Origin of the sequence: uncultured Jatrophihabitans sp., assembly GCF_964244045.1 — a bacterium.
Lineage (GTDB): Bacteria > Actinomycetota > Actinomycetes > Mycobacteriales > Jatrophihabitantaceae > Jatrophihabitans.
Genome location: NZ_CAXTHK010000016.1, coordinates 1 through 97,188 on the forward strand (window position 1 = coordinate 1; position 97,188 = coordinate 97,188).

The following is a 97,188-nucleotide window of genomic DNA, read 5'->3' on the forward strand; positions in this document are numbered from 1 at the left end:
CAGCAACGCAGAGCTGTACGCGAACGATTTACACCACTCCCCGGGGCACGACCCCTAACGCCTCGCCGACACTGCCGATGGGACGGGCCCGGGAGGACACCCGGGGAACGACTCAGACTCCAGCGCGACCGGCTCACACCCCGACACCGGCTCTTCGGAGAAGTCACTTCCCGGACCCGTCCACACCAACTCTAGAACCCCTCTCGTCGCCGCGTCTTGACACAGAGGGGAGCCATGAGCGGGTTTCCGCAGAGCCCGCTCCGGCCCGGCACGACGTGCCGCCCACCTGTCACCCCTGCTCCGTAAGCGCGGCGGACCAGTTGTCGACCATCCGTGCAGCAGCTCAGTGTTTCCCCCCATCTATTTACAGCGAATGAGACCTGTGCCACAGTAGCCCGACCGAGCGATCGTTCGGTCGGTTCTTATGGAGGCGGACGTGGCGCAGGCAGATGGACCAGAGGCTCGCAGCCTCTTTGCGGAGTGGCTCATCCGGTTTGGGGCGGCGGTAGAGGGCCGGTCCGCGTCGGACGTGCTCACCCTTGTCGCAGGTGACTGCTACTGGCGTGATCTGCTCGCGCTGACCTGGGACCTCGGCACCTACCACGGTGAAGCGGCGATCGAGAAGCTGCTGGTCGGCAGTCTCGACGGCGCCGAAGCACGTTCGTTCGCCCTCGAAGAGACGTTCGGTCCAAGGATCGTGGGCTCTACTGACCCGACCATCGAGGGCTTCTTCACCTTCGAAACAGAGACAGCTTGGTGTCGCGGGGTTGCCAAGCTGGTCAATGTCGACGGTGGCTGGGTGGCCTCGGCGGTCATGACGGGCGTTGAGGACATTAAGGGCCATGAACGTGCGTTGGGCGAGCGCCGCCCGATTGGCCCCCGGCACGTGCCCGGAACGAGCTCACGCTCCAACTGGCAGGATCGCCGCCGCGTCGAAGTTGCATTCACAAATCGCGAACCCGAGGTCGTCATCATCGGCGCGGGCCAGGGGGGTCTAGCGGTCGCTGCGAACCTACGGTTGATGGGCGTCGATGCGCTGATCCTGGAGAAAAGCGATCGGGTTGGCGACGGCTGGCGTCGGAGGTACCACTCGCTGGTGCTGCACGACCCGGTGTGGGCCGACTCGCTGCCTTATCTGCCGTTCCCCGAATCGTGGCCGATTTACAGCGCTAAGGACAAGATCGCGGATTGGTTCGAGTCCTACGCCGCCGCAATGGAGCTCAACGTCTGGACCAACGCGGATCTCTACGAGAGCTCTTACGACGCAGCACAGGGGCGATGGACCTTGCAGGTCCGGACTCCCGAGGGGGAGCGTGTCCTGTGTCCGCGCGACCTGATTCTGGCAACCGGGGCCGCTGCCGAAGTCAATCTTCCCGACTTCCCGGGCCGGGAGCTCTTTGGTGGCACGTCCTACCATTCCAGCCAGCACGTCTCCGGGGCCGATCGGGCCGGCCAGCGCGTCGTTGTGATCGGCGCCTGTAACAGCGCGCACGACATTGCGCAGGACCTCTACGAGTCCGGCGCCGATGTGACGATGGTGCAAAGATCATCCACGCACATCATCAGCCAGGAGAACGGGATCCCGGCGATTTTCGGCGCGAACTTCACCCAAGGTGGGCCGCCCACTGAATACGCGGACCTGCTGGCCAGCGCCACGCCCTGGCCGCAGGTCCTCGAGCTCGCCGTTGAGGGTACAAAGCAGACCGCCGAGAAGGACGCCGACTTGTTGGCCGCGCTGGATGCTGTCGGGTTCAAGCGTAACGACGGGCCTGGTGGTACGGGCCTGATGGGATACGCGTTGGAACGCGGCGGTGGTTACTACATCAACGTCGGCTGCTCAGACCTGATCGCCGAACGCAAGGTGCACCTTGCGCAGGGAGCGGGTTTATCCGCGTTCACTCCCACCGGGGTCCTTTTGGCGGACGGACGAGAGCTGCCGGCAGACCTCGTGGTGCTTGCCACGGGATACAAGAACATGCGCGAAACGGCGCGCCGGATCCTTGGAGACGATATCGCCGACCAATGCTCGACAGTTCTGGGTATCGGCGAGGACGGTGAGATCGGCGGCTTGTACCGCCGCACCGGGGCACCTGGCTTCTGGTTCATGGGTGGGCCATTGGCGTGGGTACGCATTTACGCCAAGCACCTTGCGTTGCAGATCGTGGCGATACAGAAGGGAGTCATTCCCCGGTAAAGCCAGGGCGACGGTGGAACGTCGCGCACTCAATTCAGCTGTGACCAGCCGAGCGCCGATGCTCGGGGACTCGGAAAGGAAAGTCGATGTCACGAAGCACCTCAAGAATAGGCACGGCACTCAAAGGCCTAGCGTTGATCACCAGTCTTGCTGTCGGGCTGACGGCGTGCAGCAGTAGCGGCGGGTCTCCTTCAACCGGGAAGAGCGGCTCCACCTCGTCCGGGGGGAAAAAGACCGTCTACTTTATGGCGCCTAACACCACGCCGACCCGATATCTGCAGCAGGATGGCCCGGACTTCAAGAAGGCAATGGCGACCCTGGATCCGAATGTGACGGTCAAGTTCGACACAGCCGACGGCACCTCGGGGACCCAGTTGTCGCAAGTCAATGCGGCGATATCGGCGGGGGCGAGCGCAATCGTCATGGTGGCGGCAGACCCGAACACCAGCGGCAGCATTCTTCAGGCGGCGCAGGCCGCCAAGGTGCCGGTGATCGGTTATGAGAACACTCCGCTGAATGGGCCGATGTATGCGCAGGTCATGTTCGACCCGAACATGGCTGGCAAGCTGCAGGCGCAGTACTTCGCGTCCCAGGTCCAGAGCGGCGCACTCGGAGCCAAGCCGGTGACCGTTGCTCGGCTCTACGGCAACCAGGGCGATGTCTACACCACCCAGATGCTGCAGGGTCAGAACGGCGTGCTGCAGCCACTCATCAACGACGGCAGTATCAAAGTCGTCTGCTCGAGCTACGTGACCAACTGGGACCCCGCGGTGGCCCAGTCGCAGGCGCAGCAATGCCTGACCAAGACCCAGAACAAGGTGGACGCCTTCCTGGGCTTCTATGACGGGATCGCTGCGGGCATCATCGCCGCGGAGACGTCAGCCAACGTCAAGATCCCGGTCTACGGAGGTCAGAACCCCGAGCTCACCGGTCCGCAGTACATGCTTACCGGGCAGCTGCAAGACAACGTCCTCAAGCCCTTCTCGGACGAGGCGACCGCTGCCGCCAAGCTCGCCATCGCTGCGATAAAGGGCCAGCAGCCAACTGCTCTGGCGACGAAGACGATCGACAACGGTGGCGGCTTCAAGATTCCGACCGCCTACCTGAGCGAGACCTACATCCATCTCACGAAGGGCCAGGATCCCGGCATCGTGGTCCAGAAGATCGTTGACCTGGGCTTCTTCACCTGGGCCGAAATCTGCACCGGCCCGGCGAAAGACACCGCGACCTGCAAGCAGAAGCATTAGTGCACGCTCTCATTCTCACGTAGGTAATCCGGGGTGGCGGCCGTGGTGCCGCCACTCCGGACGGTGAAAGGAAATTGTTGGTGAGAACCTCAGTGCCGCTGCTTCAAATGGCGGGCATTTCACGCTACTTCGGTGGTGTCCGTGCACTTAGCGACGTCGACCTCGACCTGTATTCCGGAGAAGTGGTCGCATTGGTGGGCGACAACGGTGCCGGCAAGTCCACACTCGTGAAGATCATCGCGGGCGTTGAGCGTCACGACTCCGGAACCATCAAGATTTCGGGAGCCGAGGTCCGCCTCGACAACCCTCGAGCCTCTGCGGCCGTGGGTATTCATGCGGTCTACCAAGATCTCTCGCTGTGCGACAACCTCGACGCCGTCCAGAATCTGTTCCTCGGCCAGGAGATCACCGCCCCGTGGTGGCGGGCGCGTCCGTTGCGGCGACGGATGATGGAGCGTCGGGCGCGCGAGGTCTTGGAGGGGATGTCGGTGAAGCTGCGTTCCTTTACGACTCCGGTCGGCGGGCTGTCGGGCGGACAGCGGCAGGGCATCGCCATCTGCCGCGCACTCGTCTCAGACCCTCGCTTGGTCATGCTGGACGAGCCGACGGCAGCATTGGGCATCTCGCAACGCAGTGAAGTACTCGACCTCATCATGAGGCTCAAGGAGCAAAAGCGCGCAGTGCTCGTCATCTCACACGACCTTAGGGACGTTCAGCAGGTCGCAGACCGGATCGTGGTGCTCCGACTCGGAGCGAAGGTCGCCGAGTTCGAGCGCGGGCGTTATTCCTCCTCAGACCTCGTCGCCGCAATTACGGGAGCACACGAGGTGGTGGCATGAGCATCGACAGTCGCACTGCCGCACCAGCGCTCGTCGACAAAGCGGCTCCGCTCGGTTCCCGCGTACTCGGCGCGTTTGAAGGCCGTCTGCGCAGTGTTCCCGTACTGGTCGTACTGGCGGTGATCTGGTTCTTCTTTTACACCCAGAACTCTGCCTATTTGAGTTCGCGCAATATCACCAACCTCGCGCTGCAGATCGTGACCACTGCAATTCTGGCCCTCGGGATCGTCTTCGTGCTGCTCGTGGGAGAGATCGATCTCTCGTCTGCGGCGCTGTCAGGCGTGTCCGCCACGATTGCCGCGAACATGGCGGTCAACCATGGCTGGAACCTGTGGCTCGCTTTACTGCTTGCTCTAGCTGTGGCCTGCGCGGCGATGCTGGTCCAGTCAGCCATCGTGGTCTTCGGGGTGCCCTCTCTCGTGGTCACCTTGGGCGGCATGGTGGTGTTCCAAGGCTTGCTGCTCAAAGTCCTGCCGTCCACATTTACCGTCAACGTAGGTGGAACCACATACGCGAAGATCGCCAGCACTCACATTTCCTCGGTGGCCGCCTTCATCCTCGGCTTCGCGGGCTGGGCCTGGTTCTCCTACGCCACGTGGAACAGTCGGCGGCAGAATGGCGGCACGGGTCTCAACCAGCTGGGCGGCGTAGTGGCTCCGGTCGCAGCCTGCGGCATCGCGACCTTCGGAGTGATCGCAGTGCTTTCGCGCAACGACGGCGGTCTGCCGCTGCCAGTGTTAATCCTCGCGATTCTGCTGGCAGGGGCGTCGTATCTGACCACGCAGACCCGGTACGGCGTGCACCTCTATGCGGTCGGGGGTGATCGGCAGGCGGCCGAGCGGGCCGGGATTCCCGTGTCCCGGATGGTGGTGTATTCATTCCTGGTACTGGGGATCTGCGCGACGATCGCCGGTGTGTGCGACGCGGCCCGTCTGCTCGGCGTCTCCAACTCCTCAGGCGGCGGCCCATTGATGCTGAACGCGATCGCCGCTGCCGTCGTCGGCGGGACCAGTCTATTCGGGGGACGCGGCAGCGTCTGGGCCGCTCTACTGGGCTCGCTGGTGATCGGCTCGATCAACAACGGCGTGCAGTTGCTCGGCTACGCTCCCGCCGTTCAGGACTTCGCGACCGGCGGCGTCCTCGTCATCGCTGTCGCTATTGACGTCGTCATCACACGCGGCTCGCTCCGGCGGAAGCGCCCTTAGGGACAAGCCGGACTTAAAATTCCTGAGTGAGCTGGCGGGGAAGGCAGGGTGGTGATGGCGTGACGAAGACAGAGCCCACATGGGCACCCTCCGAGGAGCAGATGCAGACCTCGCGCATCGTCGAGTTCGCGCGCTGGCTCAACGCGGGCCAGCGGGCATCGATCGCTGACGTAACCGACTTCCACGAGATTCAGGAGTGGGCGTCGGCCAACCCCATCGCCTTCTGGGGTGCGGTGAGCGAGTTCTTCGGCGTCCGCTTCCATGAGCCGGCCACCTCTGTGTGCGATGACCTGACGATGCCCGGCACCAAATGGTTCCCGGGAGCCCGGCTCAACTTCGCCGAGCACATGCTGCGCGTAAACGAGCCGGACCGAGTCGTGATCAGCATGGTGGCTGAAGACGGCGTGACGACGACGATCACGTGGGGCGAACTGCACGACCAGGTGCTTCGCCTGGCCGGGACGCTGCGTGAACTCGGAGTGGACACCGGCGACCGAGTGGTCGCCTACCTGCCGAACTGCATCGAGGGCGTGGTCGCATTTCTTGCGACCGCCTGGATCGGGGCAGTGTGGTCCCAGGCGGGGCTTGATCTCGCTGCGGCATCGGCCGCTGATCGCCTGGCCCAACTTGATCCCACCGTGCTCATCTGCGGCGGCGGTTACCTGTTCAAAGGAGTCGCGCACGACCGGCGCAATGAGGTGCGTGAGCTCCAGGGGTTGCTGCCGACGCTGGCTCACACCGTGGCCGTCTCCACAGCGGGGCTGGCGCTGCACTCAAAGGTCGACGAGGTTCTCGAATGGAGCGAAGCGATCGGCCGGGGACGCCCCATCGACCTGGTGCCCGTTGAGTTCGACCACCCGCTGTGGGTGCTCTTCACCTCGGGCACCACCGGCAAACCCAAAGGAATCGTGCACGGGCACGGCGGCGCGCTCCTTGAGCAGTTCGTGTCCCCGGGGTTCCATCTGAACCTCACCAGCGACGACGTCTTCTTCTGGTACACCACGCCGAACTGGATGATGTGGAACGCGCAGGTGTGCGGACTCCTGCACGGAGCGAGCATCGTCCTCTACGACGGCAGCCCGACCGAGCCTTCAGCAGATCGGCTCTGGCGGTTGGTTGCGGAGCATCGGGTGACTGTCTTTGGCACGAGTCCGGGTTACCTCCAAGCATGCGAGCGCGCTGCCTGTGAGCCGGGAAGCGATCACGATCTTTCGCTGCTGCGCATCGTGGCAGTGACCGGTTCGATCCTTCCGCCCGGGGCCAACGTCTGGGTGCGTGAGCACGTGAGCCCCCGAGTCCAGGTTGGCTCCACCAGCGGTGGGACTGACATCGTGGGCATCTTCGTGTCCAGCAATCCGATTCTCCCCGTCTACGACGGTGAGATCAGTGCGGTCGCGCTCGGGGTCTCGCTCGAGGTATGGGATGAGCAGGGCCGGCCGCTGCCAGCTGGAGTCTCAGGCGAGATGGTGATCACGAAGCCGATGCCGTCGATGCCGGTCGCCTTCTGGGCTGACCCTGATGGCTCGGCCTACCGCTCGACCTACTTCGAGGAGTTCCCGGGTTTCTGGAGGCACGGGGATGCCATCACTCTCACCGAGCGCAGAACAATCATCATCCACGGCCGATCCGACGCCACCCTCAACCGCAACGGCGTGCGGCTGGGAAGTGCGGAGATCTACGACGCGGTCGAGTCACTAGCCGAAGTGGCGGACTCGCTCGTCGTCGGGATCGAGCGGCCCGACGGCGGCTACTGGATGCCACTGTTCGTGGTCGCCGACGACCATGCCCAGGATCACGAGCTGGTGAGCCGGCGCATTCGCGATCGGCTCCGCGAGCGCACGTCACCGCGCCACGTGCCCGACGAGGTGATCTTCGTTCCGGCGTTGCCCCGCACTACGACCGGTAAAAAGCTGGAAGTCCCTGTCAAGCGCCTGCTGGCCGGACAGACGACAGGAGAGGTCGCCAGCCGCAGTGCGGTCGACAATCCGGCAGCACTGCAGTGGTTTGTCGATTTCGCCCTGGAGCGGCAGGCACTTGAGGAACAAATGGTGGTCGCGCCGAGCGACAACTATCAGGACTGGCGGGTCTACTCCGAGCAGCAGATCTCGCGTATCCTCGCCGCCGCATTGGAGACGTTCTCCGCCAAGGGATATCACGGGACGAGCACGCGCCAGCTGGCAGAGAAATCAGGCCTTTCGGTGCCCGGCATCTACCATCACTACCGCTCCAAACAGGACATTCTGTTCGACCTGATGATGGTGGTGATCGACGAGTCGATCGAACGGGCCCGTAATGCGCTGAAAGAAGCGGGACCTAGTCCTGCGGAACAGTTCGACGCGATGGTCGAGTCGTTACTGCGGTTCCACATGCATCGGCAGCGAGGCGCGGTGCTGTCGGCCAACGAGTTGCCGAACCTAGCTCCAGAACAACGTGCGTTCTACATCGCTCGCCGGGACGAACTGCAGCGGATGCTCGACGTCATCGTGGCCGATGGAGTCCAGGCCGGGGACTTCCTTGCCTCCTACCCGGCCGATGCGAGCCGAGCCATCACCTCGCTGTGCCTTGGCGTGGCGGTCTGGTACGTAGCCCAGGGTGAGCTGCCTGAGGACGAATTCCTGGTGAGGTATCAGGACATCGCCCGCTCGATAGTGGTCAAGCGCTAGTCAATGAGCATTGATAGTCGTGAAGGAGAACCTCAATGGGGCGCGTAGCAGGCAAGGTTGCCTTGATCACCGGGGCGGGCCGAGGCCAAGGCCGCAGCCACGCCGTGAGACTGGCCGAGGAGGGAGCAGCGATCATCGCCCTCGATATCTGCGCTCCCGTCGCGTCAGTCTCGTACGACATGGCGTCCCGCGACGATCTGCAGCACACCGCCGAGCTGGTCAAAGACCAGGGCGGAACGATTTACACGGGCATCGCCGACGTTCGTTCTTACGAATCGCTGGAACGAGAGATCGCCGCAGGAGTCGAAGCCTTGGGAGGCCTCGACATCGTCATCTCCAACGCGGGCATCGCCAGCTATGCCGCTGGGCACGAGATCACTGAGTCCGCCTGGCAAGAGATGATCGACATCAACCTGACCGGAACCTGGCACTCGGTCAAGGCTGCCGTCCCGCACCTGAAGCGACGAGGCGGCGGTTCGATCATTTTGATCAGTTCGGCCGCAGGGCTGCAGGGCAACAAGAATCTTGCGCACTACGTGGCGGCCAAGCACGGGGTGGTCGGACTGATGCGCTCCTTTTCGAACGAGCTGGCATCGGATTGGATCCGGGTCAACAGCGTGAACCCCACCCAGGTCGACACTCCGATGATTATGAATGAGGAGATCTTCCGGCTGTTCCGTCCCGACATGGAGGATCCGCAGCGAGAGGACATCGTGGACGTGTCGGTCAGTACTCATGCCCTGCCGCTGCCGTGGGTCGAGCCACGAGACGTGTCGAATGCCGTGCTCTTCCTCGCCTCCGACGAGGCGCGCTACATCACTGGCGTGGCGCTACCCGTCGACGGCGGACTGCTATCGAAAGCCTGAGCACTGGGCACCCCGCCTGAGCCCGACCGGCCGAAGGCGGCCTCAGCTGCGCGGAGACACAGGCTGGCGATACCAGTCGCCTCCTGATTCGCCATTTACTTCAAACGGCACGCATGATTACGATGCCATCCCGTTGACGCGGGCTACTCGTCCAGGACTGCCTCCGTTCCCGCCGCGCATCATGTTGATCCTGGCAGCACGTTTGTGACCATCCTGCGCGCGGTCATCGCAAGCTCCTTCGACGATGCCCCGCATCGGCATTTCGGGTGCGTGGAGGACCATCAGGCGAGCATTTCGTTCATCAACACGCACCGTTGACGCGCGTGCACGAACCCCATAGTCTTGGCGGCAGTGTTCCCGGCCGGGAACTCGGTCGGCCGTAGGGTCAGGTCAGCAAGGGCACGACGACGCGCTGGACCGCGCTGGCCCTGGATCCAGGGGTGCCAATGGACTACATCGAATTTAATCGTCGTTGGTTGAATGCCTGGAGCGAACGAGATATCTCGAGTCTGGTGCACACCTATTACCATCCGAACATCGCATACCGGGATCCACTCGTGCCCGACGGTCTGCACGGATCGGAGGAGCTGGAAAAGCACTTAGTCGCCGTATTTTCTGGTCCGACGACACTGTTCGCGCCTAAAGTCGTGTGGCCCCATGAAAGTGGCTATTTCGGGGTCTGGATCGGAACTCGCGAAGGAGAAGCACCCTTGCGTGGCTTGGATTATTGCGAAATGAAGGATGGGAAGATCATCCACAACGATTTGTACGTCCACCAGCTCAAGGAGCTACCCACCGAAAGTGACTATTAGAATGACGGATGTCGATTACACTGCTGCCTCTTGGCAGCTCACCATGAAGGCCGGCGTGGAGCGGTACCTTCAGGCCTTCAATGACCACGACGCTGCCGCCCTCGACGCCCTTTTCGCCGAGGGTGCGCTCGTCGAGGATCCTTACGGAACGACCGTGTGCGATGGCACCGCAACATCGAAGACGGTTCGCGAGTTCTTCGAAGGCTTGGTTCCTATGATTGCTGCAGTGCAGCTTGATGCACCGATTCGTGGGTCGGACGGCGACGCGGCGGCCTTCTGCTTCGAACTCGAGATAGCCGTGCCCGAAGGTCCGCCCATGGTCGTCCGTGCGATTGACGTCATGAAATTTAATCGGGAGGGCAAGATCTACCACATGCAAGCATTCCATGGATCGCTGGACCGGATGGTCGAATCAGCACGCGTCACATCATCGCCGGGTGCGTAACTCTCTGAGCACGCGGTCGAGCCGAGGCTTGGGTCCGACGTGCTAGTCCGGAGCAGGGCTGTGCCGCGGAGTCCGAACGGATCCGAGAACGCCGTCTGGAGAGATCACATGGGTGCGCGGACCTAACCTCCCCCGACCCATGCCCTATACATCGCGAAGCAGGGCCGCCCGTCCGCGACGGCGGTGCTGCTTCGCGATGGCACTTAGACCCTTACCGAACTGTACCAACATGAAGAGTAATGGAGATCCATCATGCTTCTGTTCGCCAGCCAGCACGAGCCAACGACGGCGTACGACATTTCCAGTAAAGCGTTCTGGTCGAAGACGCCGGGCGAGCGCGATGAAACCTTTCGACGCCTGCGCGCCGAGGCTCCGGTGAGCTGGCACTTGCCGATCGAGGCGAGCCTGCCGCCGGAGGAACACAAGCAGGCCGGCTTTTGGGCTGTCACGAAAGCTGAGGACATCACTTTCGTGAGTAAGCACCATGAGTTGTTCAGTTCCTCGCTCGGGTCCACGGCGCTGCACCCGTACGAGTCCCAAAGCGAACAGCGATCGGTCATCCTCGAGATGGACCCGCCGATCCACACCGCCTACCGGAAGATCATCAGCTCGGCGTTCACCCCGAAAGCGGTCGCGAAGCTGAGTACTCAAATTGAGGTCCGGGCCGAGCAGATCGTCCAGAATGTCGTCGGCGGCGGGAGCATCGACTTCGTCAGCGAGGTTGCGGCCAAGCTGCCGATGATGACCGTGGCCGACCTCATCGGTATTCCTGAGCATCAAGTCGAAGCCTTTGCCGCGGCCGGCGACCGTCTCGTGCTCTTGCACGATCCATTGGCCCTGCCCGAGGGCGTCGACTTGAACGAGCTGCTGGGCGAGGTTTTTGGCACCCTCAGCGAAATCGGTTTCGCCTTAGCCGAAACGCGGCGTAAAGAGCCTAAAGACGACGTCATGTCGGCGATCGTGCACGCTGACGTAGACGGGGTCACCTTTGACGACCGGGCGATCCTCAGCGTCATGATGCTACTGAGCGTCGCCGGCAACGACACCACCAAGCAGACCACGACCCACGCCATGATCGAACTGGCCAAGAACCCTGACCAGAGGGCTTGGCTGCTCGAGGACTTCGATGCTCGGATCAGCGGGGCCATCGAGGAGTTCATCCGGCACGCGTCACCGGTCATTGCCTTCGCCCGCACCGCGACGGAAGACCTCGAGCTCGGCGGTCAGCGCATCTCGGCTGGTGACAAGGTCGGCATGTTCTACGCCTCCGGAAATCGCGACGAGTCCGTCTTCCACGATCCGCAACGATTCGACCTGTCTCGCGCCCGCAGCCCGCACGTCGGCTTCGGGGGAGGCGGCGTGCACTACTGCCTCGGCAACCACGTCGCCAAGGCTCAACTTCGCGCCCTGTTTCAGCAGCTCCTCACTAAGCTTCCCGACATCGAAGTGGGCGAGCCCGTCCAGTTGCTGAGCCACCTCGTCAACGGCTACGAGAGCCTCCCCGTCGTCATCCGATAAGGGGTCGCAACAAGTAAACGCAGACCACTGCACCGGTGTTGGCATCTGCGAGTCGCTCGTTCTGCCACGGGTTCGACGTGAACGAAGACCGCAGCATGGTCGTGCACGAAGAGTTTCTACTGACTCCAGGTGGTTTCTGAGACCGACGAACGGGCCACGCCGGACAACGTTCCTCTGTGCGCGCAGATCACTTCGCGCAAATCCGAACCGGCTCTCGCGAAGGCGACTCGCGTTGGAGCCGAACCAATCGCGTACCTTCAGGCTGTTGCTCGGTAGATCCTCACCTGGTGACGGTCGGGATCTCGGTGGGACGGCACGGGCGGACACATCCGTAGGCAACGTTGTCATACTCTGGACCGTTTGTGCCGCACCGGTTGAACTGCCCCGTGCCCGACACGCTGGCCAATCTCACGATCCGCCACCGTGCTCAGCTCGCCTACGTCGACGGCCAGCTACGCGACGGCACGACAGTTCCCTGCTCCGGTTGCGATACGGCGGATCAGGGGAACACCTGCGGCTTTGGGATCCACCACGCCAGCCGCGACGGCTACGACGACCCGTGCTGCCCACCGGATACCCCAGCGGTACACCCGAACAAGCACTCCATTGCGCCTGCGGCCTTGACCTCTACGACCCCACCGCATGGTCGAACCCCGAGGAACTCATGGGCGTGACCATACCGCCGCGCGCTGATGCTCTTAGCCCTGCTTATTCAGGTCTTCGAAGAAGTTGATCTGTCTCGGGACCTGTTGATCTTGGGTCACCGTTAGTCGTTGACGGGCGTGTTGGTTTGCCGGCCTCGGGTGCCGGGTTGTCCGTGCCGGTCGTCGGGGTGGGGCAGGCGGGTCAGGCCAGCGGGACAGGCAGTGGTTGCAGGCGGTGAAAGGCGAGCGCGAGTGCCGCTGCCCACCGCCAGGTTCGGTCGATCTTGAGTCGTAGTCGTCTGCCGCCGCGCACGAGTCGGGCGGCGACGTGCAGCAGCCGGTAGCGCAGGGTTTTGGGTTCGGCCTTGGCAAGGGCGGGTTGGTCGTGCAGCAGGATCGTCTGAGCCCAGGCGATGAGGTCGATGGCCGTCAGCGCGCAGGCCAGCCAGGCCTGGTTGATCGCGAACATCTTGGACGGGAACCGGCCCAGGCCGGTGTCCTTGCCGGTGCGGATGCGGTCCTCGACGCGGGCGTGGGCGCGGTGACGGGCATCGAGCCAGGCGTGTTGCCCGATAGCGGTGTCGGTGACGAAGCAGGTGTAGCGCCACCCGTCGGCTTCTTCGATCAGGTCCAGCTGTGCGCCGGGGTGGGGTCGTTCGCGGCGGGTGATCACCCGCATCCCGGTCGGGTAGTCAGCCAACGCGCCTGCGGCGAACATGCCGGTCAGCTCCGCGACCGCCGCGCAGTCGGTCGGGTCGCGGGGTTCGCCGGCGCCGTCGATCGCGGCGCTCCACGCTGTCTTGGGCAGCGCGGCGATGGCGGTGTGCTCACGGGCGCCGAGTGCCCAGCCGACCGTGAACTCGGTATCGACTCCCTGGCCGCGCAGCCCGCGTAGGTGCGCCAGCAGCGCTTTCGAGGCGCCGGCGCCATCGAAGCGGAACAGGATCGGGTAGCCATGCCGGAACGCCTCGGGCAGCTGCGCCACGGCCTGCTCCACGACCACGACGTGATCGGCGGCGGTGTTGCTGCCGGCGTTACCCGGGCGCAGCAGCCCGGTCAGCGCCTGGTTGGTGTTGTCGCAGAACGCCAGCACTGGGTGGAACCCCCACGTGTGCTTGAACGTCGCCGCCGCGCGCTGCTTCTCGGAATGGGCGATGGTGATCGTGGCGTCCTCGTCAATCACCAGCACCGGGCGACCGTCTCGGGCCAGCAGCGGCTGCCCGGCGACCAGCGACGCCGGCAACACCGTCCCGGTCGCCTCGCCACGCTGCGCCCACGCCACCTCCCGCGCCGCCGCGCGGGCCTGCCCGATCGCGGCCAGATCCTCGGCGCTCACCGCATCGAGCACCCGGCGACACGTCGAGTCCGACGCCACCGACCCGAACACGCCCGGCTGATCGCCCAGGGCGACGATGTCGCTGATGCACTGGCCGCCGTCGGCGATCATTACCGCCACATCAGTCAGGACCCGGCCCGGATCGTGCGCCGTCTGCGGTGCGACCCGACCCGCGAACACCGCCGACACCTGCGCCGTCAACGTCGTCCGGTCAGCCAGATCCGCGAGCAACCGCGACCCCGCGTGCGACACCACACCGACACCATCAGCGGACACTTCAACCACGGGACGAGTACGGGTAGCGTGCACGCGGAAGGTGCCTTCCAGTTCGGCGAATCTACGGTCTCAGCAACCACAGAATCCCGTACAGGACAGGCACTTTCGCTTTTTTACACGCCAACCACTGAAGCTGATCTTGAACGATCCGGGTTAGTTCGGCACACAGGCTGATGATTGGCGAAATCGCACCCACCCCATAAATGGTCGGCCGAGGCGGAATCGACGCCGAGAACCCGATGGTCGCCAGGGCACGCTCACAACTCTATGGTCATCGGTGAATCCAGGCCTAAGCGACTTTCCAGGTACGTGCGAACTGCCCTTGGTAGTCGAAGGGCGGTATGTAGTACGAAGTTGACTTCAATGACTCCACGTTCGCGCGCGTGATGAGTTGCTCTGGCAAAGGTTCGTTGCCCGTTACCTTCATCCCCTCCACACTGCGCAAGATCGTGTCAACTGCCAGCCAACCGCTGTAGACAGAAGGCTGACCGGTCCAAGCGCTTTCGGTTCCATTCTTGATGTCGGCTATTTGTTCCGTGCCAAATGCGGCACCACCGATTTTGACCCGCGAGCCCATTCCGGCGCCGCTCAGAGCTTGCGGCAGGCCATTGACGAAGACGGAGTCAGAGGACACGAAGTATCCAAGCTTGGGGTCCTTCTGCAAGGCAGACACGATCAGACCGTTCGTCTGATTTCCGTCGATCTGCGGAATCGTGGCGTTCACGACCGAGATCGTGCAGTGTGGACAGCGTGAGTTCACGGTGCTCCTGAAGGCCGACAAGAAGGACGACAGGACGGCATAAGCCGGCACCATCAGCACGAGAACGTGGGCATTGCCATCCGAGTCCGCGATGACCCAGTTCGCGAGGTCATCACCCTGTTGCTCCTGGTAGGCCGTACCGTTCACCTGCGGCAGCACCGTCCGGGTCACCGGCGCCGCGCCGACCGCCAAGGGCAGGATGTCGACTCCTGCCTGCGCATACGCCGGCACCACGGACGACCACAGTGCGTAAGGGACTCCTACGACGATGCTGGCTACAGGATGATATTGCAGCGCGAGCCGCAGGCCGGCGGCGAGCGTAGAGGGATTGGACTCCTGAAAGTCGACGGTCTTCACGTTCCAGCCCACGGTCCCGGCGGCCGCCTTGACTCCCTGCCCGATGAGCGCACACTGCTCGCCATCGGTGCACTGCAAATACACGATCGTCTTCCCCTTGGTGGGGGCGGCATTGAGTGGCGTCCGGATCAGGTTGGCCGTCGGCGGTGCTACGAGTTCGGCAACCGCACGTTTAGCGAGGGCCACGCCATTAGACCCCGGATCGCTGCTTCCGCTACTGGGAGGAGCGCTAGGTACGCCCGACTCCTGAGTCGCGCCGCTGGTTCCCGAACGGGACCCGCCTGAGCTCGAACACGCCGCCACCAGCGTCAGCAGTGACATCGCGATGACCGCCAACGACCTCGCCCTTACCTGCATCCCGCACTCCCTCAAACGACTGACATCCTGTCTATTACTAACTGGTTCGCCAGCCAGATACAAGCATCGGTTTGCCCCGACTTGCTGAAGCCTCCAAGATTTGTTGATTATTTACTGGCCATGTGGTTAACTCCGCGGCCACACGAGGTGCCTTGGCATCGCCGCACGAGTCAAGAAGCTGCCGTAGTCGCACGGCAGTAGGTCCGAAGGACTGTGGAGGACGAGTGAACCTAGATGGATCGCGTATGAGGCTTGGAGCCGTCTTACTGGCCGTCACGTCTGCAGCGCTCACGATGTCCGCGTGTAGCAGCTCTGGTGCATCGAAGGCGGACAATCGTCCGGCAGCGTCTACCGTTCCGACGCCGTCTCAGGCGAGTACCGGGGATGGCGGGATCAGGCTCGCAGAAACGGCTTTGTCGGCGCTGTTGAAGCCTCCGACCGGGGGGACCATCCAGACGCCGCTGAAGGCAACGCCGCCGAAGGACAAGACGATCGTCTACATGGAATGCACAGACGGTCCTTCCTGCTTACAGATCGGTCAGGGTGTGGAAGGGGCCGCGACCGCCCTCGGTTGGACTGTGAAAACACTGACTTTCCAAGAGGCGAACCCGGCGACGCTTGCATCCGGCCTCCGAACTGCGCTGCAATACCATCCGGTCGCAACTGTCTTCGTCGGCACTTCCTACCCAGCATGGTCGTCGGTCGTGCCGGCCTACACCCGGGCGAACGCCGCCTTGGTCCCGATCGGGGTCGGACCAGCGCCGACCTCGAACACCATTCTTCCGCAAGTGTACGGCGGGGCCGCCCGGAAGCAGATCGGTGGCGATCTGGCGAACTGGGCCGTCGCAGCCTCTAAGGGTAAGGCGCACGTGCTGTTCTTGAACGTTCCTGCGTTCGCAGTGCTGTCACCGTTCCTCGACGGCTTCACCTCGACGGTGAGGTCCCGGTGCCGAGCTTGCTCGGTGTCCGTGGTTGACGCGACGATTCCACAGTTCAACGGGAACCAGATCAACAGCTTGATCGTCGCGGCGGTTCAGAAGGACCCCAAGATCAACTACATCATCAGCCCGGATGCATTTATCAACGGTCTGCCGCAAGCACTGAGGGGTGCCGGCATAGATGGACGGGTGAAGATCGGCGGCAACGCCTACGGACCGGAGCAGATCGCCGACATCAAGAACGGAACCGAGACGGCCTGGATCGGTGCCTCGAACAGGTACTACGGCTGGCTGGCGGTTGACGGGGTCCTACGCCACTTGGCGCAGATGACCGTGCAGAGCGACGCCCCCGTGCCCACACAACTAATCACGAAGCAAAACGTCGACTCGATCAAGTCGCAGGAGTACTACGAGCCGCCGTTCGACTATGAGGCGCAGTTCAAGCGGCTGTGGAACGTGTAGTCGTCCGAACGGACCGGTCGCAATCGAAGGTCGCCGGCCAGCCCACCGGGAGGGGCTTGATGCCAGGACAATCCGCGGTCTAGTAGGTGGCCCGAACCACGTCCCCGAGTTTCTGAACACGAAAGCCGTATGGATCAACGCCAGCTGAGTTGCGTGACTGTTCTGCACGGATCGCGCGGGCGACATCCAGTAACAGTCAGGAGTAGCAATATGGGCAAGTTGGACGGTTCGGTCGCGCTCGTCATCGGGTCGGCCAAGGGTCAAGGCCGGTCACACGCGCTGACCCTCGCTCGCGAAGGCGCGGAGATCGTTCTTGTGGACAATTGTGTGGTAGACGTCGAGGGTCAACCGTATCCCGGAGCATCGAAGGAACAGCTTGACGAGACCACGGCGATGGTTCAGGCCTTGGGCAGACGATGCGTCTCGATGGTCGGCGACGTACGGCTCGCAGAAGACATGGAACGCGCGGCGCAATACGCGCTATCGGAGTTTGGCGCGATCGATCACTTGATTTGCAATGCCGGAATACTGCTGAGGTTCGGCAAGGTGCACGAGCTGTCACCCGACCAGTGGCGCACCGTGATCGACACCAATCTGACTGGCGTCTTCATGGCATGCAGGGCAGTGCTTCCCCACATGGTCGCCCGGCGACGAGGGACCATCACGATCACCGCTTCGACTGCCGGTCGAAGCGGTTTCCCCAACCTGGCCGACTACAACGCGTCCAAGTGGGGAGTCATCGGGCTTATGAAGAGTCTGGCCAGTGAGTACGGAAGCTTTGGCATCCGCGTCAACTGCGTCGCCCCGTCCAACGTCAACTCGGGCAAACGGCCGTCGATGACCAACAACGAAGCAATCTTCGGGCTCTTCTGCCCCGACATCGCCGAACCGACTCGGGACCAAGCGGTTGAGCGCATGCGGCTCATGCATCCACTCGGCGTGGAGGGCGTGGACCCCGAAGATGTTTCAAAAGCCATCCTCTACCTGGTCTCCGACGATGCTCGGTACATCTCCGGCGAGGTCCTGCATGTCGCCGCCGGGCTCATGGCCAGCAATTCAGCTTGATGTGACGACGACACCTTTGACGAACGGAGTCGACCCGGCTCACCCGGATCGAGGACACAATCGGCGCCACGTCGAGGACAACGTTGTCGCCTCCGAGTTTCAGCTCACGCATGATGAGACAGTGTTGCTCGACGACCTTGACGTACCAAGTCCGCGGGTCGCGCTACGGACCGGAAGGCACCGCGCAAGCCGCCGTGGTAAGTGCTCTGCGGGAAAGCCTGCCGCTTGGCCCGGCCAGTGACCGGAAGGCGCGGAATACGCGCGATCCACCAACCCCTTGAGGCCGCTGTGCAACCAGTGTTTTTTGCGGTCGAGCCAGGTCGGTGGCCGTGCCCTCAGTTGGTGTCAGATAATCTTATCGCGCCCTCGGGGCAGCTCATGACGGCATCCTCAAGCGCCCCGAAGACGCCAGCTTCTATCTCCGCCGTAGCGACCTTGGCGAACCCGTCTGCGTCAGGCGTGAGAACCTCAGGACAGATGCCGTAGCAGATTCCGTGTCCCTGGCACCCATCCACCAGAACCGTGATCTTCATGCTTTGCCGCCCTTCGTTGTCATATGTGGCCGCGGATCGTTCCGTGATGGGACACGGCGTTTACTCGGCGGTCGTGCGGGCTATAGATGCCGCGACGGCGGAGCCGCATCATCAACTGCCCCGCTGCTGGATCGGCTTCCTGAGTCGAGGTGCGAGTCGGGGAGGTGCTCGGACGGCGCGCCCGCCTCATCGCCGTCGATCGACCTGTCAACCTTGATTGTCACCCGTCCCTGCCGCCATACAGCAAACGCGACGGCTCCGACGAGCGCGACACCATTGAACATGCTGTTGACCCATTGCGCAGACGTCGCGAGTTGCAGTCCACGTACGCCTGTCGCCAGCGCGTAAATCGCCAGCAGAGTTCCGAATACATTCACTCTGCCAGGATGAATCTGCGTGGAGCCGAGAAACACGGCAGCGAATGCGGGTAGCAACAAGCCTGACCCGTAGCTCAGCGATGGACCGTTCTGGGAGCCATACAGTATACCGGCGAGCGCAGCGAGTAGGCCGGACGTGAGCAGGGATACCCAGACATATCGGGACACGCGCACGCCGGACAGACGGGCCGCTTCAGCATTGCCTCCGATGGCGTAGAGATACCGGCCGGCCGGGGTATGACCGACGGCCCACCAGACAATGAATGCGAGGATCACTAGGTACCAGAAGACGATCTGGATGTCTCCGAACTGACGAGTCGCGAGTTCCGTCCACGCTGTCGCCGTCGGTGGGTAGGGCTCCGTCGGCGAGACGATGATTTGGATCGCTGCGATCACCGAGGTGGTGCCGAGTGTCGCGATGAACGAGTTAACACGGAGCTTCACGATGATGAAACCGTTGGCAGCCCCTATCACCAGACCGAGGGCGAGCCCGGCCAAGATGGCGGGGACGATTGCCACCTTGTGCTGAGTCTGTAGCACCACCACGAAAACCGTGGATAGGTTGATAGTGGCGGCGACCGAAAGGTCGAACACGCCGGCCGCCATCGGCACCAGAACCGCCAAGGCGAGTATTCCGACGACCGCTTGTTCCGAGGCGATCGACGTCAAGGTGGTCTTCGTAAGGAACAGTGAGGGAACCCATACGCTGAAGACGATGATGAACAGTGCCCACATATACAGGCCACTGAACCGCTCCAAACCTAGGGTTCGTAGAGAGATCGACTTAGGCATGGACTTGGCTCTCTTTACGGCTGGCGGTCAGGATGGCTCGCGAGAGGAATTTATCGTCGATGATTGGCCCTTGAATTTCATTCACGATTTGCCCGTCACTCATGATGAGCACTCGATCGCAAACACTGGAGAGTTCGTTGACGTCGGTCGACGAGATGACGACGGCCATGCCGCCAGCGGACGCAGCTCGTAGGAGATCGTGAAGGCGTTCGCGCGCTCGGATATCGACTCCTTGCGTCGGCTCATCGAGTAGGAACACGGAGGGTCTGCGCCGCAACCACTTGCCGAACAAGATCTTTTGCTGATTCCCGCCGCTGAAGGCGGACAAGGGCTGCTCGCTGGCGAGCCGCGGGCGTACGTCGAGTCTGGCGAACCATTCGCGTACGTCCGCCTGTTCGCGCCGTCGGGAGATCGCCAGGTGGTTCCAGTGCCGCCGAACATCGGTGAGTACCAGATTCTCGCGTCCGCTGAGTCCCGGTATGCTTCCGTGCGCGGTCCTGTCGACTGGCAGGTAAGCGATCCCAGCCGCGATCGACAGGTCAGGACGATCGGGTCGCAGAGGCTGCCCACCGACGGCCACCCGCCCCCCAGAGCGCGGCCGCGCGCCGAAGATCGTCGACAATAGCGTCTCCCGCCCCGAGCCGGTGATGCCTGCAACGCCTAAGATCTCTGTCGGATAGGCGGCGAAGCTGACGTTGCTCAGCGTTGACGCGGTAAGGCCATCGACGACCATCACGGGTTCGTGCTGGCGCTCGCGGGGGTCTCCGGTCGATTCGAGGACGTCTTGAAGTGGGGCGTGACCGGTCAATGAGGTGACGATGCCGTCTCTGGTGACCTTCCCGACGGGCGCCGTCATGACCAGGCGGCCGTCGCGCAGCACCGAGACCCGGTCGCCGATCGCGAAGATCTCGTCCAGCCGGTGCGTGACGTACAGGACACTCACGCCGGAGTTCGCAATCCGGCGTATTAAATCCAGAAGATTGCTGACGTCGTCGATCGGCAAAGTGGCAGTCGGCTCGTCGAGGACGAGAAGCCGGATAACGCCTGCGTCGTCACGCAACGCGCGGGCGATCGCTACGCCGGTCCGCTCGGCCGCCGAAAGTGTTGCCATCGGGGCGTTTGGATCGACGTTCAGGTTCAAGCGTCGGAGGTCCGCTTTTGCCAATTCGTAGGAAGCCTGACGGCGAATCGTGCCAGCTCGCGTTGGGTAACCAGTGCCCAAGAAAACGTTGTCGAGCACCGACCGTTCGAGGATCAGGCCCAGGTCCTGATGAACGAATCTGCAACCGAGATTGTGCGCAGAGCCTGGCGAGTACTCGAACCGCCGACCACCCACGGTGATCCGACTGCCGGCGTCCGGAGTGTGGTATGCGGATAGTATTTTGATGAGAGTTGACTTGCCAGATCCGTTCTCTCCTACGAGGCAGTGAACTTCACCCGCAGGGATCGTCAGACTGACATCGCGCAGTGCGCGGTTGGCGCCGAAAGTCTTCGACAGACTTCGTACCTCGAGGGCAGGGACTGCCGCGTCGTCAGCCACCGTGCTGCCCTTCCGGTCGGCGCGTCAGGAAGGTAGGGGATTTGCGGCCTGTACATGCGTCCTGAACGTGCTGTTGAGATGTCACTGTGGCCTCCAGCAGCCGTCTCAGCACGCTCGCTTCCCGTCGGGGAGCACGCTAACCGCATAACTGGTAGGTCGGCAAGTTATTTCTAAGCCGGATCTGGTGTCTTATAACTGGACGCAATTCAACTTATGCTCTACGAAGGAGCCTCCGCGCAGATGTCCGATCGCGGCCACCCTTGCTCGTGAGGGATGTCGACGTCGAGGGCGCGCCGGATCGCCGCGCCGCCGTGCGACCTCCGCCCCAGCGGGCGCCTGTTCGTCCGTCGGCACCGTGATCCGCCCGGAGCGGATCGCCGCCCTCAGAAGTGGTAGGAAGGCGTCGACAGGCTCGAGTTCCCGACCTTCGGCTGCCGCTGTTCGACTACCGATCCCGGTCGCGATCAGCTCGCACGCCGACTGGTGCCAACGGACATCGCCTGTTCCAGAGGACGCCCAACGGATGAGAGGACCAGCGGTGCCAAGAGTTCCGCACGATCAACAGCTCGTCGTCGTGTCCGGGGCGTCGACCGGGATCGGTGCAGCGACGGCGCGGACGCTGGCCTCATACGGCTACCACGTCCTGGCCGGTGTCAGGACCGACGCCGAAGCGGGTGCGGCGCGGGGCGCCGGCGTCGAGCCGGTCATGCTCGATGTGACCGACGGTGACCACATCGAGGCTTTGACCGAGCGGATCGCCCGCGATCCGAAGGGGCGAAAGCTGCGGGCGCTCGTCAACAACGCCGGCATCGAGATCAACTCGCCCGTCGAGGTGCAGCCGCTGGCGGTGTGGAGGCAGCACTTCGACGTCAATCTCTTCGGCCACGTCGCCGTCATCAAAGCGTTATTGCCGGCGCTGCGACGAAGCGGCGGCACGATCGTGAACATCACGTCCGTGGGCGGCGAACTTGCCCTCCCGATTTACGGCGCCTACGCAGCTACGAAGTTCGCCCTCGAGGCGGTCAGCGACGCCTTGCGTCGGGAGGTCGGGCCGCTCGGCGTGCGGGTCGTTGTGGTGCAACCGGGCGGGGTGCGGACGGAGATGGCCGAGCACAGCGGCGAGATCTCGCTGGCGCTCGCCGCGAAGATGAGCCCTGAACACAAAGAGATCTACGGCGATCTCATTGCTTCCAGTGTGGCCTCGCAGACTGCATTCCTGCGCAATGCGATGCCGGTAGAGAAGGCGGCGGCCAAGATCGCCAAGGTCGCCACCGCGGCGCGGCCGCGGGCCAGATACACGCTCGGGACCGACGCCGCGACGGTCCTTCCGCTCGCGCGCTTGCTCCCTGCCTACGTCATGGACGGCATCCTCGCCGCTACGCGCAGGATGGCTGATTCCAGCGGGCCGTTGGCCGGATTGCCGAGGCCCAACCGGTCCTCTACTCTTTGACCACTCGGCCAGTTAGTTTGCTCGAGAATCCTGTGCCTGGAGGAGATTCCGTGTCCTTTCGCGTCGTCGGCGGTCTAGTCGCCGAACGAAAGGCATTCGACGCTGCGATGCGCAGTGTGTACGGCGCCGCGTGGTCGCTGCCGTCCGCGGCGGCCGGGTTGACCGTGGCCGAGAAGATTGCTCTTCCGTCGTTCGCCGGCGAGATCGCGGGCGGGCGCCTCGCCGGCGCCGATGTCTGCTGTTCCGCTGGCCTCGGTGCACATTTGCTGTCGGTCCCACTGCTCATCAGCTTGCCGGGTGGCGCCGGGGCGCAGCGATTGTGGGCATCGGGGCTTGCTGCTGGCTCCGTTGCTTCCTCGCGTTCGGTGTCGAACCGAGCGACCCCGAACATCGCTGGTACGACGGCGGCTTCAGTTACCCGGCGATCGGGCACGCCCTGCGTTCGGCGGGTCGACGTATGCCCGCGCCGCTCGACCCGCTCGCCGGCGAGGTCTCGTCCCCGAATGGCGCTTGGTGCCATCCGGCCGATGCGGCACGCCCCTCGATCTCGGGCGGGCGCCGAGGACCGGCCGGGCGACGCGTTCGACTGCCCCGACACATCATCGCCAACCTGCAGAAGCGCGACCTTCGTGACCGTGCCGGTCCGGGCGGCGTATTGCGGCCTGCGCCACTCGAAATTCGCCGCCACAGAGGTGCATCCATGAAGACGCGCGCCGCAATTCTGCGACAAACGCCAGGGCTCTGGGAGATCGAGGAACTCGAACTCGACCCGCCGGGTCCGGGAGAGGTGCTCGTGAAGATGATCGCCACGGGCCTGTGCCACAGTGACGACCATGTGACGCGCGGTGACCTTGCGGCCGCCCGCCTGCCCCTCGTCGGCGGTCACGAGGGCGCGGGGGTTGTGCGCCAGGTCGGGTCGGACGTGCAAGGCCTCGAGGTCGGCGATCACATCGTCACGTCGTTCGTCCCGAGCTGCGGGCGCTGTCGCTGGTGCGCGATGGGGATGCAGAACCTGTGTGACAACGGGGCTTTGATCAGATTCGGCACCCAACTTGACGGTACGTGCCGCCTGCACGATTCGGAGGGCGTCGAGGTATCGACCACCGCGTGCCTCGGGACGTTCTCGGAGTGGCAGGTCTTCGACCAGATGTCGTGCATCAAGGTCGACGTCGACCTGCCGCTCGAGGTGGCGTGCCTGGTCTCGTGCGGCGTCCAGACCGGATACGGCTCGGTCAAGGCCGGAGACGTCCAGCCCGGTGATGTCGTCCTAGTCATCGGCGTCGGCGGCATCGGCATGAACGCGGTGCAGGGTGCTCGCGATGCCGGTGCGGCGCATGTCATCGCCGTCGACCCGGTTGCGGCTAAACGCGGCTGGGCGGCCGACTTCGGCGCGACCGCGGCCTACGAGTCGGTCGCGGCGGCCATGCCCGCTGTAGCGCAGTTGACCAACGGCCAGGGCGCCGACGTCGCGATTCTCTGCGTCGGCGTCGTGCGTAATGATCTCGTCGGGCAGGCTTACCAAGCCGTGCGGAAGGCCGGCACGCTCGTCGTCACAGGCATCGGGCCAGCCACGGACGATTCGGCCATACCCGGCGTGAACGCGGTCAGTCTGGCCATGCAGCAGAAGCGCATCCAGGGCGCGCTGTACGGCATGAAGTCTCCCCGGGAGGCCGTCCCCATGCTGCTGACGATGTACCGCGCAGGCAAGCTGAAGCTGGATGAGCTGATCACGCGGACGTACTCGCTGGATGAGATCAACGAGGGCTACCGCGACCTGCATGAAGGCAAGAACATCCGCGGCGTCATCACGTTCGCGGACTGACCGGCGGGGCGGGACGGCGAGCCGGATGAACCTGAGCCTGTTGAGTGACATGGCCGCGGATGCCTACGGCGGTCGCGCGCTGATGGGCACGCGCGGTGCGTCGTACTCGGCCATCGATATCAAGTTGATGAGTGTCGTCGGCGCCGCGCTGCTGCGCGAGCGCGATGCCTCCGCGCTGATCTATCTCGACGTCAACGGGCCGGCGTTCCCGGTGGCGCTGTTCGCAGCGAGTCGTGCCGGCGTGCCGCTCGTTCCATTGAACTACCGCCTCGATCGCGACCGGTTGGCCGACATGATCGCCAAGCATCCCGGCTCGGTAGCGATCACGAGCGCGGCGTACGCACCGCTGTTCGCCACGGCGGGCGTCCCCGTATTCGGGACGCAGGAATGGCTGGCTGCGACGTCGGTTGGCCAGATCGGAGAAGAGCAGCCGACGGACACCGGCGCGCCGGCGGTGATCATCTACACGAGCGGCACGACGTCGGAACCGAAGGGCGTGCTGCTACGGCACGAGAATCTGGTCAGCTATGTGCTCGGCACGGTCGAATTCGCGGGCGCTGAGCCCGCGGACGCGGCTCTGGTGAGCGTGCCGCCCTACCACGTCGCCGCCGTGGCTAACGCGATCACGAATCTGTACGCAGGCCGCCGGTGCATCGTGCTGGAGAACTTCACGGGGCCGGAATGGCTCGAGCTGGTCCGGGCCGAAGGCGTCACCAATGCCCTCGTCGTGCCGACCATGCTGGCGCGCATCATGGACTCCGGCGAGGATCTATCGGTGCCGTCGTTGCGCACGCTCGCGTACGGCGGGGCGAGCATGCCCCAGCGGGTTATCGAGCGGGCATTGCTCGCGTGGCCGCATGTCGGCTTCGTCAACGCCTACGGATTGACCGAGACCAGTTCGACCATCGCAGTGCTGGGACCTGACGACCATCGCTCGGCCTTTGCGTCGAGTGAGCCGCACGTGCGGGCCCGGTTGGCGTCGGCGGGGCAGGCCGTCCCCACCGTGCAGATGCAGATCAGGGACGAGCAGGGCAACGAACGACCGCCCGGCGAGGTCGGCCGGATCTGGGTGCGCGGCAACCAGGTTTCCGGCGAATACGCCGGTCTAGGGTCGGTGCTCGACGACGAGGGCTGGTTCGACACCCGAGATGAGGGCTACCTCGACGAAGCGGGATATCTGTTTGTCGGTGGGCGCACGGACGACACCATCATTCGCGGCGGCGAGAACGTCGCACCGGCGCAGATCGAGGACGTGCTGCTGGCCCGCGCCGACGTAGGCGACGCGGCGGTCGTCGGCGTGCCGGATGAAGTGTGGGGTCAGCGCATCGAGGCCATCGTGGTCCCGGTCTCGGGGCGGGCGGTAGATCCTGACGAGATCCGGCTGGAACTGCGCCGGTTGCTGCGCAGCTCGCTGACGCCCGATCGCATCCACGTGTGGGACGCGTTGCCGCGGACCGAGACGGGCAAACTCGTCAGGCGCGACGTCGCACAATTGTTGGCCGAGCGCACGCAGCATGCCGGCGCCCACGACTGAAGCGACCTTGCGAAGCGCTTGTCACTTACTGTGGAACCAGTTACATTTTGCGCGCGCTCTGGATGACACCGGACGCGTTGGTGCGACAGGCTCGTCGCAGACCATCATTGACACAGCGTTCGGAGGATTGGCGAATGGGACAGCTCGACTCGCAGACGGCGCACGCGGACTTACGAGGGGTCGATCACAACGCCGCCCCGTTCTGCGCCCCGGACGTCGCCGTTCGCGCAGCCGCGTGGAAGGAGCTCCGCGAACGCTGCCCGGTAGGCCGCAGCGACCAGTACGACGGCTACTGGATCCTGTCCGACCATGCGAGTGTGGCTGAGGCCTGCCGGAACGGAGAGATCTTCTCGAATCGCTACGAACCCGACGCCGACGACGGCATCAACTACATCGGTGAGAACGGGTATCCGCGGATGGACTGGCCCGAACTCGCCATCGGCGAGGCCTACGGCGAGCACCACAGCTACCTGCGACGGGTGTTCAACCCGCTGTTCTCGCCGACGGCGGTGCGTCGCTTCGAGCCGGCGATGCGCCAGGTCGCGTCCTGGGTACTTGATCAACGGGTCGAGGATGGCGCGATGGACCTGATGAACGACTTCGTTACCCCCGTCACGGCCATCTCGACGCTGCTCTTCCTCGGTCTGCCCGCCGACCTTTGGCAGGACACCGCCGACGTCTACCATTCGATCTTCGGGATGGCGCCCGACACCGCGGAGTTCACCCACACGGTCGAGATCACCATGCCTCGGCTGATGGACGCGTTCTTGTCAGCGGCGAAGGCGGCCCGCCACGATCGAGCCGAAGAGCTGCTGGGCGCGATCGCCCGGCTCGAGTACGACGGCGAGTTGATGAACGACGAGCAGCTCACCAAGGTGCTCACCAACATGGTCGGCGCCGGCGTTGACACGACGAACAACACGACGGCGCGTGGCCTGCACCAGCTGGCGGCCGACCCGGCGCTGCGTGCCGCGGTCATGGCCGACCGGAGGCTGATCGACGCGACCTGCGAAGAGACGCTGCGCATGTATCCGTCGGCGCAGGTCATGACTTGCACGATCACCCAGGACGTCGAGTTCGCCGGCCAGCAGTTGCGCCGCGGTGAACCCGCCGTGCTGTCGCTGTCCGGCGCCAATCGTGACCCGAAGGTCTTCGCTGATCCGGACGTGTTCCACGTCGAGCGGACGTCCAACCGGCACCTGGCCTTCGGCCGGGGTGTGCACCGGTGCCTCGGAGCGCACGTCGCTCGGCAGATGTTCCGCGTGATGGTCGCCGAGATCTTGGATCGCGTTCCGGACTACGTCGTCGACGATGCCAAGGTGGTCGAGTACGGCGGCAACCCCTACCTGATGGGCGTGTGGTCGATGCCCGTCACCTTCACTGCGGCCCCGCAACTGGGTGTCAAGCGTCCGTGGTGAAGCCGCGGTACCCGGCCCGGCCGTCCAGTGCGGTCGCGCTTACTGCGCGGACTGCACCCGGCGCCAGTGCGCGTCCAGATCGCCGTAGATCCCGAAGTTCCCCGTCATCCACCGGGATGTGAGCTTGCACCCGACGATGCGCCACCCCTCGGGTGTGCGTTCGAACCGGTTCGTGTAGTGACCGTAGACCGCCTGGTCGCTGTCACCGAACGGGTTTGGCTTGTGGTGGTTTGCCTGCACGTAGGTGACGCAGGTGGCGTGATCGGCGCCGGAGAACTCGATGCGCAGGTTCGTCATGAGGTGGTGGGTCGCCGTCATGCCACCCATGGACGAGGACGCGTTGCGAACCCATTCGTCGGCCGAGACCTGGACGACCGGTGAACCGAACCCCGAGCTGAAGTCGATCTCCACCTGGGCGCCGAAGCAACTGCGCAGCAGTTCGATGTCGTGACTGTCGCTGGCGGTTGCGTAGCGGTACTGCACAGCAGCGATCGCGGCCCGGTCGGACAGTTCCTGGAGACGCGTGGTGTCAATCGTCATGAGCCAATCCTCCGGTCGGGTGTCGAGTTGCCGGACAGCACGATGGTCTTGCTCTCGAGATAGGGGAGGAGCCCCTGGACGCCGCCCTCCCGGCCGACGCCGGACTGCTTGAAACCGCCGAAGCCGATGCTGTAGTCCACGAACGGGCCGTTGTGACCGACCGATCCGGAGCGCAGCGCGCGGGCGACGCCCAGCGCCCGGTCTTCATCGTGAGTGAACACCGCCGCGTTCAGGCCATAGATGCTGTCGTTCGCGATCCGGATGGCGTTCCGCTCGTCGTCACAGTCGATGACCGCGAGGACGGGCCCGAAGATCTCCTCCTGCGCGATCGACGAGTGCGGTTCGACCGCGGCGAAGGTCGTGGGTTCGACGAAGTACCCGCGCGAGAGGTGCCGGGGCCGGCCGCCGCCGGTGACGAGTGTCGCGCCCTGCCGCAGGCCGGTAGCGATGTATCGCTCGACTCGCGCTCGCTGGACGTTGGTCGCCAGCGGCCCCATGGTGCTGGCCGGATCGAACTGGCTGCCGACCCGCACCTCGGCCTGCGCCGAGCGCATTGCCTCCAGAAAATCGTCGCGCCGGTGCCGGGAGATCACCACCCTCGTCAGCGCGGCGCACACCTGTCCACTGATGTAGCACTGCGCACGGGCCAGTGTGGAGGCGGCGCGCTCGAGGTCGTAGTCGTCGAGGATCAGCGCAGCGGATTTCCCGCCGAGTTCGAGGGAGACGCGCGCGATCCGCTCGGCGCACAAGGCTGCGATGCGCCGCCCGGCCGCGGTCGAGCCGGTGAACGAGATCTTGTCCACCCGCGCGTCGCGGACCAGGAGCTCGGAGACGTCCCGGTCGGCGGTGACGACGTTGAGCACGCCCGCCGGAAGTCCGACCTCCTCCGCGACCTCGGCCAGGACTAGGGCCTCGCCGGGTGCCTCAGGTGCGCTCTTGAGGACGACGGTGCACCCCGCGAGAATTGCGGGGGCCACCTTATAGGCAATGGAGATCGACGGGCCGTTCCAGGCAAGGATTGCGCCGACGACGCCGACCGGCTCGTGCGCGAGCACCGCCCGCTTGCCGCGCAGCTTCGTCGCTCGCTCCTCGACGAACCCAAAGGCGGTACTCAACTCGGCGTACTCGTCGAAGACGTCGGCCATGTGTGCAGTCTCGCGCCGGGCCACCGAATGCAGGATACCCACCTCCGCGGCCCAGAGCCAGGCCAGATCCGCACTACGCTCGCGCAGCCCGGCCGCGATCGCACGCAGGTAGTCGGCGCGCTCCGCGACCGAGATCCGCGACCACGGACCGTCATCGAACGCCTCCCGGGCGGCGGCCACGGCCGCCGACATCTCTGCCTTCGTCGCGACCGCGACGGAGTACAGCGGCTCCTCGGTATCCGGCCGGGTCACCTGGGCGGCCAGGCCGTCGCGGGGCGCGACCCACTCGCCGCCGATGAAAAAGCGATCAGGCGTCCGGATCGGGACCGGTTGGTTCGCCGTCGTTTCCCAGTCGATACCGGTCACGAGATACCGCCTGCACAGAGCCGTTCGGCTGGATGCCCCTGTGCGGCGTCGAGGCCCCCGGTCAGCAGTAACAGGGACCGGTAACCGACGAGCGCGACGAGTTCCAGCACCTCGAGGATGTGTTCCTCGGTCGCGCCCAGCCGCAGGGCGTTGCGCATGTGCGCGCGGGCGCCGGGTGGGTACAGATGCGCCGTCGAGACGTCGAGCGCCATGTAGATGAGCTCGCGCAGCCGTGGATCGAGCGGGTCGTTCTCCGTCGCGAGCAGGCGGTGGGTGGCGAGCAGAAAGTGCGGGTCGGTGTGCAGAAGGGGCAACCAGCCCTCGTTCCACCAGCCGCGAAGCTCGATGAGCTGCTGCTTGACGGCTTCCTGCGCCGCCGTGAGCGCGGTGCCAGCAGCAGGCGTGGCGTGACCGGCGGCAGCGAGCTCCTCGAGCAGGATTGGTACCGCGAAGGACATAGTGTGGGTCCCCAGTGTTTCTACCCGCAGGCTGAGGATCTGCGCCGACGTCACGCCGGCCGCGAGCGCCCGCCTCGTGTGCATCTGCACGGCGGCAGCGTCGTGCAGATGTGCCGAGGCGAAGACCGCGATCCACAGCAGTTCGCGCTCGGCCTCGCGCAGGGCCCCCCTCCGGTGCGCCGCTCTCGACAGGGCCGCGTACCGCTCGACGTAGGCGTCGTCGATGCGATGCAGGGACAGATCATCGACGTCGCAGCCCACGTCGTAAGCCAGCACGCGGTGGGCCTCGCTGACAGGTGTCGTGGTCATGCGATCGTGCCCATCGGCGCAGTAGCCCTTCGCGCAGCGGTTCGGACCTTCGCGGGTCGACGCGAGGCTTATCCTGCTAGCCTAAGTGGCTGGCCGTCCAGTTACAAGAGAGCAGCAATGCGCGGTGAGGTCGTCGGATCGGTGCCGACGGCGTGCCGGCAGGACGCTGTCCGGGCTGTTGCCGCAGCGCGGAAGACGACATCGCAGATCAGAAGCGGCATAGTGAACATCAACTCCTCAGCGACCTTCCCGACCGGGCCTGGTCGCGCGGGCGTGGCGCCGATGAGGCCGATGACGGATTGAGCATCGGGCCACCACCCGCGTCGCGAGGGCGTGCTCGTCGAACGGCTCCGGCCCTGCGCTGGTCTCGCCGTGAGTGCGTGATCCGGCGTTCCGGAGCCAGCCAACAACACAACTCAATTAAAATTCGGCTCAATTAAAATTCGGCCCGGTCGTTGCTAACTTACTGGACGCATGGTTAAGTGACCGAAGCCACTCTGGGGCGGGCGGCGTTGCGCGTGCAACGGCCTGCGCCGGGGCATCGGGGCACGAGCTCCGACCGGCCGATGCCTCGGGAATCGACACAGGCAGTGGTCACGGAACAGCTTTCTCCGGACTCCATCGGATACGCGAAGGAAGGCACCCTCGAGTGAATGGCAGACTCAAGATGACGAGGACGATGACCATCATGGCGTGCGCGGCGGCGGGCGTCCTGACGCTCGCCGCGTGCAGCAGCTCCGGCAAGGCGAGTTCGGGCACCGCCTCGGCGCCCGGCAGCGTCACGACCTCGGGTGACGGGACGAGTTCCGGCGCTACCGGATCGCCCATCACGCTCGGCTACATCACCAGCCTGACCGGTCCCGCGGCCTCGTCCTACGGCAAGTCCAGCCTGGCCGGAGCGCAGGCGCGAGTTGATCAGGCCAACGCGGCCGGAGGCATCAACGGTCACATGATCAAGCTGGAGTCGGCGGACGACCAATCGACGCCGACCGGCAACGCCACCGCAGCCCAGTCGTTGATCCAGACCAAAAAGGTCTTCGGAATCGTCAGCGTCGGCGCTTTGGCCTTCGCCGGCGCGCCCTACATCAATAAGATGCGCGTGCCCTACATCGGCGACGGCAATGCGCCGCAATACACGCAGCGCGGCTTCGACAACATGTTCAGCTACCAGCCGCCTGTCCAGGCGTCGGTCTTCAACGGCAAGTCCTACACGTGGACCGATGTCGGCAAGTTCCTCAAGTCCATCGGCGTCACCAAGCTGGCGACCGTGCAGGTGAACCTTCCGTCCACCTTCTCGGACGCGACGCTGGCCTCAGCCGCCTCGGCCGGCGTTACGAAGTGCCTCGAGAACAAGTCGATCCCGCTGGGTGGCGTCGACTTCACGGCCACGTCTCTTGCCATCAAAAACAAGGGCTGCAACGGTGTTTACTCGGTCCTGACGAGCTCGTCGAACGAGGCGCTCGCCGCCTCGGTGAAGAGCAGCGGCAGCAAGGCGAAGCTTCTCATTCTCGGTTCGTACAACCCCGACACAGTCGCCACGTCGCAATCTTCGGCAACGTTCGAGGACACCTGGACGCTGACCCCGGCTGTGTACGACCCGGCGATCAACCCCGCCTCTAAGAACATGATCGACGCGCTCGTCAAGTACGCGTCGCCGTTCAAGGCCGGTGACGTACCCAGTAACGGCGCGAGCGCGTCCTACCTGGCCGTCGACCTCGCGCTGAAGGGCCTGGAGGTCGCCGGCAAGAACCCGACCCGCCAGTCGTTCATCACGAACCTGCAGAAGGTCACGGACTACACGGCAGGCGGCATCCTGCCGAGCCCGACGACGTTCGCACACTTCGGCACGGCGGACGCGATCCCGATGGAGCATTGCGACTTCTTCCTGCAGGTGAAGAACGGGAAGTTCGTCGACGATGCACCCGGTGGCAAGGTCTGCGGCACCAGAATCTCGTACACGCCCTAGGCGGGCGCCCCGTGACCTGCCGGCGGGATTACCGCCGGCAGGTCACGGCTCCATATAGGTGAAGTTGTAGCGGCGACGGGCACCGCGTCTGCTTCCGGCCCGACCCCGACGTCACTGGATTGGGATGCACCGTGCTTCAGTTCATCATCGCAGGGCTCGTGCTGGGCGGAATCTATGCAATTTCGGCGGCCGGCCTCGTAGTCACCTACCGGTCGGCCGGCGTGCTTAACTTCAGCTTCGGTGCCATCGCGTACTTCGTCGCACGGTTGTACTACTACCTTCACGTCCAGCACGGTTGGGGCATCGGCACGGCAGCCGTGGCGTCCCTCGTGCTCGCCGGCCCGGCGCTCGGCCTTGTGCTGTACGCGACGTTGTTCCGCTCCATGCGCACCGCCACCCAACTCGTCAAGATCGTCGTGACGCTCGGCGTCTCGGTCGTGCTCCCGGCGGTCGCCGACCTCCTGTTCGGTATCGAACCGATCCTGCACGCTCCTGGTCTGGCACCCGAACCGGTGCACGTCTACTACGTCGACGGTGTCCCCGTGACGCTGGATCAGATCATCGTGTATTCGACGGTGGTCCTCATCCTGGTGGTCGGCTTCATCATCTTCCGCAGTACCGATATAGGCCTGCGCGTACGCGCGATGGTGGACTCACCGGCAATGACCTCCCTGCAAGGCACGGCGCCAGGGTCGGTGGCGGCCGGCGTCTGGGCGGCGTCGTCGTTCCTGGCCGGTCTCGCCGGAGTGCTGTCGGCCCCGATCATCGGACTGGACATCACGAACTTCACGCTGTTGATGGCCGGGGCGTTCGCGGCCGTGGTTGCAGCCAAGCTCCGGAACCTGCCGGTCGCCGTCGTGGTGGGCCTTGCCATGGGAGTCGCCGGCGCGCTGGCCCAGTACTGGATCCCCCCGGACAGCACCTTCGCGTCGGCCGTCATCCCGAGCATTCCCTTCGCCGTCACCGCGCTCTTCCTCCTCTACAGCGTCGCTCGGTTCGGTCGGGTCAGTGAGGCCCAAGGCGTCGGCGGCTTCCTGGACCGCGCCATCACTCCGCAGGGCAGCCCCGTCCAGTCCCGCAAGGCGAGCCACCCGGAGAGGGGCCGAGGGCCCGCCCGTCGGCTGAACGCAGGGTCAGGTGTCATCTCGGTCGCGGTTGTCGCGCTCCTGCCGTCGCTCCTGTCGGAGTTCTGGGTCGGCCTGCTCGCCCAGGGCGTGGCACTGGCGGTCCTCTACCTTTCCTGGACGCTCGTGATCGGCGAGGGGGGCATGATCTGGCTCTGCCAGGTGACCTTCGGTGGCGTCGGCGGTATGGCTGCGGCGCAGTTCGCAACAGTGCACGGCTGGCCGGTCCTGCTCGCCGTGGTCGCCGGCGGTCTTGTCGCCCTTCCGATGGGCTTGCTGCTGGGCGTGCTGACCATTCGGCTCGGCGAACTCTACGTCGCCCTCGTCACGCTCACCTTCGGCCTGCTGATGGACAACTTGGTGTTCTCCCGTCAAACCTTCTTCCAGAACGGGATCGGCGTGTCGCTGAGCCCGCCGAGGTTCCTGTCCAGCGAGGACGATCTCGTCTACCTCGGACTCGTGGTCTTCGGCCTCGTCGCCCTGTTCATCGTCAACATCCGCCGGTCGACCACCGGCGCGGCGTTAGCGGCGGTCCGCTGCAGCGAACCCGGTGCGCGCACGCTGGGCATCAGCGTGCTGCAGATGAAGGTTGTCATCGCCGGGTTGGCGGCGTTCGTCGCCGGTGTCGGCGGCGCGCTGCTCGCGGTCGCCAACGGTGTGGCGCTGCCGGCAAACTACGCAGCCCTAGGCGGGGTCATCTGGCTCGCGGCGCTGGTGACCATGGGTATCCGGTCCAACGTCGCAGCGCTCGCGGCAGGCATCGCGTACGCCATCCTGCCGGGCGTGAGCTTGCAATACCTGCCCACCTGGTTCAACCAGATCATCCCGATCCTGTTTGGACTCGGAGCGATCGGTCTCACCCGCAGTCCTGACGGTGTCTTGGTGGCGCAGGGCCAAGCGGTGCGCACCGCCGCTGACCGCGTTCGGGCGCGCCTCGGGGTGGGGACGACCCGGGGTCGGCCCCTATCGGCCGAGCCGGTGAACTCCGAGCCGGTGAACTCCGAGCCGGTGAACTCCGAGTCCGCCAGCCGCGACTCGCTCGTTCCGCCGCGCTCGAAGGAGCGTGCGTCGTGAGCCCGTCCGGGGTCGGCGCCCCGACGATCTCGCTCGCGGCGACCGACGTCACCGTGCGCTTCGGCGGCATCGTGGCATTGTCGGACGTGTCCATCGAGGTGGAAGCCGGGGCCATGGTCGGGCTGGTCGGCCCCAACGGCGCCGGGAAGAGCACGCTGTTCGCGGTGCTGTCCGGTCTGCTGCGGCCGAAGGCCGGACGGACGAGCCTGGGCGGCGACGACGTCACACGGCTCAGCGCGCAGCGCCGCGCACAGCGCGGCCTGGCCCGGACGTTCCAGCAACCTGAGCTGTTCTTGGGGCTAACCGTTCGCGAGCATCTTGTGCTGGCCTATCGCTCCCGGCATGCGCGTTCGCGCCTGTGGTCGGACATGTTCACGGTGGGCTCGCTGCGGCGGCCGGACAAGGCAGAGGCCGAGCGCGTCGAGGGCCTGATCGAACTGCTTTCGCTGGGTCCCGTCGCCGACACCGTGGTCGACGTTCTCTCGCTGGGAACGAGCCGGCTGGTCGAGGTCGGCCGTGCGCTGGCGACGTCGCCGTCGGTCATGCTGTTGGACGAGCCGTTGTCGGGCCTCGACGCCCACGAGGCGGCCTCCCTGGCACATGCGCTGCGCCGCACCGTCGAGCAAGAGCACATCTCGGCGCTTCTGGTCGAACACGACGTGCCCACCGTGCTCGAACACTGCAGCAAGGTCTACGTGCTCGACTTCGGACGCATGATCGCGAGTGGCGACCCCGGAAGTATTCGCAGTAATCCCGACGTGCGCGCCGCCTATCTCGGCGATGAGGATGTGGCGATGTGAACAATTCCGATCTTATTGTGAGCAACCTTTCGGTCAATTACGGCGCGCATCAAGCGTTGTTCGACGTGTCGATGACGGTACCAACCGGGCACACTGTCGCGGTTCTGGGCGCCAACGGGGCCGGCAAGAGCACATTGGGCCGGGCGTTGTCCCGGCTTGTCCCGATCAGCTCCGGTCGGGTGACTTTTGGCGAAGTCAAAATCACCGAGATGCCGGCGCACAAGATCAGGCAAACCGGGCTCGCCTACATTCCCGAGGGCCGCGGGATATTTCCGGGCATCTCGGTTCACGACAATGTCAAGATGGCAATTCGTCGGATGCCCCGCGCGGAGCGGGCCGACGCTCTGGAGAACGTGCTCGAGGTATTTCCGGCGCTCAAGCCCCGCCTCGGGCAGCGGGCCGGAAGCATGTCCGGGGGCGAGCAGCAGATGCTCGCAATGGGGATGGCGCTCGCGGCGTCCCCGCGGCTCATCATCGCCGACGAGATGTCGCTGGGCCTTGCACCTCTGATGGTGAACACGATGTTCGCTAGCCTGCAGCGGGCGCGCGAACGAGGCATCTCGATCATCCTCATCGAGCAGTTCATCCACCGTGCGCTGGCCTTCGCCGACGAATGCGTGATCCTTTCGCGCGGATCCGTGAGTTGGGCCGGCCGGACCGCCGACGCGGGGGAGCAGGTGCTCCGGCGCTACCTGGGGAGCGATGAGGTGGCCTGAAGGCAAGGCGCCCGGTCCACCGGCTCCCACCCGGCGGCCAGCTTCGCCCCCGGCGCGGTTCTACTGTGCGGTACCCGCGAAGATGGCGAAGTTGCCGGTCATCCATCGGACGCTCAGCTTTAGCTTCGCGATCCGCCACCCGCCCGCCGTGCGTTCGTACTGGTTTGTGTAATAGCCGTAGACGGTCTGATCACTATCGCCGGTGCTGTTTGGCTTGTGGTGCCGCGCCTGGACGTAAGCGACGCAGGTCGCGTGGTCGTCATCGATGAACGTGATCAAGACGTTCGACATCGCGTGATGCGTCGCCGTGAACGACTCCATCGTGGGGGCGAGGCTGCGCACCCACTCGTCGGCGTTCACCCGCGAGGCGGGCAGGCCGACCACCTCGCTGAAGTCGGTCTCGACCTCCTCGGTGAAGCAGCTGCGAAACAGCTGCCAGTCGTGGGAGTCCGTACCGAGCGCGTACCGGTACTGCACGTCGGTGATCTCAGCACGATCAACTAGCTGACGCAGAGCTGTCTCATCAACGGTGGGCATCGGCCGACCCTAAATGCCGCGCGAGTCCAAGTCCAGCTCGAATTGTTTAACCTCTTTCGGATTAACTGATGCTTGACACTTACTGTGCGGCCAGTTACCATTTTATGCACAATGGTGGAAAATCCCGATGTGCGCTTTCGTATCCGCACGTGCGCATTTGACGCCGGGTAGGCTGCCCCGACGAATTGTGTCCCCTACGTGCCGATGCGGGGCACTGCGTCGGCTGGTCCGGGGTGCCTGCGGCTGGAGCAGAGGTGCGACGGAGGCCCAGTGGATCAGCACATGACAACGATGGCGACGGCTGCGGTATTGCGGGCGGCGGCCAGGGGTTTCGAGATCGAGCAGGTGCGTCTCGGCGCGCTCCGTCCGGACGAGGTGTTAGTCCGGATCGTGGGCGTCGGGGTATGTCATACCGACCTGGCGGCGCGTGACGCCGGGTTCCTCGACCGGGTCGGCCCGGTCATTCTCGGTCACGAGGGGGCCGGCGTAGTGGAAGTGGTCGGCCCGGGCGTCAGCGGTATCGAGGTCGGCGACCACGTCGTTTTGAGTTTCGAGTCCTGCGGGCGCTGCCGCCCTTGCCGGGCCGGTCAGCCGGCGTACTGCGCGGACTTCATGCTGCGCAACGCGTCGGGGCGTCGCGCCGACTTCTCTGCGGGCGCGGAGGATGCACAGGGCGGCTCGGTCGCTGCCCGGTGGTTCGGACAGTCGAGCTTCGCCACCCACGCCATCGCCACGGAACGCAATGCTGTGGTCGTTGATCGCTCGCTCCCGCTTGAGCTGCTCGGTCCCCTCGGCTGCGGGTTGCAGACCGGCGCCGGGTCGGTCCTCAACGTGATGCGGTTGGGGCCCGGCCAGAGCATCGCAGTTTTCGGGGCGGGCGGCGTCGGCCTGGCGGCGGTGATGGCCGCCAGGGCGGCCGGCGCCGGAGAGATCGTCGCCGTGGACCTGCACGACTCGCGACTGCAGATCTCCGAGCAGCTCGGCGCGACGAGGACGGTGCGTGGCGATACCGCCGATCTCGCGGCCGCGGTGACCGGCGGCGGCCAGGGCTTGGACTTCGTATTGGACACCACTGGGGACAGCGCGGTGATGGCCGCCGCGGTGGCCGCACTCGGCCCCGGCGGTCAGGCCGTGTTCGTCGGCGCCGGCCTTGGGATCCTGGAAGTCGCCCCGATGTCGCTTGCCGGCAAGACCGTGACCTACGCCCTCGAGGGCAGCGCGGTCCCTCACCTGTTCATCCCTTCGCTGATCGAGCTGTGGCAGGCGGGCCGGTTCCCATTCGAAACATTCGTCCGCACCTATCCGCTTGAGAAGATCGCGGCCGCCGAGGCCGACTCGCTCGCTGGCATCACCATCAAGCCGGTGCTGCTGCCGTCCCTGCACTGAGCCCGGGCCTTCGCACCGGAACCCATCTGACAGGAGCACTCCTCCATGACCACCCTCAATGACCACCAGCCGTTGGTTACCAGCGCCACGTCAGGCGGCGTGGATCTCGCCACGTCGCGGACCTTCGACGTCGTGAACCCGGCGACCGGCGGTGTCTTCGCCCAAGCACCGGCCGTGACTGCTGAGCAGCTCGACGAGGTGTTCGATGTCGCGCTGACCGCGCAGGCCGAGTGGAAGCTCGACGACCAGCGGCGGTGTGAGGTCCTGCGGGCCGCGGTCGCGGCGATCGAGGGCCGCGTCCCCGAACTCGCCCGCCTCCTCACGCTCGAGCAGGGCAAGCCCCTGAGTCAGTCGAGCGGCGAGTTCGCTTATGCGGCCGCGTGGTTGCGGTACTTCGCCGACCTGGAGATTCCCCGGGAGATCGTGCGCGACGACGAACAGGCCTTTCAGGAGGTGATACGGCGCCCGATGGGTGTCGTCAGTGCGATCACACCGTGGAACTTTCCGATCCTGTTAGCCATGTGGAAGATCGCGCCCGCGCTCCGTGCGGGCAACACCGTCGTGGTCAAGCCCTCCCCTTACACCCCCCTCTCGATGCTCGCGCTGGGCAACATCCTGCGCGAGGTCCTGCCGGCCGGCGTGCTGAATGTTGTGGCTGGTCTCGACCCGCTGGGCGCGGCCATGGTCTCGCACCCGGTGCCCCGGAAGGTGAGCTTCACCGGGTCGACCGCGGTCGGGCGTCAGGTGGCGGTGGCCGCCGCCGCGGACCTCAAGCGGGTCACGCTCGAGTTGGGCGGCAACGACCCTGCGGTGATTCTGGAGGACGTCGACGTGGAGACGGTGGCCCAGTCGCTGTTCGCCAGCGGATTCGCCAACAACGGACAGATGTGTGTGGCCGTCAAACGGGTCTACGCGCACGAGAGCATCCAGCCGCGACTTGTCGAGGCGCTCACCGAACTGGCTCGGGCGGCCAAAGTGGGTGACGGGACACTGGACGGCACAGAATTCGGTCCGCTCGCGAGCGCGCCCCAGCACGAGCGGGTCATGAGCCTCGTGACCGACGCTGTCAGCCGCGGGGCACGGGTCACGGCAGGTGGCTCGCCGCTCGACCGCGACGGCTACTTCTTCCCGCCCACGATCCTGGATCAGATTAGCGACGGGGTGCGGGTGGTCGACGAGGAGCAGTTCGGACCGGTGCTGCCGGTTCTGACCTTCCGCGACGAGGCGGACGCCATCGCCCGCGCGAACCGCAGCGAATACGGGCTCACTGCCTCGGTGTGGTCCAGTGACCCGGAGCGCGCGGCCGACCTCGCACTCGCCATCGACGCGGGCCAGGTCTCGATCAACGCGCACGCGGGTGCCGTGCTGCCGAATCTTCCGTTCGGCGGCCATAAGCACAGCGGTATCGGCGTCGAGAATGGGCCGTGGGGTCTGCATGAGTACACCGATCTGCAGGTCATCGCCGGCCCGTCCCGCCGTGGGCGGTCGTGACCAGCGCCGCGGCGGCCACTGCATGCCAACGATCTGCGGGGTATACCGAGGCGCCGACGTTCCTCGCCATGGATCCCCCCGAGCACACCCGCTACCGGCGGTTCATGAGTGTTGGGTTCACGCCGAAGGCCGTCGCCCGGCGAGCGGTTGCCGTCGATCTTCGCCGCCGCCAGCGCCGTGGCCACGTCGTCCCCCGGGTGCTCACGACGGTAGCCGATGAGATCGGTCCCGATGCAGCGCAGGATCGCCATCTGCTTTCCTACGTAGGCCAGCATGTCGGCCACTGTCAGCATGGGCAGCCGCGATGAAACCCGCTCCACGAAGTCGAATTCCCGGCGCCCCGCGCCGCGCTGACGATGGCCTCGGCGCGCTCCTCGATCAAGCAAACCACCTCCTGAACGCTCGTCAGCCTCGACCGCAACCCTGACCAGCGCGACTGGCTGATGGAGGACTTCGACGAGCGCATCGGCACCGCGTCGAGGAGCTCATCCGGCACGCCGCAACCGTGATGGACATTGCGCGCGCGGCGACCGAGGACATCGTGGGTGAGAAGATCGCCGCCGGTGACAGGGTCACGCTGTTCTACTGCTCGGGCAACCGCGACGAGAGCGCGTCCTCACCGACCCGCATCGCTTCGACCTGTCCCGTCGTCCGAACCAGCACGCCGGCTTCGGCGGCGGCGGCGTGCATTACTGCCTCGGCAACGGCGTCGCCAAGTCCAGCCGCGTGCGCTGTTCCGCGAGGTCCTGACACGCTTGCCTAACCTCCGGGTCGTCGGTGAACCGGTGGGTCACTCCGTGTCGGTCACCAGTGATAGAGAGTGGGCCGGGCAGGAGCGAACCGCTTCTTCGACATCCGCCGCGACGGGCTGCGCAACCACGGACTCGTGGACGACGAGACCGCCGTCGTCCTCGACCTCGAAGCGGTCGGGAGCGATTGACTCGCAGATGCCGATGCCGGTGCAGCGATGTCGATCGACGACTATGCGCACGGTCATGTCCGGGTGACTCCTCCGCTACACCATAAGTTCCCGGTCGGGAACTGCGATACAGTGAAACTAGGTCGGATGGTGACCCGCGTCAAGCGCCGCGGCTCAACCCGGTGAGAGCAGGTGATGTGATGGGTTCCCGCGCTCCGCACGCCACCCGTCGGCGCCAGGGGACCCGGGCCGGTCTCGATCTCGATCAGGTCCTCGACGCCGCCTGTTCGATTGACGCCGAGAGGCTCACGATGCAGGCCGTCGCGTCCGTGCTCGGCGTTGACCGGAAGGCTGTCAATCACTACGTATCCGATCGCGAGACATTGCGCCGGCTGGTGGCTGTCGAGGCCTTTTCGCGCAGCTTCTCCGCTGTCACGATCCCGGCCGAATGCGACTGGCGGGAGGCGAGTCGGATCTACGGCCACGGCATCGCTGCGGCGGTGACCGCGCTCGGCCCGCTGGCCGGTCAGGTGCGCGTCGGTGCGTCGGCCGATGCGCTGTTGCTCGCCGTCACCGAGACCGTGCTCGCCAAATTCGTCGAGGGCGCGCTGGATCTGGAAATGAGTGTGCGGGCCGTCTCGCTGCTCGCCGAGATCTCTGATGCGCACGGGCGCGGCGTCGCGCTCATGGCTGCAAAGGGCGCCGGGCGGCGGCACCGGTGGTTGCAGGAGGTGCTCGACGAGCGACCCGAGGCTCGCCCCCACTACCTGGGCGAACTTGCCGAGTCGCAGCTCAACACCTACGACGCGCGTCAGCTCGACCTCTCGATCGAGATCTTCATCCTGGGTGTCGAGGCGCTCGCCGGCGGCGCCGCGGTCCGTTAGCCCGGGCCAGCCGCGGCAGTAGCAGTGCGTCGGCCACCGCTGCGATGGCTCGCGGCGGCCGCACGCTGGCTCTGTTCCTCGTCGATGAGCAACGCGACCGCGCGCGCGATGAGCCGGCTACGTCGCCGGTACTGCGCGGCATCGATCTCCGTGCTGCTCGCGAACCCGGGGGACAGGATGTAACCGATGCCCACCCCCTGAATGGCGAAGAACACGAGGTCGCGCAGTTCCTGCATACGGGCGCTGTTGCCCTGCAGGATCTGTCGGCCGAGGTGGTCCTTTTCCGCGACGCCGAGCTCGCCCAGGCTGGTGAGCCGCTTACGTCCTTCAGCGGAGGTGTTGGGGTCGCGGGCCAGGTCGATCATCACCTGCGCGACTGCCAGATGGCCGGTGCTGCCGTGGTAGTCGGCCAGGAAGGCGAAGCACTGCTCGACCCGGCCCACCGTGGTCTCGGCGGTCAGGACGACATCGCTGAGCATTTCGGCATAGCGCCGGGCGCCATTCTCGACGACGGCCAGCATGAGCGACTCGCGGCTGCCGAAGTGGTACTGGATCACGCCCCAGCTGACGCCAGCACGTTGGGCGATGGCGTTGGACGTGGCCCGGTAGAGCCCGACCTCGTGAATGCACGACACCGCTGCCGCGATGACCCGGTCGCGGGTCTCGTGAGCACCTTCGCGCGGCATGGGAGGAGTCTACTTAGAGCTCGTCAGGCGGTGACCCGACGCGCGCGCCGGCCATCGGCGCGCCCACGTGTGGCTGCAGGAATTGCAGGATCGCGCTCAGGAACCGGTCGTTCTGGTCACCGGCCACCATATGCCCGGCGCCCGCGACCTCGGCAACTTCGAGCTGCGGCGCCAGCGCGCGGAGTTCGGCGATACCCTCAGGCCCAACGACGTCGCTCTCGCCGCCGTACACCAGGTACGTCGGTATGGCGACACTGGCGGTCGCAGCAGCGACCCGTGCCGCCATCGCGTTGAGCTCGTCCTCGTCGACGTTGCCGGAGCCGAGCATGGCTGGGTCCCAGTGCCAACGCCAACGGCCGTCGGGCCGACGGCGGAGGTTCTTGCGCAGCGACCGCAGGTTGGCCGGACGACGTCGATGCGGAAGGTAACGCGCGATGGCTGCGGCGGCGTCCTCGAGAGACTCGAAGCCGTCCGCGCCCTGGGCCATGAAGTCCACTACCCGACGAGCGCCGACCGTCGTGATGGTCGGGGTGACGTCGACCAGGACGACGGCGGCGGCGGTCGGATCCGCGTGTTCGCCCACCGCCAGGAGCGCGGCCATGCCGCCGAGCGAGGCGCCCACGAGCACAGGCTGCCCGAGGACGGACGCGACGCGGTACACATCCTCGCTGTAAGCCGGCAGGTCGTAGCGGCCGTCGGGTGACCACCCACTGTCGCCGTGCCCACGCAGGTCCAGGGCCACGGCATACCATCCCTGCTCGGCGCATGCACTCAGGGCGGCATCCCAGGTGTGCCGGGTCTGGCCGCCGCCGTGGAGGAAGAGCACGGTCGGGCGTCCGGGCTCGCCACATGCGCTGCCGGCGAGGGGTATCCCGCCGGCCCCGGAGAAGGCGAGGGTCTGCACCGTCATCACGCCTTCACTGCTGGTGCGCGACGATGCGGAAGCATGGGATGGCGAAATCCGGCCTTATGTCGACGAAGTGCACCGCCACACGCTGGCCGATCTCCACCTCGTCCAGTCGGCTGTCGACGATGTTCGTGATGATCTCGTAGCCCTCGTTGAGCCGGACGACGGCGGCGGCGTACGGGACCTCGAAGGCCGGTGTCTGGGCACGGTGGATGACGGAGAAAGTGACGAGTTCGCCGATGCCCGACGATTCCTGCCAGTGCAGTTCGTCGCCGAGGCAGTGGCGGCAGTACGGCTGCGGCGGGAAGACCGCCGCGGCACACGAGTCACACCGCTGGAACAGCAGCTTGCGCCGGTAGCAGCCATCCCAGAACGGCGCCGAGGCCGTGGTCGGGACCGGCACCGGTCGCAGTGTCGACACGTCGGTGTCCCACTTCATGACGCCGGCCCCAGGAGCGTGACCTCGCCGAGGTTGGCGACCAGGGCAATCTCGGCACCGGGTACCTGGTTCGCCGCGCTGGTCCCGCGGATCTGCCGCACACCTTGCACGACCTTCTGCAGCAGTTGAGAGATTCCGGTGTGCGAGTGGGCCATGACCCCTCCGTCCGTGCAGATGGGGTAGCGACCGTCGGACTCGATGGCCCCGTCGGCGACGAACTGGGCACCCTCGCCCTCACCGCAGTACCCGAGCGACTCGAAGTACCGGATGATCTCCCACGAGAAGTTGTCGTAGAACTCGAAGACGTCGACGTCCTCACGCTGCAGTCCGGCCATCGCAAAGGCCTTGTCGCCGGATGTGCGGCCCCAGTCCCGGACCCGGTCATAGGTCTGCGGTTGCTGATAGATGCCGCCCCATGTCTCGAACGCATGGCCGAGGATCTCGACCGGCTTCTGCACAAGGTCGCGGGCCCGCTCGAGGGTCGTCAGCACCAGCGCCGAGCCGCCCTCGCCGACCGTGGCGCACTCGAGCAATCGGTAAGGGCTGGCGACCATGCGCGAGGCCAAGATGTCCTCGACGGTGTACGGGCCGCGCCCGTAATACACCGCCTCGGGGTTCCGGTGCCCGTTGTTGCGGATGACGGACGCGATGTAGGCCAGCTCCTCCGGCTTGGTGCCGAACCGCCAGATGTACTCCTGCGCGGACAGCGCCCACTCCGCCGGGGTCATGAGCCCGAAGCACTGGACGTACTCGTTGGCCGGTCGCGTCCAGGGGGCGACCGCGGTCGTATCCGTCAGAAGCCCGGCCTGCCCGCTGGCCACGACCACGGTGGTCGCCCCACCCGCCTCGATCACCTGGGCCGCCTCGTTGACCGCCGCGGGCCCGATGCGCCCCGAACCGGCCCAGAACATCGTGTTGCCGACGGAGTAGCCGAACAGCCCCGAGGCGCGGGAGTGCGCGTCGAACCCCGGCACGACGCTGTACCCATCGACGTCAGCGAACGTGAGGCCGGCGTCGGCTAGCGCGCCGCGCACCGCCTTGAACGTGATCGAGTCCGAGGTCTCCTCGGGCAGATGTCGAGCCTGCCTCGTGTTGTGCACGCCGACGATCGCCGCCCGCTGTCTGGCCGCCATGTGCAATATTCCCTTCTCGACGTGCGTGCGCATCTTCCAGTGGATGCCACGGCACGGGTGGCAACGGTGCGCCGTGAGGCCGTCACAGCCCCGGCGGACGGGTTCCGATCACGGCGGCCCGCTCGAGCTCCGCTATCTCGGCCGCGGAGCAGCCCAGCTCGGCCAGGATCACGTGGTTGTGCTGGCCGAGCGTGGGCGGAGCAGTGCGCAGCCAGCGTGGAATGCGGGTGAACCGGAACGGCAGAGTGCAGACCGTGACCTCGCCCAGGACGGGGTGCTCGGCACTCTGGTAAAAGCCTAGGGCCGCGAGCTGCGGGTGGCGCGGGGTCAGTCGAGGATCCGTGACGCGCCCCGCGGGGATGTCGCGGCTGACGAGGTCGGCCACCACCTCGTCCACATCACGTTCGGCGACCCATTGACCGATCTCCTTATCCAGCCGGTCGTGTGCGTCCCGCCGTCCGGACCGGCTGCCCAGCAAAGGGTCCTCGCTCCAGGGCGGGCTGCCCATCGCTTCCTTGAGCGCGGCCCAGTGGGCGTCGGTCTCCACGCTCAGCGCCAGCCAGTTCTCCGTCCCCGCGCAGGCATACAGACCCTGCGGTGCGGCGTCCGGACCGCGATTGCCGTCGCGCTCGACCACGGCGCCATAGGCGGTGAATTCGATGAGCGGCTCGGGCGTCACGTTCATCGTCGCCTCGAGCATGGCCGACTCGACGCAGCTGCCCCGACCGGTCTGGTCGCGCTGCACCAGGCCCAGCAGGATCGCGAACAGCGCGTGGTACCCGGACAGCGGATCGCACGGCCCGCGGGGGATGCGCGGCTGGTCGGAAGAGTGCCCGGTCATCCACGCCGAGCTGTTCAGCTGCTCCATCGTCTGGGCGAACCCGACGCGGTCGCGCCAGGGGCCGGTCAGTCCGAAGGCCGGCATCCGCGCGTAGACAACCCTGGGGTTGATGCCGCGGACATGGTCATGGTCGAAGCCGAAGCGCTCCATCACCCGCGGGGAGGCGTTCTCGATCATGACGTCGCTCTGCCGGATGAGTTCGGTGAGCAACTCGCGCCCCCTTTCCCGACTGAGGTCGAGGGTGAGATCCCGCTTGTTCCAGTTGGTCGTGTGCCACATCGCCGCTGACTCCCACCACAGCGAGTGGCTGCTGCGCCGCAGGCGCATGGCGTCCGGTCGTTGAATCGACTCCACCTTGATGACGTCGGCCCCGAGCGCCGCCAGCACCTGGCTCGCCGAAGGCCCGGCCCACCATGCAGTCGCGTCTAGGACGCGCAGACCCGCGAACGGCAATGACGTGGCAGATCCGTCCTCGGTCGTCGCCGATACCGGCCTGTGTGGTTCGATCCGCCCTGAGTGCTCGCCCAGCCGCGGTGCCGGGCCCCGGACAGCGGGCCGGTGTCCGTCGAGCAGGTAGGGCGGGGCCGGATGGACGAAGTCGCCGTCCGGTGACGTCATGAACATCTCGCGCGCGGCGAGTTGCTCGTTGCCCAGGATCGTCTGACCGTTGCACACCGGAGCCACCGGGATACGCAACAGGGAAGCCAGCTCGACAACCTCGTCGGTAGTGTGCGTCGACATCCAAGGCCGCACGTACGAGTTCCACTCCTCGTGGTGCGCGTCGCGGTAGTCGAAGGTCGCCCACGCGTCGTCCAAGGAGAGGTCCGGGCGCTCGATCATCACGAGGAAATCGTCGAACTGCTGGCGGGTGTTGGTGTTCAGCCCGACCCAGCTGTCCGACGTCCTCTCGATCGAAGGGATCTCGGAGCTGCGGCCAGGAGTAGTGATCGCAGGCGCGCCGTCCAACAGATACTTCGTCGACGCCCCCATGTTGGTCGAGAACGCGGTGACCTCGATCAGCGAGCAGTCGATGTGCTCGCCCTGGCCGGTCCGTAGCGCGGTGACGACGGCGGCCAGCGCCGCCGCACCGCCGTACAGCCCGGCGGTCCACTCCATCATCCGGCCGCCGATCTGGTACGGGACCTGGTCCGCGCGCCCCCGACTGCCGATCGAACCGCCCTCCGCCTGCACGACGAACTCGTTCGCCGGCCGGCCGGCCCACGGGCCGGTGCGGCCGTAGGGGGTCAGGGACAGGATCACCAAGCCGGGGAAGCGTTCGCGCCACGCCGTCGCATCGAACTGGTCCGGCGGGAAGGACTCCACGACGAGAGTCGAGCCCTCGATCAGTCCCCGCACCTCCTCGTCTTCCGGCGTGCCGACGATGGAACGCTTGCCGGCGTTCAGGAAGCGGAACAGTGCGGAGTCGCGGTCTGCGAGATCAGCGCCGCTGGCCGAGCGTTGACGCAGCGGGTCGCCGCTTTCGGGCTCGACCTTGACAACGTCGGCGCCCGCGTCGGCGAACAGTTTCGTGGCGTATGGACCAGAGATACCGGTGGAGAAATCAATGACGCGCACGTCGCGCAGGATGTCCACTTCAGTGCCCTCACCAGTTCGAAGAGGCGGGCCCGAGAAACACGGTCGCGGGCTGGTGGCGCGGCCTTGACAGTGCCACCGACGACCACCATAGTACGAACTATAGATGCGGAATAGTAGTAGCTATTTTTGCTGCGCGAGCGTGGCAGAGAAATGGCGCGGAAAAGGAGTCGGACAATGACGTTAGCCCCCGAAGCGGTCCAGGCAGAGACGGCGGAAACATTTGTCGTGGATGCCGACACCCACCTCACCGAGCCGTGGGACCTCTGGACCTCGCGTGCGCCGGCGAAGTATGCCGAGCGTGTTCCGCAGGTCAAGACGGTGGACGGCCAAGCCAGGTGGATCTTGGACGGGTCCATCGAACTCGGCCCCGCCCGCGCCGGCGGCGTGGTGCGTCGCGACGGGACCAAAGTGAACACCGTGGACGAGCTGTGGTCGATGACGCCGGAGCTGGGGCACGCAGGCGCGACGCTCGTCGGGCCGCGCTTGGAGATGATGGACAAAGCCGGCATCTGGGCCCACCTGCTGTACCCGAACGCTGTCGGCTTCGGCGGTCAGGCGATCATGGCGTGCAAGGACGCGGAGCTGCGCAAGCTCGTCATCACCATCTTCAACGATGCGATGGCCGAGATCCAGGAGGAGTCCGGGCAGCGGCTGTTCCCCAGCGGACTGCTGCCCTGGTGGGACATCCCCGCGTCGATGAAAGAACTCGAGCGGATCAAGAGCCTCGGCCTGCATGCGCTGAACACGAGCACGGACCCCCAGGACCACGGTTACCCCGACCTCGGGGAACCCGTCATGGACGACCTGTGGGCCGCGGCCGCCGAAGCGAAACTGCCCCTGAACTTCCACATCGGGGCGAGCTTCAGTGCGATGTCCTTCTACGGGACGAGCAACTGGCCATCCACCAGCCCTGACGACCTGAAGATGGCCCTCGGCTCCTGCATGATGTTCCTGCTGAACTCCCGCGTGATGGGGAATTTCATCTACTCGGGGATCCTCGAGCGTCATCCGGACCTCAAGATCGTGTCGATCGAGAGTGGCATTGGTTGGATCCCGTTCATGCTGGAGGCGCTGGACTACCAGATGGGCGAGATCGACCCGAAGCGCATCTCGAAGCTGTCGATGTTGCCGTCGGAGTACTTCGAGCGGCAGATCTACGCTTGCTTCTGGTTCGAGGCGAACAATGTCGTCAACGACATCGAGCGGCTCGGGGTCGACCACGCCCTGTTCGAGACCGACTTCCCGCACCCGACATGCCTGTATCCGGAAGCAATCCCGCGTGCGCTGAAGGCCCTCGATGGCGCCGACTCGACCCTCAAGCGCAAGGTGCTGGGTGAGAATGCGGCCAAGCTGTACAACCTGCCGACGCCCCCGCCGGGATCGACATCTATTCAGGCCTGACCGGCCGCTACGTCCACGTGAGGTAGTGAGACATCGTGATGACCTTGAAGCCGGGTACGCGGCTGTACTGCGCCACCTCCACAAGTGAATTCATCGTCGTGCGGTCGGGCAGCGAGGCGTCGGAGGTGACTATCGGGGGGCGTTCGCCGGCGCAGGACGCTCACCCGGCCGACGTGCTCGATGCCGTGTCCGGCCACGATGGCGGTGCGGAACTAGGCAAGCGCTACACGGACGCGGCGGGATCGATCGAACTGCTGTGTACCAAGCCGGGTACCGGCGTCCCGGCCGTCGACGGGACGCTGATGATCCTGAAGCAAGCCAAAGCCCTCCCGGCCAGCGACTGACCAGGAGATGTTCAAGTCGGGAGCAGGTGCGGGGCCGTTTCGTTCGGCCGACTCGGCGAACGTAAGGCGCTGCGAGTTCACGCGTCACTGTGGAGAGAGGATTTGTTCGTGATCAACTTGCAGGGCCGGACGGCAATCGTGACCGGAGGGGGGCGCGGTATCGGCGCTTCGGTCGCCCGTCTGCTGGGACGGTGTGGCGCGAACGTCATGATCGCCGACCTGGGCGCGGAGCTGAACGGCACGGGGCAGGACGCCGGTCCGGCGGCCTCGGTCGCCCAGCGGATCCGAGACGAGCGAGGAGCGGCGGCGCACAACGTCTGCGACGTCGGGAACCTGACGAGCGTGCAGGGGCTGTTCGCGGAGACGCTCGAGGCCTTCGGCACGGTCGACGTCGTGGTCAACGTGGCCGGCAACCTGCGCGATCGCACGCTGTGGAACATGACCGAGGATGAATGGGACTCCGTCATCCGGGTGCACCTGAAGGGCACGTTCAACACGGTCTCGACCGCGGCGCGGCACTGGAAGGCGATCGGCAATCCGGACGGGAACTACCGACTGATCAATTTCATCTCCGCGGCCGGCATCTATGGCTCCTTCGGGCAGCCGAACTATGCCGCCGCCAAGATGGGCATCGTCGGCCTGACCTATTCGGCCGCGCAGTCACTGGCGCGCTACGGCGTGACGGCGAACATGGTTGCTCCGGTCGCGACGACTCGGATGGTCACCAGCATCCCGGGCTCCCGAAACATCCTTTCGGACAACGAGGCGATGAATCCGGACAGTGTGGCACCGATCGTGGCCTACCTGGCTTCTGAGCGCTCCGCGTGGAGTACCGGCCGTATCTATGACGCCGGGCGTCGCGTCTTCAAGGTCTACGGGCACCTCGACACGATCGCCCACATCGCGTCCGAGGAGGCCTGGGATCTCGACGAGTTCGTGACGGCGGTCGAGACGACTTTGCTTCCCGCCGTCGCGAATGACCCCAGCCCCCGTGAGCGCCTGCGCGCCGAACTCGCAAACTGATTCAGGAGCGAGCGTGAGCGAATGCGCGTTCATCGCAGGAGCCTACGAGCATCCGGCCCGGAGCCTGCCGGACACGACGATCGCGCAGTTGCAGGCTGACCTGGCTATCGGGGCGCTCAACGACGCCGGGCTCTCACCGGGCGACGTCGACGGCTTCCTGTCGACACCCGACGCGCCCGGCCTCGGAATGCTGTCGATGGCCGACTATCTGGGGATGCGGCGGCTGCGGTTCACCGACACCACCGAGACCGGCGGCTCGGCCTACATCGCGCACGTCGGGCACGCCGCCATGGCCATCCAGGCCGGGCTCTGCTCGGTCGTTCTGGTCGTCATGGGGGGCAAGACGAAGGGCGGGGGCATCCCGGCCGGGTACTTCCTCGCTCCAGAGATCCCCTTCGAAACCCCTTTCGGAACGACGATCACCGGTGAATACGCGCTGGCCATGCGCCGGCACATGCACGAGTTCGGTACCAAGCCGGAGGAACTCGCCGCCGTCAAGAGCACCTCCACCATCCATGCGCACCACAATCCGAACGCGTGGGTCAAGGAGCCCATCTCGGTGGACGAGGTCCTGGACTCGCCTATGGTGGCCGATCCGTTGCACCGGCTCGAGTGCTGCAGGAACACTGACGGCGGCGGCGCGCTCGTGATCGTGAGCGAGGCAGTGGCTCGCACGCTGTCCACGCCGCGCATCGCGGTGCTCGGCCACGGTACGGCGATCAAGGCCTCGTACGGCGGCAGGATCGACCTAACCTCGACGGCGGCGGTGCAGTCAGGCCGGGATGCCTACGCCATGGCCGGGATCGGCCCGGGCGCGGTGGACTACCTGGGCGCGTACGACTCGTTCACCATCACGCTGCTTATGCAGCTCGAGGACCTGGCATTCTGCACGAAGGGGCACGGTGGGCCATTCGTGGCGTCCGGTGCCCTGCTTGCGCCGAACGGTGAGATACCCACCAACACCGACGGCGGGGGATTGTCGAACAACCACCCGGGCGGGCGCGGCGGGATGCCGAAGCTCGTCGAGGCCGTCCGGCAGCTGCGTGGGCAGGCTGCCCCGCAGGTGCAGGTGCCGCAGTGCCAGGTGGCCCTCGTCAACGGAATGGGCGGATCGATCGGCTCCCGAATGGGGAGCGCGACCGTGATTCTCGGAAGGGCCGACTGATGAGCACCGAGCCGGCGTCAGGCCTGGTGGCACCAGCACCCGGCCTAACGAGCGAAGCGAGCGCCTTCTGGGAGGCCACGGCCAAAGGCCGGTTTCTGATCGGGCACTGCCCGCGGTGTGCAACCTGGTTCTGGCCCCCCAATCGGGCGTACTGCCCGGAAGGCGGACACCCGGCCGAGCTGAGGGAGGCGTCAGGTCTCGGGACCGTCTACTCCTGGACGCTGACGCGTCGCGGCGTCGGGGCCTACGCGGAGGCCGGTTCCTACGTGCTGGCCTACGTGGAACTCGCGGAGGGTCCGACGATGCTGACCAACCTGGTCGGCGTCGACCCCGAGGCGATCGAGATCGACCTGCCCGTCCGGGTGGTGCTGGAGCCGACAGGCGGCGTGGGTTCCCCCGCCCTGCCCCGCTTCCGGCCGGATCGGACGTCGCCCAACCCGAGAGAGGGCTCGTCCGCATGACGCCGCACCCGCTGACGCACACCGCTATTCCCGACTCCGTCGTGACCCTCGAGCGGGGCCTGATCCGGCTGTTCGCGAAGGCCATCGGTGAGTCGGATCCCCTCTACCTCGACGTCGACGCCGCTCGTGCCGCGGGGCACCGGGACGTGCTCGCCCCGCCCACCTTCCTGTTCGCGTTGGGTGGCGACCGGCCCGAGATCCGTGCGGCGCTGATGGAGTCGGGCGCCGACATGGCGCGCGTGCTGCACGGTGAGCAGGAGATGGTCTATCACCAGAATGCGTACGCCGGCGACGTGCTGCGGTACCGCACCTGCATCGCTGACGTGTACGAGAAACGAGGGGGCGCGCTGGTGTTCGTGGTGAACGAAACGGCGATCACCCACGAGTCCGACGATGCGCCGGTGGTGACGATGCGCACGACGCTGATCCTGCCGCGGAGCGCGACATGACCGGGTTCGGGAACACGGGGGGCGTCGCCCAGCCGAACAACGGTGAGCAGCAAAGGGGCGTACCTGTGAGCGCGATGGTGGCTCTCCTGGCCGTTGGCGACGAGCTGCCGCGCCCGGAAGTCGGTCCGATCACGCGTACGACCCTCGCCCTGTTCGCAGGCGGCTCGGGTGATCACAACCCGATCCACATCGACACCGACTTCGCGCTCCGCGCGGGGATGCCCGACGTCATCGCGCACGGGATGCTGACGGCCGCGTACTTCGGGCGGCTGCTCACCGGTTCGGTCCTGCAGGACCGAATTCGCAAGCTCTCGGTGCGCTTCGTCGCGCCCACGCCGGTCGGCGCCCGTCCAGCGTGCTCGGCGACGGTGACCGCGCTGGAGGAACAGGAGGACGGGTCGCGGCTCGCGACGCTGACCCTGGTCGCCACCCTCGAGGACGGAACCGTGACGTTGACGGGGTCGGCGCAGATACTGCTCAGCGCAGATGAGGCAGGAGAGAGCCAATCGTGACCGCCGAAACACTCTGGATGCCGAGCAGTACCGCCGGGTCCGTGGAGGACACCCCGGCTCAGGCCGACTTCCGGCGCAGGGTGCGCGAGTTCCTTGACGCCAACGCCGAACGCATTGCGCACCGCGGCTGGTCACGCCACACCGATCCTGACGCGTTCGTCAAGGCCCGCGAGTTCCAGGGCCGGCTCTTCGCCGCCGGACTGGCCGGGATCACCTACCCGAAGCAGTTCGGTGGCGCGGGTCTCGGCGTCGTCGAGAACCTCATTTGGCTCGAGGAATCGGCCGGGTTCCACATCCCCTCGAACCGGCTGATGCTCGGGCTCGGCATGTGCGGGCCGACGATCCTCGCGATCGGCAGCGACGAGCTCAAGGACCGGTACCTCCCGCGGCTGTTGCGCGGCGACGACATGTGGTGCCAGTTGTTGTCCGAACCGGGAGCCGGTTCCGACCTCGGGGCGGTGTCCGTGCGCGCGGTCGCCGAGGGCGGCAATTTCGTCGTCACCGGGCAGAAGGTCTGGAACTCTGCAGCTCAGTTCGCCGACATGGGCGTGCTGATCGCGCGCACCGGGACTGTGGAGAGCCGGCACCGCGGCCTGACCATGCTGGCTGTCGACATGCGGACGCCCGGCATCGAGGTCCGCCCGATCAGGCAGATCAACGGCGGTGCCGAGTTCAACGAGGTGTTCTTCGACGGGGCGCGAGTGCCTGCGGCCAACGTGATCGGCGAAGTCGACGGGGGCTGGGCCGCGGTCATCACCATGCTCATGAACGAACGCGTGGCCCTGTCCGGCGCCGAGGGCGTCCAGACGCTCGACCTCGACCCGCTCGTCGAACTGGCCCGGCGCACCGGATTGGACGCCGACCCGGTGTTCCGGGACAAGTTCGCCAAGCTCTACACAAACGTTGTGACCATCCAGCTGCTCGGGGACCGCGTCCGGTCTGCGCTCAGGGCGGGGCAGACTCCCGGCGGTGAAGGATCGATCGGCAAGCTCAAGCTGTCGCAGTCGCTGCGCGAACGCGCCGAGTTGATGCTCGAGGCCGCCGGTCCGGTTGGCGTCGCGTGGCCCGCCGAGGCGCCCGACGAACAGCGGTGGAGCCGCGAGCTGCTCGTCTTCCCCGGAATCGCCCTCGGTGGCGGCACCGATCAGATCCAGCGCAACGTGATCTCCGAGCGGCTGCTCGGGCTGCCCCGCGAACCGCAGAACACCCGGAGCACGGCATGAGCCTGGAACGCCTGTCCGCACCGGAACGGGCGGAGCTGCGCAGTCTCGCCCGGACGTTCTTGGCCCGGCACTCGGCCGAGCCGGCGGTGCGCCGCATCGTCGTCACCGAGGAGAGCTTCGATCGCTCGGTGTGGGCGCGCCTTGCGAGCGAGGTCGAATTCCTCCGCCTCGGCCTGCCGGAGGATCTCGGCGGCGCGGGCCAGGGCTGGGACGTCCTCGGCCTGCTGCTGGAAGAGTCCGGCCGAGCGCTGCTCACCGCACCCCTGCTCTCCTGCCTGGTCGCAGATGCAGCGCTGGGGGCGTGCGCGGAGCACGGTGCCGACGCCGGCGCGACGGACGCCGTGCGCAAGGCGATCGGCGCCGGCGAGACCATCGTCGCAGTCGCGGTCGGCCGACGCGACGGCGCGGGCCGCCTGCGGGCGCAGGCCAGCACAGGGCGCGACGATGACGGCGTGGTGCTGAACGGCGCCGTCACGCCGGTGCTCGACGCCGGGGCCAGCAACCTGATTCTGGTCGGCGCGGACGGTCGCGACGGTTACGGCCTGTACCTCGTGCCCACAGCCGACAGCCACGTCACGGTGGACCGGCTTGAGTCGCTCGACCTCACCAGACGCGCCTATTCCGTCGTCTTCGACCAAGCCCGAGCCGAGCCCGTCCTCGTGGGTGACGCTGCCGCCGCCGTCGCCGAGCATGTGCTGGACCTGACCAGCCTCGCGGTGGCGAGCGAAGAACTCGGGATCATGCAATACGTCCTCGAGCGGACCGTCGAGTACGTGACCGTCCGCAAGGCATTCGGTCGAACCGTCGGCTCGTTTCAGTCGATCAAGCACGCGCTGGCCGACGTGCTGTCCGACGTAGAGTCCGTCCGGGCCACGGTGGAGTTCGCGCAGCGCCACACCAACGAGGAGCATTTCCCGTTGATGGCGGCGCTGGTGCATGCGCAGGCGACCGAGGGGGGTTCGCGGGTCGCCACCAACACACTGTTGCTGTACGGCGCAATCGGCTACACGTGGGAGCATCACGCGCACCTCTACCTGCGGCGCAGCAAGACCAACGAGATGCTCTTCGGTCCTCCGGGAGAGCACCGCGCCCGCCTGGCCGGCTTGGCCGGTCTTTGACCGACGAACCCGACCCGGCCCGAACCCGCCCGGTCTCCCCAGTTCCAGAAGAGGCGATTGTATGGACGACATGACTTCCGGGTCACGGCCGCTGCTCGCCCTGGGCGACGACGTGGTCACCGCGGCCGAACTCGACGACCGCGTCGGCCGGGCCGCGGCGGCGCTGCGGGCCGCCGGTGTTCAGCCGGGCGACAGCACCGCCGTGATGGTGCGCAACGACCTCGCCTGGTACGAGGCCAACCTGGCCGCGGAGATTCTCGGTGCGCTGCCGGTGCAGGTGAATTGGCACAGCACCGATGATGAGGTTCTGTACGTGCTGAAGGACGCCGGCGTCAAGGTGCTTGTGGCGAACCCCGACTTCATCGAGCGGTTGGCGCCGAACCTGCCGTCGGACGTCACCGTTGTGCAGGTCGAGCCGCACCCTGAAGTCGTACGGGCCTACAAGTTGCAGCTGGCCCCGGTGCCGGGCGTGCCCCACTGGCGGGACTGGACCGCCTGGCCGGAGGCGGTCGCGAAGTCCTACGAAGTGCCCGACGAGATGCAAGCGCCGCGCGTCATCAGCTACACCTCGGGCTCGACCGGGCGGCCGAAGGGGGTTCGGCGGATCCCGCGGGCGATCAACATGGACGCGGCCAAGCAGGTTGCTGGTCTGCTCGGCCTGCCGGCGCCGACCCGGCGCGGCGTCGTCGTCAGCCCGCTGTACCACACGGCCCCAGCGTCGCAGGCGCTGACGACCGTCAAGAGCGGCGGCTTCCAGACGATCATGCCGCGCTTCGATCCCGTGGAACTGCTGGCGCTTGTCGAACGGCACCGGGTCAACTTCCTGATGCTCGTGCCGACGATGATGGTGCGGATGCTGGCGCTCACCGAGGACGAGCGCACCCGCTACGACCTCTCGTCGCTGGTGAAGGTGGTACACGGCGCGGGGCCGTGCCCGGTCAGCGTCAAGGAACGCGTGATCGCGTGGCTCGGCCCCATCGTGGGGGAATACTACGGTGGCACGGAGGCCGGTTGTGCCACCTTCGCCACCAGCGCGGACGCGCTCGCCCACCCGGGCACGGTGGGTCGGGCCGTGCCCGGCGTCCACCTGCGGATCCTCGACGAACACGGCCACGAGGTGCCGGTCGGCGAGATCGGCGAGATCTTCATCAAGACTGAGATCTTCGATGACTTCGAGTACATCGGCAATTCCGCCGGCCGGGCCGAGGTCGGCCGCGACGGCTTTGTGACCCAGGGTGATCTCGGTTACCTGGACCGGGACGGCTACCTGTTCCTGGCCGGACGGGCCCGCGAGATGGTCGTCTGCGGCGGTGTGAATATCTACACCATCGAAATCGAGAACATCCTGGCGAGACTCCCCGGCGTGGCACTGGCGGCCGCGTTCGCCGTGCCGGACGCGGAACTGGGCGAGGCGGTGGGCGTCGCGGTCGAACTCGATGGCACCCGGGAGGTCGGGGCGGACGACATTCGGGCGTATGTCCGGGAGGAACTCGGTGGGCTGAAGGTGCCCGCCGTTGTCGAGTTCGTGGACTACCTCACTCGGAGCGATGTCGGCAAGGTGTTCAAGCGGGCGATCGCAGCCAAATACTGGCCTGTCGGGGCTCCGGCCTGACGGTCGTGCCGTGGGCGTCTCAGATTCGGATGCGGGTGGGACGGAAGGTGACGACCGTCCGCTCCTCCTCGGCCATGAGCGGGAGCGCGTCGAGCGAATCGTCGTAAGTGGCGAGGAGCCGCTTGAGAAAGGACAGGTCGGCGTCGTCGTCCTCGATCTCGACCGTCGCGCGGATCTCGAGCGTGTGCATGGGATTCGTCGGCGAGATCGAGAACAGCGTGGCGACGGGCCGCGCGACCAGGTTGACGTACTTGCGGCGGTTCTTGGCCAGGGAGGTCCGCACGACGTCGTTCTCGTCCACCATCACCCAGATCGCCGTCGTCTGGATCGAGCCGTCGGCATTCAATGTGGACAGGCTCACGGTGGCCCCGGTGAGCAGGTCGTGGTGGCTGGTCGGCAGCGTCGGAGTGAACACCACATCATCCTGTCATGTCACGCCGTTATAGTGGACGGCCGGCCAGATACTTTTGTCTCGAGGTCCGCGATCTAGAGGAGCGGACGATGCCTGAACGGCTCGTGCATGACCGCGGAGTCGCTGTTCTTGCCGCAGGAGTTGCGAGAGGCATTTGCCAGCTTCCCCACCGGCGTCGTCGCCGTATGTTCGCTCGTCGACGGGGTAGCCGTGGGGATGGCGGCCAGTTCGTTCACGTCGGTGTCGTTGGAGCCCCCCTGGTGTCGGTGTGTGTAGCGAACTCCTCGACGACCTGGCCGCAACTGCGCCCGTGCGGGCGTATCGGCATCAGCGTCCTGGCCGACGGGCACAGCGCGCTGTGCCGAGGTGCCGGCGGGTGATCACGCCATCGCACTGCTACAAATCCATCATCTCGAGCACGACCCGACACGCGCCCCGTTGGTGTTCGATGCCAGCACATGTCACCGCCTGCCGCACCGTTGATGCACGATCGGTCTGGCGGCGTCCGGCGGCGTGCCACTCGCCGGTCGGGGGAAACCATCGCCGGCTTCACGACCGGTCTGCTCTGCATGGCCGCTACGGCCCCGTTCGAAGTCATCGAAGTCGAACACCGTGATCATCTTGTCGAATGGGACGCGTCCTGCTTGCCAGTTCTCGATCAGATAGGGGATGACGGTCGCCGGCCGGCTCCAGCCCATCACGACCCCGCGGACGCCTTCGCCGTTCGCCACGACGTCGGTCCAGTCCAGGGCGAGCTTCGTGTTGCGACCTGGAGCACCGACGCGATGGTCGACCCGACGGCAGGCCAGGGTGGCCGTGCCGAACGAGCCGTCGCAGAACGTGTGAACCGGCCCGCCCCAGCGTCGCGCAACTGACCCCTGCCCGGCAATGGGAGCAGCGGCCGAAGCAGGTGTGTCAGTCGGGGTGGCTCAGTAGGTCCGGTTCAGGCTCAGACGCAGCGCTGCGATGAGCAACGCCGTCCGGCTCGCGGAGGACCGGCGCGCGGATCTCCATCGAGCTCGCTTCTTCCGAAGGTCGGTTACGAGACGAAGACGACGGGGAAGTGAGCCCGACGCAGCAGCGCTGCGGTGCTGAACAACGACCGCCACCCTCGCTTCGTCTCGCCGGCGATGACGAGCAGGTCAGCCTCTACCTCTTCGGCAACCCGCCTCAGCTCCAACGAGCGGCTCCCGGTGCGGCACCGGTAATCCCACTCGATCGGGGTCGGCTGGAGTTCGGCGGTGAGCCGGGAACGTACCGTTCGTACGCAGTCGTCCTGTGCATCGACCATTGCGGCGTACAGGTCGGGATAGACGTTGACGCCACCCGCTTTCGGCACCACGTGAACGAAGATCACGCGGACCGGGCCCGGCTGGCGCTGCACCAACCCCACCGCGTAATCGACCGCACGCCAGGAGACGTCGCTGTCATCATTGATGCTGGCCAGCACGGTGACTGCGCGCCTCGTCGGCGTCCGGACATCCGGTGTCATGGCTCTCCTATTAGTGACTCAGTAGCTGCGGGGTAGGCCGAGCACGTGCTCAGCAAGATAGTTCAGCGCCATCTCCTGTGACACGGGTGCGAGGCGCAGCAGGCGGGCTTCGCGCCAGTAGCGCTCGACGTCGTACTCGGTCGCGTATCCCATCCCGCCGAGCGTCTGGACCGCACGGTCGGCGGCGAAGTAGCCGGCGTCGGCAGCCAGCAACTTCGCGGTGTTCGCGGCCTCCCCGCACGGCAGCCCGGCGTCGTAGCGCGCGCTGGCGTCGCGGATGGCGAGTTCGGCGGCCCGCAGCTGCGCGTGGGCCTGCGCGAGGGGGAAGGATAAACCCTGGTTGCGCCCGATCGGGCGTCCGAAGACGATTCGCTCATTCGCATAGGCGACCGCCTTGCGCAGAGCGGCCTTGCCGATGCCGAGGGCCTCGGAAGCGAGCAGTATTCGTTCGGGGTTGAGTCCGTCCAAGAGGTACCGGAAGCCGGCGCCCTCCTCACCCACTCGGTCGGACTCGGCGACAAAGAGGTCGTCATAGCGCACTTCGCACGACACCACGGCGTTGCGGCCCGCCTTGGCGATCGGACGAATGTCGACCCGCGGGTCCTGCAGGTCCGCCAGGAGCAGGGTCATGCCATCCGTGGGGCGGGTGACCTCGGTCCGGCGGGTCGTGCGGACGAGCAGCAGCACCTTCTCGGAGATGGTCGCTTTGGTCGTCCAGATCTTCTGGCCGCGTACGAGGTACCCGCCGTCGACCCGGACCGCGCGGGTGCTGATGTTGGTGGTGTCCGTGCCGGCATCGGGCTCCGTGACCCCGAAGGACACGTGCAACTGACCGCTGGCGACGGACGGGAGGTAGCGCTCGCGCTGCTCGGGAGTGCCGTGCTTGACGACCGGATTCATGCCGAAGATCGACAGGTGGATCGCGCTGCAGCCATTCATTGCCGCGCCGGAGGCGGCGATCTCCTCCAGCAGGATGGACGCCTCGGTGATGCCGCCGCCGCCGCCGCCGTACTCTTCGGGGATGGCGATGCCGATCCACCCGTCGTCGGCCAGGGCGTTGTAGAACTCCCAGGGGAACTCGTGCCGCTCGTCGCGGTCGCGCCAATAGTCGTCCCCGAAGCCCGCACAGCGCTTGCGTACTGCCTCGCGCAATTCGCGATGGGCGATGTCAGGCATGGATGCGGTCGCCACGTTCCACATCACCTTGCTTCGTCGGTCCATCGGCAGGCCAAACGGACGGATGCTGGTCAGGAGGGCTGCCGGTCGCCACTAGAAGTCCGGCGCACGCGACGGGAGCAGGATAACCCGGGAGGTGCTTATTTGTCAGCAAGTTATTTGGACCGTGGGCCGGTTTCATCGTCCGGTCCACTTGGCGCTCCGGCGCTCCGCGAAAGCCCTAGCTCCCTCCCGGGCGTCGGCGCTCCGGAACAGCACCGCCGCACGCGCCCGTACCGCATCCGGGTGGCCGCCGCCGAGCTCACCCAGCATCAGCGCCTTGGTCGCTTGCACCGCGAGCGGGGCGTTCGTCACGATCCGCGCGGCCATCGCGCGGGCCGCGGTCATGAGCTCGGGCAGCGGGACGACGCGGTTGACCAGGCCCCACCGAGCGGCGCCGCTGGCGTCGACGGGATCGCCGGTCAGCCCGAGTTCGAGGGCGATCGCAAGAGGGATGCGCGAGGGCAGCCGGGTGGCGCCGCCCGCTGCGAGCAGGCCGCGTTTGACCTCCGGGATACCGAGGGTGGCGTGTTCGGCCGCGACCACAAGGTCGCATAACATCAGCAGTTCGAAGCCGCCCGCGAGCGCAGCGCCGTTGACGGCCCCGATGATCGGCTTCGGACAGTCACGGAGGGCGGCCAAGGCGGCACCGACGTCGGACAGGTCCGATCCGCCGCTGAACGCCTTGAGGTCCATGCCGGCACAGAACGACCGCTCACCCGCGCCGGTGAGGATGACGGCCAGGACGTCCGGGTCTGCGACGGCGCGCGTCACGCTCGCGGCGAGCCCGGCCCCGACCGCGCCGTTGAGCGCGTTGCGCGCCTCGGGCCGGTTGATCGTGATCTCCATGATGTTGTCGAGCACGGCCGTCAGCACGACCGCCGAGATGTCGTTGCCCCCGTCGATACTCACTTCGGCCCAAAGCGCTGGCCGCCGTCGAGGCGGATCGTGCCGGCGTTGAGCATCGGGTTCTCGATGACTGCGATGGCCAGCCGCGCGTACTCGGTGGGGTGGCCCATCCGGCGAGGGAACGCGGCATCCTCCGTTAGCCGGGCCGCGAACTCCTCGGGCACGTTCGCCGTGAGGCCGGTCGAGAACAGGCTGGGCGCGATGGCGTTGACGCGGATACCGAGCGAGCCGAGGTCGCGCGCCATCGTGAATGTCATCCCGACGATGCCGGCCTTGGCTGACGCGTAGGCCACCTGCCCGATCTGGCCCTCGAAGGCGGCGATGGACGTGGTGTTGATGATGACGCCGCGCTCGCCGTCGGCGTTCGGGTCGTTCGTGCTCATCAGGTCCGCCGCCAGCCGCGCGATGTTGAACGATGCAACCAGGTTCAAGTCGATCACGCGGCGGAAGCTGTCGAGTGGGTGGGGCCCCGACCGTCCCAGGGTGCGTATGGCGACGGCTCCGCCGGCGGTATTGACCACGACGTTGATACCGCCGAGGCGGGCGGCGGCCTCGTTCACTGCCGTCTCGGTCGCCTCGAAGTCGGTCACGTCGCACGCGACGAACGGGGCATCGAGGGCGGCCGCGACTTCCGGGCCTGCGCTGCCGGGTCGGTCGAGGATGGCGACCGCAGCGCCCGAGGCGGCCAGTTGCTCAGCGGTCGCGCGGGCCATGCCGGAGGCGCCTCCGACAATCAGCGCGCGTACTTCGACCAGTTCCATGGGTTGTCCTGTTCTCTGACAGTGGCGTTCATCAGTCGGGGTCGACGTGGGAGGACGAGCGTCGGAATGAACTGTAGTCTAGTTCTAGTTGTTTCTGAGATGCTTGAGCAGAAGTGGGGTGGCTCGTGAACGAGGCGTGGATCATCGATGCATGCAGGACGCCACGCGGTATCGGCAAGGCTGGCAAGGGTGCGCTGAGCGGCATGCACCCGCAGCAGTTGGGCGCGACGGTGCTGCGCGCGCTGGCCGAGCGCACCGGACTCGACACCGCCGACGTCGACGACATCGTTTGGGGCACGAGCAACCAACGTGGCGTGCAGGGCGGCGACCTTGGCCGCATGGCGGCGCTGGATGCGGGTTACGACCCGCGGGCCAGCGCCGTCACCATCGACCGCTTCTGTGGTTCGGGCATCACCACGGTGGCCCTGGCGGCCGCAACGATCAAGGCCGGCGCGGACGACCTGGTCCTCGCCGGCGGTACTGAGATGATGTCGACGTACAGCAGCGGCGGCGCCAGCGGCCCGAGCACGCTCGACAACGGAAACTTGCGGCTGAGGGCCCGCTGGCCGCAGCCCAACCAGGGTGTGGCCGCGGATGCCGTCGCCGCGATGGAGGGGATCTCGCGCCGGGCGCTCGACGAATACGCGACCACCTCGCAGCAGCGGGCCGCCGTGGCGATCGCCGAGGGCCGGTTCGCGCCGAGCCTGGTGCCGGTCGCCGCCGAGGACGGCACGCTTCTGCTCGATCATGAGGAGTTCCCGCGGCCGTCGACGACAGTCGAGTCGCTGGCCGCCCTGCCGGCCGCATTCGGGGTTATCGGTGACTACCCGCTCGACAGCCAGGGCACCACCTTCCGCGGCCTCATCAACAGCCGGTTCCCGGACCTCGAGATCAATCCGGTGCACCACGCCGGCAACTCCTCCGGCGTCGTCGACGGCGCGGCGGCGCTCCTGCTGGCCTCGCCGGAGTACGCCCGGCGTCAGGGGTGGCGTCCCCGAGGCCGGGTCATCGCGAGTGCCACCATCGGTGACGACCCAACCCTGATGCTCAACGCCCCGGTGCCGGCCACCCGCAAGGTGCTTGCACGCGCCGGGCTGACCGTGACCGACATCGACCTGTTCGAGATCAACGAGGCGTTCGCCGTCGTCGCCGAGAAGTACATCCGCGACCTCGGACTCGACCGCGACAAGGTCAATGTCAACGGCGGGGCCATCGCCCTGGGCCATCCGATCGGCGCGACCGGCGCGATGCTGATCGGGACGGTGCTCGATGAACTCGAGCGCACGGGCGGCCGGTACGGACTGGTCACGATGTGCGCAGCCGGCGGCATGGCTCCGGCCATCATCATCGAGCGGCTCGACCAGTAATCTCACACTGGGATGGACAGGATGACGCGACCGGGCGCCCCCGCCGGCTCGACGCGCACTGGGCGACCGGTCACGGCCGACCCGCGTGATGCGGACAGCCTCAGCCCGGTCCAGCGCGCGCGCCGCGATGCGATCGTCCGCCAGGCGCTGCGGCTGCTCGAGCGCGCTGAATTCGACAGCATCCAGATGCGCGACGTCGCGCTCAGGTCCGGCGTCGCGCTGGGAACGGTCTATCGATATTTTGCCTCGAAGGACCATCTCTTCGGTGCCGTCCTCGTGGAGTGGGGGCGCTCGTTCGAGCGGCACCTCGCCGCCGACCCGCTGCACGGGGCGACGTCGGTGGAACGGCTGCGTGACCTCGTCTCGCGGGTCATCGACGCGTTCGATCGGCGCCCCCAGGTGTTGCGCCTGATATCGACCTTGGACACAAGCCCAGACGAGCGCGGGCGCCAGTTGTATCTCGAGTTTGCAGCGATGACGCACCACATAGTCGAGAAGCCTGTCTCCGAGTTCGACGGGCAGCGCGCCGGGGCGGTCGGGCGGACGTTGCTCCTGGTGCTCGGCGGAGCCTTCCGCGCGTGGGGGACAGGCTCGTTGACCGCGGCGGAGGTTCGCCGAGGGGTGGACGAGGCCATCGACCTGATCTACCCGCCCGGTAGCCCATACGTTGCGCCGCGACCAGGTGCCGGCACCCGAAAGGCTCGTGCCCGGTAGGCGGCGCGGCCCGTGCGGTTCACCTCGCCGCGGCCGCCAGGTACTCCTCCTGCAGCGGCTGTTTGTAGAGCTTGCCGTTCGGCTGACGCGGCAGCTCGCTGCGGAAGTCGAGGGCGCGCGGGATCTTGAATCCGGCCAGCCGCGTGCGTAGGTAGGCGCGCAGTTCCTCCGCCACATCGGGAGACGGATCGACACCCTCGTCTAGCTGCACCACGGCCTGCACGAACTGCCCCATCTCGGGATCCGGCAGGCCGAACACCGCGGCGTCCATCACCTTGTGGTGCTCGACAAGCGCCGATTCGATCTCGGCCGGGTAGATGTTGACCCCGCCCGAGATGATCGTGTATGAACGCCGGTCGGTCAGGTAAAGGTAGCCCTCCGCGTCCAGATACCCGATGTCGCCGTACGTCGCCCAGCCCTCGTGCTGCGGGTGCCGCGCCGAGCGCGTCTTGCCGGCGTCGCCGTGATACTCCCAGCGCGAGCCCGGCATCTCAAAGTAGGCGATTCCAGCCTCCCCCTCGGCAAGCTCCGTGCCGGATTCGTCGCAGATGTGCAGCGTCCCCATGACCGCGCGACCCACCGAGCCCTGGTGGGTCATCCACTCGTCGGCCGAGATGAAGGTCATGCCCACGCCTTCGGTGCCGGCGTAGTACTCGTGCACGATCGGCCCGAGCCACTCGATCATCTGACGCTTGATGTAGACGGGGCACGGCGCCGCAGCGTGCACCACGAACTGCAGGCTCGAGAGGTCGTAGCCGCGGCGAACCGACTCGGTGAGCTTGAGCAGGCGCACGAACATGGTGGGCACGACCTGCAAGTGCGTGACTCGGTCACGGTCAATGACGCGAAGCATGTCCTGCGCGTCGAACTTCTCCATCACCACGACAGTGGCGCCGATGGTCTGCGCCGCCGCCGACCACTGGATGGCGGCGCCGTGGTAGAGCGGCGCGGGACACAGATAGATCGCGGACTCGGTGAGGCCGAGGAAGTGGCCGACGCCCGAACGTCCAGTGGGGTCGTCGACCTGGCGTCCGGTGAGCGGCCGCTGGATGCCCTTGGGTGTTCCGGTCGTCCCGGACGAGTACAGCATGACGTCGCCCCGGGGCTGGTGCTCCGGTGCGATCGTCGGCCACGGGGCCAGGGCGGCGTCGTAGTCCTCGAAGCCGTCATGCTGCGCGTCGATAGCCAGGCAGTGCCGCTCATCCGACGTCAGGGCGAGGGCGGCAGCCGCCTTGTCGAGCATCGCCGCGGTGGTGATGACGACGGCGGCGTCGCTGTCCTCGATCAGGTAGGCGATCTCCTCTGCGGAGAGGTGGCGGTTGACCGCAGTCAGGTAGGCGCCGGAACGGATGACCCCCCAATAAACCTCGAAAAACCGAGGATGGTTCTCGGCCAGGAGGGCGACGTGGTCGCCCTCGCCGACGCCCACCGAGGCGAGGTAGTGCGAGAGTTGCGCGGACCGTGCCTCGAGTTCGCCGTAGGTGACGGTAGTGCCGTCGCCCATGATCACGGCCGGCTTGTCGGGGAATTTCGCCGCGAAGGTGCCCGGATACACGATTGTTCCTCCTGACCGAAGCTCAGCGGGCGCCGACGGCGTCAACCACCGGCGAAGACTTCGGCATAGTACTCGAACCGCAACAGGTAAGTTGTCGTCCAGTCAGTTCTAGACCTATGGTGACTGTCGGGGAAGGCGGTCCCTCACCACGGACGAGGAGTCACGGTCTGTATGGAGTTCGTCCCGCTCGGCACCACCGGACTGTTCGTGTCGAGGCTGGCGCTCGGCGCGATGACGTTCGGCACGGGATCCGGCCCGATGGCCCGGTTGGACGAGCAGGCCGCCCACCGTCTTGTGGGTGAGGCGCTCGACCGCGGCGTGAACTTCTTCAACACGGCGGCCACCTACGGCGCGGGCCAGTCGGAGGTCATCCTGGGCAGCGCCCTGCGCGCGCGCCGGGACGAGGTCCTCATCGCGACCAAGGTGTCGGGCAACACCGCGTCCTCGCCGGTGCTGAACAGGTTGTCCCGGCGGCACATCTTGGCTTCGGTCGAGGCGAGTCTGCGGCGGCTCGGAACGGAATACATCGACGTCTACCTCGCGCACCACTTCGACCCGGTGACGCCCCTGGAGGAGACGCTCGACGCCTTCGACACCGTCGTCAGGCAGGGCAAGGTGCGCTACCTGGGCTTCAGCAGCTGGCCGGCCTGGGCCGCCGCCGCAGCGCGGGGGATCCAGGAGCGCAATGGGTGGCACACCTTCTGCGCCGCGGAGAGCTACTACTCGCTGCTCGGACGAGACCTCGAGCACGAGATCGTGCCCTATTGCGAGTACGCGGGAATCGGCGTCCTGGCCTGGAGCCCGTTGGCTATGGGCTTCCTCAGCGGCCGTTACGCCCGGGGCGACCTCAGCGCCGCTGACGGCCGCTTCGCCAGCTACGACGCCGTGCCGCCCTTCGACCTCGACCACGGGCATGACGTTCTGGACGTCGTCCGCGACGTCGCGGCCGGGCTGGGCACCACACCGGCCCGCGTCGCGCTGGCGTGGGTGCTGTCGCGCCCCGTCGTGGCCAGCGTGCTCGTCGGCGCCAGCTCGATCGCGCAGCTCGTTGACAATCTGGGGGCGGGGGAATTGGAGCTGTCGCCCGACGACGTGGCCCGGCTCGACGGGGCTACGGCGCCCCGGGCGATCTACCCGGGTTGGTTACGGCAGGCGGTGGCGACTCGGCGTGGCCGGATGGGACTACCCGAGGAAACGAGCCGGCGCATCCAGCTCTGAGCGGGGCTCGCGCCCGTGGGCGTCGGCCGTCCATCAGCGGAGGTAGCGCGTGATCAGCTCGGCGACGCACGCCGGCTTGGTCCCGAGGCGGGGCTCCAGCGTCGCCTCCGTCTTGACCTGGAAACCCCCGGCGATTAGGTCGACGGAGACAATGCGGGCGTTGCCGCGCAGGTCGGAACCGGACACCAAGGGGGATGGGAACCGGATTCGGTCCGATCCGTAATTGACGGCCATCGCCGCGCCTTCGACGACGTAGAGCTGCGGGAGGTAGTAGCTGCACAGCGACGCCGTCAGGTGGCCGTGCGCGATCGTGCCGCCGAACGGCGACCGCTCTGCCCGCACTGGGTCGACGTGGATCCACTGGTGGTCCCCTGTCGCCTCGGCGAACAGGTCGATCCGGCGCTGGTCGATCCGCAGCCACGGGGTCGGGCCGAAAGCCGCCCCTACCGCGGACGGCAGACCGTCGAGTTGCAGGCGCACGGGCCCGGCGTCGAGTGGGCGTCCCATTAGAAGATCTCGAAGAGTCCGGCCGCACCCATGCCGCTGCCGACGCACATCGTCACGACCCCCCAGCGGGCACCGCGGCGCCGGCCCTCGAGGAGGAGGTGTCCGCTGAGGCGGGCCCCGGTCATGCCGTACGGGTGGCCGAGCGCGATCGAGCCGCCGGAGACGTTGAGGATCTCGTCGGGGATGCCGAGCTTGTCGCGGCAGAAGAGCAGCTGCGAGGCGAAGGCCTCGTTGAGTTCCCAGAGGTCGATGTCCTCGACGGACAGCCCGTGGCGGCGGAGCAGCTTGGGCACCGCGTACACGGGGCCGATGCCCATTTCGTCCGGCTGGCAGCCGGCGACGGCGACGCCGCGCAGGGCGCCCAGCGCCTCGACGTTGCGGCGCTCGGCCTCGCTAGCCTCCATCAGCAGTAGTGCGGCGGCTCCGTCAGACAGCTGCGACGCGTTGCCCGCCGTCACGTGCTGCCCCGTGCTTACCTGCTGGCCGTTGTGGAATACGGGCTTGAGCGCTGCGAGACCCGCGGCCGTGGTGTCGGGGCGGATGCCCTCGTCCTTCATCAAGGTCACGCGCTCGCGGCTCTGCTCACCGGTCGCCTTGTCCGTGACCACCTTGACCGTGCTGAGGGGGGCGAGTTCCTCATCGAACCGCCCTGCGTCGCGCGCGGCCGTCGCGCGCTGCTGGGACGCGAGCGCGAGCTGGTCCTGGGCCTCCCGGGTGACGCCGTAGCGCGTCGCCACGATCTCGGCCGTCTCGATCATCGTCATGTACAGCGCCGGGAGGTGCGCGACCAGGTACGGGTCCTCGACCCGGAAGTCGTTCTTGTGCGCGTTCTCCTCGAGCGTGATCTGCTCGACGCCGCCGGCAATGGCGATGTCCACCCCGTCGATGCAGATCTGCTTGGCCGCCGCCGACACCGCCATCAGGCCGGAGGAACACCCTCGGTCGAGCGACATGCCGGGGACGCTGGTGGGCAGCCCGGCGCGCAGTGCGGCCTGCCGACCGATCATGAAGCCGCTGGTGCCCTGCTGGATCGCGCAGCCGAGCACGACGTCCTCGACCGCGTCCGGTTCGATTCCGGCGCGCTCGACGACGGCCCGCACGACGTGACCGGCGAGGGTCTGTGCCGAGGTGTCGTTGTAGGCGCCTCGGTAGGACTTGGCGATCGGCGTGCGTGCGACCGAGACGATGACTGCATCACGCATCTGAACTGCTCCATCTCGTAGGTCGGCCAACGGCCCGCCTGTCGGTCATGCAGGCCGTGGGTCTTGCGTGGCGGCGGCCTGGCGGGCTGCTGCCGAAATCGCCGCGAATTCGTCGGCGGGACCGGCCGGGACGGTGTAGCCGGTCTCGTCGCGGATCTCATCGATGTGGGCGGCGACGTGCTCGATCGTCAGGCCAGGGTTGGTGTAGCCCGTGGTCATGCCGATGAAGAAGCGCGCTACCCGCCCGGCGCCCGAGGTGAAGACCTCGCCGTTGACCGACACGTCGCGGTGGGCGAGCCAGGCGACGACCGGGGCGACGTAATGGGGCGCGAGGTCTCCCACGAAGTCCGTGAGGTTCGCCTCCGTCATCCCGGTCAGTGCCGACGGAGCAATCGCGTTGACGCGCAGGCCGTACCGCTCACCCTCCGCGGCGAGCACCCGGGTGAGCCCGACGAGCGCCATCTTCGCCGCGCCGTAATTGCTCTGCCCGAAGTTGCCGAGGATGCCCGAACTCGACGAGGTGAAGACGACCCGCCCGTACCGCTGCTCGCGCATCAGCCGCCACGCCGGCTGGGTGACGTAGAAGGCGCCCCGCAGGTGCACGTCAAGCACGACGTCGAGCAAATCCGGGGTCAGGTTGTGGAAGGATTTGTCCCGCACGATCCCGGCGTTGTTGATGACGATGTCCACCCGTCCGTAGGCGTCGACGGCCGTGTCGATGATCGCTGCTCCGCCCTCCGGCGTGGCGACGCTATGGGTGTCCACCGCCGCGCGGCCGCCGAATGCACGGATCTCCTCGACGACGTTTGCGGCGGCGTCATCCGCGCCTGCTGATATGTCGTTCACGACGACGGCCGCGCCTCGGCGCGCGAGTAGGAGCGCGTATTCGCGTCCCAGACCGCCGCCAGCACCGGTGACCACGGCAACCTGGTCGTCGAAACGCAGCTCTGCCATGCCGGCCACGGTAACGTTGAAACTAACCGGTCAGCAAGTTATCGTCCGTAGCGAAAGTGACACTGATCCAAAGGGGCGACGATACGGTGACGAACGGCCGCGACGAAAGCCGCATCGAGCAGGCCCGCAGAAAATACCGCGAGGAACGGGACAAGCGCCTGCGCGGAGACGGCATCGGGCAGTACCGCGAGATGGACGGACCGTTCGCCTCGTGGCTTGGCGACCCGTACACCGGCAGCGACATCGACCGCGAGGCACTGATCACCGACAATGACGTGGTCGTGGTGGGAGCGGGGATCGGGTCCCTCGTCACTGCTGCGCATCTGCGCGAGGTCGGCATCACCGATATCCGGGTGATCGACACCGCCGGGGACTTCGGCGGTGCCTGGTATTGGAATCGCTATCCCGGCGTCATGTGCGACGTCGAGTCCTACATCTACCTCCCGCTGCTGGAGGAGACCGGCTACATCCCGACGCGGAAATACGCCGACGGCGACGAGATCCGCCTGCATCTGCAACGCGTGGCACGGCACCTGAAGCTGTACGAGCAGGCCGTGTTCCGGACCTCGGTTACCGGAGCCGCCTGGGATGAGCCCTCGGGCCGGTGGCACGTGACGACCAACCGCGGAGACCTGTTCCGTGCCCGATTCCTGATCATCCCCACCGGTCAGCTACTGCGGCCCAAGCTGCCCGGGATCCCCGGCATCGAGCTGTTCGAGGGCCACATGTTCCACACCAGCAGGTGGGACTTCGCGTACACCGGCGGCACCATCCACGGCGGCCTCGACCGGTTGGCCGACAAGCGGGTCGGCATCATCGGCACAGGGTCGACGGCACTGCAGGCGATCCCGCACTTAGCCGAAGCCGCCAAGGAACTCTACGTGTTCCAGCGCACCCCGTCGGCGGTCGACGTTCGTAACAACCGGCCGACCCCGCCGGATTTCGGTGACACGCCCGAGCCGGGCTGGCAGCGTCGTCGGCGCCAGAACTTCACCCGAATACTCGCCGGCGAGGACGTGGACCACGACCTGGTCGACGACGGATGGACGGCGATGTTCCGCGCACTGACGTCCGCGCGCCTACTCAAGGAGCGTCCGAACATCACGTCGCGTGAGCGGGCGGTCATCCTCGAGCGCGCTGACCTCGACGTCATGGACGGCATCCGCGCCCGTATCGACCGGACCGTGCACGACGCACGCACCGCTGAACTCCTGAAGCCGTGGTACGGACGCTGGTGCAAGCGGCCGTGCTTCCACGACGAGTACCTGCCGGCGTTCAATCAACCCGGCACGACGCTCGTCGACACGAACGGCCGCGGGCCGGACGCGATTGACCACAATGCGGTCGTCGTGGGCGACCGGCGCTACGAAGTGGACTGCATCATCTTCGCCACCGGCTTCGAGGTGGGTACGAACTACGCGCACCGGGTCGGCTTCGACCCGGTCGGTCGCGACGGCCGCACGATCAGCGACAAGTGGGCGCGGGGGCCAGAGACTCTGCACGGAGTCCACTGCAGCGGCTTCCCGAATGCGTTCTTCACCAACACGAACCACGCGCCGCGGACAGCCAACTACACGCATCTCGCCGATGAGCAGGCGCGGCACATCGCGTACATCATCAGCACCGGGCTAAAGCGCGGTGCCGACATCCTCGAAGTCACGCCCGAGGCCGAGAAGGAGTGGGCCGAGGAGGTTGCGCGGGGCGCTCACCGCGGCGCGCGCTATCGCGCCGAGTGCACGCCGGGATTCTTCAACGGTGAAGGGCGGCCGGGGGAGACGACAGGCGGCATCTACGCCGGCACCTATGCCGACGGCCCCGTGAAGTTCTTCGGGATCCTCGAGACCTGGCGGGCGCGCGACGACCTGGCCGGTGTCGAGTGCCGGGTTGTCACCGACGGTGATGACGACGCCGACGGCGACAGGGCGGCCACCGTGACAGCCGGCCTAGTCCCGGGTCACGGTTGATGACCGAGTCCCCGCAGGACGCCCCGCGGCCGACCGGCCCACTCGACGGCGTCGTCGTGGTCGACCTCGGCCAGATCTACAACGCGCCGTACGCGACGCTGCTGCTCGCGCTGGCCGGAGCGCAGGTGATCAAGGTCGAGCCGATCGCCGGCGAGATCTCGCGGACGCGCCGACTGGTCAACCTCGGCGCGGGCATCGCGTTCTACATGCTCAACAGCAACAAGCAGTGCGTGACGCTCAACTTGAAGGACCCGCGGGGGCAGCGGTTGCTGACCGAGCTGACCGATCGAGCCGACGTCGTGGTCGAGAACTTCCGCCCCGGGGTCATGAAGCGACTCGGCGTCGGTCCGGAGGTCCTGCGCGCCCGCAACCCGCGCCTGATCTACGCGTCCGGGTCCGGCTACGGCCAGACCGGCGTCTACCGCGATCTGCCCGCCATGGATCTCACGGTCCAGGCCATGACCGGTGTCGTGGCCTCCACCGGGTTCCCGGAGGAGACGCCGCTGAAGTCGGGGCCCGCGCTGTCGGACTTCCTCGGCGGCATCCACCTCTACGGTGCAATCACTACCGCGCTGTACCGCCAGGCCCGCACCGGCGAGGGCGCGGTGCTCGACGTCGCGATGATCGATTCGGTGCTCCCCGCCCTGATGTCGAACATCGGCCCGTTCGTCGCCGCCGGCATCGAGGGCAGGACGCCCCCGCCCGAGCGCACCGGCAATCGCCAGGGCGGCCTTGCGGAGAGCCCGTACAACATCTACCCGACCAAGGACGGGCACCTCGCGCTGGTGTGCATCACCGAGCAGCACTGGCTGGGCCTGGTCGCGGTGATGGACCGTCCGGAGCTGCTGACCGACCCGAGGTATGCGACAAAGCTGGGGCGAATCGCGGCGATGGACGACGTCGATGCGCTGGTGGCCGACTGGACCCGGACCCAGGATACCGAGCAGGCCTTCGCCGGACTGCGGGCGGCCGGGGTTGTCTGCGCGCCGGTCCGCTCGCTGGGTGACGTGATCGCGGACCCGTACTTCCGCGCCCGCGGGATGATCCGCGACGTCGAGGTCGAGACGATCGGTACCTTGCCGCTGATGCATTCGCCGCTGCATTTCGCCGACTCGGCCCGAATCCCGCTCGAATCCGCTCGCGGGCTCGGTGCGGACAACGAAGCGGTCTACGGAGGCCTGCCTGGCTACTCCAGCGACCTGCTCGAGACCTATCGCGCCGAGGGCGTGATCTGATGGGGCCGCGGGCGACCGGGGTCGAGATGGAGACTGACGATGAGGACGCGTAGCGCAATCGTGCGTGCGGTACCAGGGAAGTGGGAGGTCGTTGAACTCGACCTGGACGAGCCCGGGCCCGGTGAGGTTCTGGTTCGGCTGGTAGCGGCCGGGTTGTGCCACTCTGACGATCACATCGCCACGGGTGATCTCCCGGTGCGGACGCTGCCGATGGCGGGCGGTCACGAGGGCGCGGGGGTCGTGGAGGCGGTCGGCCCCGAGGTGCACGACCTCGCCGTCGGCGACCATGTCGTCTTCACCTACCTCCCGGTCTGCGGGCGGTGCCGCTGGTGCTCGAACGGGCTGCAGGGGCTGTGCGACATGGGCGCCGGCACGCTGCACGGCTCGCGGCCGGGCGATCCGACGAGCTACCGCCTGCATCTCGGCGACGTGCCGGTGGGGCAGGGATCCTGCGTCGGGACCTTCTCCGAGCGCACGACTGTCGACCGCCGCTCGGTCGTCAAGATCGACAAGGACATCCCGCTGGAGTCGGCGGCGCTCGTCGGCTGCGGCGTCCTCACCGGTTGGGGCGCTGCGGTCAACTCCGGCGGCACGAGACCGGGCGACGTCGTCATCTGCATGGGTATCGGCGGGATCGGGATCAACGCCGTGCAGGGCGCGGCGCATGCCGGAGCCGGCCACGTGATCGCCGTCGACCCTGTGGAGTTCAAACGCGCCAAGGCGCTCGAACTCGGCGCGACCGCCGCGTTCGCCGACATGGCCCAAGCCCGCGACCACGCGCGCAGCCTGACGAACGGCCAGGGTGCCGACGTCGCCGTGGTGACCGTGGGAATCACCACGGGGGAACACGTTGCGGAGGCGTTCGCGTCAATCCGCAAGGCCGGCACCGTCGTGGTGGTGGGGCTCGGGCCGCGATCGGACCGTGGAATCCCCGTGTCCATCGACGAACTCGTGCTCTATCAGAAGCGGATCCAGGGTTCGCTCTTCGGATCGGCCGCCCCCTTGGCGGACATCCCCCGGGCGTTGGAGTTCTACCGAACGGGCCAGCTCAAGCTCGACGAACTCATCACGACGCGCTACACGCTCGACGAGATCGGGCAGGGCTACGACGACATGCACGCCGGGCGGAATTTGCGCGGCGTCATCGTCTTCTGACCGCACTGACTAGTCCGCACGCGTGGCGGCCCAGTGATGCCGCCGGTCATCGTGCGCGTCAGCGACCCTGGAACACCGGGGCCCGCCGCTGCGCGCTCGCCGAGATTCCTTCCTGGAAGTCGGCCGTCTGACGCAATCGAATCTGCTCGGTGCTCTCGTGCCGGGTCGCCGCCCGAAACGCCTCGGCCAACTCGCCCCTCATCGTCGCCCGGATGGACTGCACGGCCAGGGGGGCCGAGGTGGCGATCTCGCGGGCGAGCACGCGGGCTGCCGGGCGAATCTCGTCCGCAGGCACGAGGCGGTCGAGCAGACCGATCTGGAAGGCACGCTCACCGCCGATGCGGGCGCCGGTGTACATGAGCTCGAGCGCCCGCTGCCGGCCGACGAGGGCCGGGAGCGTCAGGGTGAGGCCGAAGCCGTGATGGAAGCCGAGCTGGGCGAAGTTCGAGGTGAACCGGGATTCCGGTGCGCCAACGCGAAAGTCCGCCGAGCACGCCAGGCCGAGTCCGCCGCCGATCGCCCCGCCCTGAACGGCCGCCACGATCGGCTTCGACGTCTGGAATAGCCGCACAGCTTCCCCGTAAAGATCCTCGGAGCCCCCTCGCGGTCCGGTCTCCCCTTCCCGGAAATACGCCCCGGCGCAGAAGTGCTTGCCCTGCGAGCACAGGACGATGCAGCGCACCGAGTCCTCGCCGTCCAGCGTGATGAAGGCATCGGCGATCGCGGAAATGAGCGGCACGTCGAAGAAGTTGTTCGGCGGCCGCTGGAGCTCGACCTCGGCCACATAGTCGTCGCCGATACGGACTTCCAGGTCGCCGAAGCGCAACGCGGCCGGATTGTCGTCAAACATATGTCTGTCTCCCTGCTCGCTCCGAACCGTGGCCGCTGACGACCGGGCTGCCCGGTCACCGACCGAGATACGTCGCCGTACGACGCTCCTTGAAACTCGCGACCGCCTCGAGGCGGTCCGCACTGGCCCGTGCCGACCGGGTCAGCGCCGCGGTCTCCAATCTCAACACGTCCTCGAGGGCGAGATCGGCGCTGCGCTTGAGGACCTGCTTCGAGGCGCGCACGGCCACCGGTGGCTTGGCAGCAATGGTGTGGGCCAGTTCGAGCGCCGCGGCCACCGCCCCGTCATCGGCCACCAGGCGGTCGAGCAGTCCGAGTCGGTGTGCTTCATCCGCCGCGACATCGCGACTGGTGAAGATCAGGTCGGCGGCCCGCGCATAACCGACGATGCGCGGCAGCGTGTACGTCATCCCGGCGTCTGGGCTGAGCGCCCGTTCGACAAACGCGGTGCGGAAACGCGTCCGGCTGTCGCCGACCCGCAGGTCGCAACTGAGCGCCAGGCTCATGCCGGATCCGGCCGCGATGCCGTTCACGGCGGCAATCACCGGCTTGTGGAGGTGGTCGAGGGCGAGCGCGCGGTCGCCGGCGGACAGGTACTCGTCGAGCAGCACGTTCTGATGCGAGAGGTCCTCCGGACCCGCCGCCAGGCCGGCCACGTCGCCGCCAGAGCAGAAGCCGCGCCCCTCCCCGGTGAGGACGAGCACCCGGATGTCGTCGGCCGACGCGACGTGTTCGACTAGCCGGTGCAAGTCGGCCCGGAGTCGGGCGTCGATGGCATTCAGGACAGACGGTCGGTTCAGCGTCGCAAGCAAAGCATGCTCATGACGTTCGAGCACAATCGTGTCCAGCGACGGAAGTGAACGTTCCGGCTCGATCGGCACCGGTTTACGCTAGCCAAGATGCCGCCGATTGACAAACCGGACGACCACTTATTATTTTCGACAGGTCGAGGGCGAACAGCGCCGGTCGTGAGGGGTGCGATGACGTACAAGTCTCTTCAGGTCGAGTCCTTCGACGACGGCCGCATCGTTCGGATCAAGCTGGATCGACCGAAGGCCCGCAACGCGCAGAGCCGCGGGCTGTTGGTGGAACTGGATCAAGCTATGACCGAGGCTGAGCGCGACGACGAGGTCCGCGTCGTGATCCTCGGTGGCACCGGGCCGATGTTCTCCTCCGGCCACGACATGGGTTCGAAGGAAGCGCTCGAGGAGCGCAGCCCAGGGCCGAACCAGCACCCGAGCGCGCTCGTCAACGGCGGGACCCGCGACGGTTCCGAACGCCGGATGCTGCAGGAGTGGCATTACTTCTTCCAGAACACCCTGCGGTGGCGCAACCTTCGCAAGATTACGATCGCTCAGGTGCACGGCCCCGTCCTCGCGGCGGGCCTGATGCTCGCGTGGGCGTGCGACCTCATCGTGGCGGCGGACGACACGGTGTTCGCCGACGTGGTCGGGCATCGGCTCGGAATGTGCGGGGTCGAGTACTTCGGCCATCCGTGGGAGTTCGGGCCGCGCAAGGCAAAGGAGTTGCTGCTCACGGGCGACTCGATCGACGCCGACGAGGCGTACCGGCTCGGAATGCTCAGCAAGGTTTTTCCGGCCGACGAACTGGACGAGCGCACGCTGGCGTTCGCGCGACGGATTGCCCAGCGCCCGACCATCACCTCGCTGCTTGTCAAGGAGTCGGTGAACCAGTCCGTTGACAACATGGGCTTCTACAACGCCTTGCAGGCCTGCTTCACGCTGCACCAGCTGAACCATTCGCACTGGACGGTCGTCAACGGTGACGACTACGCCGCCGGGCGTCCCGAGCACGGAGTCGTCGACTGGCGCACGGCGCCGCCGATGGCGCCGGCGCAGAAGACGGTGCCGTAGTCGGCCCGGATCGCCGCGCGGACATCGCGGCCGGCATCGCCACGGCGTGCCGGCGGGTCACATCCTCTCTACTCACATCCTCTCTACGACGACGGCCATGCCCTGGCCGCCACCCACGCACAATGCGGCGAGACCGTAGCGCCCGTTGCACTCGTCGAGGTTGTCGAGCAGCATCGTCAGCAGCCGCAGGCCGGTCATGCCGAACGGGTGGCCGAGGGCGATGGCGCCGCCGGCCGGGTTGAGCTGGTCAGTGAGGTTGATCTTCAGCTCATTGCACACTGCGAGCACTTGCGAAGCGAACGCCTCGTTGAACTCGACCACATCGATGTCCTGGATACGAAGCCCTGTGCGGTGCAGCACCTCTCGGATGGCGGTGATCGGCCCGACGCCCATGATGTCGGGAGACAGGCCGGTGACCGCGGTGCCGAGAACGCGGGCCCGTGGGGCCAGTCCGTAGGTCCGGGCGACCCGGCCCGACACGATGACGGCCGCCGCGGCGCCGTCGTTGAGCGGACAGGAGTTGCCGGCGGTCACCCGCCCGTCCGCACTGAAGGCGGGCTGCAGCCCGGCCAGACGCTCCAACGTGGTGTCGGGTCGCGGGCAGTCGTCGGTGTCGACCACCTGGCCGTCTGGCCGGGTGACGCTGACGATGCTGCGAGCCAGAAGGCCGGAATCCTGCGCGGCGACGGCGAGCCGATGACTCTGCAGGGCAAAGCGGTCCATCTCGTCGCGGCCGATCCCGAAGCGCTCGGCGACGTTCTCGGCCGTCGTCCCCATGGGGACGTACACGTCCGGAAGCTCGCCGGTTCCGAACGCCGGGTGCCGGTCCTCGTCGGCGGGACGACCCACCTGGCTGAAAGACTCGACGCCGGACACCAGGTAGCCGTCGGCCTCGCCAGACCAGATCGCGTGGGTGGCGACCCGCACCGCCTGCAGGCTCGATGCGCAGTAGCGCGTGATGGTCGAGCCAGGAAGTTCGACGGGAAGGCCGGCCAGGAGCGAGGCCCGCCGGGCGAGATTCGCGCCCTGTCGGCCGGAGGGATAGGCGCAGCCGAGCGCGTGATCGGTAAGCCGCTCCGGGTCGACGCGCGCTCGGTCGACCGCGGCGGAGATGGCGCGCGCGACGAGGTCTTCCGGGCGCACGTCGATCAGCGAGCCCTTGACGGCGCGGCCGATTGGTGTCCGGACCGAACTGACGATCATCGCCTCGTTCATGCGCTGTGACCCTTCTGGAATCGGAGCGGCGGATCGGCGGGCGGGCGCCTCACATGTGCCGCCCGCCGCTGATCTGGATGACAGCGCCGGTGAGGTAGGCGGCTCGCTCCGAGAGGAGGAAGAGGACGGTGTCGGCGACCTCGGACGGTGTGCCGACGCGCTCCAGCGGGATGTCCTGCAGCTTGGCCTGGAGCACCTCCGGCTTCAAGGCTTCGATCATGGCGGTTCCGATGAGTCCCGGCTGCACCGCATTCACCCGGACGTCGTAGCGGCCCAGTTCCTTTGCCGCGGCCTTGGTGAGGCCGATGAGGCCGGCCTTCGCGGCCGCATAGTTCGTCTGGCCTGGATTGCCGACCTTGGCGGCAATCGAGGAGATGTTGACGATCGCGCCCCGCCGTTGCTCACACATGATTTCGGCGGCGGCGCGGGTGCCCAGCCATCCGCCCACGAGGTGGACGTCGATGACGGCGCGAAAGTCATCCAGGGACATGTTCCGCATGGTTTTGTCCCGGGTGAATCCGGCGTTGTTCACCCAGAAGTCCAGGCCGCCATTGTCGGTCGCGGCGGTCGTGACCGCCGCGATGTCGGATTCGCTCGTCACGTCGCAGCGCACGCCGATCGCGCGGCCGGGACCACGCGACGACAACTCGGCTGCGGCCCGTTCGGCGGCGGCGCCCTGGAGGTCGGCGAGGACGACGGTCGCGCCCGCGTCCACCAAGGCCGAAGCGATCGCCAGCCCTATTCCGCCAGCCGAGCCGGTCACGACCGCGGTCCGATCCGAGAAGTCATCCACGGCGGGAGCATACGACAGCTAACTTGCTGACTGGTAACCTACTCTGGTCACTTGGGCGAGAGAGGAATTCCGGTGGTAGGTGCTGATGCGCCTGAACCCGACGAGGCTGAACCCGACGACGTCCGCCACCAGGCAGCGCGCTGGCTCGCCGAGAACTGGGATCCCGGGCTGAGCCTGGCCGAGTGGCGGAGGCGGCTCGCGGACTCCGGCTGGGGCTGCCCGACCTGGCCCCGCGCGTGGTACGGACGCGGTGCCACGCCGGAGGCGGCAGCCGCCATCGCACAGGAGTTCATGGCCGCCGGCGCCGTCGGGGTGGCGGCGACCACGGCCGTCACCCTCGCAGCGCCGACGCTGCTCGCGCATGGCTCCGACTACCTGCGGTCCCTGTTCCTGCGGCCTGCCCTCGTCGGCTCCCACCGGTGGACGCAGCTGTTCAGCGAGCCGGGCAGCGGGTCGGACCTCGCCAGCGTGTCGACGCGCGCGGTCCTCGACCGCGGCACCTGGGTGATCGACGGCCGGAAGGTCTGGAGCAGCGGCGCCGACGTCGCGACCCACGGCATGCTGATCGCGCGGACGGACTGGGACGTCCCCAAGCACCGCGGCATTACCTACTTCATCGTCGACCTGGATCAGCCGGGGGTCGAAGTCCGGCCGATCAAGCAGATGAACGAGCACGCCACCTTTAGCGCGGTCACCCTCAGCGGCGTGCGGGTCCCGGCGAGCCACGTCGTCGGCGAGGTCGGCGGTGGCTGGACGGTCGCAGCCACCACGCTCACCAGCGAACGCAGCAGCCCGGCCAACCTCGGCGCGCCCGTCGCACGGCTGAGCGGCCGGTGCCACCGCGAGGCGGCCGAGGAAGCTGAGCGCGCGGCTCGGCCGTACCGGTGGTATCCGCAGCGGTACGGGCGGCCCGATCTCGTGCGGCAGTCGCATTCCGCCGATCCGCACGTCCGGCAGCAGATCGCCCGCGTGATCTCCCAGGAACGGATCGCGGAGTGGTACGGCGCGCGACGTCACGCTGCCCAGCGGATGGGAGCCGGCAGCGGGGCGGAGAGCTCGCTCGCCAAGCTCATGGCCAGCGAGCTGGCGCGGGCGTGCGCGGTGGCGCACGCGCAGCTCGCGGGTGCGCGGGCGATGCTCGGCGCGGCTGGTGCCGGGGACAATGTCGTGGCCGAGATCTTGTTGTCGGTGCCCGCCGTGTCGTTGGCCGGCGGGACGGATGAGATCCAGAAGAACATCATCGCCGAGAAGGTGCTCGGTCTGCCCCGCGACCCGTCGTCCGACGCCCGGCTCCCGTTCCGCGACGTGCGACGTGACCCGGTTGCGGAGGACCGGTGAGTTCAGCCTTGTACGCGCTGGACGCGGATCAGGTCGAACTCGGCGCCACCGTACGGGCCCTTCTGGAGGAGATCGACCCTGGGGGAGGCGGCGCGGCGCAGCCGCGCGGCGATCGGCGCCTGTGGAAGGATCTGGCCGCGCGGCTCGGACCGGCGCGCATCGTCGGGCCGCCCGAAGCAGGCGGCGCGACCCCGCGGTCCGTCGAGTTGTCGGTGGTTTCCTTCGAACTCGGCCGCAGCCTGGCCTGCGTGCCGTTCCTCTCGACGGTCGGCCTCGCAGCGAGTCTGCTGGCACGCGTCCCTGACCACCCGGTCAGCATGCGGCTGCTGCCCCGCATCGCCGAGGGTGTCGCGGTCGCGACAGTGGCGCTTGCCGATCAAGCGGGCAGCTGGGACGCCGAGCATTGCAGCGTGCGCGCCGTCCCGGACGGCGGGCAGTGGCGCCTCACGGGCGAGAAACACTTCGTGCTCGACGGCCAGCGCGCAGAGGCCATCCTGGTCGTCGCCGACACACCGGACGGCGCCGCCGTCTTCGCGGTGCGGAACGCGTCGGGTCCCGACGCCGACCGCCCCGTCGTGACGCCCCTCGAGGTGCTCGACCAGACCCGTCCCCAAGCCGCGGTGCGCTTCCTCGCAACTCCTGCCGCGATGCTGGCCGAACCGGGATCGGGTCGCGCCCACCTGGACGCCGTGCGCGACCTCGCGGTGAGCTATCTCGCCGCCGAGCAAGCCGGGGGAGCGGAGCGGCTGCTGGAGTTGGTCATCGACCATGTCCAGACGCGCGTCCAGTTCGGTCGACCCATTGGAAGCTTCCAGGCGGTCAAGCACGCCTGCGCCGACATGCTGCTCCTGGTCGAGTCGGCGAAAGCGGCCGCATGGGGCGCGAGCGCTGCCGCCGCTGCGGGATCAGCCGAATTCCCGGCGCTGGCCAGCCTGGCGAAGGCATACTGCTCGGACGCCTTCGTCACCGTGGCGACCGAGGCCATCCAGCTGTTCGGCGGGCTCGGCTTCACCTGGGATCACCCGGCCCACCGGTACTTCCGGAGGGCGGTCACCGACAACCAGTTGTTCGGTGATCCCTACCTGCACCGGGAGTTGCTGGCCCAGCGAGCGGGCGTCTGATGAACTCGGGCGGTCACCGGGACTGCGGCGGCGAGATCAAGGTGCCGCCGAACAACTGTCGGCAGCCTTCGACGGCCTGCGCCGTACGGCGGGCGCTGACGTCGATGGACAAGAGCGTCACTCCCAGGGCGACGGCGGATAGGGCACCCTGGACCAACGGACGCTGCGCCTCGTTGACAGCGCCGGTCTCCACGCCGAAGTCGACGATCTCGCGAATCAGCTTGCCCAGCCGGTTGTCGCCGCGGATCTCTGCGAGCTCGGGGGTGCGACGCGCGTCTTCCCGGATCGTCAACATGAACAGCGCGGTCTCTTCGTCCCGGCGGAGGTCGTCGTAGGACTCGTTCATCAGCACGCCGACCTTGTTCTGGAACGTGGTCTCGGCCCGGACCGCCTCGTACAGCCGCGAATAGGCTTTGTCCGTCGTGTCGATCCAGACCGCGATCGCAAGATCCTTCTTACGGCCGAAGTAGTGGTGGATGGCCGCAGAGGACACCCCCACCTCGTCCGAGATCATCCGGGTGGTCGTTCCGGCGTAGCCGATCTCGGCAAAGAAGCGACGCGCGACCTGCAGGATCTCGTGACGAGTGTCTGCCCCGTCGACGTCCGGCGGACGTCCGATGACCCCAGTGCGGGTCCGGGCACCGGAGCGAGGCGTCGGACGAGGGATCTTGGTGCTCACCGGCGTGACTGCGTCCCTTCCATGCGCGACCGGAGGGTCGCGGCGGACCGAGCCTAGCATCGGGACCTGCTTCACGCGGTAGCATCGGAAGGTCTGCAGGTCCTGTCCCGTTCGCGTCCGATCGGGCTCGTGGCAGCTGCGACGCGCTGGTTGTTGAAACTTACCGGCCCGCCAGTTACCGTCTGAGCCCGTGCGACCTTTGCGAGATGGGCGAGGAATGATCAACTTCGAATGCGCACCGTGACTGGGATGCTCTGGGAAATCGACAGCTTTGCCGTGCTCATCGACGCACGGGCCGAGTTGACGCCGGATGCGACGATGCTCGTCGACGACTGCGGTGACACGGTCACTTTTGCGGGTTACCGCAGTCAGGCGCGGGCGCGCGCCCGCGAGCTCGCCGACCTGGGCATCGGCTCCGTCTCGACCGTGTGCTGGCAGCTGCCCAACACCGTCGACGCCATGGTGCGGTTCGGGGCCCTGGCCCTTCTCGGCGCGCAGCAGGCGCCGATGCCGATCGCCTACCGACGTCGCGAGATCGGTGAGCTGTTACGCCTCGCCCGCCCGGACCTCGTGGTGAGTGCCGGACTCCAGGGCGGTCGCGACCACGACGTGATCGTGGCCGAGGCGATTGCCGATGTCGACAAGGCCATCGCCCAGCACCGGGCGGGGCCGTTGGCGACAGAGGACGTTCCTGACCTGGCGTGGGCTGGAACCGCCGAGAGCGTCTCGACCGCCGTCCGCTTTCTCTACGCCACGTCAGGCTCGACCGGGACTCCGAAACTCGCCATGCATACCGATGCGTCGATCCTGGCGTGGGTCCGTGCGCAATCCAGTGCGCAGCGCATCGGTGCCCGTGATGTGGTCGCCTACTCGGTGTCGCTCGCGCACATCGCTGGTGCGTATATGGTCGGCCAAGCCCTGGCATGCGGCAACACGGCACTCCTGCTCAATGGGTTCGATCCGGAGCGGACTACGGCCGAGATGGACCGGCACGGCGCGACCGTGGTCGTCGGCGTGCCGACGGTGTTCTCGGCTCTGGTCCAGTCGTGGCGAGAATCCGGCAGAGGCGCTGGTCTGGCGCGACTGCGGTTCTGCGCGAGCGGCGCGGCACCCAAACCGCCAGACCTGCACTCGGACGTTCGGGCGGCGATGGGCGGTCGGGGCCTCGTGACGTCCTATGGCATGTCCGAGGCCGGCGCCATCGCGGTGGCAACCCCGGATGACACCGATGAGCAACTCGAGAACACGGTCGGCCGGCCCGTCGGCGGGATGTCCCTGCGCATCGTCGGCGCGGACGGCACCGCTCTGGGCGCAGGCGAGGTCGGAGAAATCCGCGTGCAGGGCCCGGGCGTCTTCGTGGGCTATTCGGATCCCGCGCTGAACGGCGACGTGCTGGACGACGACGGGTACTTCCGCACCGGGGATCTCGGAGTGCTCCGGTCGGACGGGCACCTGGCGATCGTCGGCCGGCTCAAGGACGTGATCATTCGCAAGGGTGAGAACATCGTGCCTCAGGAGATCGAGAAGGTCCTGTTCCGGATGCCGGAAGTGCGCGACGCGGTCGTCGTAGGCGTGGCTGACGCGCGTGTGGGCGAGCGGGTGTGCGCCGTCGTGTCGCTCGGGCCGGGCCTGAAGCTGACGCTCGAGCAGGTGGCTGCGGCCTGCCTCGCCGACGGCCTGATGATGCAGAAGCTCCCGGAAACGCTGTATGTGATCGACGAGATCCCGCGGACCCCGACCGGCAAGGCGGACAAGGTTCGGCTGCGGGCCGACCTGGCCGCCGGCTCGTCTCGATCGCTCCCGGTTTGACGCCCGGACCGAACTCGTGCGACACGACAATCGATGAACGACAGTGAAGGAGTGGTCAGGGTGAGTGTCACGGACGGTGAGGAAGGCTTCACATCGACCCTCAGTCTCGCGGGCAGGGTGGCCCTGGTCACCGGCGCCGGTGGCGCTGGTGTCGGCGGTCTCGGAGTCGTCTTCGCGACCGCGCTTGCTGCGGCCGGGGCCTCCGTGGTGGTCAGCGACATCGACGGCGATGCCGCGCAGGCCGTAGCCGGCGCCCTGAGCGCCAAGGGAGGCAAGGCGATCGGCTGCCAGGTCGACGTCACGAAGGACGCCGATGTTCACGCACTGGTCGACCTGGCGCAGAGCACGTATGGCGGCGTCGACATTCTCGTGAACAACGCCGGGCTCGCGCGTGGACGCTGGTCGCTGGGCATTGACCTGAGCACGGAGGAGTGGCAGCAGATCTTCTCGGTCAATGTCGTCGGGGCGGTCGTCTGCGCGCGGGCCTGCCGTCCGGCGATGGTGGCGAGGGGGCGTGGCGTGATCGTCAACATCACTTCGATGGGCGCCTACCGCGAATCGGGAGCCTACTCCGTGTCGAAGGCGGCGCTGGCCAGTCTGAACAACCTGCTCGCCGCGGAACTGGGTCCCGACAACATCAGGGTGAACGCCATTGCGCCCGGCATGATGACGGCCAAGCTCGCGCCCGAGCAGGTGGCGCGCGTCGTTTCCGAGCAGAAGCTGCAGCGCCAAGGCAGCCCGCGCGACCTCGTCGGCGCGCTCCTCTACCTGTGCTCTGACAGCTCCAGCTTCGTCACCGGCACCACCATCAGGGTCGACGGTGGCATGATCCGCGGCCACATCTGAGCCGCACGTGCTCTCAAAATGGGGGCACGGGCCGTCGCGTGGTCGGCCGAGACGCTCGAATCGAGTTGCTTCATCCAAATATTAACTGGTCGAGTGACCACTTAAGATGATAGTCTGGTCGCCCGGACGGGCGTTGAGCAGTTGGGAGGCAGGTACGTGACGGTGGCACAGGCACAAAGGGATCTCGATTACCTTATGATCGACGCGGACACGCATTACTACGAACCTGCGGACTGCTTCACGCGGTTCATGGATCCGAAGTTGCGCGAGTCGGCGATCACCATTGAGATCAACGAGCGTGGCTTCGAGACGATTACCTGGAATGGAAAGCAGCTCGAGATCGTCGAGCCCGGATTCTTCCACAAGGTGCTGCGCCCGGGATCGCTCAAGGAGATGATGCAGGCGGTCAAGAAGGGCCTCACTTTCGCCGAGGCCGGCGTTCAGGCCGATCTCGTCCCAGAGTGGACGTCACGACCCGAGCGGCTCAAGGTGATCAGGAAGCAAGGTCTGGAAGCCACTTTCCTTTTCCCGACCTTGGGCGTGCTCTGGGAGCACCATCTGCGCAGCGATCCGCAGGCGCTGTACGCCAACCTGCACGGCTTCAACCAATGGCTCTACGAGGACTGGTCTTACGCCTTGGACGGGCTGTACGGCGCGCCGCTGCTTTCGCTGCGCGATCCGGAACTCGCCGTGCAGGAGCTGGAATGGGTGCTCGAGCGCGGTGCACGGATCGCGTGCATGAAGCCGGGGCATGCCTACGGCCGCTCGCCGGCGCACCCGATCTTCGACCCGTTCTGGGCCCGCGTGGAGGAGGCCGGCCTCGTCATCGGCTACCACATAGGCGAATCGGGCTACAACGAGCAGTATTCGGTCGACTTCAGCGAGCTGCCCGACCCCCCGCCGAATGGCAAGTCCGCGCTGCAGTGGTCCAACTTCTACGGCGACCGGCCGATCATGGACACGTTCGCCTCGCTCGTGATGCACAACTTGTTCGGGCGTTTCCCGGGCCTTCGCATGATCAGCGTGGAGAACGGGTCCATGTGGGTGCCCTACCTTCTGGCCGTCATGGACAAGATGAAGGGTATGGGCCGCAACGGCCGATGGGTCGGTGGCCGGGTGGACGGACGCCCCAGCGACATCTTCAAGCGGCACATCTACGTCTCCCCGTATCCGGAGGAGGACGTACAGGCTCTGGTGGACGCGATCGGCGCAGACCGCGTGCTGATGGGGTCGGACTTCCCGCATCCGGAAGGTGTGGCCGAGCCGGCCGAACTCGCCGACCGGACCAAGCCGCTCGGTGAGTTCGTGCAGCGGCGGTTCTTACGCGACAACGCCTACGAACTGCTGCACCCGGGGGCCTGAGCGCCTCGCCGCTCCGCCTGGTAGCCCGGCCGTCGACAGGGGTCGAGGGACGGCGAGGAAAGGCATGACGACATGGACCTGCTACTCAGCGATGCGCAACGGACGCTTCTCGATACTTCGATGCGATTCATCAAGCGCGAGTGGCCGATCGCCCGCGTCCGCGACGCGGCGCTCGGAACCGGAGACGACGGCCGGTCCCGTACCGCAGCCGAGCTGGGGTGGTTCACCCTGCTCGTACCGGAGGAATTCGGGGGTGGGTCGCTGTCCGACGACCCGCTCGTGGACTGCATACTCGTGGCACGCGCCCGCGGGGCCGACCTGTGTCCGGACAACTTCGTCGGCACCAACGTGGTCGCGGCGGCCCTGGCGGCGGCCGGATCGACGGACCAGGTCGAGGTGTTGCTGTCCCAGCTGATATCTGGCGCGGTGACGGCGGCGTGGGTCGCTGGCGGTACCGGCTCCGGAACAGGTCCGACCGCAGGTGTCTCCTCGCAGCACATTAGAGGCGGTCCCGGGTACATCCTGCGTGGCAAGAAGGCTGCAGTGGCCGACGTCGTGACATGCGACTGGATCTTGGTGTCGGCCTTGACCGGTGGGGGTGGGGCGAGCCAGTTCCTTGTGCCGGCCGATGCCCCCGGCGTCCGCATCGTCGAACTCGACGGACTCGACATCACCCGTCGCTTCGCCGACGTCTTGTTCGATGACGTGACCGTCCCGGAGGCGGCTCTGCTCGGCACCTGGGGCGAGGCCGCCGAACTGATCGACCAGCAATTGCAGCTGGCGGCGGTCCTGACCATGGGCGAGATGGTGGGCGCGATGACTGCGGACTTCGCGCTCGCGCTGGACTACGCCAAGACACGGACTGCCTTCGGTCGCCCGATCGGGTCGTTTCAAGCGGTGAAGCATCTGCTCGCCGACACCAGTCTCCTGGTGGAGACGAGTGACGCAATGGTGTTCGCCGCGGGGCGGGCGCTGGGACGCCGAGAAAGCCGGGCGGCCGAGGCCGTGTCCATGGCCAAGGCGTACGTCAGTGACGCCGGCATAGAGGTGGTACACAACTGCTTCCAAGTGTTCGGCGGCGTCGGCTTCACCTGGGAGCACGACCAGCATCTTTATCTACGGCGGGTCACGACTGATGCCCTGCGCTACGGCGATGCCTCTTGGCACCGCGAGCGGCTTTGCCAGCTCGTCGGCGTATGACGGTGAGGACGGTGACGGTGAGGACATCTGAGACGGCCTCCGCGGCGGGCACGGCGACCGCGGAGCTTGAGCGGTTTCGACGCGACGCGCGCAGCTGGCTCGCGGCCAACCTGCAACTCGACGTCCCCGGCGGACGAGGCGCGCGCCGGTTCCGCCACCTCACGCCGGAAGACGTTACAGCTGAGCGCGCATTGCAGCGCCGCCTGTTCGACGCCGGCTACGCGGGCATCGCCACGCCCACGGAGTACGGGGGCCAGGGGCTCAGCCAGGCCCATCAACGGGCCTTCGACCAGGAAGCGGCTGCCTATCGACTCCCGGACTTCGGTGTCGTCAGCGGCACGACCGAGCTTTGCCTGCGCACGATGTTGGCGCACGGCGGGCCAGACCTGTTGGTCGGGCACGTGCCGAGAATCCTGGCAGGGGACGAGGTCTGGGCGCAGTTCTTCTCCGAGACCGAGGCCGGTTCCGATCTCGCCGGCGTTCGCACCCGGGCCGAGTGGCGCGACGGCCGCTGGGTGATCAACGGTGGCAAGGTGTGGTCCAGCGGCGCGTATTTCTGCGACTACGGCATGGCGCTCACCCGAACCAATTGGACGGTGCCCAAGCATCGCGGGCTCACCTGGTTCGCCATTCCGCTGACGGCGCCCGGCGTGTCGGTGCTACCCATCAATCAGATCAACGGGGACACCGAATTCTGCCAGGAGTTCTTCGACGACGTGACCATCGAGGACTCCGAGCGGATCGGCGCGGTTGACGACGGCTGGACGGTCGCGCAGACGGTACTGGTACTCGAACGTGGCTTCGCGGAGGAAGGCGCGACCAGCTCGGCCAACCTGGCCGGCGAGGTCTCCGACTTGATCCGCCTCGCCAGGAAGAGTGGCAACTCCGATGACCCGGTCGTGCGCCAGCAGGTCGCCGCGGCCATGATCTCCGACTTCGCGGTGGCGACCGTCGAGGAGCGCGTCCAGGAACACATGGCGGTGAATGGGTCCGCGGATGCCGGGGTCGCCGCCTACGCCGCGTTGGCCGCAGGGGTGGCCGCACCCGAGCGCGCCAAGATTGCGATCCGGATCGCTGGGCTTCATGCCCTGATGTGGTCGACGGACGACCCCGGCGGAGCCGTGATCGCGGAGGAATACTTGAACAGTAGGCGGAAGGCGATCGCTGGAGGCACCAATGAAATCCAACGCAACGCCATCGGCGAACGTGTGCTGGGTCTGCCTCGTGAGCCATCGTTCGACAGCCGCAAGCCGTTCGGTGAGGTGATTCGCGATGCGAAGAACTGGAACGGGCGGGTGAGCTGATGTCGGACGCCCCCGGGACCGGTCATGACCGATTCGGTTCGCGACCGGAATCCGTCGTTGATAGCTTACTGGCCGCATAGTAAGGCTGCGCTGGCCATTTCAGGTCATGTGGCCGGCGCCGAGGTGCGCGAAACCCATATCGATGAGGAGTAGTACATGAGTTCAAGGCGGGGTGTGCTGCTCCATGGGGAGTGGTGGGACGTGTCGACGGTGGACGAGGACACGCGACGCGAGATGCGCCGGAGCATTGAGGCGTTGGAGGAGATCGACGTTGTGCGGTCGTCGTCGACGGGCGCGGACGTCCATGACGCCAATGCGCTGATTGTGCTGATCGTCCTCGATGACTTCCAGTCGCTCACGCACTATCGCAGCCAGCCCGCGTACCGCGCGATGGCCGAGTACATCTCGCCGCTGGGCCTGTACCCCGACAAGATGATGCAATTCAACATCGAGATGCCGGCGGACGCCCCGGCCGTCGCACCGCACCCGACCCTGCTGATGCACGGGTGCCAGGTCGATGCGGCGAAGGTCGGCGACGATGTCCGGGCCGAGCTGATCACGTTGATGATGCAGCTCGGACGCGGCGACGAGGTGCGCACGGCGACCGCGGGTCACGACTTGGTGGCAACCGACGCGATCTCGCAGGTCGTGTTCCTCGACAGTGGCGAGCAACTGAAGCAGCACGTGGCCAAACCGGCGCAGTCCGAGCTGGACGCGCTCGTCGCACGTGAGCACCTGCCGCGCACGCAGTTCTCTCTCGAACTGCCCCGGGCACCGTGGTGACCGATGTCGGCTGGTGATCTCGTGAAGGAGCTCGAAAGTTTTCGATGGTTCGAGAGGAGGAGCACGTGAGCAATCAAACGGCGAGCGGCGTTGCAGCCGTCCGGACGCCAGTCGACGGGTGCTTGATCTGCGAGGAGTCGCAGGGCCCGGACAGCAAAATTATCTTCGCCACCGAGCATCTGGTGGGCTACGCGTCGCGCGTTTATCCCTGGGGCGTCATTGTGGCGACTCAGCGCCACGACTGCGACGGCCCCTGGGCGCTGAACGACGCCGAGGCGGTCGAATTGGGCCGGCTGGTCCCGCGCCTTTCGGGAGCCATCCGCCGCACCGGCAGCCCGGCGACGTACATCGTTGCCTTCAACGAGGAGCTCCCACTGGCACACTTCCACATCGGGTTTCTGTCGCGCTACCTCCCGCTGTCCGAGGCCGAGCACGTCGCCATGCACGACCGCGTGGAGCAGGAAGCCGTCGATCCGGTCCAGGTCGCGGCCGACGTCGCGGCCGAGCTGCGCGCCCAGTTCTGAGCAGTGTCGAACCGCAAATGACAATGAGAGGCACGAGATGAGCAACGAAGACCACCGCAAGCAGGAGCTACAGACCATCGCCCGCTACGAGGCCACGAACGGCGCACACGCCGGCGATGGGTGGCTCGAGGGCTTGCCCCTCGTCATCCTCACGACTGTGGGTCGCAAGAGCGGCGAACCGCGAAAGGTCGTGCTCGTCCGATGCGTGCACGACGGGGTTTATGCGGTCGTGGGGTCGGGGCCTGACCCGATCGGGGGCACCCCGAAGCATTCGCAGTGGTACCTGAACATTGTGAACGACCCCAATGTGACACTTCGCGATCAGGACACGATCTACGACGCCGTCGCGCGCACCGCCAGCCCGGAAGAGAAGGCGGAGTGGTGGCCGCGGGTGTGCGCGGTGTGGCCGGACTATGAGAGCTACCAGGCGAACACCACCAAGAACATCCCCGTCGTGCTCATCGAGCCCAAGTTGCCGGGGCGTCCTGCCGAGCCGGCGAATGAGCCCGCGACGCCGTGAATCTACGCCGAGCGGCGCGATACCGCCGGATGATCGCTCGACCCTGAGAGAGGAGTCCGCTTGTGAAAGCCATGACCTGCCCTTGCGGCCAAGAGCTACGTGGTGAGACCGAGCAGGACTACGTCGACGCTGTGACCGACCACGTAGCCGCCGCTCATCCGGAACTGGTCGGCAAGTACTCGCGCGAGGAGATGCTCTCGCGCGCGCACGACGAGTAGGCAACGCTGGGGTGGCTTCGTGTGCGACGAATCCACCCGGACCTCTGGGCGGGGTTAGCACCGGTGCCCATCCTGCCCGTCGTCCGACCGCTATCGGGGTCGGCTGCGTCGAGTCAGGAGGCGTCGGGAACTGGCCCGTCGAGGACGACCAGCTTCGATTCCAGGTACATCTGCAGGCCCTCGATCCGACCCTCCCTGCCGATGCCAGACTGCTTGAACCCACCGAACAGGATGCCGTTGTCGCCGCGGCAGGCGTTGTGGCCGACGGTGCCGCTGCGAAGGCGTCGCGACACGGCCAGTGCGCGGTCCACGTCGTTAGTGAACACCGACGCGTTGAGTCCGAAAATCGTGTCATTGGCTATCGCGACCGCGTCGTTCTCGTCGGCAGCGGGAATAACGCTGAGCACCGGTCCGAAGATCTCCTCCTGGGCGATCGTCGACGCGTTGTTCACGTGGGCGAATACCGTTGGTTCGATGAACCACCCGCGGTCGAGGCCGGCCGGGCGGCCGCCGCCCGCTACGAGCTGGGCGCCGTCGGCGACACCCTGCGCGATGTAACCCTCGACACGATCACGCTGGCGCCGCATGGCCAGTGGGCCCATGTTGGATTGCGGGTCGAACGGGTCGCCCACCTGCACTGAGCCGAACGCCGCGGCAAGGGCCTCGACGAACTCGTCGTGACGCTGCCGCGAGACCACGATGCGGGTGAGCGAGGTGCAGAACTGACCGGTCATCAGGGTCTCTGCGCCGGCGATGACGGCCGCCGCGCGAGCCAGGTCGAAGTCGTCGAGGATCACGGCCGCGGACTTGCCGCCGAGTTCGAGGCTGACGCGCGCGATGCGCTCCCCGCACAGCGAGGCGATGCGCCGCCCGGCTGCCGTGGAACCGGTGAAGGAGATTTTGTCGACGCGCGGGTCGCGTACCAACAGCTCCGATACTTCCCGGTCGGCCGTGACGAGGTTGAACACGCCCGGAGGGAGCCCGATCTGCTCGGCGACCTCGGCGATGAGGTAGCCCTCGCCAGGCGCCTCGGGCGACTGCTTGACCACGACGGTGCACCCGGCGAGCAGGGCCGGAGCGACCTTCGCCGGGATCTGTCCGAGCGGCGCGTTCCACGGCACGATGGCGCCGACGACGCCGACCGGTTCGCGCACGATCAGCCCGTGGTCACCGCCCATCATTGGGGTGACTCGCTCCTGGAACGGGAACGTGTCGGCCAGGTCGGCGTAGAGGTTGAACGAGAAGCCGCTTCCTTGCGCCATCATCGAGGCGATCGAGAAGAGGATGCCCGACTCGCGGGGGAGGATCTGCGCGGCGTCGGTCGCCCGTGCCTGGAGGCCTTCGGCGAAGGCCCGGAGGTAGCTCGCCCGTTCGGCGTGGCTCAGGCGGGGCCACGGGCCCTCGTCGAAGGCGCGCCGGGCCGCCTCGACGGCACGAGACATGTCGGCCGCCGACGCGGCCGCCGCGCGGAAGTACACCTGCTCCGTGGCGGGGTCGACGACGTCGAACGCCGAGTCGCTCGAGGGCGCGACCCACGCGCCGTCGATGAAGAAGCGATCCGGGTGGGCCACGGGTACGACCGGGGCGTCCTGCTGGCGGGTCATGGATTCCTCCTGATGCTCGAGCGGGCGGTATTTTCTCGACCGGTCATACGCCCGGGTCGAGCGCCATGTTTGCACTGCCTCCGCCGGCCAGCGCGACAGTTGTCTGGCCAGCGTCGACGACCATCGTGTGCCCGGTGATGTAGCGGCCGGACTCGGACACCAGGTGAAGCACACTTCGGCTGACGTCGAGGGGCTCCACCATCGGGATCGGCAGCGCGTTGGCATAGGAACGAGAGATCTCCGGCTGCTCGGCAGCCCAGGCGCCGAAATATTCGTTGACCACCATCGGCGTGTTCACGCCCGTGGGGTGGATCGAGTTGACGCGGATGTTGTGCTTGGCCAGGGTGCCGGCGTACGAGCGCATCAGACCGACTACGGCGAACTTTGCTGCCGTGTAGCCGTCATAGCCGCCGTCGAAGCTGGTGTTGACGATGCGGATGCCGGCCGCCGAACTCGTCAGCACGATGGCGCCGCCGTTTCCCGCATCGATCATGAGGGGCACCGTGCTCTGCAGTGTGTTCCACATGCCTGTGAGCAGGATGTCGATCGAGTCGTGCCAGGCTTGCCGCGACCTCGTGTACGGCCGCATCTGATAGTTCAGGATGCCGGCATTGGCAAGCACTATGTCGAGCCGGCCGAACTCCGCGTAACCGTTCTGGGCGGCCCGGCTCAGAGCCTCGTGGTCGCGCACGTCGACCACCGACGCCCGCATCTTATGGCCCGTCGCCTCCACCAGCGCGACGGTCTCGGCGAGGTCCTGCTCGGACGCCAACGCATACCCGACCGTGTCGACCGGGGCGCAAATGTCGACGCCGACGATATCTGCCCCGTGCTCGGCGAGCAATATCGCGTGGGAACGCCCTTGACCGCGGGCCACCCCAGTGATGAAGGCTACCTGCCCGGACAGATCGTTCATGGGTCCTCTCCCGCGACCGGGGTCTCGTACACGCCGCCTCGATATAACTGGCTGAGTAGTCAGCGTAACGGATCGGAGGAGATTTTGGCGGAACAGGTCCGACCCGGAGAGCCGACCCTTGATTCTGGACGTGCGGCCAGTTAATATTTATTTTGAGAACCGAAGCTCTTTTGATCGGCACGAGTGCGCAGTACCGTGAGGGACGGCCATTTGGCGTGTATCCCGCGGTTGTCGGAGTTGCGGAGGACGATAGTGACGGATGCTATGGCTATTGATGCTGTCCAACTGGCCCGATCGCTGGCGCCGCTGATCGATAGCGAGTCGGTGGCGGCCGCGCAAGAGACCACACTGACGGCGCCGGTCGTGGATGCGATCAAGGCGTCCGGGCTGTACCACCTGATGCTGCCGGTCGAGATGAACGGCTGGGGCGCCGAGATGTGGACGGCGGTCGAGGTGATCGAGGAGCTCAGCCGCCCCGACCCCTCGACCGGGTGGGCATTCATGGCCAATGTCATGGGCAGCGCCATGATCGCCCCGCGGCTAGGCGAGTCCGCGGCGAAGGAGATCTTCGGCCAGCCGGAGCCGGGCATTCTTGCCGGCATGGTCGCGCCAACGGGCAAGGCCCGGCCGGTCGACGGCGGATACATCATCAACGGCACCTTCAGCTTCGCCAGCGGTTCCGGCTACGCAAACTGGGTCACGGGCGGTGCGGTCGTCGAGACCGACTCCGGCAGAGAGATCCTCGCTTACGTCGTGCCCCGGGACAGCACAGAATGCCTCGGCAACTGGAATGTCCAGGGTCTGATGGCCACAGGTAGCTACGACTACGCGGTGCACGATCTGTTCGTGCCGCAGGAATTCACCTTCAACAACAACGAAGCTTCGCGCGAGGAGGGTTTTCGGGACCCGCAGACGCGCGTGGGCCAGCGAGCGCTCTACCTCGATCGCTTCGCCCAGGCGACGAGCGGGCACCTCGGCGTGGCGCTCGGAACCGCGAAGCGGGCGCTCGAGGAGATCACGCTCATCGCCGACAATGGCAAACAGCGTCGCAACGCGCCGCCGATCCGTGAGCAGCAACTCTTCCAGCACGGCTACGTTACTGCTGACGCCAAATTACGCGCCGCTCGGGCCTACGCCAAGGAGGCCATCCTGGCCGCGACCGAGGGGTTGTCCGACCGCGCGGAGAACACCGAACTCGAGACCCACCAAGTGCTGCAGTCGTGCTGCTACGCCGTGCAGTGTGCGGTGGAGGTCGTCGAATTCGCCTACTACTGGTCAGGCGCGCAGGGGCTGCGGGTTCCGCACCCGCTCGGGCGGATCGCTCGGGACATGATCCTGGGCGAAAATCAGCACATCTTCGTCGACACCACGATGCTCATCAGCAGCTACCCGGGTGTCTCCTCGAGCAACCGGCCCGCCGTGAACGCCGGCATTGGCGCCTGATGACCGCAGCGACAGGAGCACATATGAGCACGGTTGCCGACGTGGCGGCCGAACACAACCTTGAGCCGGTATCCGGCTGCATGATCTGCGAGCAGGCTTTCGCTGACGACCGCAAGATCGTTCTCGACACCGAGCAGTTCCGCAGCTACGTGACCGAGGTCTATCCGTGGTGCGTAATGCTGGTGACACGGAGACACGACTGTGACGGACCCTGGGCACTCAACGAGGCGGAGGGCGCTGAACTCGGTAAGATCATCCCGCAGCTGTCGCAGGCGATCCGCGCCATGGGAAACGAGCGCGTATACGTCCTGAACTTCGGCGAGGACATCCCGATCCCGCATTACCACCTCGGGTTCTTCTCCCGATGGGAGGCAATATCCGAAGCCACCCATGAGGTCCTGTACGCCCGCGCCAAAGAGGTGAAGGACCCGGTCCAGGTCGCTTCTGACTTCGCGAAGCAGATCCGCGACAACCTCGGCTGACGCCACCGTCCCGCCCCAGGGCCGGGGGGGTCGCGAGCGACCACAGGAGGAGCGGCATGAGCCGACCGACGTTGACCGAGGTCTCAGTGATCGCGCGTGGCGTGCGGCGCCCAGAGGGCGTGGCAGCATGTCGTGACGGGCGGGTGTATGCCGCGGACGGCAATTCGACTGTCGCCGAGATCCTTGCGGACGGGACATTTCGGGGGCTCGGCCGCCCCGCGCTCGAACCAAACGGTCTCAATCTGACGGTGGACGGCTCAGCGCTGGTCGTCGCCGAGTTCGGCAGTCACGAACTGCTGCGCTGCGAGGTGAGCACCGGCGAGGTAACTTTGCTCTGCGACACGGTGCAAGGCCGGCGCCTCAGTCGCCCGAACTACCCGGTCGTGATGTCCGACGGCACCATCTACTGCACGTCCTCGACCGCGAGCGACGTTATCGACTGCATCGTCCACGCGTACGACGACGGCTTCGTGTGTCGCATCCGGCCGGACGGCACCGCCGACATCGTCGCGGACGGTCTGCAGCTGCCGAACGGCCTGGCGGTCGACGCGGCCGAGGAGTTCCTTTACGTGGTCCGGACGAGCGTCGGCGATGTAGTGCGCTTTCCCATCCTGGGTGACGGCACCTTGGGTGCCCAAGAGCCTTACGGTCCGCCGCTCGGCGACCGGACCGAGTGGGGCGCGGACGCCGTCCGCTTCGCGTGGGGCGACAACCCGATCCGGGACTTCACCACCTGGAACCCGGAGCTCCAGCCGCGATGGGCCCTGCCGGACGGCTGTGCATTCGACGTCGACGGAAACCTATGGGTGACGCTGGCCGGCCGCAACGCCATTGTCGCCATCCTGCCCGACGGCGAGGTCTGCACGATCGTCGGTGCCGCCGACGAGCTGGTCGTGCGGCCGTCGACCGTCGCGTTCGGCGGCTCAGACTTGCGTGACGTCTACATCGGGTCGGCCGAGGCGTCGTTCGTCGTGCGCGGGCGAAGCTCGGTGGCCGGCCTGGCGTTGGCAGGCCAGGGACCGGCTTGACCGAGCCCGGTTAGCTGCCGTGATCCGGCGTGCGTTGGCCCGGGCGGGCTCACGAGTCAGCCCGAGCGGTCCCAGACGGTTCCCCGGTAGGCCAGTGTCTGTAGTCGAGGGGCCGGTATCGCCCGACCCCCCGGGTTGAAGTCCCCGGGCCCGGTTAAGCTCGATGGGTGGTGACGGCGTGGCGCTGATTCTCGACCTGGCCGGTCGGCCCGTCGCGCGGCTGGTCGTCTTGCGAACCGGCGAGCCGCGGCCGCCGGAGGAGGCGGACTCGGTTCAGCACCGTGTCGATGAACCCGCAGGCGCTGCACCTGGGTTGTGCCTAAAGTTCAGGAGAGCCGTAACGATTGCGTCCATCGAGAGCATCGTTGGCCCTCGTGTGGTGCGCCGAGGACATCATCGCCGGTCTGGCGGACGCCACCAGCCGCGGGGTCGACGGCCGCTACCGCGACGTCGCCCGCTGGACCCGCGCCCAAGTGCTGCTTGCCCGCGGCCCATGGCAAGCAAGCCATCGACTCGGTGTACCTCGACATCCCGGACCACGCCGGCGTGCGAGCCGAGGCCGAGGATGCCGTCGCCAGCGGCTTGGTTGCAAGGCCTGCATTCACCCGGCCCAGGTCGGTGTCGTCCGGGCCACTTACCGACCGAGTCAGAAGCTGATCGACCGGGCGTGCCGGCTGCCGATAGCGGCTGCCAAACATCCGGGCGTCTTCGTCCTCGAAGGCGCGATGATCGACGAGGCGGTGCTGCGGCAGGCCGGGCGCATTTTCGCCGCCGGACCTGCAACCGGCTCGACTCTCCCGATCAGGATCTGTCTCGATCCGTGCTGATCGACGAAGCGAGTTCGTCACTTTCCCAACCGTGGTGGAGGTAATCGTGCGTGAGCCAAGAATCGAGGGGTTCGTCGAGATGACTGACGACCAGCGCAGTGTGCGGTCCGCCGCGTCAGGGAGCGATGTCCGATGACAGGCCCCCGCGGCGTTGACGGTTCTGATGTCGCTGGCTTCATCCTGCGGGCGGCGATCGGCAGCACGATGATCGCGCACGGGATGAAGCACGCCCGTTCTCTCGAGGGCACTGCCGGCTGGTTCGGCTCTATCGGATTCGACCGACCGGAGCTGCAGGCACGGGCCAGCGCCGTTACTGAGATCGGCGCGGGCGCCGCCTTGGTGGTCGGTGCGGCGACCCCACTTTCTGCGGCGGCTGTCGTAGGGACGATGACGGTCGCCTACCGGTCAGTCCATGCGCCGAACGGTTACTTCGTCAATCAGGAAGGCTGGGAATACGTGGCCTTCCTTAGCGCTGCGTCTGTCGCGCTGTCGGCGCTCGGCGCCGGTCCGGCAAGTCTCGACCGGCGCCTTGGCCTCGACCGTCGCGGCGCGCCACTGCTCCGAGCGCTGCTGACCGCCGGTCTCGGCCTGGCGGGCGCAACAGTGCAGTTGGCGCTGTTCTGGCGACGTTCCGCCGCGGCACCAGGAGCAAACGGAAGCTGACCCGACCGCTGCCATTATCTGAGGCTGAGCCGGCCGCTTCGGTGACGTCCCCGTTGGTGGCGTAACTGCTCGGGCCTGACAGGTCGTTCAGAGAGCGGCGCGGACGGCTTGGATGACCGCCGCGGCATGCGCGATATCGACGGTAAGGTCTGCGTTGCCGATAGCCACGGAGAGCATGCGGGCGGTCACGATCACGACTTCTCGGGCCACGTTTGGTCGGGGGCGCCGGGAGTGCTCCGTCAACTCGGGAATCGTGAACTCCCGCTCTGGCTCCAGGTACGTCGCACCGAGAATTTGCAGCTGCGTGTCGCCGGGGAAGGTACGCAAGCCGAGGTGGACTGATACTCACACAACGTGTTGTTTCATGCGTTGTACGCATAGTTCAGCTCGTGAGGCATCGGACCCGGGTTCAGGGTTTCGAATCCCCTCAGCTCCACCACGTGGCCCGGCGTTTCTTGGCCCTTTCACGTTCGGCCAGGCGAGTCGGGCGGTCTTGACCCGACAGCAAGTTCGGCACGGGTCGCCCGCGCGCACCGCGGTACGGGGGCGGAACGCGCCTCATCATCAAGAACCGTGGCCAGTTTCCCAACGACGACTCGGTGATCAAGCTGCTCTGGCTGGCAATCCTCGACATCGAGGACAAACGAGCCGCCGCCCGAGCCAAAGAGAAAGGTAAAGCCCGCAACACCCCGGGTAGCCCCAGGACGCCTCATCGAAGGCGCCCAAACCCTCGGCTGGCGAGCCGCCATCAATGCCCTCGACCTGGCCTACCCCGGCCGGCTCCCCGCGGGCCCATAACCCACTTGATCTTGACCGCTTACACAGAAACTTGACAAGCTCGGTGGACGCTGCGGCTGCTGGAGAAACAGGTCGTCCTCACCGAGGGGATACCGCCGATGGATCACTCCACGATCGGGCGGGTCCTGAAAGGGGGCGCTTAAGCCTCACCTGAAGGCATGCTGGACCATCCCACCGCAGCACAACGCGGCGTTCGTCGCGGGGGACTGCCCCGGGTTCGGTTGACTCTCGGGGTGTGTTGATCAGGCCGCGGTTGC

At 66.7% G+C, this 97,188-nt stretch carries 89 protein-coding genes and 3 pseudogenes; 58 read left to right on the forward strand and 34 right to left on the reverse strand.

The window, feature by feature from the left end:
- The first annotated feature begins 436 nt into the window (after nt 1–436).
- The 9 genes from ACFFC4_RS12920 to ACFFC4_RS12960 all read left to right on the forward strand — a co-directional run bounded on the left by ACFFC4_RS12920 (nt 437) and on the right by ACFFC4_RS12960 (nt 11,789).
- Nucleotides 437–2,194, forward strand: a complete 1,758-nt coding sequence (locus tag ACFFC4_RS12920) for a flavin-containing monooxygenase (RefSeq protein WP_375501459.1) — start codon at nt 437–439, stop codon at nt 2,192–2,194.
- Nucleotides 2,195–2,439: 245 nt separating this feature from the next.
- A complete protein-coding gene (locus ACFFC4_RS12925) occupies nt 2,440–3,441 on the forward strand; it encodes a substrate-binding domain-containing protein (protein ID WP_375501461.1) in 1,002 nt (333 codons plus the stop codon).
- Between the two features lie 80 nt (nt 3,442–3,521).
- Complete coding sequence (locus ACFFC4_RS12930) at nt 3,522–4,280, forward strand: ATP-binding cassette domain-containing protein (RefSeq protein ID WP_375501463.1); 759 nt, start codon at nt 3,522–3,524, stop codon at nt 4,278–4,280.
- Nucleotides 4,277–5,485: a sugar ABC transporter permease gene (locus tag ACFFC4_RS12935; RefSeq protein ID WP_375501465.1), complete on the forward strand. Its 1,209-nt coding sequence runs from the start codon at nt 4,277–4,279 to the stop codon at nt 5,483–5,485. The genes ACFFC4_RS12930 and ACFFC4_RS12935 overlap by 4 nt, the downstream gene beginning before the upstream one ends.
- 26 nt (nt 5,486–5,511) lie before the next feature.
- Nucleotides 5,512–8,148: an acetoacetate--CoA ligase gene (locus tag ACFFC4_RS12940; protein WP_375501467.1), complete on the forward strand. Its 2,637-nt coding sequence runs from the start codon at nt 5,512–5,514 to the stop codon at nt 8,146–8,148.
- A gap of 35 nt (nt 8,149–8,183) precedes the next feature.
- The gene (locus ACFFC4_RS12945) at nt 8,184–9,014 is read left to right on the forward strand and encodes a mycofactocin-coupled SDR family oxidoreductase (RefSeq protein WP_375501469.1); all 831 of its coding nucleotides are present in this window, start codon (nt 8,184–8,186) and stop codon (nt 9,012–9,014) included.
- 446 nt (nt 9,015–9,460) lie between these two features.
- Nucleotides 9,461–9,826 carry a nuclear transport factor 2 family protein gene (locus ACFFC4_RS12950; RefSeq protein WP_375501471.1) on the forward strand — a complete coding sequence of 122 codons (366 nt, stop codon included), beginning with the start codon at nt 9,461–9,463 and terminating at the stop codon, nt 9,824–9,826.
- Between the two features lies 1 nt (nt 9,827).
- A complete protein-coding gene (locus tag ACFFC4_RS12955; RefSeq protein ID WP_375501473.1) occupies nt 9,828–10,271 on the forward strand; it encodes a nuclear transport factor 2 family protein in 444 nt (147 codons plus the stop codon).
- A gap of 252 nt (nt 10,272–10,523) precedes the next feature.
- Nucleotides 10,524–11,789 (forward strand): cytochrome P450, encoded by a 1,266-nt coding sequence (locus ACFFC4_RS12960; protein WP_375501475.1) that lies wholly within the window; start codon nt 10,524–10,526, stop codon nt 11,787–11,789.
- Between the two features lie 846 nt (nt 11,790–12,635).
- Here ACFFC4_RS12960 and ACFFC4_RS12965 read toward each other — a convergent pair.
- Both ACFFC4_RS12965 and ACFFC4_RS12970 read right to left on the reverse strand, forming a co-directional pair.
- Nucleotides 12,636–14,096 (reverse strand): IS1380 family transposase, encoded by a 1,461-nt coding sequence (locus ACFFC4_RS12965; protein WP_375501626.1) that lies wholly within the window; start codon nt 14,094–14,096, stop codon nt 12,636–12,638.
- 238 nt (nt 14,097–14,334) lie between these two features.
- Complete coding sequence (locus ACFFC4_RS12970) at nt 14,335–15,348, reverse strand: sugar ABC transporter substrate-binding protein (protein WP_375501477.1); 1,014 nt, start codon at nt 15,346–15,348, stop codon at nt 14,335–14,337.
- 584 nt (nt 15,349–15,932) lie between these two features.
- Here ACFFC4_RS12970 and ACFFC4_RS12975 point away from each other — a divergent pair.
- Both ACFFC4_RS12975 and ACFFC4_RS12980 read left to right on the forward strand, forming a co-directional pair.
- The gene (locus ACFFC4_RS12975) at nt 15,933–16,919 is read left to right on the forward strand and encodes a sugar ABC transporter substrate-binding protein (protein ID WP_375501479.1); all 987 of its coding nucleotides are present in this window, start codon (nt 15,933–15,935) and stop codon (nt 16,917–16,919) included.
- A gap of 210 nt (nt 16,920–17,129) precedes the next feature.
- On the forward strand, nt 17,130–17,984 hold the full coding sequence (locus tag ACFFC4_RS12980; RefSeq protein WP_375501481.1) for a mycofactocin-coupled SDR family oxidoreductase: 855 nt from the start codon (nt 17,130–17,132) through the stop codon (nt 17,982–17,984).
- Between the two features lie 335 nt (nt 17,985–18,319).
- On the opposite strand, the gene ACFFC4_RS12985 is transcribed toward ACFFC4_RS12980, so the two are convergent.
- The 3 genes from ACFFC4_RS12985 to ACFFC4_RS12995 form a co-directional block, all read right to left on the reverse strand.
- Nucleotides 18,320–18,517 (reverse strand): ferredoxin, encoded by a 198-nt coding sequence (locus tag ACFFC4_RS12985; protein ID WP_375501483.1) that lies wholly within the window; start codon nt 18,515–18,517, stop codon nt 18,320–18,322.
- A gap of 80 nt (nt 18,518–18,597) precedes the next feature.
- A complete protein-coding gene (locus tag ACFFC4_RS12990) occupies nt 18,598–19,686 on the reverse strand; it encodes an ABC transporter permease (RefSeq protein ID WP_375501485.1) in 1,089 nt (362 codons plus the stop codon).
- Entirely contained in the window at nt 19,679–21,226 is a 1,548-nt protein-coding gene (locus ACFFC4_RS12995) for a sugar ABC transporter ATP-binding protein (protein WP_375501487.1), read from the reverse strand. Before ACFFC4_RS12995 ends, ACFFC4_RS12990 begins: the two co-directional genes overlap by 8 nt.
- A gap of 538 nt (nt 21,227–21,764) precedes the next feature.
- Here ACFFC4_RS12995 and ACFFC4_RS13000 point away from each other — a divergent pair.
- The 4 genes from ACFFC4_RS13000 to ACFFC4_RS13015 all read left to right on the forward strand — a co-directional run bounded on the left by ACFFC4_RS13000 (nt 21,765) and on the right by ACFFC4_RS13015 (nt 27,450).
- On the forward strand, nt 21,765–22,676 hold the full coding sequence (locus ACFFC4_RS13000; RefSeq protein WP_375501489.1) for an SDR family NAD(P)-dependent oxidoreductase: 912 nt from the start codon (nt 21,765–21,767) through the stop codon (nt 22,674–22,676).
- A 700-nt stretch (nt 22,677–23,376) separates the two neighbouring features.
- Nucleotides 23,377–24,498, forward strand: a complete 1,122-nt coding sequence (locus tag ACFFC4_RS13005) for an NDMA-dependent alcohol dehydrogenase (protein ID WP_375501491.1) — start codon at nt 23,377–23,379, stop codon at nt 24,496–24,498.
- A gap of 25 nt (nt 24,499–24,523) precedes the next feature.
- Nucleotides 24,524–26,032 carry a class I adenylate-forming enzyme family protein gene (locus tag ACFFC4_RS13010; RefSeq protein ID WP_375501493.1) on the forward strand — a complete coding sequence of 503 codons (1,509 nt, stop codon included), beginning with the start codon at nt 24,524–24,526 and terminating at the stop codon, nt 26,030–26,032.
- 134 nt (nt 26,033–26,166) lie between these two features.
- Entirely contained in the window at nt 26,167–27,450 is a 1,284-nt protein-coding gene (locus ACFFC4_RS13015) for a cytochrome P450 (RefSeq protein WP_375501495.1), read from the forward strand.
- A gap of 39 nt (nt 27,451–27,489) precedes the next feature.
- On the opposite strand, the gene ACFFC4_RS13020 is transcribed toward ACFFC4_RS13015, so the two are convergent.
- The 3 genes from ACFFC4_RS13020 to ACFFC4_RS13030 are packed head-to-tail and all read right to left on the reverse strand — an operon-like array spanning nt 27,490 to nt 30,268.
- Nucleotides 27,490–27,990, reverse strand: coding sequence for a nuclear transport factor 2 family protein (locus tag ACFFC4_RS13020; RefSeq protein ID WP_375501497.1), 501 nt, complete (start codon nt 27,988–27,990; stop codon nt 27,490–27,492).
- The gene (locus ACFFC4_RS13025) at nt 27,987–29,501 is read right to left on the reverse strand and encodes an aldehyde dehydrogenase (RefSeq protein ID WP_375501499.1); all 1,515 of its coding nucleotides are present in this window, start codon (nt 29,499–29,501) and stop codon (nt 27,987–27,989) included. Before ACFFC4_RS13025 ends, ACFFC4_RS13020 begins: the two co-directional genes overlap by 4 nt.
- Nucleotides 29,498–30,268 (reverse strand): carboxymuconolactone decarboxylase family protein, encoded by a 771-nt coding sequence (locus tag ACFFC4_RS13030; protein ID WP_375501501.1) that lies wholly within the window; start codon nt 30,266–30,268, stop codon nt 29,498–29,500. Before ACFFC4_RS13030 ends, ACFFC4_RS13025 begins: the two co-directional genes overlap by 4 nt.
- A 679-nt stretch (nt 30,269–30,947) precedes the next feature.
- On the opposite strand from ACFFC4_RS13030, the gene ACFFC4_RS13035 reads away from it, so the two are divergent.
- From ACFFC4_RS13035 to ACFFC4_RS13050, 4 genes are all read left to right on the forward strand, one after another.
- Entirely contained in the window at nt 30,948–32,234 is a 1,287-nt protein-coding gene (locus ACFFC4_RS13035; protein WP_375501503.1) for an ABC transporter substrate-binding protein, read from the forward strand.
- Between the two features lie 131 nt (nt 32,235–32,365).
- On the forward strand, nt 32,366–34,432 hold the full coding sequence (locus tag ACFFC4_RS13040; RefSeq protein WP_375501505.1) for an ABC transporter permease: 2,067 nt from the start codon (nt 32,366–32,368) through the stop codon (nt 34,430–34,432).
- Between the two features lie 53 nt (nt 34,433–34,485).
- Nucleotides 34,486–35,232, forward strand: coding sequence for an ABC transporter ATP-binding protein (locus ACFFC4_RS13045; RefSeq protein ID WP_375501507.1), 747 nt, complete (start codon nt 34,486–34,488; stop codon nt 35,230–35,232).
- On the forward strand, nt 35,229–35,948 hold the full coding sequence (locus tag ACFFC4_RS13050) for an ABC transporter ATP-binding protein (RefSeq protein ID WP_375501509.1): 720 nt from the start codon (nt 35,229–35,231) through the stop codon (nt 35,946–35,948). Before ACFFC4_RS13045 ends, ACFFC4_RS13050 begins: the two co-directional genes overlap by 4 nt.
- Before the next feature lie 60 nt (nt 35,949–36,008).
- Here the strand turns inward: ACFFC4_RS13050 and ACFFC4_RS13055 are convergent, their stop codons facing one another.
- Nucleotides 36,009–36,485 carry a nuclear transport factor 2 family protein gene (locus ACFFC4_RS13055; protein ID WP_375501511.1) on the reverse strand — a complete coding sequence of 159 codons (477 nt, stop codon included), beginning with the start codon at nt 36,483–36,485 and terminating at the stop codon, nt 36,009–36,011.
- Nucleotides 36,486–36,767: 282 nt separating this feature from the next.
- Between ACFFC4_RS13055 and ACFFC4_RS13060 the strand changes: the two genes are divergently transcribed.
- The 3 genes from ACFFC4_RS13060 to ACFFC4_RS13070 all read left to right on the forward strand — a co-directional run bounded on the left by ACFFC4_RS13060 (nt 36,768) and on the right by ACFFC4_RS13070 (nt 39,670).
- Nucleotides 36,768–37,871, forward strand: coding sequence for an alcohol dehydrogenase catalytic domain-containing protein (locus ACFFC4_RS13060; protein WP_375501628.1), 1,104 nt, complete (start codon nt 36,768–36,770; stop codon nt 37,869–37,871).
- A gap of 45 nt (nt 37,872–37,916) precedes the next feature.
- Complete coding sequence (locus ACFFC4_RS13065; RefSeq protein ID WP_375501513.1) at nt 37,917–39,362, forward strand: aldehyde dehydrogenase family protein; 1,446 nt, start codon at nt 37,917–37,919, stop codon at nt 39,360–39,362.
- Nucleotides 39,363–39,430: 68 nt separating this feature from the next.
- Nucleotides 39,431–39,670 carry a hypothetical protein gene (locus ACFFC4_RS13070; protein ID WP_375501515.1) on the forward strand — a complete coding sequence of 80 codons (240 nt, stop codon included), beginning with the start codon at nt 39,431–39,433 and terminating at the stop codon, nt 39,668–39,670.
- A 482-nt stretch (nt 39,671–40,152) separates the two neighbouring features.
- Here ACFFC4_RS13070 and ACFFC4_RS13075 read toward each other — a convergent pair whose 3' ends face one another.
- Nucleotides 40,153–40,359, reverse strand: coding sequence for a ferredoxin (locus ACFFC4_RS13075; RefSeq protein ID WP_375501517.1), 207 nt, complete (start codon nt 40,357–40,359; stop codon nt 40,153–40,155).
- A gap of 122 nt (nt 40,360–40,481) precedes the next feature.
- Between ACFFC4_RS13075 and ACFFC4_RS13080 the strand changes: the two genes are divergently transcribed.
- On the forward strand, nt 40,482–41,165 hold the full coding sequence (locus tag ACFFC4_RS13080; protein WP_375501519.1) for a hypothetical protein: 684 nt from the start codon (nt 40,482–40,484) through the stop codon (nt 41,163–41,165).
- On the opposite strand, the gene ACFFC4_RS13085 is transcribed toward ACFFC4_RS13080, so the two are convergent.
- From ACFFC4_RS13085 to ACFFC4_RS13105, 5 genes are read right to left on the reverse strand one after another with little or no spacing between them, the layout of a single operon-like run.
- On the reverse strand, nt 41,162–41,851 hold the full coding sequence (locus ACFFC4_RS13085; RefSeq protein ID WP_375501521.1) for a TetR family transcriptional regulator: 690 nt from the start codon (nt 41,849–41,851) through the stop codon (nt 41,162–41,164). The two genes, ACFFC4_RS13080 and ACFFC4_RS13085, sit on opposite strands and share 4 nt — an antisense overlap.
- 13 nt (nt 41,852–41,864) lie before the next feature.
- Nucleotides 41,865–42,761 (reverse strand): alpha/beta fold hydrolase, encoded by an 897-nt coding sequence (locus tag ACFFC4_RS13090; protein ID WP_375501523.1) that lies wholly within the window; start codon nt 42,759–42,761, stop codon nt 41,865–41,867.
- A 7-nt stretch (nt 42,762–42,768) separates the two neighbouring features.
- A complete protein-coding gene (locus tag ACFFC4_RS13095) occupies nt 42,769–43,161 on the reverse strand; it encodes a Zn-ribbon domain-containing OB-fold protein (protein WP_375501525.1) in 393 nt (130 codons plus the stop codon).
- 32 nt (nt 43,162–43,193) lie between these two features.
- Nucleotides 43,194–44,363, reverse strand: a complete 1,170-nt coding sequence (locus tag ACFFC4_RS13100; RefSeq protein ID WP_375501527.1) for a thiolase family protein — start codon at nt 44,361–44,363, stop codon at nt 43,194–43,196.
- A 49-nt stretch (nt 44,364–44,412) separates the two neighbouring features.
- Nucleotides 44,413–46,746, reverse strand: a complete 2,334-nt coding sequence (locus ACFFC4_RS13105; RefSeq protein WP_375501529.1) for a CaiB/BaiF CoA transferase family protein — start codon at nt 46,744–46,746, stop codon at nt 44,413–44,415.
- Between the two features lie 195 nt (nt 46,747–46,941).
- Here ACFFC4_RS13105 and ACFFC4_RS13110 point away from each other — a divergent pair, with 195 nt between their 5' ends.
- The 10 genes from ACFFC4_RS13110 (at nt 46,942) to ACFFC4_RS13155 (ending at nt 56,075) form a co-directional block, all read left to right on the forward strand.
- Nucleotides 46,942–48,168, forward strand: coding sequence for an amidohydrolase family protein (locus ACFFC4_RS13110; RefSeq protein ID WP_375501531.1), 1,227 nt, complete (start codon nt 46,942–46,944; stop codon nt 48,166–48,168).
- Nucleotides 48,169–48,203: 35 nt separating this feature from the next.
- Nucleotides 48,204–48,512 (forward strand): hypothetical protein, encoded by a 309-nt coding sequence (locus ACFFC4_RS13115; protein WP_375501533.1) that lies wholly within the window; start codon nt 48,204–48,206, stop codon nt 48,510–48,512.
- A 108-nt stretch (nt 48,513–48,620) separates the two neighbouring features.
- Nucleotides 48,621–49,535 (forward strand): SDR family NAD(P)-dependent oxidoreductase, encoded by a 915-nt coding sequence (locus ACFFC4_RS13120; protein WP_375501535.1) that lies wholly within the window; start codon nt 48,621–48,623, stop codon nt 49,533–49,535.
- 13 nt (nt 49,536–49,548) lie between these two features.
- Nucleotides 49,549–50,700 (forward strand): thiolase domain-containing protein, encoded by a 1,152-nt coding sequence (locus ACFFC4_RS13125; protein ID WP_375501537.1) that lies wholly within the window; start codon nt 49,549–49,551, stop codon nt 50,698–50,700.
- Nucleotides 50,700–51,161 carry a Zn-ribbon domain-containing OB-fold protein gene (locus tag ACFFC4_RS13130; protein ID WP_375501539.1) on the forward strand — a complete coding sequence of 154 codons (462 nt, stop codon included), beginning with the start codon at nt 50,700–50,702 and terminating at the stop codon, nt 51,159–51,161. The genes ACFFC4_RS13125 and ACFFC4_RS13130 overlap by 1 nt, the downstream gene beginning before the upstream one ends.
- Complete coding sequence (locus tag ACFFC4_RS13135; protein ID WP_375501541.1) at nt 51,158–51,610, forward strand: MaoC family dehydratase N-terminal domain-containing protein; 453 nt, start codon at nt 51,158–51,160, stop codon at nt 51,608–51,610. The genes ACFFC4_RS13130 and ACFFC4_RS13135 overlap by 4 nt, the downstream gene beginning before the upstream one ends.
- Nucleotides 51,611–51,675: 65 nt before the next feature.
- The gene (locus tag ACFFC4_RS13140) at nt 51,676–52,122 is read left to right on the forward strand and encodes a MaoC/PaaZ C-terminal domain-containing protein (protein WP_375501630.1); all 447 of its coding nucleotides are present in this window, start codon (nt 51,676–51,678) and stop codon (nt 52,120–52,122) included.
- Nucleotides 52,119–53,345, forward strand: a complete 1,227-nt coding sequence (locus tag ACFFC4_RS13145; RefSeq protein WP_375501543.1) for an acyl-CoA dehydrogenase family protein — start codon at nt 52,119–52,121, stop codon at nt 53,343–53,345. Before ACFFC4_RS13140 ends, ACFFC4_RS13145 begins: the two co-directional genes overlap by 4 nt.
- Complete coding sequence (locus ACFFC4_RS13150; RefSeq protein ID WP_375501545.1) at nt 53,342–54,463, forward strand: acyl-CoA dehydrogenase family protein; 1,122 nt, start codon at nt 53,342–53,344, stop codon at nt 54,461–54,463. Before ACFFC4_RS13145 ends, ACFFC4_RS13150 begins: the two co-directional genes overlap by 4 nt.
- Nucleotides 54,464–54,533: 70 nt before the next feature.
- Nucleotides 54,534–56,075: an AMP-binding protein gene (locus ACFFC4_RS13155; RefSeq protein ID WP_375501547.1), complete on the forward strand. Its 1,542-nt coding sequence runs from the start codon at nt 54,534–54,536 to the stop codon at nt 56,073–56,075.
- A 19-nt stretch (nt 56,076–56,094) separates the two neighbouring features.
- Here the strand turns inward: ACFFC4_RS13155 and ACFFC4_RS13160 are convergent, their stop codons facing one another.
- The gene (locus ACFFC4_RS13160) at nt 56,095–56,490 is read right to left on the reverse strand and encodes a TIGR03618 family F420-dependent PPOX class oxidoreductase (protein ID WP_375501549.1); all 396 of its coding nucleotides are present in this window, start codon (nt 56,488–56,490) and stop codon (nt 56,095–56,097) included.
- 105 nt (nt 56,491–56,595) lie between these two features.
- Here ACFFC4_RS13160 and ACFFC4_RS13165 point away from each other — a divergent pair.
- A pseudogene (locus ACFFC4_RS13165) lies at nt 56,596–56,970 on the forward strand (flavin reductase family protein).
- Here ACFFC4_RS13165 and ACFFC4_RS13170 read toward each other — a convergent pair.
- From ACFFC4_RS13170 to ACFFC4_RS13190, 5 genes are all read right to left on the reverse strand, one after another.
- On the reverse strand, nt 56,949–57,218 hold the full coding sequence (locus ACFFC4_RS13170) for a hypothetical protein (protein ID WP_375501551.1): 270 nt from the start codon (nt 57,216–57,218) through the stop codon (nt 56,949–56,951). The pseudogene ACFFC4_RS13165 and the gene ACFFC4_RS13170 overlap by 22 nt on opposite strands.
- A 308-nt stretch (nt 57,219–57,526) precedes the next feature.
- Complete coding sequence (locus ACFFC4_RS13175; RefSeq protein WP_375501553.1) at nt 57,527–57,979, reverse strand: universal stress protein; 453 nt, start codon at nt 57,977–57,979, stop codon at nt 57,527–57,529.
- 18 nt (nt 57,980–57,997) lie between these two features.
- Nucleotides 57,998–59,155, reverse strand: a complete 1,158-nt coding sequence (locus ACFFC4_RS13180; RefSeq protein WP_375501632.1) for an acyl-CoA dehydrogenase family protein — start codon at nt 59,153–59,155, stop codon at nt 57,998–58,000.
- Between the two features lie 177 nt (nt 59,156–59,332).
- Entirely contained in the window at nt 59,333–60,106 is a 774-nt protein-coding gene (locus ACFFC4_RS13185) for an enoyl-CoA hydratase-related protein (protein WP_375501555.1), read from the reverse strand.
- Nucleotides 60,103–60,864: an SDR family NAD(P)-dependent oxidoreductase gene (locus ACFFC4_RS13190; protein ID WP_375501557.1), complete on the reverse strand. Its 762-nt coding sequence runs from the start codon at nt 60,862–60,864 to the stop codon at nt 60,103–60,105. Before ACFFC4_RS13190 ends, ACFFC4_RS13185 begins: the two co-directional genes overlap by 4 nt.
- Nucleotides 60,865–60,989: 125 nt before the next feature.
- Between ACFFC4_RS13190 and ACFFC4_RS13195 the strand changes: the two genes are divergently transcribed.
- On the forward strand, nt 60,990–62,231 hold the full coding sequence (locus ACFFC4_RS13195; protein ID WP_375501559.1) for an acetyl-CoA C-acetyltransferase: 1,242 nt from the start codon (nt 60,990–60,992) through the stop codon (nt 62,229–62,231).
- 21 nt (nt 62,232–62,252) lie between these two features.
- A complete protein-coding gene (locus tag ACFFC4_RS13200; protein ID WP_375501561.1) occupies nt 62,253–62,945 on the forward strand; it encodes a TetR family transcriptional regulator in 693 nt (230 codons plus the stop codon).
- 19 nt (nt 62,946–62,964) lie between these two features.
- Here ACFFC4_RS13200 and ACFFC4_RS13205 read toward each other — a convergent pair whose 3' ends face one another.
- Nucleotides 62,965–64,500 (reverse strand): acyl-CoA synthetase, encoded by a 1,536-nt coding sequence (locus ACFFC4_RS13205; RefSeq protein ID WP_375501563.1) that lies wholly within the window; start codon nt 64,498–64,500, stop codon nt 62,965–62,967.
- 171 nt (nt 64,501–64,671) lie between these two features.
- On the opposite strand from ACFFC4_RS13205, the gene ACFFC4_RS13210 reads away from it, so the two are divergent.
- On the forward strand, nt 64,672–65,718 hold the full coding sequence (locus ACFFC4_RS13210) for an aldo/keto reductase (protein WP_375501565.1): 1,047 nt from the start codon (nt 64,672–64,674) through the stop codon (nt 65,716–65,718).
- 33 nt (nt 65,719–65,751) lie between these two features.
- On the opposite strand, the gene ACFFC4_RS13215 is transcribed toward ACFFC4_RS13210, so the two are convergent.
- The 3 genes from ACFFC4_RS13215 to ACFFC4_RS13225 are packed head-to-tail and all read right to left on the reverse strand — an operon-like array spanning nt 65,752 to nt 68,381.
- A complete protein-coding gene (locus tag ACFFC4_RS13215; protein ID WP_375501567.1) occupies nt 65,752–66,225 on the reverse strand; it encodes a MaoC family dehydratase in 474 nt (157 codons plus the stop codon).
- Nucleotides 66,225–67,427 carry an acetyl-CoA C-acyltransferase gene (locus ACFFC4_RS13220; protein WP_375501568.1) on the reverse strand — a complete coding sequence of 401 codons (1,203 nt, stop codon included), beginning with the start codon at nt 67,425–67,427 and terminating at the stop codon, nt 66,225–66,227. The genes ACFFC4_RS13215 and ACFFC4_RS13220 overlap by 1 nt, the downstream gene beginning before the upstream one ends.
- 45 nt (nt 67,428–67,472) lie before the next feature.
- Nucleotides 67,473–68,381, reverse strand: a complete 909-nt coding sequence (locus ACFFC4_RS13225) for an SDR family NAD(P)-dependent oxidoreductase (RefSeq protein ID WP_375501570.1) — start codon at nt 68,379–68,381, stop codon at nt 67,473–67,475.
- An 86-nt stretch (nt 68,382–68,467) separates the two neighbouring features.
- Between ACFFC4_RS13225 and ACFFC4_RS13230 the strand changes: the two genes are divergently transcribed.
- From ACFFC4_RS13230 to ACFFC4_RS13240, 3 genes are read left to right on the forward strand one after another with little or no spacing between them, the layout of a single operon-like run.
- The gene (locus ACFFC4_RS13230; RefSeq protein ID WP_375501572.1) at nt 68,468–70,345 is read left to right on the forward strand and encodes a flavin-containing monooxygenase; all 1,878 of its coding nucleotides are present in this window, start codon (nt 68,468–68,470) and stop codon (nt 70,343–70,345) included.
- Nucleotides 70,345–71,580, forward strand: coding sequence for a CaiB/BaiF CoA transferase family protein (locus tag ACFFC4_RS13235; RefSeq protein ID WP_375501574.1), 1,236 nt, complete (start codon nt 70,345–70,347; stop codon nt 71,578–71,580). The genes ACFFC4_RS13230 and ACFFC4_RS13235 overlap by 1 nt, the downstream gene beginning before the upstream one ends.
- 39 nt (nt 71,581–71,619) lie before the next feature.
- The gene (locus ACFFC4_RS13240; protein WP_375501576.1) at nt 71,620–72,735 is read left to right on the forward strand and encodes an NDMA-dependent alcohol dehydrogenase; all 1,116 of its coding nucleotides are present in this window, start codon (nt 71,620–71,622) and stop codon (nt 72,733–72,735) included.
- Between the two features lie 58 nt (nt 72,736–72,793).
- Here ACFFC4_RS13240 and ACFFC4_RS13245 read toward each other — a convergent pair whose 3' ends face one another.
- Together ACFFC4_RS13245 and ACFFC4_RS13250 are read right to left on the reverse strand one after the other, a co-directional pair.
- The gene (locus ACFFC4_RS13245) at nt 72,794–73,585 is read right to left on the reverse strand and encodes an enoyl-CoA hydratase/isomerase family protein (protein ID WP_375501578.1); all 792 of its coding nucleotides are present in this window, start codon (nt 73,583–73,585) and stop codon (nt 72,794–72,796) included.
- Nucleotides 73,586–73,640: 55 nt separating this feature from the next.
- Nucleotides 73,641–74,465 carry an enoyl-CoA hydratase/isomerase family protein gene (locus tag ACFFC4_RS13250; protein ID WP_375501580.1) on the reverse strand — a complete coding sequence of 275 codons (825 nt, stop codon included), beginning with the start codon at nt 74,463–74,465 and terminating at the stop codon, nt 73,641–73,643.
- A 99-nt stretch (nt 74,466–74,564) separates the two neighbouring features.
- Here ACFFC4_RS13250 and ACFFC4_RS13255 point away from each other — a divergent pair, with 99 nt between their 5' ends.
- Nucleotides 74,565–75,458: an enoyl-CoA hydratase gene (locus tag ACFFC4_RS13255; protein ID WP_375501582.1), complete on the forward strand. Its 894-nt coding sequence runs from the start codon at nt 74,565–74,567 to the stop codon at nt 75,456–75,458.
- Between the two features lie 72 nt (nt 75,459–75,530).
- Here ACFFC4_RS13255 and ACFFC4_RS13260 read toward each other — a convergent pair whose 3' ends face one another.
- On the reverse strand, nt 75,531–76,673 hold the full coding sequence (locus tag ACFFC4_RS13260; protein ID WP_375501584.1) for an acetyl-CoA C-acyltransferase: 1,143 nt from the start codon (nt 76,671–76,673) through the stop codon (nt 75,531–75,533).
- 49 nt (nt 76,674–76,722) lie between these two features.
- Nucleotides 76,723–77,466 (reverse strand): 3-oxoacyl-ACP reductase FabG, encoded by a 744-nt coding sequence (fabG, locus tag ACFFC4_RS13265; RefSeq protein ID WP_375501586.1) that lies wholly within the window; start codon nt 77,464–77,466, stop codon nt 76,723–76,725.
- Between the two features lie 51 nt (nt 77,467–77,517).
- On the opposite strand from fabG, the gene ACFFC4_RS13270 reads away from it, so the two are divergent.
- Both ACFFC4_RS13270 and ACFFC4_RS13275 read left to right on the forward strand, forming a co-directional pair.
- Nucleotides 77,518–78,804 carry an acyl-CoA dehydrogenase family protein gene (locus tag ACFFC4_RS13270; protein WP_375501588.1) on the forward strand — a complete coding sequence of 429 codons (1,287 nt, stop codon included), beginning with the start codon at nt 77,518–77,520 and terminating at the stop codon, nt 78,802–78,804.
- Nucleotides 78,801–79,925: an acyl-CoA dehydrogenase family protein gene (locus ACFFC4_RS13275; RefSeq protein WP_375501590.1), complete on the forward strand. Its 1,125-nt coding sequence runs from the start codon at nt 78,801–78,803 to the stop codon at nt 79,923–79,925. Before ACFFC4_RS13270 ends, ACFFC4_RS13275 begins: the two co-directional genes overlap by 4 nt.
- 13 nt (nt 79,926–79,938) lie before the next feature.
- Here the strand turns inward: ACFFC4_RS13275 and ACFFC4_RS13280 are convergent, their stop codons facing one another.
- Entirely contained in the window at nt 79,939–80,604 is a 666-nt protein-coding gene (locus ACFFC4_RS13280) for a TetR/AcrR family transcriptional regulator (protein WP_375501592.1), read from the reverse strand.
- A 249-nt stretch (nt 80,605–80,853) separates the two neighbouring features.
- Between ACFFC4_RS13280 and ACFFC4_RS13285 the strand changes: the two genes are divergently transcribed.
- From ACFFC4_RS13285 to ACFFC4_RS13325, 9 genes are all read left to right on the forward strand, one after another.
- The gene (locus tag ACFFC4_RS13285) at nt 80,854–82,413 is read left to right on the forward strand and encodes a class I adenylate-forming enzyme family protein (protein WP_375501594.1); all 1,560 of its coding nucleotides are present in this window, start codon (nt 80,854–80,856) and stop codon (nt 82,411–82,413) included.
- Between the two features lie 60 nt (nt 82,414–82,473).
- Complete coding sequence (locus ACFFC4_RS13290) at nt 82,474–83,259, forward strand: SDR family NAD(P)-dependent oxidoreductase (protein WP_375501596.1); 786 nt, start codon at nt 82,474–82,476, stop codon at nt 83,257–83,259.
- 156 nt (nt 83,260–83,415) lie between these two features.
- A complete protein-coding gene (locus ACFFC4_RS13295; protein WP_375501598.1) occupies nt 83,416–84,621 on the forward strand; it encodes an amidohydrolase family protein in 1,206 nt (401 codons plus the stop codon).
- A 72-nt stretch (nt 84,622–84,693) separates the two neighbouring features.
- A complete protein-coding gene (locus ACFFC4_RS13300; protein ID WP_375501600.1) occupies nt 84,694–85,821 on the forward strand; it encodes an acyl-CoA dehydrogenase family protein in 1,128 nt (375 codons plus the stop codon).
- 17 nt (nt 85,822–85,838) lie between these two features.
- Nucleotides 85,839–87,125, forward strand: coding sequence for an acyl-CoA dehydrogenase family protein (locus tag ACFFC4_RS13305; RefSeq protein ID WP_375501602.1), 1,287 nt, complete (start codon nt 85,839–85,841; stop codon nt 87,123–87,125).
- A 156-nt stretch (nt 87,126–87,281) separates the two neighbouring features.
- Nucleotides 87,282–87,908, forward strand: coding sequence for a hypothetical protein (locus ACFFC4_RS13310; RefSeq protein WP_375501604.1), 627 nt, complete (start codon nt 87,282–87,284; stop codon nt 87,906–87,908).
- Nucleotides 87,909–88,030: 122 nt separating this feature from the next.
- On the forward strand, nt 88,031–88,432 hold the full coding sequence (locus ACFFC4_RS13315) for a hypothetical protein (protein WP_375501606.1): 402 nt from the start codon (nt 88,031–88,033) through the stop codon (nt 88,430–88,432).
- Nucleotides 88,433–88,469: 37 nt separating this feature from the next.
- Nucleotides 88,470–88,952, forward strand: a complete 483-nt coding sequence (locus tag ACFFC4_RS13320; protein ID WP_375501608.1) for a nitroreductase family deazaflavin-dependent oxidoreductase — start codon at nt 88,470–88,472, stop codon at nt 88,950–88,952.
- A gap of 71 nt (nt 88,953–89,023) precedes the next feature.
- On the forward strand, nt 89,024–89,170 hold the full coding sequence (locus ACFFC4_RS13325; protein ID WP_375501610.1) for a DUF1059 domain-containing protein: 147 nt from the start codon (nt 89,024–89,026) through the stop codon (nt 89,168–89,170).
- A gap of 113 nt (nt 89,171–89,283) precedes the next feature.
- Here ACFFC4_RS13325 and ACFFC4_RS13330 read toward each other — a convergent pair whose 3' ends face one another.
- Both ACFFC4_RS13330 and ACFFC4_RS13335 read right to left on the reverse strand, forming a co-directional pair.
- The gene (locus ACFFC4_RS13330) at nt 89,284–90,774 is read right to left on the reverse strand and encodes an aldehyde dehydrogenase (protein ID WP_375501612.1); all 1,491 of its coding nucleotides are present in this window, start codon (nt 90,772–90,774) and stop codon (nt 89,284–89,286) included.
- 43 nt (nt 90,775–90,817) lie between these two features.
- Entirely contained in the window at nt 90,818–91,690 is an 873-nt protein-coding gene (locus ACFFC4_RS13335; RefSeq protein ID WP_375501614.1) for a mycofactocin-coupled SDR family oxidoreductase, read from the reverse strand.
- Between the two features lie 264 nt (nt 91,691–91,954).
- On the opposite strand from ACFFC4_RS13335, the gene ACFFC4_RS13340 reads away from it, so the two are divergent.
- Genes ACFFC4_RS13340 through ACFFC4_RS13350 form a run of 3 tightly spaced genes read left to right on the forward strand, consistent with a single transcriptional unit; the run spans nt 91,955 to nt 94,643 of the window.
- Nucleotides 91,955–93,133: an acyl-CoA dehydrogenase family protein gene (locus tag ACFFC4_RS13340; RefSeq protein ID WP_375501616.1), complete on the forward strand. Its 1,179-nt coding sequence runs from the start codon at nt 91,955–91,957 to the stop codon at nt 93,131–93,133.
- A 23-nt stretch (nt 93,134–93,156) separates the two neighbouring features.
- Nucleotides 93,157–93,615 (forward strand): hypothetical protein, encoded by a 459-nt coding sequence (locus tag ACFFC4_RS13345; RefSeq protein ID WP_375501618.1) that lies wholly within the window; start codon nt 93,157–93,159, stop codon nt 93,613–93,615.
- Nucleotides 93,616–93,671: 56 nt separating this feature from the next.
- Entirely contained in the window at nt 93,672–94,643 is a 972-nt protein-coding gene (locus ACFFC4_RS13350) for an SMP-30/gluconolactonase/LRE family protein (protein ID WP_375501620.1), read from the forward strand.
- A 326-nt stretch (nt 94,644–94,969) separates the two neighbouring features.
- On the opposite strand, the gene ACFFC4_RS13355 is transcribed toward ACFFC4_RS13350, so the two are convergent.
- On the reverse strand, nt 94,970–95,698 hold the full coding sequence (locus ACFFC4_RS13355) for a hypothetical protein (RefSeq protein ID WP_375501634.1): 729 nt from the start codon (nt 95,696–95,698) through the stop codon (nt 94,970–94,972).
- Between ACFFC4_RS13355 and ACFFC4_RS13360 the strand changes: the two genes are divergently transcribed.
- Nucleotides 95,603–96,133 carry a DoxX family protein gene (locus ACFFC4_RS13360; RefSeq protein ID WP_375501622.1) on the forward strand — a complete coding sequence of 177 codons (531 nt, stop codon included), beginning with the start codon at nt 95,603–95,605 and terminating at the stop codon, nt 96,131–96,133. The genes ACFFC4_RS13355 and ACFFC4_RS13360 overlap by 96 nt on opposite strands.
- Before the next feature lie 87 nt (nt 96,134–96,220).
- Here ACFFC4_RS13360 and ACFFC4_RS13365 read toward each other — a convergent pair whose 3' ends face one another.
- Nucleotides 96,221–96,460, reverse strand: coding sequence for a hypothetical protein (locus ACFFC4_RS13365; RefSeq protein WP_375501624.1), 240 nt, complete (start codon nt 96,458–96,460; stop codon nt 96,221–96,223).
- A gap of 227 nt (nt 96,461–96,687) precedes the next feature.
- Between ACFFC4_RS13365 and ACFFC4_RS13370 the strand changes: the two are divergent.
- Together ACFFC4_RS13370 and ACFFC4_RS13375 are read left to right on the forward strand one after the other, a co-directional pair.
- Nucleotides 96,688–96,931, forward strand: a pseudogene (locus tag ACFFC4_RS13370) (IS256 family transposase); the annotation flags it as partial.
- A gap of 38 nt (nt 96,932–96,969) precedes the next feature.
- Nucleotides 96,970–97,074, forward strand: a pseudogene (locus tag ACFFC4_RS13375) (helix-turn-helix domain-containing protein); the annotation flags it as partial.
- Between the last annotated feature and the right edge of the window lie 114 nt (nt 97,075–97,188).

What these genes read in the sequence shown, in the direction of transcription:
- ACFFC4_RS12925 (WP_375501461.1), top strand. Translation starts at nt 2,440, where the DNA reads ATGGCGCCTAACACCACGCCGACCCGATATCTGCAGCAGGATGGCCCG.
- ACFFC4_RS12935 (WP_375501465.1), top strand. Translation starts at nt 4,277, where the DNA reads ATGAGCATCGACAGTCGCACTGCCGCACCAGCGCTCGTCGACAAAGCG.
- ACFFC4_RS12945 (WP_375501469.1), top strand. Translation starts at nt 8,184, where the DNA reads ATGGGGCGCGTAGCAGGCAAGGTTGCCTTGATCACCGGGGCGGGCCGA.
- ACFFC4_RS12950 (WP_375501471.1), top strand. Translation starts at nt 9,461, where the DNA reads ATGGACTACATCGAATTTAATCGTCGTTGGTTGAATGCCTGGAGCGAA.
- ACFFC4_RS12955 (WP_375501473.1), top strand. Translation starts at nt 9,828, where the DNA reads ATGACGGATGTCGATTACACTGCTGCCTCTTGGCAGCTCACCATGAAG.
- ACFFC4_RS12960 (WP_375501475.1), top strand. Translation starts at nt 10,524, where the DNA reads ATGCTTCTGTTCGCCAGCCAGCACGAGCCAACGACGGCGTACGACATT.
- ACFFC4_RS12980 (WP_375501481.1), top strand. Translation starts at nt 17,130, where the DNA reads ATGGGCAAGTTGGACGGTTCGGTCGCGCTCGTCATCGGGTCGGCCAAG.
- ACFFC4_RS12985 (WP_375501483.1), bottom strand. Translation starts at nt 18,517, where the DNA reads ATGAAGATCACGGTTCTGGTGGATGGGTGCCAGGGACACGGAATCTGC.
- ACFFC4_RS12990 (WP_375501485.1), bottom strand. Translation starts at nt 19,686, where the DNA reads ATGCCTAAGTCGATCTCTCTACGAACCCTAGGTTTGGAGCGGTTCAGT.
- ACFFC4_RS13005 (WP_375501491.1), top strand. Translation starts at nt 23,377, where the DNA reads ATGAAGACGCGCGCCGCAATTCTGCGACAAACGCCAGGGCTCTGGGAG.
- ACFFC4_RS13010 (WP_375501493.1), top strand. Translation starts at nt 24,524, where the DNA reads ATGAACCTGAGCCTGTTGAGTGACATGGCCGCGGATGCCTACGGCGGT.
- ACFFC4_RS13015 (WP_375501495.1), top strand. Translation starts at nt 26,167, where the DNA reads ATGGGACAGCTCGACTCGCAGACGGCGCACGCGGACTTACGAGGGGTC.
- ACFFC4_RS13020 (WP_375501497.1), bottom strand. Translation starts at nt 27,990, where the DNA reads ATGACGATTGACACCACGCGTCTCCAGGAACTGTCCGACCGGGCCGCG.
- ACFFC4_RS13030 (WP_375501501.1), bottom strand. Translation starts at nt 30,268, where the DNA reads ATGACCACGACACCTGTCAGCGAGGCCCACCGCGTGCTGGCTTACGAC.
- ACFFC4_RS13035 (WP_375501503.1), top strand. Translation starts at nt 30,948, where the DNA reads ATGACCATCATGGCGTGCGCGGCGGCGGGCGTCCTGACGCTCGCCGCG.
- ACFFC4_RS13055 (WP_375501511.1), bottom strand. Translation starts at nt 36,485, where the DNA reads ATGCCCACCGTTGATGAGACAGCTCTGCGTCAGCTAGTTGATCGTGCT.
- ACFFC4_RS13060 (WP_375501628.1), top strand. Translation starts at nt 36,768, where the DNA reads ATGACAACGATGGCGACGGCTGCGGTATTGCGGGCGGCGGCCAGGGGT.
- ACFFC4_RS13065 (WP_375501513.1), top strand. Translation starts at nt 37,917, where the DNA reads ATGACCACCCTCAATGACCACCAGCCGTTGGTTACCAGCGCCACGTCA.
- ACFFC4_RS13070 (WP_375501515.1), top strand. Translation starts at nt 39,431, where the DNA reads ATGGATCCCCCCGAGCACACCCGCTACCGGCGGTTCATGAGTGTTGGG.
- ACFFC4_RS13075 (WP_375501517.1), bottom strand. Translation starts at nt 40,359, where the DNA reads ATGACCGTGCGCATAGTCGTCGATCGACATCGCTGCACCGGCATCGGC.
- ACFFC4_RS13080 (WP_375501519.1), top strand. Translation starts at nt 40,482, where the DNA reads ATGGGTTCCCGCGCTCCGCACGCCACCCGTCGGCGCCAGGGGACCCGG.
- ACFFC4_RS13085 (WP_375501521.1), bottom strand. Translation starts at nt 41,851, where the DNA reads ATGCCGCGCGAAGGTGCTCACGAGACCCGCGACCGGGTCATCGCGGCA.
- ACFFC4_RS13090 (WP_375501523.1), bottom strand. Translation starts at nt 42,761, where the DNA reads ATGACGGTGCAGACCCTCGCCTTCTCCGGGGCCGGCGGGATACCCCTC.
- ACFFC4_RS13100 (WP_375501527.1), bottom strand. Translation starts at nt 44,363, where the DNA reads ATGCGCACGCACGTCGAGAAGGGAATATTGCACATGGCGGCCAGACAG.
- ACFFC4_RS13110 (WP_375501531.1), top strand. Translation starts at nt 46,942, where the DNA reads ATGACGTTAGCCCCCGAAGCGGTCCAGGCAGAGACGGCGGAAACATTT.
- ACFFC4_RS13130 (WP_375501539.1), top strand. Translation starts at nt 50,700, where the DNA reads ATGAGCACCGAGCCGGCGTCAGGCCTGGTGGCACCAGCACCCGGCCTA.
- ACFFC4_RS13135 (WP_375501541.1), top strand. Translation starts at nt 51,158, where the DNA reads ATGACGCCGCACCCGCTGACGCACACCGCTATTCCCGACTCCGTCGTG.
- ACFFC4_RS13150 (WP_375501545.1), top strand. Translation starts at nt 53,342, where the DNA reads ATGAGCCTGGAACGCCTGTCCGCACCGGAACGGGCGGAGCTGCGCAGT.
- ACFFC4_RS13155 (WP_375501547.1), top strand. Translation starts at nt 54,534, where the DNA reads ATGACTTCCGGGTCACGGCCGCTGCTCGCCCTGGGCGACGACGTGGTC.
- ACFFC4_RS13175 (WP_375501553.1), bottom strand. Translation starts at nt 57,979, where the DNA reads ATGACACCGGATGTCCGGACGCCGACGAGGCGCGCAGTCACCGTGCTG.
- ACFFC4_RS13180 (WP_375501632.1), bottom strand. Translation starts at nt 59,155, where the DNA reads ATGCCTGACATCGCCCATCGCGAATTGCGCGAGGCAGTACGCAAGCGC.
- ACFFC4_RS13190 (WP_375501557.1), bottom strand. Translation starts at nt 60,864, where the DNA reads ATGGAACTGGTCGAAGTACGCGCGCTGATTGTCGGAGGCGCCTCCGGC.
- ACFFC4_RS13200 (WP_375501561.1), top strand. Translation starts at nt 62,253, where the DNA reads ATGACGCGACCGGGCGCCCCCGCCGGCTCGACGCGCACTGGGCGACCG.
- ACFFC4_RS13210 (WP_375501565.1), top strand. Translation starts at nt 64,672, where the DNA reads ATGGAGTTCGTCCCGCTCGGCACCACCGGACTGTTCGTGTCGAGGCTG.
- ACFFC4_RS13215 (WP_375501567.1), bottom strand. Translation starts at nt 66,225, where the DNA reads ATGGGACGCCCACTCGACGCCGGGCCCGTGCGCCTGCAACTCGACGGT.
- ACFFC4_RS13220 (WP_375501568.1), bottom strand. Translation starts at nt 67,427, where the DNA reads ATGCGTGATGCAGTCATCGTCTCGGTCGCACGCACGCCGATCGCCAAG.
- ACFFC4_RS13225 (WP_375501570.1), bottom strand. Translation starts at nt 68,381, where the DNA reads ATGGCAGAGCTGCGTTTCGACGACCAGGTTGCCGTGGTCACCGGTGCT.
- ACFFC4_RS13235 (WP_375501574.1), top strand. Translation starts at nt 70,345, where the DNA reads ATGACCGAGTCCCCGCAGGACGCCCCGCGGCCGACCGGCCCACTCGAC.
- ACFFC4_RS13240 (WP_375501576.1), top strand. Translation starts at nt 71,620, where the DNA reads ATGAGGACGCGTAGCGCAATCGTGCGTGCGGTACCAGGGAAGTGGGAG.
- ACFFC4_RS13245 (WP_375501578.1), bottom strand. Translation starts at nt 73,585, where the DNA reads ATGTTTGACGACAATCCGGCCGCGTTGCGCTTCGGCGACCTGGAAGTC.
- ACFFC4_RS13255 (WP_375501582.1), top strand. Translation starts at nt 74,565, where the DNA reads ATGACGTACAAGTCTCTTCAGGTCGAGTCCTTCGACGACGGCCGCATC.
- ACFFC4_RS13260 (WP_375501584.1), bottom strand. Translation starts at nt 76,673, where the DNA reads ATGAACGAGGCGATGATCGTCAGTTCGGTCCGGACACCAATCGGCCGC.
- ACFFC4_RS13285 (WP_375501594.1), top strand. Translation starts at nt 80,854, where the DNA reads ATGCTCTGGGAAATCGACAGCTTTGCCGTGCTCATCGACGCACGGGCC.
- ACFFC4_RS13300 (WP_375501600.1), top strand. Translation starts at nt 84,694, where the DNA reads ATGGACCTGCTACTCAGCGATGCGCAACGGACGCTTCTCGATACTTCG.
- ACFFC4_RS13310 (WP_375501604.1), top strand. Translation starts at nt 87,282, where the DNA reads ATGAGTTCAAGGCGGGGTGTGCTGCTCCATGGGGAGTGGTGGGACGTG.
- ACFFC4_RS13320 (WP_375501608.1), top strand. Translation starts at nt 88,470, where the DNA reads ATGAGCAACGAAGACCACCGCAAGCAGGAGCTACAGACCATCGCCCGC.
- ACFFC4_RS13325 (WP_375501610.1), top strand. Translation starts at nt 89,024, where the DNA reads ATGACCTGCCCTTGCGGCCAAGAGCTACGTGGTGAGACCGAGCAGGAC.
- ACFFC4_RS13330 (WP_375501612.1), bottom strand. Translation starts at nt 90,774, where the DNA reads ATGACCCGCCAGCAGGACGCCCCGGTCGTACCCGTGGCCCACCCGGAT.
- ACFFC4_RS13335 (WP_375501614.1), bottom strand. Translation starts at nt 91,690, where the DNA reads ATGAACGATCTGTCCGGGCAGGTAGCCTTCATCACTGGGGTGGCCCGC.
- ACFFC4_RS13340 (WP_375501616.1), top strand. Translation starts at nt 91,955, where the DNA reads ATGGCTATTGATGCTGTCCAACTGGCCCGATCGCTGGCGCCGCTGATC.
- ACFFC4_RS13345 (WP_375501618.1), top strand. Translation starts at nt 93,157, where the DNA reads ATGAGCACGGTTGCCGACGTGGCGGCCGAACACAACCTTGAGCCGGTA.
- ACFFC4_RS13350 (WP_375501620.1), top strand. Translation starts at nt 93,672, where the DNA reads ATGAGCCGACCGACGTTGACCGAGGTCTCAGTGATCGCGCGTGGCGTG.
- ACFFC4_RS13360 (WP_375501622.1), top strand. Translation starts at nt 95,603, where the DNA reads ATGACAGGCCCCCGCGGCGTTGACGGTTCTGATGTCGCTGGCTTCATC.